The sequence below is a fragment of the Flavobacterium sp. ST-158 genome (genome assembly GCF_058309975.1).
This window is the reverse complement of record NZ_JBZEEN010000001.1, coordinates 692,059-807,401: the sequence shown is the minus strand read 5'-3', so window position 1 is coordinate 807,401 and position 115,343 is coordinate 692,059. Positions and strand designations below refer to the sequence as shown.

At 34.0% G+C, this 115,343-nt stretch carries 99 protein-coding genes and 3 tRNA genes (2 of these 102 only partly in view); 60 read left to right on the top strand and 42 right to left on the bottom strand.

The window, feature by feature from the left end; translation table 11 throughout:
* Nucleotides 1–470, top strand: the 3' end of a protein-coding gene (locus AC4FRF_RS03435; RefSeq protein WP_491158056.1) for an SPFH domain-containing protein. The gene continues 511 nt to the left of window position 1, outside the view; only the last 470 of its 981 coding nucleotides appear in the window; its start codon lies beyond the left edge, outside the window; its stop codon occupies nt 468–470.
* Nucleotides 471–490: 20 nt separating this feature from the next.
* On the opposite strand, the gene AC4FRF_RS03430 is transcribed toward AC4FRF_RS03435, so the two are convergent.
* From AC4FRF_RS03430 to AC4FRF_RS03415, 4 genes are all read right to left on the bottom strand, one after another.
* A complete protein-coding gene (locus AC4FRF_RS03430; RefSeq protein ID WP_491158055.1) occupies nt 491–745 on the bottom strand; it encodes a DUF6327 family protein in 255 nt (84 codons plus the stop codon).
* 2 nt (nt 746–747) lie between these two features.
* Nucleotides 748–1,098: a competence protein gene (locus AC4FRF_RS03425; protein ID WP_491158054.1), complete on the bottom strand. Its 351-nt coding sequence runs from the start codon at nt 1,096–1,098 to the stop codon at nt 748–750.
* A 29-nt stretch (nt 1,099–1,127) separates the two neighbouring features.
* Nucleotides 1,128–1,424, bottom strand: a complete 297-nt coding sequence (locus AC4FRF_RS03420; RefSeq protein ID WP_491158053.1) for a YtxH domain-containing protein — start codon at nt 1,422–1,424, stop codon at nt 1,128–1,130.
* Nucleotides 1,425–1,732: 308 nt separating this feature from the next.
* Nucleotides 1,733–3,856 (bottom strand): glutamine--tRNA ligase/YqeY domain fusion protein, encoded by a 2,124-nt coding sequence (locus AC4FRF_RS03415; protein ID WP_491158052.1) that lies wholly within the window; start codon nt 3,854–3,856, stop codon nt 1,733–1,735.
* 143 nt (nt 3,857–3,999) lie between these two features.
* Between AC4FRF_RS03415 and folB the strand changes: the two genes are divergently transcribed.
* Together folB and AC4FRF_RS03405 are read left to right on the top strand one after the other, a co-directional pair.
* Complete coding sequence (folB, locus tag AC4FRF_RS03410) at nt 4,000–4,359, top strand: dihydroneopterin aldolase (RefSeq protein ID WP_491158051.1); 360 nt, start codon at nt 4,000–4,002, stop codon at nt 4,357–4,359.
* 71 nt (nt 4,360–4,430) lie between these two features.
* Nucleotides 4,431–4,501 (top strand) — tRNA-Cys (locus AC4FRF_RS03405).
* A gap of 265 nt (nt 4,502–4,766) precedes the next feature.
* Here AC4FRF_RS03405 and AC4FRF_RS03400 read toward each other — a convergent pair.
* From AC4FRF_RS03400 to rnr, 3 genes are read right to left on the bottom strand one after another with little or no spacing between them, the layout of a single operon-like run.
* Complete coding sequence (locus AC4FRF_RS03400; RefSeq protein ID WP_491158050.1) at nt 4,767–5,450, bottom strand: LysE family translocator; 684 nt, start codon at nt 5,448–5,450, stop codon at nt 4,767–4,769.
* A gap of 39 nt (nt 5,451–5,489) precedes the next feature.
* Nucleotides 5,490–6,170: a head GIN domain-containing protein gene (locus tag AC4FRF_RS03395; protein WP_491158049.1), complete on the bottom strand. Its 681-nt coding sequence runs from the start codon at nt 6,168–6,170 to the stop codon at nt 5,490–5,492.
* A 5-nt stretch (nt 6,171–6,175) separates the two neighbouring features.
* On the bottom strand, nt 6,176–8,368 hold the full coding sequence (gene rnr, locus AC4FRF_RS03390; RefSeq protein WP_491158048.1) for a ribonuclease R: 2,193 nt from the start codon (nt 8,366–8,368) through the stop codon (nt 6,176–6,178).
* A 117-nt stretch (nt 8,369–8,485) separates the two neighbouring features.
* Here rnr and AC4FRF_RS03385 point away from each other — a divergent pair, with 117 nt between their 5' ends.
* From AC4FRF_RS03385 to AC4FRF_RS03375, 3 genes are all read left to right on the top strand, one after another.
* On the top strand, nt 8,486–8,725 hold the full coding sequence (locus tag AC4FRF_RS03385; protein WP_491158047.1) for a putative signal transducing protein: 240 nt from the start codon (nt 8,486–8,488) through the stop codon (nt 8,723–8,725).
* Nucleotides 8,726–9,390: 665 nt separating this feature from the next.
* Nucleotides 9,391–9,822: a ribose 5-phosphate isomerase B gene (rpiB, locus tag AC4FRF_RS03380; RefSeq protein ID WP_491158046.1), complete on the top strand. Its 432-nt coding sequence runs from the start codon at nt 9,391–9,393 to the stop codon at nt 9,820–9,822.
* Between the two features lie 194 nt (nt 9,823–10,016).
* Nucleotides 10,017–11,156, top strand: a complete 1,140-nt coding sequence (locus AC4FRF_RS03375; protein ID WP_491158045.1) for an ATP-binding protein — start codon at nt 10,017–10,019, stop codon at nt 11,154–11,156.
* Here the strand turns inward: AC4FRF_RS03375 and AC4FRF_RS03370 are convergent.
* A complete protein-coding gene (locus tag AC4FRF_RS03370; RefSeq protein ID WP_491158044.1) occupies nt 11,139–11,420 on the bottom strand; it encodes a DUF1294 domain-containing protein in 282 nt (93 codons plus the stop codon). The two genes, AC4FRF_RS03375 and AC4FRF_RS03370, sit on opposite strands and share 18 nt — an antisense overlap.
* 74 nt (nt 11,421–11,494) lie before the next feature.
* On the opposite strand from AC4FRF_RS03370, the gene AC4FRF_RS03365 reads away from it, so the two are divergent.
* From AC4FRF_RS03365 to AC4FRF_RS03355, 3 genes are read left to right on the top strand one after another with little or no spacing between them, the layout of a single operon-like run.
* On the top strand, nt 11,495–12,544 hold the full coding sequence (locus tag AC4FRF_RS03365) for a DNA-binding protein (protein ID WP_491158043.1): 1,050 nt from the start codon (nt 11,495–11,497) through the stop codon (nt 12,542–12,544).
* A 2-nt stretch (nt 12,545–12,546) separates the two neighbouring features.
* A complete protein-coding gene (locus AC4FRF_RS03360) occupies nt 12,547–13,011 on the top strand; it encodes a type II toxin-antitoxin system death-on-curing family toxin (protein ID WP_491158042.1) in 465 nt (154 codons plus the stop codon).
* A 24-nt stretch (nt 13,012–13,035) separates the two neighbouring features.
* Complete coding sequence (locus AC4FRF_RS03355; RefSeq protein ID WP_491158041.1) at nt 13,036–15,159, top strand: Tex family protein; 2,124 nt, start codon at nt 13,036–13,038, stop codon at nt 15,157–15,159.
* 70 nt (nt 15,160–15,229) lie between these two features.
* On the opposite strand, the gene AC4FRF_RS03350 is transcribed toward AC4FRF_RS03355, so the two are convergent.
* Entirely contained in the window at nt 15,230–15,403 is a 174-nt protein-coding gene (locus tag AC4FRF_RS03350) for a Sec-independent protein translocase subunit TatA/TatB (protein ID WP_491158040.1), read from the bottom strand.
* A 215-nt stretch (nt 15,404–15,618) separates the two neighbouring features.
* On the opposite strand from AC4FRF_RS03350, the gene AC4FRF_RS03345 reads away from it, so the two are divergent.
* Genes AC4FRF_RS03345 through AC4FRF_RS03325 form a run of 5 tightly spaced genes read left to right on the top strand, consistent with a single transcriptional unit; the run spans nt 15,619 to nt 21,133 of the window.
* Nucleotides 15,619–16,119: a peptidase gene (locus tag AC4FRF_RS03345; protein WP_491158039.1), complete on the top strand. Its 501-nt coding sequence runs from the start codon at nt 15,619–15,621 to the stop codon at nt 16,117–16,119.
* 41 nt (nt 16,120–16,160) lie between these two features.
* Nucleotides 16,161–17,663, top strand: coding sequence for a GH3 auxin-responsive promoter family protein (locus tag AC4FRF_RS03340; protein ID WP_491158037.1), 1,503 nt, complete (start codon nt 16,161–16,163; stop codon nt 17,661–17,663).
* Nucleotides 17,650–19,329 carry a DUF6909 family protein gene (locus AC4FRF_RS03335; RefSeq protein WP_491158036.1) on the top strand — a complete coding sequence of 560 codons (1,680 nt, stop codon included), beginning with the start codon at nt 17,650–17,652 and terminating at the stop codon, nt 19,327–19,329. Before AC4FRF_RS03340 ends, AC4FRF_RS03335 begins: the two co-directional genes overlap by 14 nt.
* Before the next feature lie 47 nt (nt 19,330–19,376).
* The gene (locus AC4FRF_RS03330; protein ID WP_491158035.1) at nt 19,377–20,360 is read left to right on the top strand and encodes a UDP-glucuronic acid decarboxylase family protein; all 984 of its coding nucleotides are present in this window, start codon (nt 19,377–19,379) and stop codon (nt 20,358–20,360) included.
* 5 nt (nt 20,361–20,365) lie between these two features.
* Nucleotides 20,366–21,133 (top strand): glycosyltransferase family 2 protein, encoded by a 768-nt coding sequence (locus AC4FRF_RS03325; protein ID WP_491158034.1) that lies wholly within the window; start codon nt 20,366–20,368, stop codon nt 21,131–21,133.
* Here AC4FRF_RS03325 and AC4FRF_RS03320 read toward each other — a convergent pair whose 3' ends face one another.
* Both AC4FRF_RS03320 and AC4FRF_RS03315 read right to left on the bottom strand, forming a co-directional pair.
* Nucleotides 21,134–21,661, bottom strand: coding sequence for an ORF6N domain-containing protein (locus AC4FRF_RS03320; protein WP_491158033.1), 528 nt, complete (start codon nt 21,659–21,661; stop codon nt 21,134–21,136).
* Between the two features lie 42 nt (nt 21,662–21,703).
* The gene (locus tag AC4FRF_RS03315; protein WP_491158032.1) at nt 21,704–23,014 is read right to left on the bottom strand and encodes a phenylacetate--CoA ligase family protein; all 1,311 of its coding nucleotides are present in this window, start codon (nt 23,012–23,014) and stop codon (nt 21,704–21,706) included.
* A gap of 155 nt (nt 23,015–23,169) precedes the next feature.
* Between AC4FRF_RS03315 and purD the strand changes: the two genes are divergently transcribed.
* Entirely contained in the window at nt 23,170–24,444 is a 1,275-nt protein-coding gene (gene purD, locus AC4FRF_RS03310) for a phosphoribosylamine--glycine ligase (RefSeq protein WP_491158031.1), read from the top strand.
* A gap of 71 nt (nt 24,445–24,515) precedes the next feature.
* Here purD and AC4FRF_RS03305 read toward each other — a convergent pair whose 3' ends face one another.
* Nucleotides 24,516–24,755, bottom strand: coding sequence for a DUF6341 family protein (locus AC4FRF_RS03305; RefSeq protein ID WP_491158030.1), 240 nt, complete (start codon nt 24,753–24,755; stop codon nt 24,516–24,518).
* Nucleotides 24,756–24,891: 136 nt separating this feature from the next.
* Here AC4FRF_RS03305 and AC4FRF_RS03300 point away from each other — a divergent pair, with 136 nt between their 5' ends.
* Nucleotides 24,892–25,821 (top strand): DUF6427 family protein, encoded by a 930-nt coding sequence (locus tag AC4FRF_RS03300; protein ID WP_491158029.1) that lies wholly within the window; start codon nt 24,892–24,894, stop codon nt 25,819–25,821.
* Here the strand turns inward: AC4FRF_RS03300 and upp are convergent.
* Entirely contained in the window at nt 25,816–26,469 is a 654-nt protein-coding gene (upp, locus tag AC4FRF_RS03295) for a uracil phosphoribosyltransferase (protein ID WP_491158028.1), read from the bottom strand. The two genes, AC4FRF_RS03300 and upp, sit on opposite strands and share 6 nt — an antisense overlap.
* 98 nt (nt 26,470–26,567) lie before the next feature.
* On the opposite strand from upp, the gene AC4FRF_RS03290 reads away from it, so the two are divergent.
* The 4 genes from AC4FRF_RS03290 to AC4FRF_RS03275 all read left to right on the top strand — a co-directional run bounded on the left by AC4FRF_RS03290 (nt 26,568) and on the right by AC4FRF_RS03275 (nt 32,075).
* Entirely contained in the window at nt 26,568–27,173 is a 606-nt protein-coding gene (locus AC4FRF_RS03290; protein WP_491158027.1) for a DUF4254 domain-containing protein, read from the top strand.
* A 42-nt stretch (nt 27,174–27,215) separates the two neighbouring features.
* Nucleotides 27,216–28,223, top strand: coding sequence for a glycosyltransferase family 9 protein (locus AC4FRF_RS03285; RefSeq protein WP_491158026.1), 1,008 nt, complete (start codon nt 27,216–27,218; stop codon nt 28,221–28,223).
* A gap of 233 nt (nt 28,224–28,456) precedes the next feature.
* Nucleotides 28,457–31,237: an outer membrane beta-barrel protein gene (locus tag AC4FRF_RS03280; protein WP_491158025.1), complete on the top strand. Its 2,781-nt coding sequence runs from the start codon at nt 28,457–28,459 to the stop codon at nt 31,235–31,237.
* A gap of 76 nt (nt 31,238–31,313) precedes the next feature.
* Entirely contained in the window at nt 31,314–32,075 is a 762-nt protein-coding gene (locus tag AC4FRF_RS03275; protein WP_491158024.1) for a GLPGLI family protein, read from the top strand.
* Between the two features lie 10 nt (nt 32,076–32,085).
* Here AC4FRF_RS03275 and AC4FRF_RS03270 read toward each other — a convergent pair whose 3' ends face one another.
* Entirely contained in the window at nt 32,086–32,829 is a 744-nt protein-coding gene (locus tag AC4FRF_RS03270) for a carboxypeptidase-like regulatory domain-containing protein (RefSeq protein WP_491158023.1), read from the bottom strand.
* Nucleotides 32,830–32,963: 134 nt separating this feature from the next.
* A complete protein-coding gene (locus AC4FRF_RS03265; protein ID WP_491158022.1) occupies nt 32,964–34,013 on the bottom strand; it encodes a 2Fe-2S iron-sulfur cluster-binding protein in 1,050 nt (349 codons plus the stop codon).
* A gap of 360 nt (nt 34,014–34,373) precedes the next feature.
* Between AC4FRF_RS03265 and porW the strand changes: the two genes are divergently transcribed.
* From porW to AC4FRF_RS03190, 15 genes are all read left to right on the top strand, one after another.
* Entirely contained in the window at nt 34,374–36,998 is a 2,625-nt protein-coding gene (gene porW, locus AC4FRF_RS03260) for a type IX secretion system periplasmic lipoprotein PorW/SprE (RefSeq protein WP_491158021.1), read from the top strand.
* A gap of 2 nt (nt 36,999–37,000) precedes the next feature.
* On the top strand, nt 37,001–37,405 hold the full coding sequence (locus tag AC4FRF_RS03255; protein WP_491158020.1) for a bactofilin family protein: 405 nt from the start codon (nt 37,001–37,003) through the stop codon (nt 37,403–37,405).
* Complete coding sequence (locus tag AC4FRF_RS03250; protein WP_491158019.1) at nt 37,371–37,601, top strand: AtpZ/AtpI family protein; 231 nt, start codon at nt 37,371–37,373, stop codon at nt 37,599–37,601. The genes AC4FRF_RS03255 and AC4FRF_RS03250 overlap by 35 nt, the downstream gene beginning before the upstream one ends.
* Nucleotides 37,602–38,147: 546 nt before the next feature.
* Nucleotides 38,148–39,308: a F0F1 ATP synthase subunit A gene (gene atpB, locus AC4FRF_RS03245; RefSeq protein ID WP_491158018.1), complete on the top strand. Its 1,161-nt coding sequence runs from the start codon at nt 38,148–38,150 to the stop codon at nt 39,306–39,308.
* Between the two features lie 110 nt (nt 39,309–39,418).
* The gene (atpE, locus tag AC4FRF_RS03240; RefSeq protein WP_486241319.1) at nt 39,419–39,610 is read left to right on the top strand and encodes an ATP synthase F0 subunit C; all 192 of its coding nucleotides are present in this window, start codon (nt 39,419–39,421) and stop codon (nt 39,608–39,610) included.
* 119 nt (nt 39,611–39,729) lie between these two features.
* The gene (locus AC4FRF_RS03235; protein WP_491158017.1) at nt 39,730–40,230 is read left to right on the top strand and encodes a F0F1 ATP synthase subunit B; all 501 of its coding nucleotides are present in this window, start codon (nt 39,730–39,732) and stop codon (nt 40,228–40,230) included.
* Between the two features lie 4 nt (nt 40,231–40,234).
* Nucleotides 40,235–40,768 carry an ATP synthase F1 subunit delta gene (atpH, locus tag AC4FRF_RS03230; protein ID WP_491158016.1) on the top strand — a complete coding sequence of 178 codons (534 nt, stop codon included), beginning with the start codon at nt 40,235–40,237 and terminating at the stop codon, nt 40,766–40,768.
* 37 nt (nt 40,769–40,805) lie between these two features.
* On the top strand, nt 40,806–42,383 hold the full coding sequence (gene atpA / locus AC4FRF_RS03225; RefSeq protein ID WP_491158015.1) for a F0F1 ATP synthase subunit alpha: 1,578 nt from the start codon (nt 40,806–40,808) through the stop codon (nt 42,381–42,383).
* Nucleotides 42,384–42,455: 72 nt separating this feature from the next.
* Nucleotides 42,456–43,316 (top strand): ATP synthase F1 subunit gamma, encoded by an 861-nt coding sequence (atpG, locus tag AC4FRF_RS03220; protein ID WP_491158014.1) that lies wholly within the window; start codon nt 42,456–42,458, stop codon nt 43,314–43,316.
* A 227-nt stretch (nt 43,317–43,543) separates the two neighbouring features.
* The gene (locus AC4FRF_RS03215) at nt 43,544–45,010 is read left to right on the top strand and encodes a lipopolysaccharide biosynthesis protein (protein WP_491158013.1); all 1,467 of its coding nucleotides are present in this window, start codon (nt 43,544–43,546) and stop codon (nt 45,008–45,010) included.
* 42 nt (nt 45,011–45,052) lie between these two features.
* The gene (gene dut, locus AC4FRF_RS03210) at nt 45,053–45,487 is read left to right on the top strand and encodes a dUTP diphosphatase (RefSeq protein ID WP_491158012.1); all 435 of its coding nucleotides are present in this window, start codon (nt 45,053–45,055) and stop codon (nt 45,485–45,487) included.
* A gap of 82 nt (nt 45,488–45,569) precedes the next feature.
* Nucleotides 45,570–46,580: a sugar phosphate nucleotidyltransferase gene (locus AC4FRF_RS03205; protein ID WP_491158011.1), complete on the top strand. Its 1,011-nt coding sequence runs from the start codon at nt 45,570–45,572 to the stop codon at nt 46,578–46,580.
* A 32-nt stretch (nt 46,581–46,612) separates the two neighbouring features.
* Nucleotides 46,613–47,962: a tetratricopeptide repeat protein gene (locus AC4FRF_RS03200; protein ID WP_491158010.1), complete on the top strand. Its 1,350-nt coding sequence runs from the start codon at nt 46,613–46,615 to the stop codon at nt 47,960–47,962.
* Nucleotide 47,963: 1 nt separating this feature from the next.
* A complete protein-coding gene (gene lolB1 / locus AC4FRF_RS03195; protein WP_491158008.1) occupies nt 47,964–48,740 on the top strand; it encodes a lipoprotein insertase outer membrane protein LolB1 in 777 nt (258 codons plus the stop codon).
* Between the two features lie 24 nt (nt 48,741–48,764).
* Nucleotides 48,765–50,042: a murein hydrolase activator EnvC family protein gene (locus AC4FRF_RS03190; RefSeq protein ID WP_491158007.1), complete on the top strand. Its 1,278-nt coding sequence runs from the start codon at nt 48,765–48,767 to the stop codon at nt 50,040–50,042.
* A gap of 92 nt (nt 50,043–50,134) precedes the next feature.
* On the opposite strand, the gene AC4FRF_RS03185 is transcribed toward AC4FRF_RS03190, so the two are convergent.
* The 5 genes from AC4FRF_RS03185 to AC4FRF_RS03165 form a co-directional block, all read right to left on the bottom strand.
* A complete protein-coding gene (locus AC4FRF_RS03185) occupies nt 50,135–51,109 on the bottom strand; it encodes a transglutaminase family protein (protein WP_491158006.1) in 975 nt (324 codons plus the stop codon).
* A 5-nt stretch (nt 51,110–51,114) separates the two neighbouring features.
* Nucleotides 51,115–52,068 (bottom strand): alpha-E domain-containing protein, encoded by a 954-nt coding sequence (locus tag AC4FRF_RS03180; protein WP_491158005.1) that lies wholly within the window; start codon nt 52,066–52,068, stop codon nt 51,115–51,117.
* A 35-nt stretch (nt 52,069–52,103) separates the two neighbouring features.
* A complete protein-coding gene (locus AC4FRF_RS03175; protein ID WP_491158004.1) occupies nt 52,104–53,540 on the bottom strand; it encodes a circularly permuted type 2 ATP-grasp protein in 1,437 nt (478 codons plus the stop codon).
* Between the two features lie 342 nt (nt 53,541–53,882).
* On the bottom strand, nt 53,883–54,737 hold the full coding sequence (locus tag AC4FRF_RS03170) for a polysaccharide deacetylase family protein (protein WP_491158002.1): 855 nt from the start codon (nt 54,735–54,737) through the stop codon (nt 53,883–53,885).
* 17 nt (nt 54,738–54,754) lie between these two features.
* Nucleotides 54,755–55,783 (bottom strand): hypothetical protein, encoded by a 1,029-nt coding sequence (locus AC4FRF_RS03165; protein ID WP_491158001.1) that lies wholly within the window; start codon nt 55,781–55,783, stop codon nt 54,755–54,757.
* 213 nt (nt 55,784–55,996) lie between these two features.
* Between AC4FRF_RS03165 and AC4FRF_RS03160 the strand changes: the two genes are divergently transcribed.
* Nucleotides 55,997–57,604, top strand: a complete 1,608-nt coding sequence (locus AC4FRF_RS03160; protein WP_491158000.1) for a L,D-transpeptidase family protein — start codon at nt 55,997–55,999, stop codon at nt 57,602–57,604.
* A gap of 12 nt (nt 57,605–57,616) precedes the next feature.
* Here AC4FRF_RS03160 and AC4FRF_RS03155 read toward each other — a convergent pair whose 3' ends face one another.
* From AC4FRF_RS03155 to AC4FRF_RS03130, 6 genes are all read right to left on the bottom strand, one after another.
* On the bottom strand, nt 57,617–58,072 hold the full coding sequence (locus AC4FRF_RS03155; protein WP_491157999.1) for a c-type cytochrome: 456 nt from the start codon (nt 58,070–58,072) through the stop codon (nt 57,617–57,619).
* 2 nt (nt 58,073–58,074) lie between these two features.
* The gene (locus AC4FRF_RS03150; protein WP_491157998.1) at nt 58,075–59,193 is read right to left on the bottom strand and encodes a PQQ-dependent sugar dehydrogenase; all 1,119 of its coding nucleotides are present in this window, start codon (nt 59,191–59,193) and stop codon (nt 58,075–58,077) included.
* Nucleotides 59,194–59,268: 75 nt separating this feature from the next.
* Nucleotides 59,269–59,514: a hypothetical protein gene (locus AC4FRF_RS03145; RefSeq protein WP_491157997.1), complete on the bottom strand. Its 246-nt coding sequence runs from the start codon at nt 59,512–59,514 to the stop codon at nt 59,269–59,271.
* Nucleotides 59,515–59,524: 10 nt separating this feature from the next.
* The gene (locus tag AC4FRF_RS03140) at nt 59,525–60,298 is read right to left on the bottom strand and encodes an HNH endonuclease (RefSeq protein ID WP_491157996.1); all 774 of its coding nucleotides are present in this window, start codon (nt 60,296–60,298) and stop codon (nt 59,525–59,527) included.
* Between the two features lie 278 nt (nt 60,299–60,576).
* Nucleotides 60,577–62,154, bottom strand: a complete 1,578-nt coding sequence (locus AC4FRF_RS03135; protein ID WP_491157995.1) for an ArnT family glycosyltransferase — start codon at nt 62,152–62,154, stop codon at nt 60,577–60,579.
* A gap of 4 nt (nt 62,155–62,158) precedes the next feature.
* Nucleotides 62,159–62,827 carry a phosphatase PAP2 family protein gene (locus AC4FRF_RS03130; RefSeq protein WP_491157994.1) on the bottom strand — a complete coding sequence of 223 codons (669 nt, stop codon included), beginning with the start codon at nt 62,825–62,827 and terminating at the stop codon, nt 62,159–62,161.
* A 278-nt stretch (nt 62,828–63,105) separates the two neighbouring features.
* Here AC4FRF_RS03130 and AC4FRF_RS03125 point away from each other — a divergent pair, with 278 nt between their 5' ends.
* Both AC4FRF_RS03125 and AC4FRF_RS03120 read left to right on the top strand, forming a co-directional pair.
* Nucleotides 63,106–64,674: a sodium:solute symporter family protein gene (locus tag AC4FRF_RS03125; RefSeq protein WP_491157992.1), complete on the top strand. Its 1,569-nt coding sequence runs from the start codon at nt 63,106–63,108 to the stop codon at nt 64,672–64,674.
* Nucleotides 64,675–64,843: 169 nt separating this feature from the next.
* A complete protein-coding gene (locus tag AC4FRF_RS03120; protein WP_491157991.1) occupies nt 64,844–65,764 on the top strand; it encodes a dihydrodipicolinate synthase family protein in 921 nt (306 codons plus the stop codon).
* Between the two features lie 741 nt (nt 65,765–66,505).
* On the opposite strand, the gene AC4FRF_RS03115 is transcribed toward AC4FRF_RS03120, so the two are convergent.
* A complete protein-coding gene (locus AC4FRF_RS03115) occupies nt 66,506–67,375 on the bottom strand; it encodes an AraC family transcriptional regulator (RefSeq protein WP_491157990.1) in 870 nt (289 codons plus the stop codon).
* 261 nt (nt 67,376–67,636) lie between these two features.
* On the opposite strand from AC4FRF_RS03115, the gene AC4FRF_RS03110 reads away from it, so the two are divergent.
* From AC4FRF_RS03110 to AC4FRF_RS03040, 15 genes are all read left to right on the top strand, one after another.
* Nucleotides 67,637–69,235 (top strand): hypothetical protein, encoded by a 1,599-nt coding sequence (locus tag AC4FRF_RS03110; protein ID WP_491157989.1) that lies wholly within the window; start codon nt 67,637–67,639, stop codon nt 69,233–69,235.
* 45 nt (nt 69,236–69,280) lie between these two features.
* Nucleotides 69,281–70,423: an ABC transporter substrate-binding protein gene (locus AC4FRF_RS03105; RefSeq protein WP_491157988.1), complete on the top strand. Its 1,143-nt coding sequence runs from the start codon at nt 69,281–69,283 to the stop codon at nt 70,421–70,423.
* Between the two features lie 2 nt (nt 70,424–70,425).
* Nucleotides 70,426–71,562, top strand: a complete 1,137-nt coding sequence (locus AC4FRF_RS03100) for a CaiB/BaiF CoA transferase family protein (RefSeq protein WP_491157987.1) — start codon at nt 70,426–70,428, stop codon at nt 71,560–71,562.
* 3 nt (nt 71,563–71,565) lie between these two features.
* The gene (locus AC4FRF_RS03095; RefSeq protein WP_491157986.1) at nt 71,566–72,702 is read left to right on the top strand and encodes a CaiB/BaiF CoA transferase family protein; all 1,137 of its coding nucleotides are present in this window, start codon (nt 71,566–71,568) and stop codon (nt 72,700–72,702) included.
* Nucleotides 72,703–72,708: 6 nt separating this feature from the next.
* Nucleotides 72,709–73,938, top strand: coding sequence for an extracellular solute-binding protein (locus AC4FRF_RS03090; protein WP_491157985.1), 1,230 nt, complete (start codon nt 72,709–72,711; stop codon nt 73,936–73,938).
* On the top strand, nt 73,938–75,008 hold the full coding sequence (locus AC4FRF_RS03085; RefSeq protein WP_491157984.1) for a Gfo/Idh/MocA family protein: 1,071 nt from the start codon (nt 73,938–73,940) through the stop codon (nt 75,006–75,008). Before AC4FRF_RS03090 ends, AC4FRF_RS03085 begins: the two co-directional genes overlap by 1 nt.
* 83 nt (nt 75,009–75,091) lie before the next feature.
* The gene (locus AC4FRF_RS03080; protein WP_055091646.1) at nt 75,092–75,535 is read left to right on the top strand and encodes a MaoC/PaaZ C-terminal domain-containing protein; all 444 of its coding nucleotides are present in this window, start codon (nt 75,092–75,094) and stop codon (nt 75,533–75,535) included.
* A 19-nt stretch (nt 75,536–75,554) separates the two neighbouring features.
* Nucleotides 75,555–76,856 carry an L-fucose:H+ symporter permease gene (gene fucP, locus AC4FRF_RS03075; protein ID WP_491157983.1) on the top strand — a complete coding sequence of 434 codons (1,302 nt, stop codon included), beginning with the start codon at nt 75,555–75,557 and terminating at the stop codon, nt 76,854–76,856.
* Nucleotides 76,857–77,026: 170 nt separating this feature from the next.
* A complete protein-coding gene (locus AC4FRF_RS03070; protein ID WP_491157982.1) occupies nt 77,027–78,715 on the top strand; it encodes a glycoside hydrolase family 28 protein in 1,689 nt (562 codons plus the stop codon).
* A 71-nt stretch (nt 78,716–78,786) separates the two neighbouring features.
* A complete protein-coding gene (locus tag AC4FRF_RS03065) occupies nt 78,787–79,458 on the top strand; it encodes a LamG-like jellyroll fold domain-containing protein (protein ID WP_491157981.1) in 672 nt (223 codons plus the stop codon).
* 29 nt (nt 79,459–79,487) lie between these two features.
* A complete protein-coding gene (pelA, locus tag AC4FRF_RS03060) occupies nt 79,488–80,678 on the top strand; it encodes a pectate lyase (RefSeq protein ID WP_491157980.1) in 1,191 nt (396 codons plus the stop codon).
* A gap of 191 nt (nt 80,679–80,869) precedes the next feature.
* A complete protein-coding gene (locus tag AC4FRF_RS03055) occupies nt 80,870–81,697 on the top strand; it encodes an SMP-30/gluconolactonase/LRE family protein (RefSeq protein WP_491157979.1) in 828 nt (275 codons plus the stop codon).
* 249 nt (nt 81,698–81,946) lie between these two features.
* On the top strand, nt 81,947–83,038 hold the full coding sequence (locus AC4FRF_RS03050) for an AraC family transcriptional regulator (protein ID WP_491157978.1): 1,092 nt from the start codon (nt 81,947–81,949) through the stop codon (nt 83,036–83,038).
* Between the two features lie 236 nt (nt 83,039–83,274).
* Entirely contained in the window at nt 83,275–86,133 is a 2,859-nt protein-coding gene (locus AC4FRF_RS03045) for a TonB-dependent receptor (RefSeq protein ID WP_491157977.1), read from the top strand.
* Nucleotides 86,134–86,220: 87 nt separating this feature from the next.
* A complete protein-coding gene (locus AC4FRF_RS03040) occupies nt 86,221–87,033 on the top strand; it encodes a tyrosine-protein phosphatase (RefSeq protein WP_491157976.1) in 813 nt (270 codons plus the stop codon).
* A gap of 258 nt (nt 87,034–87,291) precedes the next feature.
* Here the strand turns inward: AC4FRF_RS03040 and AC4FRF_RS03035 are convergent.
* The 3 genes from AC4FRF_RS03035 to rseP all read right to left on the bottom strand — a co-directional run bounded on the left by AC4FRF_RS03035 (nt 87,292) and on the right by rseP (nt 89,188).
* Nucleotides 87,292–87,365, bottom strand: a tRNA-Asn gene (locus AC4FRF_RS03035).
* Nucleotides 87,366–87,636: 271 nt separating this feature from the next.
* Nucleotides 87,637–87,710, bottom strand: a tRNA-Asn gene (locus AC4FRF_RS03030).
* A gap of 134 nt (nt 87,711–87,844) precedes the next feature.
* Entirely contained in the window at nt 87,845–89,188 is a 1,344-nt protein-coding gene (gene rseP / locus AC4FRF_RS03025) for an RIP metalloprotease RseP (RefSeq protein ID WP_491157975.1), read from the bottom strand.
* Between the two features lie 152 nt (nt 89,189–89,340).
* Between rseP and AC4FRF_RS03020 the strand changes: the two genes are divergently transcribed.
* From AC4FRF_RS03020 to AC4FRF_RS03000, 5 genes are all read left to right on the top strand, one after another.
* Entirely contained in the window at nt 89,341–90,420 is a 1,080-nt protein-coding gene (locus AC4FRF_RS03020) for an NADH:flavin oxidoreductase/NADH oxidase (RefSeq protein WP_491157974.1), read from the top strand.
* Nucleotides 90,421–90,524: 104 nt separating this feature from the next.
* Nucleotides 90,525–91,565 (top strand): Gfo/Idh/MocA family protein, encoded by a 1,041-nt coding sequence (locus AC4FRF_RS03015; RefSeq protein WP_491157973.1) that lies wholly within the window; start codon nt 90,525–90,527, stop codon nt 91,563–91,565.
* 194 nt (nt 91,566–91,759) lie between these two features.
* Nucleotides 91,760–92,974 (top strand): MFS transporter, encoded by a 1,215-nt coding sequence (locus tag AC4FRF_RS03010; RefSeq protein ID WP_491157972.1) that lies wholly within the window; start codon nt 91,760–91,762, stop codon nt 92,972–92,974.
* Between the two features lie 405 nt (nt 92,975–93,379).
* The gene (locus tag AC4FRF_RS03005; RefSeq protein ID WP_491157971.1) at nt 93,380–96,217 is read left to right on the top strand and encodes a TonB-dependent receptor; all 2,838 of its coding nucleotides are present in this window, start codon (nt 93,380–93,382) and stop codon (nt 96,215–96,217) included.
* Between the two features lie 18 nt (nt 96,218–96,235).
* On the top strand, nt 96,236–97,576 hold the full coding sequence (locus AC4FRF_RS03000) for a DUF5689 domain-containing protein (RefSeq protein WP_491157970.1): 1,341 nt from the start codon (nt 96,236–96,238) through the stop codon (nt 97,574–97,576).
* Here the strand turns inward: AC4FRF_RS03000 and AC4FRF_RS02995 are convergent.
* The 3 genes from AC4FRF_RS02995 to AC4FRF_RS02985 all read right to left on the bottom strand — a co-directional run bounded on the left by AC4FRF_RS02995 (nt 97,573) and on the right by AC4FRF_RS02985 (nt 105,466).
* Nucleotides 97,573–98,691, bottom strand: a complete 1,119-nt coding sequence (locus AC4FRF_RS02995) for a hypothetical protein (RefSeq protein WP_491157969.1) — start codon at nt 98,689–98,691, stop codon at nt 97,573–97,575. The genes AC4FRF_RS03000 and AC4FRF_RS02995 overlap by 4 nt on opposite strands.
* 143 nt (nt 98,692–98,834) lie before the next feature.
* A complete protein-coding gene (locus AC4FRF_RS02990) occupies nt 98,835–99,530 on the bottom strand; it encodes a hypothetical protein (RefSeq protein WP_491157968.1) in 696 nt (231 codons plus the stop codon).
* On the bottom strand, nt 99,527–105,466 hold the full coding sequence (locus AC4FRF_RS02985; protein ID WP_491157967.1) for a rhamnogalacturonan lyase family protein: 5,940 nt from the start codon (nt 105,464–105,466) through the stop codon (nt 99,527–99,529). The genes AC4FRF_RS02990 and AC4FRF_RS02985 overlap by 4 nt, the downstream gene beginning before the upstream one ends.
* A 207-nt stretch (nt 105,467–105,673) precedes the next feature.
* Between AC4FRF_RS02985 and AC4FRF_RS02980 the strand changes: the two genes are divergently transcribed.
* Nucleotides 105,674–106,150 carry an FKBP-type peptidyl-prolyl cis-trans isomerase gene (locus AC4FRF_RS02980; RefSeq protein ID WP_491157966.1) on the top strand — a complete coding sequence of 159 codons (477 nt, stop codon included), beginning with the start codon at nt 105,674–105,676 and terminating at the stop codon, nt 106,148–106,150.
* 105 nt (nt 106,151–106,255) lie between these two features.
* Complete coding sequence (hflX, locus tag AC4FRF_RS02975; RefSeq protein ID WP_491157965.1) at nt 106,256–107,488, top strand: GTPase HflX; 1,233 nt, start codon at nt 106,256–106,258, stop codon at nt 107,486–107,488.
* Between the two features lie 85 nt (nt 107,489–107,573).
* Here the strand turns inward: hflX and AC4FRF_RS02970 are convergent, their stop codons facing one another.
* From AC4FRF_RS02970 to sufB, 9 genes are all read right to left on the bottom strand, one after another.
* The gene (locus AC4FRF_RS02970; RefSeq protein ID WP_491157964.1) at nt 107,574–108,425 is read right to left on the bottom strand and encodes a DUF3078 domain-containing protein; all 852 of its coding nucleotides are present in this window, start codon (nt 108,423–108,425) and stop codon (nt 107,574–107,576) included.
* A gap of 18 nt (nt 108,426–108,443) precedes the next feature.
* A complete protein-coding gene (locus AC4FRF_RS02965) occupies nt 108,444–108,956 on the bottom strand; it encodes a DUF2480 family protein (RefSeq protein ID WP_491157963.1) in 513 nt (170 codons plus the stop codon).
* Between the two features lie 78 nt (nt 108,957–109,034).
* On the bottom strand, nt 109,035–109,358 hold the full coding sequence (locus tag AC4FRF_RS02960; RefSeq protein WP_491157962.1) for a DUF59 domain-containing protein: 324 nt from the start codon (nt 109,356–109,358) through the stop codon (nt 109,035–109,037).
* A gap of 83 nt (nt 109,359–109,441) precedes the next feature.
* A complete protein-coding gene (locus AC4FRF_RS02955; protein WP_491157961.1) occupies nt 109,442–109,861 on the bottom strand; it encodes a SufE family protein in 420 nt (139 codons plus the stop codon).
* On the bottom strand, nt 109,851–110,288 hold the full coding sequence (locus AC4FRF_RS02950; protein WP_491157960.1) for a hypothetical protein: 438 nt from the start codon (nt 110,286–110,288) through the stop codon (nt 109,851–109,853). The genes AC4FRF_RS02955 and AC4FRF_RS02950 overlap by 11 nt, the downstream gene beginning before the upstream one ends.
* A 9-nt stretch (nt 110,289–110,297) precedes the next feature.
* On the bottom strand, nt 110,298–111,512 hold the full coding sequence (locus AC4FRF_RS02945) for an aminotransferase class V-fold PLP-dependent enzyme (RefSeq protein WP_491157959.1): 1,215 nt from the start codon (nt 111,510–111,512) through the stop codon (nt 110,298–110,300).
* A gap of 244 nt (nt 111,513–111,756) precedes the next feature.
* On the bottom strand, nt 111,757–113,073 hold the full coding sequence (gene sufD / locus AC4FRF_RS02940; RefSeq protein ID WP_491157958.1) for a Fe-S cluster assembly protein SufD: 1,317 nt from the start codon (nt 113,071–113,073) through the stop codon (nt 111,757–111,759).
* 76 nt (nt 113,074–113,149) lie between these two features.
* Nucleotides 113,150–113,902: a Fe-S cluster assembly ATPase SufC gene (gene sufC / locus AC4FRF_RS02935; protein ID WP_491157957.1), complete on the bottom strand. Its 753-nt coding sequence runs from the start codon at nt 113,900–113,902 to the stop codon at nt 113,150–113,152.
* Nucleotides 113,903–113,936: 34 nt separating this feature from the next.
* A protein-coding gene (gene sufB / locus AC4FRF_RS02930; protein WP_491157956.1) for a Fe-S cluster assembly protein SufB crosses the window boundary here: on the bottom strand, nt 113,937–115,343 show its 3' portion. The gene runs 42 nt beyond the window's last position; the window shows 1,407 of its 1,449 coding nt (coding positions 43–1,449); the start codon falls outside the window, past its right edge; it ends in the stop codon at nt 113,937–113,939.

Below are 115,343 nucleotides of genomic sequence, written 5' to 3'. Positions count from 1 at the left end.
ATGCAATGAACAGAATTAATGCTGCCGATAGAGAAAAAACAGTAGCTGAATTTGAAGCAGAAGCATCCAGAATTAGAATTGTAGCTAAAGCAAAAGCTGAGGCAGAAAGCAAAAGATTACAAGGACAGGGTATTGCTGATCAAAGACGTGAAATTGCCCGTGGATTAGTAGAAAGTGTTGATGTATTGAATCGCGTGGGAATCAATTCGCAAGAAGCTTCAGCATTAATTGTTGTTACACAGCATTATGATACTTTACAAGCTATTGGAGCTGATACGAATTCTAATCTAATACTACTACCAAATTCTCCACATGCTGGAAGCGAAATGTTGAATAATATGGTAGCTTCTTTTTCAGCTTCTAATCAGGTAGGTGAAATGATGAAGAAAAACAGAAAAGTTTTGCCTAAAAAAGAAGAACCAAAATTAGAAGAACCTGAAAATCCATCAGATGAAACAGATGAAGTATAAATAACAAATAAAAAAGAGGCTTAATTGCCTCTTTTTTTATTCGTAAACCATTTTATAATAATTGGTATCAATAATCTAAAAATTGTCCCGTAGGAACTAAAAAAAGTGCTTTTTACAGTATCTGCTACATTTGATGCAACATTTAGAAAAGTAAAACTTTCTTTTGTTTTCTGAACACTTAAAACTAATTTTTGATAGCTAATTTCCTTTTCAACTTTCAGAATTTCTAATTCGCTATCAATTTGTGCATAAGAAGAATATTTTTTTGTTTGCATAATTAATCATTAAAAAAGATTTCTGAAAATTTCTCTAAAATAGGTCCTTCTACAATTTTATCTTTTACCAAAAATAATAACCCAGTACAAAGCAAATAAATTAAACCTACAGTTAAAAATCCTAAAGTATAACTTCCTAAATAACTCGAAATAGCAAAAGCTAATCCGATGGAACAAAACAATAAAACCATACAAAAACATAACAAAATCAAGGTGAACTTAAAAATCATTGTAGTGGATTTCATAGCCATCTTGAACGCTACCAATTTATAATAAGATAAATTCTTATCGATATAATCTTTAGCTTGTTCCTGAATATTTTCTGAATGCTCTTTTAAATCATCAAAAGCCATATTGTTTTATTTCAATTATTAAAAAAGAATTATTTTTGAAGTTTAGCATTTTGCTCTTTTAGTTCAGCCAATTTTATTTCTAAAAATGAAATAACATCTTCTGTTTTATAACTCATATTAGAAAGTAATTCTTCATAAGTTTCTTCTAAATCTACTTTAGCATTAGCTAATTTAGCTTTCATATCTTTCTCAAGATCTTTGTATCCGTCTTTGATTTTTTTTCTAGTTTTATCACCCTTATCTGGAGCAAATAAAATTCCAACTACTGCTCCTATTGCTGCTCCACTAATAAGAGCTATTAATGTATTTCCAGTACTACTTGACATAATTTGTTCTTTTTAAGTTTCTTATAAAGATACTAATAAATTTAGAGAATAGCTTCTTAAGGAATTGTTATAAATATTTTCTTTTAATAACTCTTAATTGTTAAATACACTTAAATTATTAAAAAAATAAAATAAAGCCTTATAATCAATAAAAAAACAAAAGACGATCTATGAGTCAAACATTTTAAAAAAAGGCTTTAAATTTAAAATATGAAAGCTGTTTTTAATCTATAAAAATTATAGTTTTAAAAAATTAAATAGAATTTTATAATAATAAAAAAAAGCGCTTAATTAGCGCTTTTCAATAGTTATAATTTATTTAAAAATTGTTCTATAAATTCTTTTTCTCTTTCGGAAGAATTTTTTGGAGGATTCGATTCTAACTTTAAAATTTCATCTCTGAAAGAATTTTTAAATTCTGAATCATATTCTAAATGATATAAATTTAAAATTGTTCTCGAACGAACAAAAGTCGATTCACTTCTAAGAGACATTGTAAATAATTTTTGCAAATCTTCTCTATCGTAATCAGATGCTTTTAAAGGAGCATATTTCAAAATCAAATTAGCAAACAACAACGAACTTTTATTATTGTTGATATTTTTCTTAAATGAATTTTGCAATAAACTATAATTGGAAATTCCGGCCAGGGTCTCTCCTATTGCATTTCGTATTGCATTACGCTCTTCTCTAGATCCAACTTTAAAATATTTGTTGATGTCTTTTAAAGCATTATTAATACTATTAGTTTCTTTTTTACCTTTTTCTTCCCAGGCATCTTTTAGTCCTACAGTCTTGTTAAACACTAATTTAGAAGCCGTTGAATCTTTATCCACATTGAAATAACCTAAACGTTGGAATTGGAATTTATCTCCTAAAACTGCTGTTTCTAAACTTGGTTCTACGAATCCTTTTACAATAGATAATGAATTTGGATTTATAAAATCCAGGAAACTTTTCTCTTTATGACTGTCTGGTGCTTCGTCAATAAACAATCTATCATACAAACGAACTTCGGCTTCAACGGCGTGTTGAATTGAAACCCAATGCAAGGTTCCAGCTACTTTACGTTTAGAAGCTTCACTTCCACTTCCACTTCTACTGTCTTCATCATACGTAACATGAATTTCAGTAATCCTTCCATCTGCATCTTTTACAACACTTTCTCCTTTAATGATATAAGCATTTTTAAGACGTACTTCATTACCAATACTTAAGCGGAAAAACTTAGCCGGAGCAACTTCTAAAAAGTCTTCTCTTTCTATATAAAATTCTTTAGAAAAAGGTACTTTTCTAAAACCGGCACTTTCATCTTCCTGATTATTTTCGGCATCCAACCACTCCTCTTTTCCATCAGGATAATTAGTAATCACCACTTTTACAGGGTCTAAAACAGCCATTACACGAGGCGCAGTTTTATTCAAATCATCACGCAAACAGAATTCTAATAAAGAATAATCAATAATATTCTCCCGTTTAGCAACACCAATAATATCACAAAATTTACGAATAGAAGCTGCTGTGTATCCTCTTCTTCTTAATCCGGAAATAGTGGGCATTCTAGGATCATCCCATCCAGAAACAAAGTTTTCCTGTACTAATTGTAACAACTTTCTTTTACTCATTACCGTATAATTCAGGTTCAAACGAGCAAATTCATATTGATGTGGTCTAACCTTAGATTCATCATAAATTTGATCTAAAAACCAATCGTATAATTCACGGTGCATTACAAATTCTAAAGTACAAATAGAGTGTGAAATTTGCTCTAAATAATCACTTTCTCCATGTGTATAATCATACATTGGATAAATGCACCAATCGTTTCCGGTTCTATGATGTTCTTTATGCAAAACACGATACATAATAGGATCACGCATTAACATATTAGAAGAAGCCATATCAATTTTAGCTCGCAAAACATGACTTCCTTCAGGAAAATCACCGTTTTTCATAGCTTCAAACAGCGCTAGATTTTCTTCTACTGAACGATTACGAAAAGGACTATCAACACCAGCTTGTGAAGGTGTTCCTTTTTGTTCTGCCATTGCTTCAGAAGATTGACTATCTACATAAGCTTTGCCTTTATTAATTAAAATAATAGCCCAATCATACAACTGTTGAAAATAATCAGAAGCATATAATTCCTTATCCCATTGAAATCCTAACCATTGCAAATCTTCTTTAATAGCATCTACATACTCCTGCTCTTCTTTAGCCGGATTGGTATCATCAAAACGTAAATTTACGGGAGCATTGTATTTTAATCCTAAACCAAAATTCAAACAAATGGATTTAGCATGACCAATATGTAAATAACCGTTAGGTTCAGGTGGAAAACGAAATCTTAAATTATTTTGAGGAAAACCATTAGTTAAATTTTCTTCGATAATTTGTTCTATAAAATGCAGTGATTTTTCTTCAGTTGACATGTCTAAGTTTTAAAAACACAAAGTTATCAAAATTGTTGATTAAATAAGGATTTGAAGAATTGCATATTTACATTAAAGTATAAAATTTCAAATATTTTGTACTTTTGCAGCCAATTCAAATAACTTATAAGAACAACAATAATATGGAAACTATAAAATTAAAAAATATCCGCACCTTCTCTTATCACGGATGTCTTGTTGAAGAAGGAAAAATAGGTTCTGATTATGCTGTTAACTTAGAAATTAAGGCCGATTTACAACAATCTACACAATCAGATGAATTAGTAGATACAGTAGATTACGTGCATTTAAATCGTATTGTTGTTGAAGAAATGGCTATTCGATCTAAATTATTAGAACATGTAGCTAAAAGAATTAATACAAGAGTATTGGCTGAAATTCCTATGGTAATGAAAACCATTGTTGAAGTCTCAAAAATCAATCCTCCTATTGGTGGTGATGTTGAATCAGTTACCATAATTTTAGAAGCATCCAGAAATTAAAAATTAAAAGTTTTGGAGTAAAAGTTTTAAACTTTAAAGTTTTTAATTACTTTTGCAGTCCATAAAACAATGGCGTCGTGGCCGAGCGGCTAGGCTGGGCTCTGCAAAAGCTCCTACTCCGGTTCGAATCCGGACGATGCCTCAAAAAGAGATACAGAAATGTGTCTCTTTTTTTTATGATTAATTTTTAGAAAAAATTAAATAAAGATAGATTCGAATCCGGACGATGCCTCAAAAACCTTCAAAGTAATTTGGAGTTTTTTTTATTCTAATTTTCCACAATCTTGTCATTGCGAGGAACGAAGCAATCCACTTAGTCACTCTCGTTATGTGATTGCTTCGTTCCTCGCAATGACACAACTGAACATAAAAAAAACCGCTCATTATAAGCGGTTTAATAATCCATTTTATTTTTGTTCTTCTATATGTTGAAAAGCTTTAGTTACCATTTCTTTTTCTTTAGGGAACCATCCTTGTGTTATTAACACAAATCCAAAAATCATCAAAACAATACTGATTCCTTTTTTTATTCTAAGAATATTTCCTGGAGTCATTTTAGATTGTAATTGTTTAGCTAACAGAATTTTAATACAATCTACTAACAAATAACTGATAATTACGGTACTGAAAAAAGTCATCATTCTGGAAGTTTGCATGTCTAATTTTGGACCAACAGAAATAATAACTGCCAACCAAAATCCTAAAACTCCAATATTGATAACATTTAAAAAAAGTCCTTTTAAAAACAAACCTAAATAGTCTTTTTTAATGATTTCGTTATCAATTTTTTTAGTATCAATTTTCTTTTCTTTATGCAAACCTACATACGAAATAACGCCATAAGCTAACATTACAATTCCGCCAAAAATAAAAAGTGCCGGTTTATCTTTTAAACTTTGAATCAACCTGAAGCTTCCCAAATAAGCAATGGCAATAAAAATAATATCGCCTGAAACTACACCTAAATCAAATACAAGAGCAGCTCTAAATCCTTTTATAATACTAGTTTCCAGCAAAATAAAAAAAACAGGACCAATCATAAAACTCAGGAAAATTCCCCATGGAATCCCTGATAAAATATCGTTAATCATCAATTTTAGAATTTTTTACCGAATAAAAATACATTTTTTTTATTCTTTTTCTTCTATTTTTCCTCCTAAAATTGTTTGTTGATTAATTTGTTTTGGTTTTCCGTAAATAGAAATTGTACCTCCGGCTTTCACTTTTGCATCTACTAAAGTACTAGCATTTACTTCGGCGTTTCCTCCTGCAGAGACAGTTACAGTAGTTTGAGAAGTATGTAAATTTTTAGATTTTAACACACCACCAGACATAATTACCACATCCTGATTAGCTGCTGCTCCACTTAATTCAATAATACCTCCAGTAACTGCTTTTACATTTACTTTTTGTGCATCAACTTTCAAATTAATAGAAGCCCCTTCTTTAGCATTCAAATTAAAAATAGTTTGCTTAAAAACAGCCTCACTGGATACCGAAGATCCTTCGCTTGCCATTACATCATCAACATTTTTAAAGTACAATTTGATAGAAATGTCATCTCCTGATAATAATTTAGGAAAAGGCATTCTTAATTTTAACTCTCCATTATTGTTAACAACCTCTACTTCTTTTTCTCTATTTCCAGTAATAACTACTTTATTTTCATTAGAATCTATCAGTTTTACACTTAGTTTATCATACACTTTTACACTGCTAAAATCACCTAAAACTTTGGTTACTTGTCCAAAAGTAGTTTGCGAAATAATTGCAATTACTACTAAAAATACATTTTTTATTTTCATATTCATTTTCATTAATTTTCTGTTTCTTCTGATCTTCTTAAATAATTAAAATCCAATTGTTTTTTGACTAAATCGGCATTTTTTACCTTAACGTAGATTTCATCTCCTAATTGTAGTAAACGGTTAGAAGTTGCACCCACTAAGGCATATTGTTTTTCATCAAAAGTATAATAATCTTCTTTGATATCTCTAATTCGAACCATTCCTTCGCATTTGTTAGCTACAATTTCTACATAAATTCCCCATTCTGTTACACCCGAAATAACTCCTAAAAATTCTTCGTCTTGATGATCTTGCATGTATTTTACCTGCATGTATTTGATAGAATCTCTTTCGGCATTAGTAGCTAAACCTTCCATAGTGGAACAATGCAAACATTTGGTTTCATACAATTCTTCGTCAACCGATTTTCCACCATCCAAATAATATTGTAACAAACGGTGTACCATAACATCTGGATAACGACGAATAGGCGAAGTAAAATGCGAATAATAATCAAAAGCTAATCCGTAATGACCAATGTTATCAGTAGAATACTTAGCTTTACTCATACTTCTGATAGCCAGTGTATCAATAAGATTTTGTTCTTTTTTTCCAGCTACATCTTCCATTAATTGATTCAAAGATTTGGAAATATCGCCAGGATTACGGAAATCAATTTTATAACCAAATTTTGCAATTACATTCTGCATCGCAATTAATTTATCTTCATTTGGTTCGTCGTGAATTCTATAAACAAAAGTTTTCTTTTGTTTTCCAATGTATTCCGCCACTTTTTTATTGGCTAAAAGCATGAATTCTTCAATCAGATGATTGGCATCTTTAGAAATTTTAAAATAAACACCTTCCGGTTCTCCATCAGCATCCAAATTAAATTTTACTTCTACTTTATCAAACGAAATCGCTCCATCATTCATTCTTTTTCTGCGGAAAATTTTAGCTAATTCATCTAATTTTAGCGTTGCTGAGACAATTTCTTCCGAAACTTGATACGAACTACCAGTAAGTGAAATTTCTTCTGGAATAGTATCGTCTTTGGTTTCTATGATGTATTGTGCTTCTTCGTAAGCAAATCGTTGGTCCGAATAAATTACGGTTCTACCAAACCATTGATTGACAACCTGACATTTTTCGGTAATTTCAAACACTGCTGAAAAAGTATATTTTTCTTCCTGCGGACGCAATGAACAAGCAAAATTAGACAACACTTCAGGTAACATAGGCACTACTCTATCTACCAAATAAACAGACGTTGCCCGTTGATAGGCTTCATCATCAAGTATGGTTCCTTCTTCTAAATAATGCGAAACATCTGCAATGTGAATTCCAATTTCGTAGTTTCCATTTTCAAGTTTTTTAAACGAAAGTGCATCATCAAAATCCTTGGCATCTTTTGGATCAATTGTAAAAGTTAACGTATCTCGCATATCACGACGCTTGGCTATTTCAGCTTCAGTTATAGAAGTATCAATCTTTTGAGCATAAGTTTCTACCTCAATAGGAAATTCAGAAGGCAAACCGTATTCCGCCAAAATAGCATGAATTTCGGTATCATGTTCTCCTGGTTTTCCTAAAACTTTAATCACTTTTCCAAAAGGACTATCGGCTCTTTTAGGCCAATCTTCGATGTGAACCAATACCACATCACCATTTTCAGCATCTCCTAAATTGTCTTTTGGTATAAAAATATCGGTGTACATTTTTGGATTTGCAGTCGATACAAAAGCAAAGTTTTTTTGAATATCAATTACTCCAACAAAGTCCGTTTTATGTCTTTCTAAAACTTTAATTACTTCTCCTTCAGCTCTTCTACCCTTTCTTCTGTTATACACATAAACGCTTACTTTATCTTTGTCTAAAGCACGATTTAAATTATTGGTTGGAATAAAAATATCCTCTTCAAATTCATCACAAATAAAATAAGCTGTTTTACGACTCGTCATATCAATTGTACCTTCATAATAATCCTGGCTTACTGCCTTGATTAAATATTTTCCAGGTTCGGATTCAATGATTTTCTTTTCGGCAGCAAGAATTTTTAAATCTTTTATAATTTGATTTCTACTTTGTGTATCATCAACATCTAATTTTGCTGCTATCTGCTTATAATTAAAGGCTTTATTAGCACTATTAGATAATATTTTTATAATTTTATCTGAGAAACTTTTCTCTTTTTTAGCAGGCTTTCTTAATCTTTTTCCCATACGTCTTTTCTTAAAAGTCGAAAATTACAAAATAGTTAGGCAGTTATGAAGAAAAGGAAACAGTTTTAAATAAAATATAACGTATTTCAGTATTTACCTTTTAACAATTTGATCGCTATGGAAGCATTTATTACCATTGCTACTTTTGATTACATTCACGAAATCGAAATTCTAAAACATCGATTGGATCAGGAAGGTTTGCAGTATTACTTTGAAAACGAAATCATGTCTTCCATTGTTCCTATGTCTTCCACAGCTTTAGGAGGAATCAAACTTAAAATTCATCCAAACGATTTAGAGACCGTAAAAACAATTCTTCAAGAAATGAAATACGATAACAATTTAAAAATTGTTTAATTTTTCAAAGTTGTCAACATATATTAATATAATAAAAAAGAAATTTTAAAATTTTAAAAAATATTTATTGTTATTATAGTGTGTTAATAATGGCAATAAATTATTTTAAAAATGCTTTTAAATGAAGTTTTACCATCTTTTCAAGAGTTATTAACATAGTTTTAGAAGGCTAAATATTTAATTTTAAAGTATTTTTGAATTTTAGTTAACAACCGTTGATAACCTGAAATCATTTTAAAATGTAAATAAGTATTTTTTGAAATTGTATTAATAAATCTTCTTTTTATGTTTATAACTTTTCTAAAAATCGCTCAAACTTTATTTGGTTTTTAAAACTCAATTTTTGATTAGATTTTTTTTTATTACCACCAAAAAAAACTTCTAATTTTCTATCTCAACTTATTAACAACTCATGTTAAATTAAAGTTAACTGAAAATCAACGAATTATAAATCACTATTAACAATGCAAAATTTTAACAAATTAATTATATTATAGTAATTGATTTCCAATGTTTTATGAATTATTAAAACTGTTAATAACCTCCTATCCTATTAATAATGTGATGATTATATAGTAATTAAAGCAGTGCTATTTTACTTTTTCAAAATTTAATAAAAAGACAAATAGTTTTGGTAAATTTGCAAAAAATTAAATACATACAAAATGAAAATTTCAATTGGAAACGATCACGCAGGTCCGGAATATAAAATAGCTATAGTGAAATGGTTAGAAGCTAAAGGATATGAAGTAACTAATTATGGTACGGATACAGATGCTTCTGTTGATTATCCTGATTTTGGTCATCCAGTAGCAACTGATGTTGAAAAAGGAAAAGCTGATTTTGGAATCGTAATTTGTGGAAGTGGTAACGGAATTGCTATGACTGTTAATAAACATGCTGGTGTAAGAGCTGGTTTGTGTTGGACTAAAGAAATTGCTTATTTAACCCGTTTGCATAACGATGCTAATATTGTAAGTATCCCAGCGCGTTATACTTCTATTCAACAAGCTATTGAAATTGTTGAAACATTTTTAAATACTGCTTTTGAAGGTGGAAGACACCAAAATAGAGTTGATAAAATTGCTTGTCAATAAAATTTTCGCGGTGCTTCGCACCAAAAATTAATAAAAGCCCGGTATTTTACCGGGCTTTTTATTGTTTTCTATCGACTAATTTAATGTGAATTCGGTCAATGTACTGACTGAATTAATGTTAATTCAGTCAACGTACTGACTGAATTAACGTTTTTTGATTATATTTGTATCTAAAATAATTAAAATTCAAAGTCATGAATTTTTTAGAAAGAGGAATAGATAGAGTATTTTCCAAAAAAGTTTTACCTAATAAAGTGTTGATTTTATTGGGAGCAAGACGTGTGGGTAAAACGGCTTTCATCAAAAATTATCTTTCTACGATTCCTAAAGAAGATTATTTACAATTAAATGGGGAAGATATTCAAGATGCCGATTTATTGAAAGAACGATCAGTTGTTAATTATAAACGTCTTTTAGCGAATGTAAAATTGTTAGTTATTGACGAAGCCCAAAATATTCCTGAAATTGGATTGATTTTAAAATTGATTGTAGATACTATTGAGGATATAAAAATCATTGCTACAGGATCTTCGGTTTTTGATTTATCGAATAAGTTGGGCGAACCTTTAGTAGGCAGAAAAAATACTATTTATTTATTTCCGTTGGCTCAGATGGAATTTGCGAAGTATGAAAATTTTAAAGAAACGACTCAAAAATTAGAAGAACGATTGCTTTTTGGATCGTATCCGGAATTGGAACAATACCTGGATTGGAATGATAAAATCAATTATTTAAAGGAGATAGTCAATTCGTATTTATTGAAGGATATTTTGGTTTATGAAGGCATTAAACAATCTAATAAAATTCTGGATTTGTTAAAATTAATAGCTTTTCAAGTTGGGCAAGAAGTGTCGCTACAAGAATTAGCCAGACAACTGGGTATTTCTAAAAACACGGTCGAAAGTTATTTGGATTTACTTTCCAAAGTTTTTGTTATTTATAAAGTACCAGGTTTCAGTAGAAATTTACGCAAAGAAATTACTAAATCGAACAGATGGTATTTTTATGATAACGGTATCCGTAATGCGATTATAGCCAACTTTAGTCGTTTGGATTCCAGAACAGATGTAGGTACATTATGGGAAAATTATCTCGCTTCGGAACGAATTAAATATCAAAATTATACTCAAAAAACGGTTACAAATTATTTTTGGCGCACCTACGACCAACAAGAATTAGACTGGTTAGAAGAAGAAAACGGTATTTTACACGGTTATGAATTCAAATGGAATGAAAACCGAAAAGCCAAGATTCCTACGGCTTTCGCCAAAGCTTATACTGACGCAAGTTTTGAGGTGATTAACAAGCAGAATTATTTAGATTTTATAGTTTAAAATTCCAAAATAATAATTCAGATAAATCAATGTAATTTGGATAAAAACAATACTCCAAAACTTCCATAAATAGCTTTTTTTAGCTGTTTTATGTCTAAAAATTAGCATTCCTAATCCAGAACCAATCGTTCCACCAACGAAAGCAAAAGTTAAAAGTGTTTTTTCTGGAATTCTTCTTTTATGTTTTTTAGCTAAATTTTTGTCATAGCCAATAATTAAAAAAGCAAATAAATTAAGTTCTAAAAAAACGTAGAATAAAATCATTATTGGTGATTAATTAAAAGTTAAAGATAGTATTTTAGCAATTATATTATAATTATCAATTTACTTAAATAATAATGAAAGATTTAACCAACTCTCAGATTGACAGGAATAATGTATTAAATAACAATATTGCCATCAAAGAAATGTATAACCAATTAGGTTTTATGGGAATATATTTTGAGAATAAATATAGGTTTACTCTTAATCAGGTTGCTAAATTTTATGATGTTGATACTAGAACAATTGAGCGTATTTTACAAGATAATAATCAAGAGTTAATAAATTCAGGTTATGAAATTTTTAGAGGTATAAAACTTAAAACCTTTAAAGAATTTATTAATCAACTGACCGACATCGATGTCGGTCAGTTGATGCAAGATAATGATAATGAATTGGTTGGTAAAAGAGCAACAAGTTTATCTGTATTTACTTTTAAAGCATTATTAAATATTGGAATGTTATTACAAACATCTGAAAAGGCAAAAGAAATAAGAAATTTTGTTTTAAATGTAGTGATTGATGTTTTGAATAAAAAATTAGGAGGTTCTACTAAATTTATTAATCAGAGGGAAGAGGAATTTGTTCCAGCAGCAATGAGAGAAATAAATTATAGAAAAGAATTTACAAATGCAATTGATTTTTATATAGTTCCAAATAAATTTAAATATGGACAGTTGACGGATAAAATATATAAAAGTATTTTCAAGGAGAATGCTAAAGAATATAGAAAAGTACTTGATTTAAAAAAGAAGGAAAGTGTGAGAGCCACAATGTATTCAGAAGTTTTAGATTTAATATCCAGTTATGAAAATGGTTTTGCAGAATTTTTAAAAGATCAATTTCAGATAAATAAAAATCAATTTACATTATCTGAAGCCCATGAAGTATATGCTAATTTTGAAAAATTAACTAATAAAATATATGAGCCTTTAAGAGAAAAAGCAAGAAGTTTAATGGCAAGTAGAGATATGGCTTTTAGAGACGCTTTACATGAAAAATTAAAAGATTATGTAAATACGGTAAGTACTGAGGATTTTGATAAATTTTTGGGAGAAAGAAGTCAAGCACTTGAAGATAGATTAAAAGAAAATATAGATGTGTTTAAACGTTTAAAAGATCGTTAATTATGAACTATTTATATTTTGATACAAATCACGCTATTAAAGAACAAGATTTTATAATTGAAAATAGTGGTGGAAAAAAAGGAATTATTAATATAGGTTTGGTTGATAGTGTTTTACAACATATACAAAATGATTTGTATTATCCAGAATTTGAAAATAAAGTATGTCATTTATTTTATTCAATAAATAAAAATCATGCTTTTGAAGATGGAAATAAACGAACTTCAATAGTATTATCTGCATATTTTCTAGAAGTTAATGGTTTTGATTTTAAGGTAAGTTATTTTATAAAAGAAATGGAAAATATTGCAGTTCATGTAGCGGATAATAAAATTGATAAAGATTTGTTACAGGAAATAGTTACATCTATTTTGTATGAGAATAGTTACGAAGAAGAACTTCAATTAAAAATTATTAATGCAATTTCTTGTATTGAAGAAAATAATAACGAAGAAACAGAATTTTAAACATTAAAATTGTTACAAATTATAATGACCAACATACAATTCATCGCCAAGTCTGTTAACACAGCAGCCATAAACATTCAAAATACGGTTCAATTATTGGAAGAAGATTGTACCATTCCGTTTATTTCCCGTTATCGAAAAGACAAAACCGGAAATCTGGACGAAACTGTAATTGAACAAATTGCTAAACTTCAAAAAGAGTATGAAGCTATTGTAAAACGCAAAGAAGCTATTTTAAAATCTATAGAAGAGCAAAAAGCTTTAACGCCGGAATTAGAGAAAAAAATCCAACAAAGTTTTGATACGCAAGAATTGGAGGATATTTATCTGCCATTCAAAAAGAAGAAAAAAACGAAGGCCGATGTAGCCCGCGAAAACGGATTAGAACCTTTGGCTAAAATTATCATGGCGCAAGGAAAAGATGATGTTGATTTCCTGGCTACAAAATATTTGAATGTAAATGTGGTAAACGAAGATGCCGCCCTGCAAGGAGCAAGAGATATCATTGCCGAATGGATTAATGAAAATATTTTTGTTCGTAAACAATTACGTCGTTTGTACCAACGAAAAGCGACCATTACAACCAAAGTGGTTAAAAGTAAAAAAGAAGAGGAGGGAGCCCAAAAATTCAGTCAGTATTTTGATTGGTCAGAACCGTTGACTAAAGCGCCTTCACACCGATTGTTGGCGATGTTGCGTGCCGAGAATGAAGGTTTTATCAAGTTTAAAGTCGAAACCGATTTGGACGAAGTTTATGATATTATTGACGAATTAGTTTTGAAAGGACAAAGTCCAGCCACGTCTCATGTGCAATTAGCCATTGAAGATAGTTACAAACGTTTGTTGCAACCCGCTATTGCAAATGAAACTTTGCAGGAGGCCAAAGCAAAGGCCGATGCCAATTCGATTCAGGTTTTTGCCAATAATCTAGGGCAGTTGTTATTGGCTCCGCCTTTAGGAGAAAAACGAATTTTAGCCATTGATCCCGGTTTTAGAAGTGGCTGTAAAGTAGTTTGCCTGGATGAAAAAGGCGATTTGTTATACAACGAAACCATTTATCCGCATGCTCCTCAAAATGAATCGGCAATGGCTATGAAAAAAATCCGTTCGATGGTTAATGCGTATAACATTGATGCTATTTCAATTGGTAACGGAACAGCTTCCCGTGAAACAGAATTCTTTATCAAAAAAATTGCTTTTGACCGAGAAGTACAGGTTTTTGTGGTTTCTGAGGCTGGAGCATCGGTCTATTCCGCATCTAAAATTGCCAGAGAAGAATTTCCTAATTATGATGTAACGGTTCGTGGTTCGGTTTCTATCGGTCGTAGGCTGAGTGATCCTTTGGCTGAATTGGTAAAAATTGACCCGAAAGCCATTGGCGTAGGCCAATACCAGCATGATGTGGATCAAAATAAGTTGAAAGAAGAACTGGATTCCACTGTAATTCGTTGTGTGAATTCGGTGGGTATTAATATCAACACGGCGAGCAAGCATTTGTTGAGTTATGTGAGTGGAATAGGAGAGAAGCTGGCCGAAAATATTGTGCAATACCGTTCTGAAAATGGTCCTTTTCAAGATAGAAAACAATTGAAAAAAGTGCCTCGATTAGGTGAAAAAGCCTATCAGCAAGGTGTAGCTTTTATTCGAATAAAAGAAGGTAAAAATCCATTGGATAATTCGGCCGTTCATCCAGAAGCTTATCCCATTGTGGAAAAAATGGCGAAAGATTTAAAACTTTCGGTAAACGATTTGATTGCCAACAAAGAAAAAACAGCTTTGATAAAAGCAGAAAATTATACCAATGAAACGATTGGGATTTTAGGGATTAAGGACATTATCAAAGAGTTGGAAAAACCAGGTTTAGATCCAAGAAAAGCGGCTAAAATATTTGAATTTGACCCAAATGTAAAAACCATAAAAGACTTGAAATCCGGAATGATTTTGCCGGGAATAGTGAATAATATTACTAATTTTGGTTGCTTTGTAGATTTAGGAATCAAAGAAAGCGGTTTGGTTCATATCTCTCAGCTCAAAGCAGGCTTTGTAAGTGATGTAAATGAAGTAGTGAAGCTACACCAACAAGTACAGGTAAAAGTAACCGAAGTTGATGAGGATAGAAAACGAATTCAGTTGACGATGGTGATTTAGAAAGCAAAAAAATCCAGATTCGGATGCAGTACATTTCGAATCTGGATTTTGAATAAAAAATCGCAATTTTTTATTTTGTTTCGTCTTCTTTTTTATCAGCTGGTTGATCTTCTTTTGCAGCGTTTTTGAATTCTTTAATTCCACTACCAAGACCTTTCATTAATTCTGGAATTTTTTTACCTCCAAAAAGTAATAAAACAACTGCTATTATAACAAGGATTTCTGGTAAACCTAATCTTCCCATGATTGAATAATTTATGCCGAAGCAAATTTGTATTAAAAACTGACTACAAAGGTAAATAGAATTAATTAATTATGAATTCAATTTCTCGCAATTATTTAATTTATATAACGTTAAAAATTATTTAATTTTTTTTCAATTATTTATAATGATAAGCTAATGCTGGCAAAGTTCATTGATTGACTTTAATTATTATATTTGTGAAATAAAGAAAAAGCATGTCAGGCAAAAGATTAAAAAGAAAGAAACTTCACAGTAAATTATTCACTAAAAACCGATTGGTTATATTGAATGAAGATACTTTTGAGGAAACTTTTTCTTTAAAACTAACTTTAATGAATGTTTTTGTGGTGGCTTCATTAGGCGCAATTTTCTTAATTGCAGTGACTACTTTCATCATTGCTTTTACGCCTTTGCGCGAATTTATTCCAGGATATTCTTCTACCAAATTAAAGAAAGACGCCACGGAGCTGGCCTTAAAATCGGATTCTTTGACTACTATTTTAAAGAAAAATCAAGCCTATATTTTATCCATTCAAAAAGTGTTGACGGGTAAACTAGATTATGCTAAATTTAATAAAGATTCCATCTTAGCAGTTGCAGTAGATTCGGTTTCAAAAGTAGATTTATCACCTTCCAAAGAAGAATTAGAGTTGAGAGCCGAGGTAGAGAAAGAAGATAAAAAAGCACAGCAAACAGCTGTAAAAAAGAAGAAATAGTTTCTGTATTTCTTTAAACAAATTATAATCAGCAAAACGAAATGTCAATAAAATCAATAGCGGCAAAATTATTTGCTAAACAAATACATAAAAAAACGCAGGCTTGGGCCACTAATCCTGTGGCAACACAACAAGCGGTTTTTGAAGATTTGATTGCAGCTGCAAAGTATACGCAATTTGGTAAAGACCATCATTTTGACCAAATAAAAAATACTGAAGATTTTGTCAAACAAGTTCCCATTCGCGATTATGAAGATTTGAAACCGTATGTGGAAAAAGTAGTAAAAGGCGAGGAGAATGTGTTGTGGAAAGGCAAACCCATGTATTTTGCTAAAACTTCGGGAACAACTTCGGGTGCTAAGTACATTCCGTTGACTAAGGAATCGATGCCGTATCATATTGAAGCGGCACGAAATGCCATCTTGAGTTATATTCATGAAACAGGCAAAGCCGATTTTGTAGATGGGAAAATGATTTTCCTGCAGGGAAGTCCCATTTTAGAAGAAAAATACGGAATTAAATTCGGCCGACTTTCCGGAATTGTAGCACATTTTGTGCCGAAATATTTGCAGAAAAACCGCATGCCTTCCTGGGAAACCAATTGTATCGAAGATTGGGAAGCTAAGATTGATGCGATTGTCGAAGAAACGTTTAACGAAAACATGAGCGTGATTTCGGGAATTCCATCCTGGGTGCAAATGTATTTTGAGCGTTTGCAACAAAAAGGGAATAAGCCTGTGGGGGATATTTTTAAGAATTTCAATTTGTTCATTTATGGCGGTGTGAATTATGAGCCATACAGAGCCAAGTTTGAAAATCTAATTGGGCGAAAAGTAGATAGTATCGAATTATTTCCGGCTTCTGAAGGATTTTTTGCCTATCAGGATTCGCAAAAAGAGAAAGGAATGTTGTTGCTGTTGAATTCCGGAATTTTCTATGAATTCATTAAATCAGAAGAATTTTATAATGAAAATCCTCGCAGCTACACTATTGGTGAAGTCGAATTGGGCGTGAATTATGTGATGATTATTTCTACCAATGCGGGACTTTGGAGGTATAATATTGGCGATACCGTTCAGTTTACTTCTTTAACACCTTATCGCGTGATTGTTTCAGGCAGGATTAAGCATTATATTTCGGCATTTGGGGAACATGTTATTGGCAAAGAAGTCGAAAGCGCTTTGCAGGAAGCCATGGAAGGAACTAGCATTCGAGTGAATGAATTTACTGTTGCACCACAAATTACGCCAGCTAGAGGTTTGCCGTATCACGAATGGTTTATTGAATTTGAACAAGAACCTGAGGACATGAACACTTTTGCGGAAGCAATAGACAACGCCATGCGCAAACAAAATATCTATTATGACGATTTAATTGTGGGGAACATTTTGCAAAAAGTGGTTATTACTAAAGTGCCTAAAAATGGTTTTCAGGAATACATGAAATCCATCGGAAAATTAGGCGGACAAAATAAAATCCCAAGACTTTCTAACGATAGAAAAATTGCTGATTTTTTAACTAAAAACAACAATGAAAGAAACTAAAAATATATCCAGAACCCGTGCTCAGGAATCCTCGGCGGCTATTGAAAAAATGTACATTACCATGCGTCATTTGTTCAATAGAGGTTTTTACAAACCAATGGGGGTTTCGGGTGATACTTTGCGTGAAGCTCTAATGACACTGCGTCCAGAAATTTATGGAAATATAGCCGATGAAAAAGTCGAACTCAACGGACTTTTATATGTCATTGAACGTTTACCTTTTGGTATAGAAGAATGTCGCTATATCAATTTAACTTCAGATGAAGGTTATTCCAAATCGCACTTTCAGGCAATAATTCCACCTAAAAGGAGACGCAATTGTTACCGCATTGATGCCGAACAAATGAATGTTGAAATTACTCGTGGGCGTTCGGATATTTATGATATTTTGACACATCTGACTTTTATTTTCATTGAATCACATAAAATAAAAAACAGAGTTTTAATAGACGATGCCGGCGAAGTATCTCGTGATTGGTTAAAACTGGAAGAAGCTGTTTTAAAAATAGAACCTTTAACTTTGGTCGAGAAAGAAATAGCTATTTCGCATGCGGCTAATATTTTGGGTCGCAGTTTTGAAGATGTATTGGAAATTTATGATGATTTTGGTTCAGAAGAAAATCCGGATCGTTTTTTAAGCATCATTTTTTGGTTAGGAAAATTAGCCATGGAAGAAGTGGTGACCAATAATAAAAGAACCATTACCTTTAGTCCTATTCTTAGAGAGCGTTTAGGACATCATATTCACGGCGAAATCTGGGCAACGCGTATCAAAGAGGTTTTGAAGACTAATCATCTTCTGGAACGCCCTATTCATATTATTAGTGCCAATATGCATTCGGTGATGAATTCTATTTTTGCTAAAAATGCTCTGAAATCGACTTTGAAAGGCAAATCGGAATTTGAGATTTTTGAAGAATTGAGTAAGCCAACAGCAAATGGAAATCGTACTTTGGTGGAAGAAGTGGCTATGAAACAAGGCATGGTTTTTTTGCCTGAAAATTCAGGAGCCAATATTGATGTGCAAATTTTTGATACGGCTAAAATTGATTGGGCAAGTACTTCTTTCCCGAACGCTAATTTTGGAGATGAAAAACCGGTTCTAATTGTGATGGACTATGCTTTTGGTGAACAGGCTTATGAAACGGTTGATGAGTTGTTAAAACCTTACAAAAAGAATACTTTTCTCAATGTACAGTCGGTTTCAATAATGGGAAAAGCCGGAATTCTCGAAGGAGGAAAAGGTGATATTATGATTCCAAATGCCCACATCAATGAGGGAACCGCCGATAATTATTTTTTCGAGAACGAATTAACTCCCGAGATGTTTCTAGGTAATAATATTGCTGTTTTTGGAGGATCTATGGTTACCGTTTTGGGAACTTCATTGCAAAATAAGGACTTACTAAAATTTTTCCATGAATCTACCTGGGGAGTTATTGGTTTAGAAATGGAAGGATCCCATTATCAAAAAGCCATTCAATCAGCTTCAAAAATTAGAAAAAGCATCCCTAAAGATGTCAAAGTGCGTTATGCGTATTATGCTTCGGATAATCCTTTGGAAACAGGAAGTACACTGGCTTCGGGAGGTTTAGGAACATCAGGCGTAAAACCGACCTACTTGATTACCATTAAAATATTAGAACAAATTTTTAATATCAGTTAAATTTAAAGAGAGGAATAGATTGCTTCGTTCCTCGCAATGACATATATATGAAAAGAATATTGATTACGGGTGCGGCAGGATTTTTAGGATCTCATTTGTGTGATCGTTTTATTAAAGAAGGTTATTTTGTTATTGGGATGGACAATCTCATTACGGGCGATTTAAAAAATATTGAGCATTTGTTCAAATTGGAAAATTTCGAATTTTATCATCATGATATTACCAAGTTTGTACATGTGCCTGGGCAATTGGATTATATTCTGCATTTTGCTTCACCAGCAAGTCCAATTGATTATTTGAAAATTCCAATTCAAACCTTAAAAGTAGGTTCACTTGGAACACACAATTTGTTAGGTTTGGCCAGAGTTAAAAAAGCCCGAATTTTGATTGCTTCTACCTCCGAAGTTTATGGTGATCCATTAGTACATCCGCAAACAGAGGAATACTATGGTAATGTAAACACCATTGGGCCAAGAGGAGTGTATGACGAAGCCAAACGTTTCCAAGAATCGATAACGATGGCTTATCATACTTTTCACGGGGTAGAAACCCGAATTGTGCGCATTTTTAATACTTACGGACCAAGAATGCGTCTCAATGATGGTCGCGTAATTCCAGCTTTTATAGGTCAAGCCATTCGTGGCGAAGATTTAACCATCTTTGGAGATGGTATGCAAACCCGTTCGTTTTGTTATGTAGACGATCAGGTAGAAGGGATTTTCCGTTTACTGCATTCAGATTATGTGTATCCGGTAAATATTGGAAATCCGGACGAAATTACGATTAAAGATTTTGCTGAAGAAATCATTAAATTAACTGGAACTAACCAAAAAGTGGTGTATCATCCGTTGCCGGTTAACGATCCATTGCAACGTCAACCCGATACTACCAAAGCTAAGGAAATTTTAGGTTGGGAAGCCAAAGTTGGTCGTGCCGAAGGAATGAAAATTACCTATGATTATTTCAAATCGTTATCTCCGGAAGAACTTTCTAAAGAAGAACACAAGGATTTTACCGATTATATTAAATAAGAAAGATGGAGAACTCTTTAGTATCTGTAATTATTCCAACATTCAATGCTGAGAAATACATTTCGGATACTATTCAATCTGTTCAAAATCAAAGCTATCAAAATTGGGAAATCATCTTAGTTGACGATGCTTCAACTGATGAAACTCAAACAATAATCAATCTTTTTTTAACGGATAAAAGAATTCAATTTTATCCGTTAGGAAAGAATTCAGGTACAGGAGTGGCTAGAAATACTGCTTTAGCAAAAGCCAAAGGAAAATACATTGCTTTTTTAGATGCGGATGATTTGTGGAAACCTCAGAAATTGGAAAAGCAGATTGATTTTATGCAAACGAATCATGTACCATTTACTTTTTCATTTTATGATTGCATCGATGAAGAAGGAAAATTATTAGGAAAAAGGGTAGAAGCACCTCGTAATTTATCTTATACACAGCTGTTTTTCTGCAATTATGTGGGGAATTTGACTGGGATTTATGATGTAGAATATTTTGGAAAAATCAGTATTTCCAGTATTCGAAAAAGACAGGATTGGATGCTTTGGCTCACTATTTTAAAGAAAATAAAAAAGGCTAAATCAGTTCCTGAAAGTCTGGCTTTTTATCGGGTGAGAGATAATTCACTTTCTACTTCAAAAACCGAATTAATCCAATATAATTTTGCGGTTTATCGACAGTTTCACGGCTTTAATTGGATAGTTTCCGTGTTTTGTATGATTGGATTCTTGTTTACCCAATTGCTTATAAAACCGCTTTATTCTAAGAAGATTTAATTATTTTTTGTAGCCAATTTTGGTTCTTGGTTTTTCGTATTCTTTTTTCTCTGTTAATTCATCTAAATAGGAGAAAACCAATTCAATATTTTTACCTTGATTTTCTAATTTTTTTTGAATTTGAACAATATCTAATTTCATTTCGGTAGTGTCCAGAAGCATTTGTCTCACTTTTGTAAAAATCCGCATAATTTGAATGTTGGTCTGAATGGCTTTTTCGCTATTCAAAACGCTTGAAAGCATTAGGATACCATGTTCTGTGAAGGCCATTGGAGCGTAACGCAAGCCCATTTTATCTGAATTGGAGGTCACAATTTGTGATCTCCAATTTTGAAACTCTTCTTTAGACAATTCAAACATAAAATCTTCAGGAAATCGGGATATATTTCGTCTTACGGCTTGTTTTAAAACTCTTGTTTCTATTCCGTAAAGTGTTGCTAAATCCCTATCCAGCATCACTTTTTGATTTCTAATGTAGTAAATAGTATTAGAAATTGTTTCTTCTGAAAGAATAAGTTTGGAATCCATCGCTTCCATATTTTAAAACACTAATATACGATTTTATTTACATCATAAGAAAGATGTAAACTGTTTCAATTTTCCTCTGGCGGTTCTTTCTAAAGTATTTTTTTTAATAAAAGAAAAGTGCAAATTGGGTTCTAAATACAAAGCAATAGCTTGTTCTATTTTTTGAATTTGTACCAAATCTAATTCGGTTTCGCTGACGTATTCGATTTCAAATTGATCTATTTCACGTTGTTTGATGACAAATTCTTTGACGTTTCCATCGTCTTCAATAATGGATTTGGTTACGTAATAAAAGGTCAATCCAGGCGATTTTTTGCCGCTTGGCAGCATAGCAACATCATTGGTTCTACCAATAAGTTGTCTTAAAATCGGTTTATCAAGAATACTATTTTCGTCCAAAATTCCAATATCACCAATGTCATATCTTATAAACGGATGTGCTTTGTTGAACAGCGAAGTAATCACAATTTTACCTTCAGTTCCATTTGGAACAGGATTATTATTTTCATCTAAAATTTCTACAAACAATGTTTCTGAATTGATTAGCCATTCTCCATTTGGATTTTGAAAAGCAATTAAATCCAGTTCCGAAGCGCCATATTCATTGATAATTGGAATTCCGAATTGTGTTTCTAAAAGGATTTTATCATCTTCAAAAAGCATTTCGGAAGTGACCATACACACTTTCAAAGTAGGACAGATATCTTTTAAGATGAGGTTTTGCTTTCGCAAAAATTTGGCAAACAAAACAATGGAACTCGTATAACCGTTGAGGTATTCGAATTTTGTTGTTTCGAATTTTTTCAGCATTTTTTCTAAAACGGCATCCGATAAATCAAAAATAGGAAAACGGAATCGGTGGGCCAGAAAATCCTTGATGCGTTCTTTTTTGTTACCTATAAAATCCAATGGAATTCCGTAAAATCGGGCTTGCAGTGAACGGTTAAAATCAATTCCATGTAAACCAAAACGATACATATTAGAAGCCCAAGTAAGTGCGTGAGTATATTTGTCTTTGGCAAAAACAAAAGGCTCACCACTGGAACCCGAAGTTTTGTTGGTATAACTATTTTTCGTTGTAAAACCTTTTGAAAGTCGGGATTCTAAAGGACTTTGTAGATTGCTTTTGTTTAAAACAGGTAGATTTTCCCATTTGATATTTTTTTTTGAACCCACTAACTTTTTATAAAAAGCATTGTTTTCTAAATGAAAGGCAACAATAACTTGTTTCTGATTTTCAATAAATTGCTTTTTTTCGGCTGGAGAAAGTGCGACTATTTTGTCCAAATCGGATTTTGCTTTCTGGATAGGGAAAGCATTTAATTGCAGCGAAAGGTCAAAAATAGAAAACATGGGAGTGTTTATTTCTTCAAAAATAATATTCTACTTAGAACTTCTGGCTTAGATTGCGTAAGTTTTTAAAAAATAATTATTTTTTACGTCCAAAAGCAATTATTTTTGCACCATTCTCCGAAAAGGAGGTTTTTGCAACTAAAAATTAAAAAGACATGAATATATTACTATTGGGTTCAGGAGGAAGAGAGCATGCATTTGCATGGAAAATGGTTCAAAGTCCACTTTGTGACACTCTTTTTATGGCACCTGGAAATGCTGGAACAGCCGAAATTGCTACCAATGTTGCGATTGCAGTAACCGATTTTGAAGCCATTAAAGCTTTGGTTATCAAAGAAAACATTGAAATGGTTGTGGTAGGTCCTGAAGATCCATTAGTGAAAGGTATTTATGATTTTTTCTTGAACGATGAAAGTTTGAAAAATATTCCTGTGATTGGGCCATCAAAAATTGGAGCAACCTTAGAAGGAAGTAAAGAGTTTGCTAAAGAATTTTTAGTAAAACACAATATTCCAACAGCAGCTTACGATAGTTTTACGGCTGAAACGGTAGAAAAAGGATGTGATTTTTTAGCAACCTTGGCACCACCTTACGTATTGAAAGCAGATGGTTTAGCAGCAGGAAAAGGAGTTTTGATTATTCAGGATTTAGCAGAAGCGCAATCTGAATTACGAAATATGTTGGTGGGACAAAAATTTGGTGCTGCTAGTTCAAAAGTGGTTATCGAAGAATTCTTGGACGGAATTGAATTAAGTTGCTTCGTTTTAACTGACGGGAAAAGCTATAAAATTTTGCCAACCGCTAAAGACTACAAACGTATTGGAGAAGGTGATACAGGATTAAATACAGGCGGAATGGGAGCGGTTTCTCCGGTTCCTTATGTGGATGCTGTTTTGATGGAAAAAATTGAAACTCGCATTGTAAAACCTACCATTGAAGGTTTCCAGAAAGACGGAATTCCATATAAAGGATTTGTTTTCATTGGACTAATCAATGTTAAAAACGAACCAATTGTTATTGAGTATAATGTGCGTATGGGTGACCCAGAAACAGAAGTTGTGGTTCCTAGATTACAATCGGATTTAGTAGAGTTGTTCTTGGCTGTGGCCAATGAAAAACTGGACGAATTTGAATTAAAAATTGATCCAAGAAGTGCTACTACAGTAATGTTAGTTTCTGGTGGATATCCTGAAGATTTTGAAAAAGGAAAAGTAATTTCAGGATTAGAAAATGTAGAAAACTCAATTGTTTTCCACGCTGGAACGAAGTTAGATAACGGAAATGTAGTAACTAACGGTGGACGTGTTATGGCAATTACTTCTTATGGTGATTCGTTCCAGGAAGCTTTAGCACAATCGTATCAAAATGTAGATAAAATTACATTTGATAAAATGAATTTCAGAAAAGATATTGGTTTCGATTTAGTCTAATCGAAGCCAGTTTTAAGCATAAAAAAACGTCTCGATATCGAGACGTTTTTTTATTTGAATCGTATAGAATACTATTTTTTATCTCCTAAGAAAGAATGTGCAGTAGTATCTTGATTTTCAGTTCCTGCATCGTCAAAAATACGTAATTGTTTAATCCAGTAAACAATTGCACAAGCACAAATAGCCATAAAAATCCAATTTAGAGTATTTGCTCCAAACCAAGTTTTTAATTCTAAAGCGCGCAACCAATCTAATGGTTTGAAAAGAAAATCAACAAAAAGTGATTGTATTCCTTCGAAAAATGCTTTCATGATATAGAATTTAAATTTTATTAATATTTGATATGTAAATATTTAAAAATAGTATCTGAATAATAATTTTGTCTTAACTCGTTTCCTTTTTTGAACAAGTAGTATATTTACAGTCACAAAAGTATAAAATATCCTTATGATAACAAGTGTTTTTAAAAAATCTACACCATTAAATTTTTCTTTAGTAGTATTTTTGATACTGTTTTTCGATTTTATTTATCAAATTCAAGATTTAGCTTGGTCTCATTCGGCAGTTTTAGTTTTTAAAAAAATAGGGATTGGCTTGGTAATTTTGGCTTCTGGATTGATTACCAATTTTATTTCCAGACGAAATGGTCTTAGTAAAGACAGTGCTTTTAGCATTTTATTCTTTCTAATCTTTCTACTTTTTTTTCCTTCCCTTTTTGACGATATTAATCTGGTATTTGCTAATTTTTTTCTGCTTTTGGCTTTTCGAAGATTAATTTCTTTACAATCTCAAAAAGCATCTAAAGAAAAAATATTTGATGCTTCAATCTGGATTTTTGTAGCATCCTTATTTCATTTTTGGTGTATTTTGTATTTGGTTTTGGTGTTTATTTCTATCATATCGCATGTTTCAGGGGATTATAGAAATTGGCTTTTACCATTTATAGCCTTCATTGCCATAGTCATTATCTTTTTGTTATATTCCTTATTGTTTAATGGAGATGCTATTAGTTATATTACTAAAGGAATTGAAACAAATTTTAGTATTGATTATTTTACTAATAATTATCAAAATGCAGCCTTGTCTATTTATGCCACAATTGCTTTATTTTTTGTTGGTTCTATGTTGATGACTTTATCATCTAGACCTTTGCAATTGCACGCTTCATTTAAGAAAATTGTATTTGCTTTTCTAATTGGGGTTGTAATCTATGTAATTTCGGCACATAAAAGCAATGATTTATTAGTGTTTACCATTGCTCCTTTGGCAATTATGACCACGGCACACATCGAAATGCCACAGTCTAAACTCAATCAGGAATTGGCATTAGGAGTTTTAATTTTATGTAGTTTGTTTGCTTTTTTCTCCCAACTATAATTTGATTCCAAAGGCTAAATCACCTGCATCTCCAAGACCCGGAACTATGTAGCTGTGTTGGTCTAGTTTTTCGTCTAAAGCGCCAATCCACAAATGACAGTTGTTAGGCAAATGTTCTTCTAGATAAGCAATACCTTCCGGAGCAGCTATGGTTACTGCAATATGAATGTTTTTGGGAGTTCCGCGTTCCATTAATCGCTGGTAAACTACCACAATAGATTGACCAGTAGCTAGCATAGGATCTATTAACAACAGCGTTTTGTTATTAATATCGGCAATGGCTTGGTACTCTACCTTTATTTCAAAATAATCGTCATTATTAGGATGATGTCTAAAGGCCGAAATGAATCCGTTTTCGGCTTGGTCAAAATAATTTAAAAACCCTAAATGCATGCTTAAACCTGCTCTTAAAATAGAACAGAGTACAATAGAATTGGCAATTTGAGTGGTTTTTTTAATACCAAGTGGCGTTTGAATTTCAATAGTTTTATATTCTAATTCTTTGCTCAATTCATACCCCATGATTTCGCCAATGCGTTCAATATTTCTTCTAAACCGCATCGAATCATGATGAACATTCACATCTCTTATTTCGCCTAAGAAATGGTTGAGAATGCTGTTTTTATCCGATAAATAATGAATTTGCATAGCCGTTGAATTTGGGTTAGAAATGAATCAGAGAAAGTTAGAATCTAATTTTTTTATAAAAGTATAAAAAGTATCTTTGTCTAAATAAAAAGATAAAGATGTTTTCAAAATTAGCTTATTCCGTTTTTGAGCAAAGTATAAAAGATTATCACCAATTTGATAATGTAGATCAACCTATAAACAATCCTTATCCAAAGGAGAAGTTTGAACATTTATTGTATTTAAAAAATTGGATTGATACCGTGCAATGGCATTTTGAAGATATTATTCGTGATCCACAAATTGATCCAGTAGCGGCTTTGACTTTGAAAAGAAGAATCGACGCTTCTAATCAAGAACGTACCGATATGGTAGAATATATTGACAGTTATTTTTTGCAAAAATACAGCAAAGTAGTTGTAAAAGAGAATGCAAAAATCAATTCAGAAAGTCCAGCTTGGGCTTTTGATAGGTTGTCTATTTTAGCTTTGAAAATTTATCACATGCAAGAAGAAGCTAATAGAGCAGAGGCTTCTCAAGAGCACAGAGATAAATGTCAGGAAAAATTGAACGTATTATTAGAACAAAGAACTGATTTGTCAACAGCAATTGATGATTTGTTGACTGATATTGAAAATGGAGATAAATTCATGAAAGTGTACAAGCAAATGAAAATGTACAACGATGATGAGTTGAATCCTGTTTTATACCAAGGAAAAAAATAATTGGCTGTACCCTTGTCTAATAAAATAAAGCATATCGCCGTCATGAGACTTTCCGCAATGGGAGATGTCGCCATGACGGTTCCTGTTTTACGTGCTTTTGTAGAACAGCATCCTAATATTCATATAACGGTGGTTTCGCGTCCGTTTTTCAAGCCTTTTTTTGATACGATACCCAATGTTGCTTTTTTTGCTTTTGACGAAAAGGAAAGGCATAAAGGCTTTCTTGGTCTGATTCGGTTGTTTAAGGATTTACGAAAGTTAAAAATTGATGCTTTTGCCGATTTGCACAATGTATTGCGTTCTAAGGTTGTGCGAACACTTTTTGCCCTGAGCGGAAAAAAAGTAGCTGCAGTTGACAAAGGACGTGAAGAGAAAAAAGCTTTAACAAGATCCGAAAATAAAGTTTTCAAACAATTACCTACCATGTTTGAAAGACACATAAAAGTCTTTGAACAATTGGGTTTTGCAATTGATTTATCTAATCCTAGTTTCCCCGAAAAAGCAGTTTTAAGTCCTGAAATTATTGCTATAATTGGTGAAAATCATCAAAAACTAATAGGAATTGCACCTTTTGCACAGTATGAATCTAAAGTGTATCCTTTGGATTTAATGCAGAAAGTTATTTCGCAATTAGCAGCAAATCCACAAAACAAAATATTACTTTTTGGTGGAGGAAAAAAAGAAATTGAAATTTTAGATTCTATTTCGTCCCAATACGAAAACGTCATTAATATGGCGGGGCAACTCAAATTTCAGCAAGAATTACGACTTATTAGTAATCTTGATGTGATGCTTTCTATGGATTCTGGAAATGCTCATATTGCCGCGATGTTAGGTGTAAAAGTCATTACACTTTGGGGTGCCACCCATCCTTTTGCGGGTTTCTCACCTTTCCATCAAGCTATCGAAAATGCCTTGGTTTCCGATAGAGAAAAGTTTCCATTATTACCTACTTCAGTTTATGGAAACAAAAAAGTAGCTGGTTACGAAGATGCCATGCGAACAATTACAACGGATTCTATTACCCAAACAATAAACAATTGTAAGTAAGTAAATTAAGTTTCATCCTTAGGAAAGTCCGATGTTTCCTGAGTTTTTTTATTGAAAGAATAATTTTACCAATTTTTTAACTAATACCTTTTAAATAATTAGTGTTAAAAATACTACTTTGGCTCGCTGTGAGTTAGCCCTTACAACTAGAAGTTAAACTAGGAAATGTAAAGTGTTTTTTAAAGTTGCTTTAGAAATCTTAGAATGTTCATACAATAAAACAGAAACTATTTATGCAAAGAATTACAGGATTAATTACAATTTTGTTCCTATTTTCATTTTCAGCTTTTTCTCAACAGGGACATCTTTCGGGTACAATAACCGATGGAAATGAAAAAACCGCGGTTTATAATTCGGTTGTTGCTTTATTGACTCCTGTAGATTCTATTTTATACAAGTTTACCCGATCGGATAAAAAGGGAAATTTTAACTTCAAAAATGTCAAAGCAGGAAATTATATCCTGATGACTTCACACTACCAATATGCCGATTATGTGGACGAAATAATAGTTAAGGAAAACGAAAATAAGCTAGGTGTTATTGCTTTGAAAAGCAAAATAGAATTGCTCAGAGAAGTAGTTATAAAAACGGGTTCCATCAGAATAAAAGGAGATACTACCAGTTATAGAGCAAGTGATTTTGTGGTTAGTGAAAATGCTAACGTAGAGGAGCTTTTAAAAAAACTTCCAGGAATACAAGTAGATAAAAATGGAACTATAAAAGCTATGGGCGAAACTGTTCAAAAGGTTTTGGTGGATGGCGAAGAATTTTTTGGTGATGATCCAGGAATGGCAGTCAAAAACTTAAGAGCCGATGCCGTAAAAGAAGTACAAGTGTTTGATAAAAAAAGTGAACTTGCAGAATTTACAGGTATAGACGATGGTAACACTAAAAAGACCATTAATTTAAAATTAAAAGAAGACAGGAAGAAGGGATATTTTGGTAAAATTGATGGTGCCAATCAACCCTTTACAGATGCCGATTCCAGATACAACACGAATCTTATGTTTAGTAGTTTTAAAGGGAAAAGAAAACTATCTGCTTTTTTATTAAATGGAAATACGGGTCAGGATGGATTAGGCTGGGAGGACAGCGAGAAATTTGGTGCTCGTGATAACAGCTTTAGTATGAACATGGATGATGATGGAAATGTAAGTTATGAATGGCTTGGGGACAATAATGACGGAGAACCACGTGTAAACACACAAAATGGATTTATCAAAAACACCAATGCGGGATTACAATACACCAACAAATGGAATGATAAACAAAACTTGAATCTCTCACCTAAATTCAATAAACAAATTTATACCAATAACAATAGTAGAATCTCTCAAACTCAAGTAGGAGATACCCAATTGAATGAAGATAAATCTACAGTAACTAACGTAAACAGGAGTAATTTTAAAATTAATGCTATTTATGATGTAAAATTAGACTCGGTCAATTCCTTAAGATTCTCTGCTAAAACTAATTTTTATAACACCGAAAGTGATGAATTTACCGATGGAACCACAACGGGGAATGAAGGAATATTAAAGAATAAACAACAGCGATTATTCACTACAAATTCAGATAAATCTGCTTTGTCTGCCAGTGTTTTATTCAAACATAAATTTGCTAAGCCACGTCGAACTTTTACGGTAAATAGTAGTTGGAGTTTGTTGAATACCAATTCAAATAATTTTTTAAAGTCTACTAACGAAAGTTATGTAGATGGAGTTTTGGCCACAAAAGACGATGTGAATCAAAATAAAATAGGTGATAGAACCAGTCAAAATTTTTCGGCTAGTTTTAGTTATTCTGAACCTATAGCTAAGCAATTATCACTTCAGTTTGCATACCAAATAGCTTATGATAAAGGGAAAAACAACTATTATACTTATGATTATTCAGAAAGTACAGGGCAATATGATCAATTGGTATCTTCATTGTCAAACGAGTTTGAGCAAACAATAACTACCCACAGACCTAATGTCAAATTGAGTTACAATGCTAAAAAAATCAATTACAGTATAGGAAGTGGTTTTGGCTTTACCTCTTTTGACTTGTTAGATAAAACAATGGATAAGGAATACAAACGAAGCTATACTAACTTTTTCCCTTCGGCAAGTTTAACCTATAAATATAAAAGCAATGGTAGCTTACGTTTTAATTATCAAGGATCTACCAGACAGCCAACACTTGACCAATTGCAACCACTGCGAAACAATCAGGACTTTTTTAATCAAACTTTAGGAAATCCTGATTTAAAACAATCTTTTACTAATAATTTCAACATCAACCAAGGGAGCTATGATATATTGACGGAAAGACAAATTTACCAAGGAGTGTATTTTAGTACCACAAGCAATGCTATTATTTACAGCAGAGTGATTGACCCCGAAACGGCTAAAACCATTTCTAAACCTATTAATACTAATGGTAATTTTTCAGGAAGTTTTTACTTTGGCTATGGATTAAAAATCAAGAAATTTGATGTTAGAGCTGATTTTAGACCTTCAGTAAGCTATAATAAATCAATACTTAGTATTAATGATAAATTGGGTAGTGCTAAGAATTTAAGCTCAGGACTTTCCGTTTATTTAAACAAGTCCAAACAAAAAGAATATGATATTACTTTAAGCAATCAGTTTTCGTTTAATAGAAGTAGTACCACTCAAAATAGCCAAATTAAATCGTTCAATACGAATAATTTGAATTTAGACGTAGGCGTTTATTTTGCTGAAAAATGGAAAGTTGCTACAGATTATAATTTAAATACCAGACAAAAAACAGCGGATTTTCAAGACAACTTGACCAATCAATTGTGGAACGCCAGATTGCAGCGTACTTTTAAAAACGATGAATTCACTGCTTATTTTATGGTACGCGATATATTGAATCAAAATATAGGCATACAAAGAAATGTGTATGAAAACACCATTAGTCAAGAACAAAATGATAGGTTAAAACGATATGTTATGATAGGTTTTACTTGGAATTTTAAAAACAAAGGGGAGACTAAAAAATAGATTTTTGTTCAAAGAGGTGTGCAGAATAATCATTTAATTCTTTCACTTATTGCCTAAAACTTATAATATACAAACGATGAAAACAATACTTTTTTTTATAACTGCAGTCTTTTTTTCAATGGCATCAAATGCGCAGCAATTTGTTGATAAAGCTGTAATTGAATACGAGGTAAATACCAATCTAAAAAAAACGATGAGTAATGATAGTTGGGATGAGAAGATGAAAGAGAATCTCTCTGACCTTAAAATTTCTTATTTCAACTATACTTTTGCGGATAATAAAAGCATATTTAAATTTGATAGATGGAGTCCAAAAACAAGGATTCCAAAATACCTAAAAGATACAGAGGAAGAGAACAGCTGGTATTTTGATTTTAATACAGGAGTGCTAAATATGCAAAAACAAATTGCAGGAACTCTTTTTGTTGTAGCCGATAGTATTCCAAAAATTGAATGGAAAATCACCAACGAAAACAGGAAAATTGCCGGTTATAATTGTCGCAAAGCCATTGGTAAAATTATGGGCGAAGTCTACATATTTGCTTTTTATACCGATGATATTACTATTTCTGGAGGTCCAGTTTCTATAAGTGGTTTGCCAGGAATGATCTTAGGGCTTACTATTCCACGTTTATATACCTCTTACGTTGCTACTAGAGTCGATGTGTCTGTTAGTGACACCTCAATTATTAAACCCATTACAGCCAAAAAAACCTATGACTTAAAGGAGTTAAAAAGCCTGTTTGAAGAGAAAACTAAAGATTGGTATAGCTATGGTGATGATAAGGAAGAAAATGAAAGACAGAAGAATATTTTCTTGTGGAATGCGTTTTTGTAAGCTTTATAAATTATTTACTTTTCCATAAATGCCACCATTTTTTCTTTTTAATTACTACGACCTCACCAAGTAAACTTTGCTGTGCTTGAATAATTAAAAAATCTTTAGTCACAGGTAAAGTTCTTTTGTCAATCGAAAATTCAGTGTTTTCGTAACCTAAATAATAGATTACAAGATGAATTTTGTCTGTTAATAAACGATTAGGAATTATTAGTTTAAACTTTCCATCCATATCTGTTGTAGTTACTGTGTTTGAGTTCTTAATTGAGACCGCTGCACCAAGTAATGGTTCTTTTGATTGTAGGTCAATTACTTTTCCTTGAATTATATTTTTTAAGCTATCTAAAATTGGTTCTTTTTTCTGCTTTTCTTGAGAAGTATTATTTGTTTTTTTATCAGCAATTGATACAATTTCCATTTGAGAAGATTGTTTTGATAAAAGATTGTTTTTTGCAAATGAATTTATTGCAGTTCCCAATAAAAAAAGTCCAGTTAATGTTTTATATAATGTTGAATGCTTAGACAGTTGCTTATTTTCTATAAGTCTGTTTATTTGTAGTTTATTCAAACGACCACAGAGCTTATCTGATTTTTTGTCAATGATTTGAATAATTTCATTATCTGTTAGTGAAGTAAAATCAATGACCTTTTTTGAACAGTTCGAGCAATATTTTCCAATATCAGTTTTTGTCATTGAATTCCAATCCTGATGACAAGGGGTATCAATTTTCAAAATATAGTTCTGTCTTTTCATATTCCTGTTTATACCGTATAAAATTATTTTATTCATTGCTAATATAAGAACTTTCTTAAAACAAAAAAACTTCCCTTTTCAGAGAAGCTTTCAGTTATTGGAATTTGGAAATTTTTTAATTGGAATTTTAAAGACTATACATCATCAAAATCCACATAAATAGTATCTGATGTTGGATGTGCCTGACAGCTCAGGATTAAGCCATCGGCAATTTCTTTATCAGTTAGGATAGAGTTTTTCTTCATTTCGGCGCTTCCTTCCGTTACGCGGCAAAGGCAGCTGCTGCAAATTCCGCCTTGGCAAGAATAAGGCGCATCGATTCCTTGTTTTAAGGCAGCTTCTAAAATGGTTTCTTTTTGAGACATTTCAAACGAAGTTTCTTCATCATCCACCATAATGGTAATTTTAGAATGTCCGCTTAAATCTTTGATTTCGTTTTCAAAAGCCGAAGCTGTAAAAAGTTCAAACTTAATAGCCGAATCTTTTACATTTTTTTCTTTCAAAATCCCAGAAACATTATCAATCATAGATTCTGGTCCGCATAAATAGAATTTTTCAAACTCTACGGCTGCGTGTTTGTTGTTCAAGACATAATTCACCACCGATTTGTCAATACGACCAAATAAAGCTTCATCAGCCTTAGCCTGACTGTAGACATAATGCACAAACAAACGGCTCACGTATTGCAAATGCAAATCATGTAATTCTTGGTGAAAAATGGTTTCTTCAGGTGATTTATTTCCGTAAACCAAAACAAATGAACTTTTTGGTTCGCTTTTTAAAACCGATTTGATAATCGATAGAACAGGAGTAATCCCGCTTCCAGAAACAAAGGCAACATAGTTTTTTTGTCTGCTTGCATCTGGTTCAAAGGTAAATTTTCCTTCTGGTTTTCCTACCTCCAGTACATCGCCTGCTTTTAATTGCTTATTTGCAAATTGAGAAAACAAACCATCTTTAACGGCTTTAACGGCAATGCGTAATTCGCCACTTTCAGGTGAGGAACAAATAGAATAAGCACGACGAATTTCTTTTCCGTCTAGTGTAAGTCTTAAGTTTACATATTGTCCTGCAATGAATTTATAATTGTCTTTTAATTCTTCAGGCACATTAAAAAGTATTGAAACGGCAGCGGCAGTTTCTCTTTTCACCTCTTTTATAAGGAGTTTAAGAAAATTTGGCATGTGATATAATTTTTTACAAAAATAGGAAACCCAATATAATTTAAGATATGTAATAACGGAATATTTTGAGGAATAATCAATTTTGGTTGATAAAAACTATTTATTAAAAATTATATTAAAAAAAGTAGCTGTTTTACTAATTCATGTTTTTAGGTTTTTTATTTAAACAATTGATTTTTAGTATTTCAGTGGGCTATAATTAGTTTGAGTCATCAATTTTTGAATTATTTTAAGATTGTTCTAATTGAAAGCCATGCATTTTAAGACTTTAAATTTCTATATTTCAAAAAGAAACGTATTTTTACCAGTCATTATACTAAAAAAACTTTTTAAAAGTTTAATGATAAAAACTGCGAACCATTGAAAACCAATAGAATTAAATATTCAATTCCCTTAGGCTGTTTGTGCATTTTAGTAGCCTGTTCTACTAAGAAGGATACTTTTTTGGCTCGAAATTCACATGCGTTAAGTACTAAGTATAATATTTTATACAACGGACAAATAGCATTGGATAAAGGAATTAAAGGAATTGAAGCCAGTAATCAAGATGATTTTTGGGATATTTTGCCTATCGAACCTTTGAATATTGACGAAGATTTAGTGGTTGCAGATACTACTAAAAATGCCGATTTTAAATTGGCGGAGACCAAAGCAACTAAGGCTATCCAAAAACATTCCATGAATATTCAGGGAAGAGAACGCAATACTCAAATAGACGAAGCCTATTTACTTTTAGGAAAATCCCGTTATTACGACAAACGATTTATTCCAGCCCTAGACGCTTTTAATTATATTCTATACAAATATCCTAACAGCAGCCGAATTGATGAAGCTAAAATTTGGCGTGAAAAAACCAATATGCGTTTAGGTAATGATGCTTTAGTCATTAAAAACATTACTAAAATGCTCAAAGAAACCAAAGCTAAAAAACAGGTTTTGGCTGATGCCAATGCGCTTCTTGCCGCTTCTTTTTTAAATTTGGAACAAAAAGACAGTGCTATTGTCAAATTAAAAAAAGCAGTAAATTTTAGTACACATAATAATGAAAAAGCCCGATACCGTTTTATTCTCGGACAATTGTATCAGGAAAAAGGAGAAAAGGATCAGGCGCGTGCTTATTATGAGGCAGTGATTAAAATGAATCGAAAATCGGATAGGAAATACATGATGCAATCTCAGGCGAGATTAGCGGAATTGTTTGATTATCAAAATGGAGATAAATTTGCCTTTGATGAAAAGTATCATAAACTATTAGCAAACCGAGAAAACCGACCGTTTTTAGACATATTAAACTATCAAATGGGGGTTTTTTATGATAAAATAGGAAAAGAAGACAAGGCATTAGAATACTACAATGCCTCTTTAGATAAAGCCCAAGCGGATAATTATTTAATTGCTTCTGATTATAGAAATATAGGAAACTTACATTTTAGAAATGCACGTTATCCACTTGCAGCTAAATATTACGATAGTACTTTAGTAAAACTCAACCCAAAAACCAGAGAGTTTATCCACATTGATAAAGTGCGAAAAAATTTAGATGAAGTTATTTTATACGAAGCCATAGCGGTTAGAAATGACAGTATTCTTCATGTAGTTGGATTGCCAGAATCCGAAAAAGTGGCTTATTTTAATGGCTATATCGAAAAATTAAAAAAAGAAGATGAGGCTAAACGAATTTTAGAAGAAAAAGAAGCCGAGAAACAAAAAAATATAGCAAGAAATAGTCAAGCTAATGTGGCCGATGTTGCAGTGGGTGCCAATGGAAAATCATTGCCTAGAACGCCATTTGCTCCACCATCAATGAATGGTCTTTCATCTGAAAATAACTTTTATTTTTACAACCCAACTACGGTTTCTTTTGGAAAAGTGGCCTTTAAGAAAAATTGGGGCAAACGTACTGCTACTGGTTATTGGAGGTTGTCTTCTTCGGCTAATGACATTGCTAATGATGCTTTTGCTAAAGATACTTTGGCGGTAGCTCAAAAAGATATTCTTAACGATTCTATTGCAAAAGAAGAAGGAAATCCTAAATACAATTCGGATTTTTATTTGAATCAATTGCCTACAACCACAGCTGCTATTGATAGCATTGCTAAAGAACGCAATGAAGCTTACTATCAATTGGGGATTATTTACAAGGAAAAATTCAAAGAAAATGAATTGGCTGCTAAAAAATTAGAAGAGTTATTAGCCAATAAACCAGAGGAAAAGTTAATCCTACCTAGTTTATACAATTTGTATAAAATTTATCAAGTTTCTGATGCTGACAAAGCCGAAAACATCAAGAACAAAATTATCTCTCAATACCCAGATTCGCGTTATGCACAAATTATCAATAACGGCAATGTAGTGGTAGAGGAGGGAAGTCCTGATGTGGTGTATAAAAAAATATACGAGCAATACCGTAACGAAGAATTTGATGCAGTATTAGGAAAGATAGATGGATTAATCAAGCAATTTTCGGGAGAAGAAGTGGTACCTAAATTTGAACTTTTAAAAGCCAATACCATTGCTAAAGTAAAAGGATTAGCAGCTTACAAAGAAGCTTTAGAAAACGTAGCAGATATGTATCCAAATACCGAAGAAGGAAAAAGTGCTCATAACATCTTGGCCGAACAAATTCCGTTATTAGAAAAAATGGATTTTGACTTCAAAGCATCTAATCATTGGAAAATATTGTATCCATTAGCTTTAGATGCGGAAAATGATAAAAAAGCCATTCAAGAAAAAATAACAAAGTTTATGAGTGCTGAGAATGCTCAAAGATTAAACTTGGCTTTTAATTCTTATGATGCAAATACAGGTTTTGTAATTATTCAAGGAATTACCAATCAGGAATATGCAGCGGGTGTGGCACAGTTATTAAAAGAAAATCCAAGTTATAAAATAGCAACGCCAGCTATTATTATTTCGAATGAAAATTATAAAATAATCCAAATCAAGAAAAATCTAAATTCCTATTTAGAAGCAAAAAAAGAATAACGATGTTTAATAAAAAAGAAAAACCCTATACTGACCTTTTAGGAAAAACCAATAGAATTGTTGAAGGAACTGTAATAAAAGGAGATATAATTTCGAAAGCTGATTTTAGATTAGACGGAGAATTAATTGGGAATTTTCAATCTACCGGAAAGCTGGTAATAGGGCCTACAGGAAGTGTTACAGGCGATATTAGTTGTAACAATGCCGATATTGAAGGAAAATTTAATGGCAACATTAAAGTAACTGAATTGTTAAATATAAAATCCAAAGCGAGTATCCAAGGCGATGTTATCGTGGGCAAATTATCAGTAGAACCTGGTGCCGATTTTAGTGCTTCCTGCTCTATGAAAGAAAATGTAAAACTAACAAGCGATGGAAAAGAAACCCAACAACAAAAAATCAAGTAAGTGGCTGGCTTTAATTAATATTCCCATTCAAATGGGGGTAATCATATTTTTGTTCTCTTATTTGGGTGATTGGCTTGATGAAAATCATCCCAGCCCTAAAATATATTACAATAAGGTTTTGGTGATGGTAGGGGTGTTCTTAGCATTGTATAATGTAATAAGGCAGGTAAACGAGATTAATAAGGAAAAAGAATAATTAAAATAAACGCGCTTTATAAGCAAAACAGCGATTATGTTTTTAAAAAATTACAGGTCATTTCTATTTTTACTAGTATCAGTAATTATAGCTTATGGAATACATAAATTGGTTTTTTATTTTTTTAAGATCAATCAAGATGCTTTTTATTATAGCTTAGAACAATTGTATGGCATCTTTTTTATTCTTTCAATAATTATAATTACTATTTTGCTAAAGATAAAAGAGCGCAATTTTGATCAGTTAGGAATGTCTTTCTTGTTATTAACCAGTGTCAAAATGCTGTTTTATTATTTGCTTTTGAGGCCAATTTTGAAGATTAAGCATTATGATATTGCCACGGAAAAAATGAATTTTTTTATTCTATTTGTCCTTTTTTTGACAATTGAAACAATTGTAACTATAAGAATATTAAGCGAGAAGCCTTAAAAAACGGCTTTTATAAAGGTATTAAAAAAAATATATTTTCATATCCTTTCGGATATTAATAAAAAATGTACCTTTGCGCCAAATTTTAGAAACGTAAATATAACATATTTTGTAATTATGGTGATTTTAAAGAGACCACTTAGATTGATTTTAGTAGCATTTTTAGCGTGTCTTCCAATGATTAGTTTTGCAAATCAAGAAGTTGATTCGACACAAGAACATGCAGAAGCAGCTCATGAAGTAGTAGCTGAAGGACACCATGAAGGAGGTCATGCTGAACCAACAGATTTGAAATCTAAAATTAAAGCTTTTATTGGTCACCACGTTTTAGATTCTCATGATTTTTCATTGACTCAAGATGATGAAACAGGAGAAAACTGGGGAATTTCTTTACCAGTTATTTTATGGGATAATGGATTACACGTTTTTTCTTCGGCTAAATTTAACCACGGACATGAGGTAGCAGAATCTAATGGTAACTATTACGCTATCAACCACCACGATGGTAAAATTTATAGAACAGATGCTTCAGGAACAATTACTGAGAATGAAGAAACAGGTTTCCCTACTAATGTTCGTCCTATTGACTTTTCAATTACTAAAACGGTAGTTTCAATTATTGCTGCTGCTATTTTAATGTTTTTTGTTTTCACCAGTTTAGCAAAATCGTATGCTAAAAATGGAGGAATCGCTTCTGGTGCAGGTCGTTTCTTTGAACCACTTGTAATTTATGTGCGTGACGAAATTGCTATCCCGAACATTGGAGAGAAACACTATAAAAGATACATGAGTTATTTATTGACAATCTTCTTCTTTATATTGTTCTTAAATATCTTCGGTTTAACACCACTAGGAATTAACGCTACAGGAAATTTAACAATTACTTTTTCTTTAGCAATTTTAACTTTTTTAATTACAAATCTTACTGCCAACAAAAATTATTGGGGACACATTTTTTGGATGCCGGGTGTGCCAAAACCAATGCGTATCATTTTAGCACCAATTGAGTTATTGGGTGTTATGATTAAACCTTTCTCATTAATGATTCGTTTGTACGCGAATATTTTTGCAGGACACATTGTATTGATGAGTATTATCGCTTTAATGTTTATCTTTAAAAGCTGGATTGGAAGTAGTTTATCATTTGGATTAGCATTTGTACTTTCAATAGTTGAAATTTTGGTAGCCTTCTTACAAGCGTATATTTTCACAATGTTATCAGCGCTTTATTTCGGTTCTGCGGTTGAAGAACACCACCACGAAGAAGGGCACCACTAAAAAGTTATAGGTTAAAAGTTAAGATTTATTCGGCAGTTTTTGAACGTATAACATTTAACTAATAACACATAACCATTAAATTGAATGTTTAATTTTTAATATATATAATTATGGAAATTCCAGAAATCGTAGGAGCAGGAATGATTGTTATCGGAGCAGCTTTAGGTATTGGTAAAATTGGTGGTTCAGCAATGGACGCTATTGCTCGTCAACCAGAAGCTTCAGGTAAAATCCAAACAGCTATGCTTATCGCTGCTGCACTTATTGAAGGTATTGGTTTCGCTGCTTTATTTGCGAAATAAGACTAAAAAAATCAATAGTTACAACGGTTGGTTGTAACTATTGATTTTAAAATTAAAACATTACATTGCAGGATTGCAATAAGATTAAATTTAGAATATAAAACTTAGAATTATATATAATGGAAAAGTTAATTAATCAGTTTGAGTTTGGTTTGTTTTTTTGGCAAGTATTAATATTTGTTGGATTAATATTTTTATTGAAAAAATTCGCTTGGAAACCTATTCTTGATGCCGTTAATGAAAGAGAAGAAGGAATTAAGAATGCATTAGAATCTGCTGAAAATGCTAGAAAAGAAATGCAAGAACTTCAGGCTGATAACCAAAGAATCTTAAATGAAGCGAGAGCGGAGCGTGATGCTATGTTGAAAGAAGCTCGTGAAATGAAAGAGAAAATGGTTGCTGATGCTAAAACAGAAGCTCAAGCGCAAGGAGCAAAAATGATCGAGCAAGCTAAAGCAGCAATTGAAAGTGAGAAAAACTCAGCAATGGCAGAATTGAAATTACAAGTTTCTTCATTGTCATTGAGTATTGCAGAGAAATTATTGAAAGACGAATTATCTAATACTGAAGCTCAAACTAAATTAGTTGAGAAAATGTTAGGTGACGTAAAGCTAAACTAATATTATGGCAGGTACAAGAGCAGCAATTCGTTATGCAAAAGCAATCCTTAGTATGGCCGACTCTATTGGAGTAGCCGCTGAGGTAAATAACGATATGATTTTAATTGCATCAACCATTAAAAGTAACTCTGAATTAAATACTTTTATCCAGAGTCCAACTGTAAGTGTTGAAGTAAAAGAGAAAGCATTGTTAGAAGTTTTTGCTACAATCAATGGTGTAACTAAAGGTTTCTTTCATTTATTATTCGAAAATAAAAGATTTGAAATTCTGGAAGCTATTGCAGTAGCATATTCTAATTTATTTGACATTGAAAATGGAGTTGAAGTTGCAAAGGTAACTACAGCTATCCCAATGGATGCAGCATTAGAAGCTAAAGTATTAGCTAAAATTGCATCTTTGTCAGATAAAAAAGTGACAATTAATAATATTGTAGATCCAGCCATTATTGGAGGATTTATTTTAACTATAGGTGATAAGCAGTACAATGCTTCTATTGCCAACCGATTACAAGTATTAAGAAAAGAATTAAGTAACTAGTTTTATTGCACATTAAGTGTCTAAATTATAAATTAAGATGGCGGAAATCAAACCTGCTGAAATTTCAGCAATATTAAGAAAGCAAGTAGAAGGTTTTGAATCTGGCGCTACGCTAGAGGAAGTAGGAACGGTACTTCAAGTTGGAGATGGTATTGCTCGTATTTACGGGCTTTCGAATGTACAATATGGAGAGTTAGTAGAATTTGAAAATGGTCTTGAGGCTATTGTATTGAACTTAGAAGAAGATAACGTAGGGGTGGTACTTTTAGGACCATCTACTGGAATCAAAGAAGGTTCTACTGCTAAAAGAACACAACGTATTGCTTCTCTTAAAGTAGGAGAACAAATGGTAGGACGTGTAGTAAACACTTTAGGTCAGCCAATTGATGGTAAAGGACCTATCGGTGGAGAATTATACGAAATGCCATTAGAAAGAAAAGCTCCTGGAGTAGTTTTCCGTCAACCAGTAACAGAACCATTACAAACAGGTGTTAAAGCGGTTGATGCTATGATCCCTGTTGGACGTGGACAACGTGAGTTGGTTATTGGTGACCGTCAAACAGGTAAATCAACTGTTTGTATCGATACTATCTTAAATCAAAAAGAATTTTATGATGCTGGTAAACCAGTATTTTGTATCTATGTTGCTATTGGACAAAAAGCTTCAACTGTAGCAGGAATTGCAAAAATGTTAGAAGAAAAAGGAGCAATGGCTTATACAGTTATCGTTGCTGCTAATGCTTCTGACCCTGCTCCAATGCAAGTTTATGCTCCTTTCGCAGGTGCTGCAATCGGAGAATATTTCAGAGATTCAGGTCGTCCGGCTTTAATTGTTTATGATGATTTATCTAAACAAGCTGTTGCTTACCGTGAGGTATCTCTTTTATTAAGAAGACCACCGGGACGTGAGGCTTATCCTGGAGACGTTTTCTACTTACACTCTCGTTTATTAGAGCGTGCTTGTAAAGTTATCGCTGATGACGGAATTGCTAAAAACATGAACGACTTACCAGATTCTATCAAAGGAATCGTAAAAGGTGGAGGTTCATTAACAGCTTTACCAATTATCGAAACTCAAGCTGGTGACGTTTCTGCATATATCCCAACAAACGTAATCTCTATTACTGATGGGCAAATTTTCTTGGATGGTGATTTGTTTAACTCAGGGGTTCGTCCTGCAATCAACGTAGGTATTTCTGTATCTCGTGTAGGAGGTAATGCTCAAATTAAATCAATGAAAAAAGTATCAGGTACATTAAAATTAGACCAAGCTCAATTCCGTGAATTGGAAGCGTTTGCTAAATTTGGTTCTGACCTTGATGCTGTTACTTTAAATGTAATTGAAAAAGGAAAAAGAAACGTTGAAATCTTGAAACAAGGTTTGAACGATCCTTATACTGTTGAAGACCAAGTAGCGATTATCTATGCTGGATCTAAAAACTTATTAAGAAATGTTCCTGTTGCTAAAGTAAAAGAATTCGAGAAAGATTTCTTAGAATTCATGAACGCTAAGCACAGACCAACTCTTGATGCTTTGAAAGCTGGAAAATTAACAGACGAAATTACCGACGTAATCGAATCTGTAGCAAAAGAAGTATCAGCAAAATATAACTAATCTAGTGAATAGTAATTAGTGATTAGTCAAAAGCTAGTCACTAATTACTTATTACTATTTACTTAATAAAAAATGGCAAACTTAAAGGAAATCCGTAATAGAATTACTTCCGTTTCATCTACGATGCAAATCACATCGGCGATGAAAATGGTATCTGCAGCCAAGCTTAAAAAAGCTCAGGATGCAATTACAGCCATGCGCCCTTATGCCGAAAAATTAACGGAATTATTACAAGGTCTTTCTGCTACTCTTGACGGAGGAATTGGGGAAGAATTTACTACACAACGTGAGGTAAAAAAAGTATTATTAGTTGCTATCACTTCTAACAGAGGTTTATGTGGTGCTTTTAATACCAATGTAATTAAAGAAGCTAAAAATCGTGCAGCTTATTTTGCAGGAAAGCAAGTTGATGTTTTTGCTATTGGTAAAAAAGGAAATGATATTTTATGCAAAACAAATACAGTTATTGACAATCAAAGTGCAATTTTTGATGATTTAACTTTTGATAATGTAGCGGCTATTGCTGAAACATTAACTCAAAAATTTGTTAGTGGTGAGTACGATAGAATTGAATTGATTTATAACCAATTTAAAAATGCGGCTACTCAAATTGTTCAAACAGAACAATTTTTACCATTAGCTCCAGTAAAATCAGATTTAAATGTTGCAGCTGGAGATTATATCTTCGAACCATCTAAAGAAGAGATTGTATTGACTTTGATTCCTAAATCATTGAAAACACAATTGTACAAAGGAATCCGTGATTCTTTTGCTTCTGAGCATGGTGCACGTATGACAGCAATGCACAAAGCAACCGATAATGCAACTGAATTGAGAAATCAATTAAAATTAACATACAACAAAGCACGTCAAGCTGCTATTACTAACGAAATCTTAGAGATTGTTGGTGGAGCAGAAGCTTTGAATGGATAATATTTTTATTCAATATAGATTTAAAAAGTCCCGCAATCGCGGGACTTTTTTATTTAACGTTATAAGTAAATTACAAAGTCGGGTACATTAAATTTGTTTTCATTGCAATTAAAATAGATTATCTTTTTATTCGTTATAAAAAAGATAATGAATCATTTCTCAGCTTGAACGATTAAATCAAAGATTTAGTTATTTTTGTTTCTTGAATATCTATAAGACATCACATTTTGGGTTTATATAAAAATCTTTTTAAACAAACAGCCATTTACGGACTCGCTACGGTGATACCTAGAATGTTCAGTTTTCTGTTAGTGCCGCTGTATACTGATTTACTTCCAAAAGACGAGTATGGAAAAGTAACCATCATATTTTCATGGATGATCTTTTTCAATGTAATCTTGGCTTATGGAATGGAAACTGCTTTTTTTAGATTTTATAATAAAGAAGACAATAAAAAAACAGTAGTAGAAACTTCGATGATTTCTATTTTCTGGACCACCATTGTTTTTTTAGTTCTAGCACTTTTATACCGTACAACCTTAGCGGATTGGTCTGGAATCGATTCCCAATACATCACCTATACCATTTGGATTTTGGCTTTGGATGCCTTGGTGATTATTCCTTTTTCCAAATTAAGAGCTATCCAAAGACCAATTATGTATGCTATAATTAAGATTGGAAATGTTTTAGTAAATCTTTTATTAAGTATCGTTTTCTTAATTTATTTACCCAAATTATCGGCTTCACATCCAACAGGAATTGTCAGTTCTTTTTATATCGAGAATTTCCAAGTAGGTTATATTTTCTTGGCTAATATTATTTCTAGTTTATTAACCTTTGTGGTTTTATCTCCAGATTATGTTTTTCTAAAATGGAAATTCGATTTTAGTTTGTGGAAGCGAATGATGGTGTATGGATTGCCTATTTTAGTAGCCGGAATTGCCTTTGCTATCAACGAGCAATTTGACAAAATTTTATTGTCTAAATTATTGCCTAAAAGCATTGCTGATTCTGAAGTAGGGGTATATTCGGCTTGTTATAAGTTGGGATTATTTATGGTTTTATACCGTACCGCTTATACGCTTGGAATTGAACCATTCTTTTTTAGTCATGCTAAGAATGAAAATGCGCCACAAACCTATGCTATGGTGACTAAATACTTTGTCATCTTTGGTTCGTTTATTATGCTTAGTGTAATTGTTTTTGCTGACCTTTTTAAAATTATTATGATTCGGGATGAATCCTATTGGGTAGCCATGAAAGTGGTGCCGTTGATTATTTTGGCCAATTTCTGTCTGGGAATTTATACGAACCTTTCTGTTTGGTACAAATTGATTGACAAAACCTATGTGGGGGCTTATATCTCAATAGTTGGTGCCATCATAACCTTAGTACTTAACTTTTTATTGATTCCTTCTCATAGTTATGTAGGTTCGGCCATTGCAACATTAGCTGCTTATGGAAGCATGATGTTAATTTCCTATTATCTGGGAAATAAATATTATCCTATTCCTTATGATTTCAAAAAAATAGGTGGTTATCTAGGATTGTCTATACTATTCTCGGTGGTTTCTTTTTACTATTTTAGAGAAAATTACTTTGTTGGAATCGGTTTGTTAGTTTTGTTTCTTTATTTCATTTACCATAATGAAAAAGCCACACTGATGAATATTATTAAACGCAAAAACAACTAGTAAGAATAAGCTTTGACCTGTTCCTACTTTAAAAATATAAATATGAAAATAAACATTATCAATAAATCACAACATGCCTTGCCTAACTATGAAACCATAGCTTCAGCAGGAATGGATTTAAGAGCAAATTTAACAGAATCGATAGTCTTACAACCTTTAGAAAGAACTATTGTTAAAACAGGTCTTTTTATCGAATTACCGATAGGTTACGAAGCACAAGTACGACCAAGAAGCGGACTCGCGTTTAAAAACGGAATTACAGTTTTGAATAGTCCTGGAACGGTTGATGCCGATTACCGTGGCGAAATAGGCGTGATTTTAGTGAATTTATCCAATCAAGCTTTTGAAATCCAAAACGGGGAACGCATTGCTCAATTAATCATTGCCAAACACGAACGCGCCGAATGGTTTGAAGTACAAGAATTATCAGAAACTTCAAGAGGTGCTGGTGGATTTGGAAGTACCGGAGTAAAATAAAATTTAATAATTTAAAGATTCAATGATTGAAAGATTTTTTAATCTTTCAATTTGATAATCTTTTAATCTTTCAATCAAAAACATGAAAATAATTGTTCCAATGGCTGGACGTGGTTCACGTTTACGCCCACATACACTAACCATACCTAAACCATTAATTCCAGTTGCTGGAAAACCAATTGTACATCGATTAGTAGAAGATATTGCTGGAGTATTAAATCAAGAAATCGATGAAGTTGCTTTTATCATTCACGAAAGTTTTGGCGAAAAAGTTGAGCAGGATTTAATTGCTATTGCCGAAAAATTAGGAGCTAAAGGAACTATTTATTACCAAAATGAAGCTTTAGGAACAGGTCATGCCATTATGTGTGCCAAAGATTCGCTTTCTGGACCAGCAGTAATTGCTTATGCTGATACATTGATTAGAGCTGATTTCGAATTGGATCCAACTGCTGATTCGGTAATTTGGGTAAAACAAATTGAAAATCCAGAAGCTTTTGGAGTAGTAAAATTAAACGCAAATAGCGAAATTATAGAATTGGTTGAAAAACCAAAGGAATTTGTGAGTGATTTGGCAGTTATTGGAATTTACTATTTCAAAGACATTGCTATTTTAAAACAAGAATTGCAAAATGTTCTAGACAACAACATCCAAAATGGTGGCGAATACCAAATTAACGATGGTATCAAAAACATGATGGCTAATGGAAAAGTGTTTAAAACTGGCGAAGTAAGTGCCTGGATGGATTGTGGCAACAAAAATGTTACAGTAGAAACTAATTCAAGGATGCTTGCTTTCCTTGCAGAAGACAAAGAAAGCTTGGTATCTAAAAATATAAAAACAGAAAATTCAACTATCATTGAACCTTGTTTTATTGGAGATGATGTGGTTTTAATCAATGCTACTGTAGGACCAAATGTCTCTTTAGGGAATGGTTGCCACGTAGTTAACAGCAGTATCAAAAACAGTTTGGTTCAAACACATGCTCATATTAAAAATGCTAATTTAGACAATGCTATGATTGGTAATCATGCTAGTTTTGATGGCAATTTTACAAGCATCAGTATTGGAGATTATTCGGTATTAGAATAATTTTGAGTTATAAAATCGTCTAATTTGTTACAATGAAAAAGGCCTTTTCTTTAATGATAATGTTGGTTTTGCTAAGCAATTCGGCTTTGTCTTGGGGACAAACGGAGCCTGAAGAAATTAAACTTGACGACAATAAGTTTAAGGATTATTTTTTTGAAGCTTTAAAACAAAAAGGTATCGAAAATTATGATAAAGCTATTGTTGCCTTAGAACGTTGTTTAAAAATTGACGCGAATAATGCCGCTATTTATAACGAACTAGGAAAGAATTATTTTGCTCAAAAAGACTATAAAAATGCCTATTCTTCTTTTGAAAAAGCCAGTACAATAGATCCAACTAATAAATGGTTTTTGATAGGAATGTATGATGTTGATTATGCCACGAAAGATTATGTTGATGGAGTTAAAGTAATCAATAAACTCATTCCATTTGATGCGAAGTTTAAAGAAGATTTGACATCACTTTATATGAATACAGGCGAATTTGAAAAAGCCTTGTTGCTCATTAATGAATTGAATGAAACCGTTGGAAAATCAGACAGAAGAGAGAATTATAAATTACAGATCTTATCGCAAGGAAAATACCAAGATGCCGAAATAAACAACTTAGAGGAGCAAATTAAAAAATATCCTAAGGTTGAGGAAAATTATATTTCACTGATTTACTATTATTCTAAGAAAGATGATTTAGAAAAAGTACTGGAAACAGCCCATCAATTAGAAAAAGAAATTCCGAATTCAGAATGGGCTCAAGTGAGTTTGTTTAAAAACTATTTAGAACTTGATGAAGCTGAAAAAGCCATAAAAGCTATGGATATAGTTTTGTCAAGTACTAAAATTGATAACAAGATCAAGCATCGCATTTTTAATGAGTTTTTAATTTATGTCAATGCGCATCCACAATATACAGCTGATTTAGATAAGGCAATTGGATATTTTGAAGAGGATAAAGATGTAAACGTTGCTAAGGAAATTGGTAAATATTACCATAACAAAAAGCAATGGGATAAGGCGGAAAAATATTATCAACTTTCGTTTAAAAACAGCAATCCAACGGATGTAGAAACTAATTTGCTGTTATTGGATGTCTACGTTCAATCGGATCAATTTGATAAAATGGCTACAACTGCGAGTGAAATGGTGGAATTGTATCCAGTACAACCACAGTTTTATTATTATGCCGGATTAGCCTACAATCAATTGCAACAATTTAAAAATGCAAAGGATATGCTTGAAATGGGCATGGATTATGTAGTAGACGATATTACATTAGAAATAAATTATAACATTCAGCTAGGAGAAGCCTATAATGGTTTAGGAGATACTAAAAAGAAAGTATTTTATTTTTCGAAAGCGGACGAATTATTAAAAAAACAAAAATAAAATGAATAAATTCTTAGCATTATTAGCTATCATTTTTATGGTTTCCTGTAAACCCAAAGCTATTGTTAGTTCGACTACGGTTACTGAACCAGTTGAAAACATGAAAGTTTCAAAAATAATAGACAGTCATTATAGCAATAAAAGCGATTTTTCTACATTATATATCAAAGCCAATGCGCGTTATGCTGATGATAAACAGTCCCAAAATGTAACTGCCGAAATTAGAATCAAGAAAGACCAAAAGATTTTAGTTAGCATTCGTTTTATAGGCATTACAATGGCAAAAGCATTAATTACACCAACATCGGTTAGTTATTACGAGAAAATAAAAGGCACTTATTTTGAAGGCGATTTCAGTGCGTTGAGCCAATGGTTAGGAACGGATTTGGATTACGATAAAATTCAAAATATGTTAGTAGGAGAAACTTTGGACGATATGTATCAAGGAAAATACACGCAGGTTTTGCTAGACAATTTGTATCGATTAGATGATGCTAATAATGGAAATACACAAAAAAGCTATTATTTTAATCCAAATGATTTTACTGTAAACAAACAAGAAGTTGCACAAAAGGCTGAAAACAGAACCATTCAAATTTCTTATCCGGAAAGAGTAGCTTATAAAGAAGCTAATTTGCCTGCAAGTGTGGAAATCAAAACAGAACAACCTAAAGGAAAATCGGAAATAAACTTGAATTACAACTCCGTTTCATTCAATGAAGAACTTTCTTTTCCATATAGTGTTCCAGATGGTTACAAAAGAATAATAATTAAGTAAATTTGCATAAATATATTTTTTAAGATGCCAAAATATTTCCTTAGCCTGCTATTTGTGTGCTTGACTTCTACAATTTGGAGTCAATCGCAGCAAGAAAAGTTAGAACAACGCAAAGCTCAAATTCAAAAAGAAATTAGAGACAATGAAAAGATGTTGCAAAACGTTAAGTCAAAGGAAAAATCAGCTATGAATGTTTTTTTGATTCAAAAAAACAAAATTAGACTGAAAGAAAATTTGATTAGTACTACTGAAAAACAAACCCGACTTTTAGCCGATGACATGTATCGCAATCAGCTTAAAATAAATAAATTGAATAGGGAGTTGAAAGTATTGAAAGAAGATTATGCTAAGAAAATTGTAAATTCTTATAAAAGCCGCTCCGAACAAAGTAGAGCGATGTTTATTCTTTCTTCCGAGAATTTTTTGCAAGCTTACAAAAGAGCTCAATATCTAAAACAATATACCAGTTTTAGAAAATCGCAAGGCGAGGAAATTAATGCAAAATCGAAAGAACTAATTAGTTATAACGAAAAATTAAAGATTCAAAAGATAGCCAAACAAAAATTATTGGCCGAAAATCAAAAGGAGCGATTGGAGCTTGTAAAAGAGAAACAAGAGCAAGAAAAATTGGTTAATTCGATAAAAAAAGACAAAAACAAAATTGTTTCTGACATTCGAAAAAAACAAAGAGAATTTAAAACGATTGATGCTCAAATTAATCGTTTGATTCGTGAAGCTATTGCCGAAGCCAATAGAAAAGCAGCGCTTGAAAGAGCTAAAGCTGCAGCTAGCGGAGATAAATCTAAAACAACCGAAGTAAAAAAATCAGTTTCTAAGGCATCGGTATCTTCTTCCAGAATTGAATTGACACCTGAGGATAAAATTATAGCCGATAATTTTAGAGCCAACCGCGGAAGCCTGCCATGGCCTGTAGAAAAAGGTTTTATATCCTTAGGTTATGGAGACCAGCCCCATCCTATTTATAATACATTAGTAGTACACAATAGTGGTTTGGAAATTACCACTAATGAAGGAGCCAATGCCAGAGCTGTTTTTGGTGGAGTGGTGTCTAGTGTACAGATTATATCACCAGTAAATAAAGCCGTTATTATTCAGCACGGAGATTATTTTACAGTGTATCAATATTTGAGTTCAGTTAATGTATCGCAAGGAGAAAAAGTAAGTATTAAACAAAATATTGGTCGAATCCGTACCAATGGCGATACCGGAAAAACTGTAATTAAGTTTTTATTATTACAAAATACTACTTATATGAATCCACAAGGTTGGTTAGCTAATTAACAAATACTTGATGAAAGCAAAAAAGCGAATCGGATTTTCTGATTCGCTTTTTTTATGTTTACTGTTGAAATTTGGGTTTTTTATAGAAAAAATTACTGTTGCTGTTGTTGTTGCTGTTGGTACTGTTGTTGTTGTTCGTGATGTTGCTGCTCGGCAAAATCCAATTGTACCAAATATTCGTCAGAGAGCTGTTGTAATTGCACATTGTTTACTTCTTCGTATTGTCTTCCGTCTTCATAGCCAATAGAAACCATTACAGAAAGTGACTGTTTAGAGATGCCTTTGAAAGTTCCTTTTAGAGGCGTGCATTCAGTGAAGTTTTTTCCAACCGAAAGTTTGATGTGGTTGTCCATAGTCCAAATGTTATTGGTAGGATCAATACCCAGCCAACCTTGTTTTGCTGTATATACTTCCACCCAGGCATGCGTGGCGCCTTCTCCGCGGAGATCAGTTTCATTAGAACAAACATAGCCACTTACATATCTGGAAGGAATACCTGCTGTTCTCAATAGTTGTAATAACAAATGGGAGAAATCCTGGCAAACGCCTTTTTTAAGTTCTAAGATTTCATCAATGGTAGTGTTGATAGTGGTAATTCCTTTTTTGTATTCAAAATTACTATAAACATATTCACTACATAGTTGAGTAATTTCTATTATGGATTTATTAGTAGCATCAATTTCTTTCAAAATGGCTTTAATTTCATTTTGCTTTTTGATGCTTTCCGGATAACAAAGTCGCAACAGGTAGATGTCATTTTCTAAGTCTAAATCGCTTGGTTTTGTTTCATCAATTTCAGGTATTTTAAGCGAATGATTGACACGAACTTTCATTCGGGTTTCAATAGTCATCTCGTTATGAGGATATAAGGTGTTAAAATTCCCCACACGGTTGCCATGATAATCATTAGAACTGGAAACGTCCGGATTTTGTGATATCAATAATTGGAACTGCAATACGTCTTGATTTAGGAAATTATGAGGAAACAAACGAATTTCATTGATACTTTCCTTAATCGGTAAGTTGTATTGGTATTTTGTGATGTGATTGATGTTGTAGACTGCCATAATTTTTAGGAATGAGAAAAGAATAATTTAGAAAAATCTATCGAAAATTGTATCAATTGTTCTTTGGTGTTATTAAGTACTTGTTCTAATTGTTGGCTTGTTAGATGATGGTAATCCGTGAATTCTAATGAGCTTTTGAGTCGTCCAAATTGATTGCGCATGGTGGTAGCTTCTACAAAACTATTGCTCTTGAGAATAAAATCTAAATAGGTTTCTATTAGCCCCAATGTAAAAATTACCGAATGTGCAAAATCAGGATTAAAAATCACATGCTGAATTACTTTGCGATTATGAGTGTTATTGCTATAACTTTTTAGATACAATTCGTAACCGGACAAGGACAGTAAAAGCTTTCTCCAATACAATAAATCTTCATTACTGTCTAGATTGTAACCAATAGGTTCGTAATACGACTGTGTCATCGAAATGGTTTGTAAACACCTTTCAATATGTTTTCCAACACTGGAAAAACTCCATCCCAATCCTCGAGGCATAGTAACATGAAAAATTCCATTATAGAGTAAGAAATCTTTATTGAGTTTAGCCAAAATAGTGATGGCTTCATGAGTTTCCAATCGTTGGGGCAAATCAGGCGCCTTGATATAATGGTACATTGAATTGATGTGCTCCCAAAGTTCCTTAGTAATTTTATCCTGCGAACCTCTTGCGTTTTCTCGGGCCTTAGTGATAAGGTTCTTGACCGAATTGTGGTTGTTGCTGTCGCAAATAATGTATTTCAACACAAAATTTGTATCAAATTGGTATTGGGTGATGTATTCAGGATAGAGATCCGTATAATATTTTAATAAGGGTTTGTATCCTTGATAATCATTTGTTTCTTTATCAAAAGACATGATGTATAGAATGTTAGTTGTTAGTAACATACCATCAGTCCTTTCCATATATCTATTGAGCCAAAACATTCCGTCTGCAACTCTACTAAGCATATTTACTCCCATAACTATTTCTTTAAAAGGTTAATAACCAATTCTTATTATTTCATTATCCAAGTATCTTTACTTCCACCACCTTGGGAGGAATTCACTACCAATGAACCTTCGGTTAAAGCTACTCTGGTTAAACCACCAGGTACAATTTGGACTCCATTAGGACCACACAAAGCATAAGGTCTTAAATCAACATGCCTTAGTTTTAGTTCGCCATCAATAAAACAAGGCACGGTACTCAATTGTATGATAGGTTGTGCAATAAAATTGCGAGGATTTTTGGCAATAGCTATTTTAGCTTCCTCTAATTCTTCTGCGGTAGCTTTGTTTCCCATAATCATTCCATACCCTCCACTTTGATTGGTTTCTTTGATAACCATGTTTTCCATATCGGCAAAAACTAATTCTCTTTCCTCAGGGTTTTCCATTTGATAGGTGGGCACATTTTTAAGAATAGGTTCTTCGTTCAGGTAATATTTAATCATGGCTGGAACATAAGCATAAACCGCTTTATCATCGGCAACACCATTTCCTACGGCGTTTACTAGGGCTACATTTCCCATTTTATAAGCGCTTATTAGTCCTGGAACTCCTAAGGCACTATCGGGTTTAAACACTAATGGATCTAAGTATTCGTCGTCTAAACGTCTATAGATGACGTCAACTTGTTGCAATCCCGAAGTGGTTTTCATATACACTTTGTGATTGTTTACCACAAGGTCACGACCTTCCACAAGTGGCACTCCCATTTGTCTAGCCAAAAAAGTATGTTCGTAATATGCCGAATTATACACTCCAGGAGTCAGTAAAACTACATTGGGTTTTGAGATATTTCTAGGAGATAAAGACACTAAGATGTTGTGAAAAATCATCGGATAATTGACCACCATACTTACATTGTTTTCACTAAACATCTCCGGAAAAATCCTCTTGGTGATTTCTCGGTTTTCAAGCATATAACTTACACCGCTTGGACATCTTAAATTATCTTCAAGAACATAGAATTCGCCCTTTTCTCCTCTAATTAAATCGATTCCTGCAATATGCACATGGATGTTATGAGGCACTTTAACACCTTGTATCTCTGGGAGATAATGAGGACAGGAGGCAATCAATGAAGCAGGCATAATGCCGTCTTTTATAATGTTTTGTTCATTATAAATATCTTCTAGGAATAAATTCAAGGCATTCAATCGTTGGGTGATTCCTGTTTCAATTTCAGCCCATTCGTTTTTGGTAATGATTCTGGGAATAATATCAAAAGGAAATATTCTTTCAATTCCTTGATTATCATCACTGTAAACAGTAAATGTAATCCCCTGGTTCATAAAAATATCCGAAGCCTGTTTCTGTTTTAAATCAAGTGTTTCAAGATCCAAACTTTCTAATGTTTGCAATACTTGTTTATAAGAGTCTCTTACTCCTTCCTTAGAAAACATTTCATCCCATCCTTTTGGGCCTAATTTCGGCGTTAAATTTACCATCCTCTAATTATTGAAAAATTAATAAAAACCAATTTTGGTTATAAAAACATCAGTATTTAGGCTAATTTAATAATTTTAAGGATATGTAAATTAAATAATGTTGAGAATAATATAATTAATATAGCATTCTTTTTTTGGGTATGCGTTTTTTGAGAATTAGTGTTTTAAACTTATTTTTTTTTAATATTTCTCAACTCTTAAAATAGAAAACAGCTTCTTTTGCGCCTAATAAGAACATTTAAAAAAAGAAAAATAATATTAAAAATGAGCTGTTTATAGCAAATATCAGAAGTAAAGTTAGGGCGTGCTAATTTTTGATATTAAATAAATAGTAATAAATTGTTATTTCGAGTTCGTAAAAGTAGATTCCATTGATTGCATCATGCGCTCAGTAGACCAAGTTCCTGATACAATCATGCGTCTTACGGTGTAAAGGGGATCAATAGAATCTCTTTTGGTAGAAAGGATATAAGCCATTTTATAGCCGCTTTTCTTAATTTCAGGAATGGCTTCCTTATTCCATAATCCAAAGGGATAAGCAAAATAGTTGATGGGTTTTTTAATGATTGCTTCTAGTTTGGCTTTTGGTTTAACCAATTGGGTATTCCAATCTTCGCCAGCGTATTTGGTTACCATGTGATGGTCCCAAGTATGTGCAGCAACGGTATTTCCTGCATCTGATAGTTCTTTAATTTCGGCAGAACTTAAATAATTAGGGCGATTGATAGAAACAGTCATGACAAAGAAAACGCCTTTGAAATTGTATTTTTTCATTTCGGCTGCGCCAATGCTGTATTGTTCGCCTCGCGTATCATCAAAAGTAATCATTACTGGTTTTTCGGGCAAAGCTTTGTTGTGTACCAAATAATCATACAATTGATCGGGCAAAATACTTTGGTAACCCGCATCGGCTAAGGCTTTCATTTGTTCGGCAAAAGCAGCTGGTTTTACAGTATAGGTTTTGGTCATTTCACCAGCGGAAGCCGAGAAATCTTTGATATTATGATAGCATAAAATAGGAACTTCTTTTTGAGCCAATATGGCTGCGGCATCGTTCGTAACTATTTTAGTTGCTTCTTTTGGAGGAGCAATAGTTTCTGGAGTTACAACTTCTTTTGCAGCAGGAGTAGCTTTTTTTTGTTGGCAACTCAGCATCAAAAAAACACCAACAATGGCTATCAATATCGATTTTTTCATTTTGAAATCCCCTTAAATTATTGAAACTGAATGTAACTTGGTTTTGGCGAAAATTGCAACAATTGCTCTGGTGTGTACATTTTCCAGTCGTTCCAGTTGTCGTTTTTATAAAATAATTTAAAGCCTGTAAACTGAACCGGTTCTCTGTAAATGTATCTTAAATAGGTAGAGCGTTTTAAAACTTGACTTCCAAAACCGTCCATATCCATCACAATTTGAACTTCGGGAACTCTTTTAATAGCTTTGTAATTAGTTACCATTCCTTGGGTAAAACGGTGTACTACTAAGATTTTAGGAGTTAATTTCTTTTCGCGTACAATTTGAGCCAGAATATCAATAGCGTCATTGATATCATCGGCGGACATGGTTCCGATTTTTTTGCCAGGAGTATGACCTTCTTTCATCGAAAATTCAGGATCAATTCCCAAGTGAATATTTGGTTTTGCCAGATATTCGACCAGTTGGCTTACTTCTTCTTTTACGGTACTGTGTCCCACTTGAATGTCTAAAAACACTAAAGCATTGATGGGTTTCGCCCAATTTAATAGTGTATCAATTTGCTTAAAAGGCATGCGCATATTGTAGCGATTGGCTGCTCCCGGAGCGCCTTGAGCAGAAACGGCTATATAATGCAAAGCCGGAATAGTAGTCACACTAGAATCGGCAGCTTGCCATTTGGCCACTTCGGCTTGTAGTTTTTCAATCATTTCAGCTCTAGGATATTCTCCTAAAACACCCATTCTTTTCGAATACAAATTACCGTAAAAAGCAATAATACGATGGTAAGGCAATAAGGCACCTGGTAAAGGATAAGGCGCTTTTACCGGCCATCTTCCCGTGGTATCTTTATTGGCTAATGCCTTCATTCTTCGGTTGTAATCAACAGTGTCAATGGTAGTGATGGCTTTCTTTTTAACGCTATCTTTTTTTACTACAATACTGTCTTGAATGCTAGTTTCTTTAGTACTTGATTTGCTTTGGTTGCAATTGGTAAAAAGTAAAAATAAGGAAGGACAAATAAGAATTGCTAAAGCATATTTTTTCATAAAGAAGTTCATTTGAATTTAGTACAAATGTAAACTTTTTAAGTAACGCGCTATCGATATAATTAGTATTCTAAGCGTAAAAAATTATGATTTTTCTACTGGGTAAAATTAGCAGAATTCAAAAGGGTTTCTCTATGAGTTTTCTGTTCTTAATGAGTCTTTTTGTTGTTAAAAAAACAATTCTTTTTTATCTTTATCTGAAATAAGTATACTATGAGGAAAATTTCTCTATTTGTGGTAGTTATTTTTGTTGGCATCTTCATCAACGCAATTTCTGTTTATTCGAAAGAAAAAGTAGAAAATTCTAGCTGTTATCTTGATTTGTTTTTTCAAAAAACACAAGAGTTTACTCCCTTGGATACTATCAACAAGCAGACCATTAATATTTTTTTTAAGAAATATTCAAATTTACAATCGTACCAATCTAAAGTTACTAGTTTATATGCAACTAGAAAATTCAATTCCATTTGGTTTGATTCAGATTGTAAGTTGATTCCTTTGGCTTCTTTATTGTATTCTAAAACCAATTCGTTGGAAGAGGAAGCAGTTGCATCCTGTTTTGATTATCAGGATTTAGTAGATGGAATTTTTGATACTAATTCTATTTTGCCACATCTTTCTGATACCGATACTGAAATGATGTTGTCCACTTTGTATGTGTATTATGTTGAAAAGGTATATGACGATTTTAAGAGCAATGATTTGCAAAAAATGGGCTGGTCTTTGCAAAAAAAGGAATTGGATTATAATGAATTTCTCGATTCGGTTCTAGAGCATCCAAAATTGTTGGATAAGGCAGAAAAATACCAGTTTAGTCAATATTACAAACTGCGTTCGGTTTTAAAAAAATACCGTGAAATTGAGAAAAAAGGAGAGTGGAATACTATTGCTTACGATTCTACAATCCAAAATTATAAACCCTACGATAGTTCCGCTACCATAAGTCAAATTAGACATCGACTTTATATTATGGGCGATTTGGAGCAGGATTCTAAAAGCGCCCTTTATGATAATGAATTAATGAAAGCCGTATTGCGTTTTAAGAAAAGAAATGGCTATCAGGCTAATTATTTTATCTCTCCTTGGCAGATTCAACAATTGAATTTACCAATTGAACATTACATTCAAAAAATAAAGATAAACATGGAGCGCTGCCGCTGGGTTGACCCCGAATTGACCAATACCGATGCGTACATTATGATTAATATTCCATCGTATAAATTAGTTTATGTGAAGGATGCCAAGAAATTATTGGAATCAAATGTTTTTGTGGGGCAGGACATGATGCAAACACCCATTTTTAGTGCCTGTGTAAGTTCTATTGTTTTTAGTCCGTATTGGTATGTGCCTCAAAGTATTATAAACAATGAAATCAAATCAAAAATGGCTCGGGATAAGAATTATTTAAATGACCATAATTTTGAATGGAACAATGGTAATGTTCGTCAAAAACCCGGCATTAAGAATGCCCTTGGATTGGTAAAGTTTGTTTTTCCCAATAAAGATGATATTTATTTGCATGACTCACCGGCTAAGATGCTTTTTAATTTAGAATATCGTGCTTATAGTCACGGTTGTATTAATTTACAAAAGGCTAAAGATTTGGCTTTGTTAATCTTGAAAGATGATCCAGATTGGCCAGAAGAATGTATCAATTGGGCCATGCAAGGCGAAAAAGAAAACAGATGCAAGTTGAAAAATGAAATTCCTATCCATTTAACCTATTTTACCGCTTGGGTCGACGATCAAGAAATACTCCATCTTAGTGATGATATTTATGGAAGAGATGCACAATTAGCGCAACTTATTTTTAAGGATTAAAGCAGAAATAGTTTAAGGTTTTAAAGACGCAACTTCTTTTAGGGTAACCATTTTTTTATTTTTGTTGCTCCAGGAATTCATTACATAATTCATCACATCAGCAACTTCTTGGTCACTTAATCCCAAAGGGGGCATGATGGTATTGTATTTTTTGGCATTGACGGTTATCTCTCCTTTTTGGCCATATTTTACACCATGAATGCTTGCCGTTCGGTTCTTTTTCAAATAATCAGAACCATCAAGAGGCGGAAAAGTACTGCCGTTTCCTTTTCCAGTAGCCAGATGGCATTGGATACAGAAATCAGTATAGATTTCTTTGCCTTGAGCAATGCTTTTTTGCAAAGGCGTTTGTTGCTGTTCCTTTACTGTTAAATACTCTTTTTGAGAATCCATGACAGTTGTTGGACTCCAAAAAGACAAAGCTGTTACAAACACGAAGCCCAATCCTATATTTATTTTAGTAATCATGATTAATTAGGTATAATTTTTAGAATTCCTTTTCCTTCTACGCCAAGGTAAATATAACCATCAGGACCTTGTGCTACATTTCGTAATCGACCGATGTTAGTTGCTATTTTTTGTCTGCCAATGATTGTATCGCCATCGAGTTTTACCAACTCTAAATATTGAAATTTTAGTGAACCTACTAAAAGATGTCCTTTCCAATCAGGGTATTTGTCACTAGTAACGAAAGCCATGCCGCAGGGTGCGATGGAAGGTGCCCAATAATAAATAGGATTTTCAATGCCTGCTTTTTGTTGTTCGTTGCTGATAATAGAATTGTCATAATCAATGCCATAAGTCACCACTGGCCAGCCGTAATTTGCGCCTTTTTTGATGATGTTGATTTCGTCACCGCCTTGTGGACCGTGTTCGTGTTCCCAGATAGCGCCTGTTTTAGGATTTATGGCTAATCCTTGCGGATTGCGGTGTCCATAAGAATAAATAGCTTCCTTGGCATTTTCTTTTCCCACAAACGGATTGTCTGTTGGGATGCTGCCATCATCATTCAGACGGTAGATTTTTCCGTTATCTCGAGTAATATCCTGCGGATTTACAAAATGATTGCCGCGTTCTCCGGCTGAGAAATACAAATAACCGGCATTGTCAAAAACAATTCGGGAACCAAAATGCTGTCCCTTGGTGGTATTAGGACCACATTTGTACAAGGATTCTATTTGAGTCAGACTTTCGTTTGCTAGTTTGGCTCGTATCAGTTTGGTGTTGCCGCCATCTCCTTCGCCTTCGGTGGAAGCATACGTAATGTAAATCCAGCCATTTTGCGCATATTTAGGGTGCAATACAATGTCCAGCAAACCGCCTTGACCGCGATTGTACACCGCAGGAAGATTTCTGACTTCGGTTTTCTTGCCGTTTGTAATATGGTACAAAATTCCTGATTTCTCAGTTACCAATAGAGAACCATCAGGTAAAAAAGCCATGCCCCACGGATTGTTAATACCATCCACTACCGTTTCCAGACTGTAGTTTTTCACTTCTTCCTGAAGCGGAATCGCATCGTTAGTTTTTAACTGTGCCTCACAGTTTACAATGAAAATAGAAAAGATTAGTATCGATAATGCCTTCATAATGTCCGAATTAAAACTTTTTAAAGGTATGGAAAAATTTCGAGTACAAGGTTTTGGGTTTTTAATAAGTAGGTTTTAGGGATAAGTAACGTTTAAATAATTTTCTAAAGCTTTAGAAAATATTTTTTGGTCAAGTTCTAAAAGTTCTAATTTAATATTCCAATCTTTAATCTTTTCTTCATCTTCTTTGGAAATAAATTCACCTTCCAGTTTCCTTGTTAAAATATCACTCAATAGAATATCATTGCATGAATGATAATTAGGATAATAGTTTTCTATAAATGACCAGTAAGTTTGATTTTGGTTTTCTAGAGTTTTCATATATAAAGCTTTATTTTTCGAAGATAGTGTCAAGATGATAGTCTAAAAATTCTTTTCGAGGTAAATATTTAACAGCTTCAGTTATTTTTAGATTTTCGATTGGTGCGAAATGATTTTTGTAGAAATCAGTATCTTTTTTCTTTTTTAAAGAACTTGCCAAAATAACGGTATGATTTTTATTAATCCCTATAATTCCTTTGTCAAAAGCTTTGTCGTATAATGCAGAAAGACAAATTCCATTTTCAGGATTTAAACGATGTTCTTCATTTTTTGACCAAGGCATAATGTGACTGGCTAACAAAAGATCAGGAATATCAATTCCTGTAATGGCACATTTACTCGTGTAATTTGCTAAAACCATTTTTCTGAAAACAGATTGATTTACTCTGGTTTTTATTTCTCTTATAACGGTTTCTCCCTTTAAATCTTTTAAATCAAAAAGTAATTCTTGGTATTTATTTTCTATGGTAGAATTTTCTTTTTCGGCTAATATTTGTTCACTTAAGAAAATTAATTCTTCCTGATTATTAAAAAATTCGTCCCAAATAGGCTGAACTTGATTTGTTCCGTTTTTTAAGCCATTAATTCCTCTTTTTTGATGAAAAGGATCAACACTTGCAAAGTTTCCTAATCTCATACCAATTGAACTTGGAGTTCTTCCTAATAAATTTGCTAGCTCAATAACTTGTGGGTTTCCTTTATGAGTTTTTCCAAATTCGATTTTTAAATAGAGATTGAAGGCAAGTATTAGTTCTTCTCGTGACCAAAGATTTTTTGCAGCCATTATTGTTTCTTTGTTTTAATTTCTTCAATACATTTAAATTCAAAATTACAATTAATTGATAAACATTTATGAAATTGAGAATTTTCAAAATCATTAATTAATTCTTTTAAAAAAGAAGTTCTATTTCCACATTTTGGACAAGTAACCGGTTGGTCATTTATAAAAAAAACTTCATTTAGATTCATCGTTTTCATTTTGTTGAATTGTATCGAAAGGAATTCTAAAGTAAGGATTATTTTTTGAATTTAGATTGAGTTAAAGAAATTTAGTTTCGCTAATTATTTCTCATCACTTTTTTTATACACCTTCGTAACATGGTATTCAAAAGGAGATTTTTTTTGTACCACCAGCTGTAAAGAAGTTAGGGCATCCAGTTCTTCGCTATGGCGAATATTGGACATAACATAGCTTTTAGGGTGTAGTTTCAGGTAGGCGTTTAACTCGGCAATGGTTTGAACTACTGGAAAAATGCGTTGGAAGTTAAAAGGAAAAGCCGAATCCATGCGTTGGTAAACCACAATTTCGGCATCTTTACCAATGCGATTGCTCACTACATTTACGGGATTGATCTGGTTGAGTGAAGGATAAATAACGGCAAATAAAACAACAGCCAGCAGCATAAAACTGGCTCCGGTAAAGTTAAACCAATAGACAAATTTCCCTTTGTAGAGAAAAACGACGCCAATTAAACTGCCAATGGCGGTTGGAATGAGCCACAAACCTAAGCTGTGTTTTTCGGCGAGATTTGGATCAAATGGCAATCCAAAATAAGCGCCAATAGGGAGTAGCACGGCAAGAAATACGATGATAAAAACACTGATTTTGTTCCAGCCTTTGGTTAGTGTAAACCAATTGTTTTCTAGGTAATAACCCAACAAAATGGCTAAAAAAGGATAACAAGGCATGGTGTAATTAGGCAATTTGGTCGCCGAGAGACTAAAAAACAACACGAATACCGTTCCTGTAATTAGAGCAAATAACAATACCGGCAATTCTTTTAGTCGTAACGCATTTTTAATGGCTTGTGGCAGGAATAATGAAAAAGGAAAAAGCCCTAAAAGAACGTATCCCCAAGTGATCAAAAATGGTCCTCCGTGTCCTTGCATGGCGCCTGAGAATCTTTCGAGATTGTTTACCACAAAAAAGCCTCTAGTCCAAGCACCTTGCGTTAATTCGTCCACGCAGTAATACCAAGGTGCAGCCACGACCAGAATGCCAAGTAATCCAAGTAGAGGATAATAAGAAAACACGGTTTTTATTTCTTTGTTAATCAGTAAAAACAGCGCAATGCTCAATCCGGGTAAGGCAATGGCAACGGGACCTTTGGTCAGCACACCTAATCCTAACAGCAAATAGCACAATAGCAGTTGTCTGGGATTTCTTTTGACATAAAAACGGTAGAAAGCAAATAAGGAAGCCGAACAAAAATAGATTAAATAAGGATCTGGAACGGCGAGTTGAAATTGTTGGACAAAGAAAAAAGAGCTCAATAAAATAAATAGGGTTTTTCTAGCAATGCGGCTGCCTAAAAATTCTTTGACAAACCAATAAGTCGTCATGACGGTTAGGACCCCAAAAATCCCGGAAAAAAAACGCGCACCCAATTCGTTGATACCAAAAAGAGCAAATCCTAAAATGCTAAAATAATTTTGTAAAGGCGGTTTGTCTACATACAATTGGCCATTGAAATGAGGTACCCAGAAATTGCCGGTTACAAACATCTCGCGGGAAGCTTCGGTAAATTGCGCTTCGTCTAAAATATAAATGGGTGAGGCGCTTAAAAAAGCGGTGAATAGAATTAAAAGGATAAGAGTCAGCCAAAGACTGCTGTATTTTTTTGTAAAAAAAAGATTCATGATTTTAATTGTTGAGTACTAGAAAAGTTCTTGCTGTTTTCTTTTTAGCAAATACAAAATAAGTAAGTTGGTTTGCGGTTACCACCGAGAACAGTCCGATATAAAAGCCAATAAAAACATCTAAAACAAAATGTTGAAACAAGAAAATCCTTGAAAATCCAACCAGAATGATGGCTGCAAAAAGCAATTTGATGTAAATGGTTTTTTTGATATAGCGCATCAGGAAAAAACCAATGGTTGCAAAAGTGGCGGTATGCCCCGAGGGAAAGGAATGGCGGGTATTGAAACGGATGTTAAATTGAGCAGGATTCCAGTTTGGGTTTTTAGATGTAAAATAAGAAAAAGGTCTTAAATCATCGGGAAACAAGTAATGTTTAAGGACGCAAACTACTAATGTCATCAGTAAGGCGGCAAAAATAAAAATATACAGCTCTTTGAGGTTTTTCTTTTTTTTGTAAAAATGCAAACGCACTAAGATAAATACCAAAACGCCAAGCAGCATCCAGCCATCTCCCAAAAAGGTGATGTATTTAAAAAGCAAAAAGAGTTTTGGGTATTCAAACAGATTGTATTTCATTTCGATGAATCCTTTTGGGAGTAGTAGTAAGGGAGCTAAAAAAAGGAGGACTAATCCAAAATGAGGATACAGTTTGTTTATTTTTTTGGAGTTCATGAACTAATGATTTAAAAAAAAATAAAAATAGCTTCGATTTTAATACGGCTTATTATTCCAGTCTTAAGTTATTGCTATCGAATCATTAAGGCTTTTTCTTAGTTAAAAAATCCAAATGTAATTTTGAATTCCCTTGATGTGATAATATCCTATAATATTTTGAGAAAATCTCATAGGAAAACGTTGTAGTTTTGGAATAATTTTGTAAAATCATCAATATGTTGTACGATATGCTTATGGCTGTTGAGAAATTAAATATAAAATCCCATCTTTAATAAATGAAAAATTTACCATTATTAGATATCGCTATTATTGTAATCTATTTGATTATCATGGTAGGCGTGGGGATTTATTTCTCAAGAAAAAATAAGAGTTCGGAACAATACACTAAAGCTTCGGGAGCTATTCCGGGTTGGGCAATTGGTTTGTCCTTGTATGCTACTTTTTTAAGTAGTAATACTTTTTTAGGTGTTCCTGGAAAATCCTTTGGAAGTAACTGGAGTGCATTTGTGTTTAGCTTGTCAATGCCATTTGCCGCCATTATTGCTTACAAATTATTCATTCCGTTTTATAGAAATGTACAAGAAGTTTCGGCTTATTCGCATTTAGAAAAGCGTTTTGGCTTATGGGCCAGAACCTATGCGGTGGTTTGTTTTATATTAACGCAGTTGGCTAGAATGGGTTCTATATTCTTCGGAATTGCCTTGAGTTTACAAGCACTTACGGGTTATGACATGCAATCGATTATGATTGTGGTAGGAGTTTGTATTGTGATTTATACCGTTTTGGGTGGAATCGAAGCGGTGATTTGGACCGAAGTGATTCAGGCTATTTTGCTGACTTTTGGAGCGTTATTGATTTTGTTTACCATTATTAATAAAATGCCCGGAGGTGTTAGCGAGATTATAGAAATTGGTCAAGCGAATAGTAAATTTAGTCTGGGGTCTTTTTCTTTAGATTTTACTTCGCCTACGTTTTGGGTAATTTTATTATACGGTTTTTTCATCAACTTAAACAATTTTGGTATCGACCAAAATTACGTGCAACGCTACCATGCTGCTAGCACTAAAAAGGAAGCGGCTAAGTCTTTATGGATTTGTGTATTGATGTACGTGCCTATTTCCCTGTTGTTTTTTGTGATTGGTTCTTGCCTTTTTGCCTACTATCATATCCATCCTGATTTGATTGAAGGAGTAAAGTTGAAAGCTGCTGCCGAAGGACTTCCGCTAGGCAGTACAGCGGAACAAATTAAAATGGCAGCACAAGGTTTAAAACCATCGGACTATGGCGATAAAGTAATGCCAATGTTCATGGTAAAAGAAATTCCATCCGGTTTAGTAGGATTGATTATCTCGGCTATTATGTCGGCGGCAATGAGTACTATTAGCTCCGGAATGAATGCTACGGCAACGGTATTTTGTATTGATATTTACAAAAGATATTTCAATCCTAATTTAGGCGAAACCCAATTTTTAAAACTGCTTTATATCGCTACTGCTGTATTTGGAATTGCAGGAATGGGAGTTGGAATTATGTTGATAGGAACTAAGAGTGTACTGGATATTTGGTGGGAATTAAGCGGCATATTTTCTGGTGGAATGTTGGGCTTGTTCTTACTCGGAATTTTGAGTAGACAATCTAAAAACCTAGAAGCCATGATTGCTACCGCTATTGGTTTAGTGGTTATTTTATGGATGTCTCTTTCTGATAAAATTGCGGTGAGTTATCCACAATTAAAAAGTCCGTTTGATAGCAATATGATTATTGTAATAGGAACGCTAAGTATCTTTTTGACAGGGGTTATTATTACTAGAATTAGAGGAAAAAAACTGGAAAGTAGTATTTAGGAAGCAAGAAGCAAGAGAAAAGAAGCAAGAGGAAAGAAAGCAGAGAGTGGCTTTGTGAGCTTTGTGTTTAAAAAAAGAGAATTGAAGTTAGAAAATAGAAATAAGATTACAGCGGTAATTCCTGACTAAATTACTAGTCACTAGTTACTCGATTACTAAAAATAGAACGATGAACAAGTCTAAAAAGGGATTTATTCCAGTAATGTTGACCCCATTTAATAATGATGGTAGCATTGATTATAAAACATTAACGACTTTAACAGAAATGTATTTAAAGTCGGGCGTTACAGGTTTGTTTGCCAATTGTTTGTCAAGCGAGATGTTCGAATTGTCAGATGCAGAGCGCCTTCAACTAACAAAACATGTGGTGGATGTAGTGGCAGGTCAAGTGCCTATTGTAGCTACAGGAACTTTTGAAGGAAGCATCCAGCAACAAGCTGATTTTACGAATAAAATTTACGGAACTGGCATTGATGCGGTGATTTTGATTTCGGGATTAATGGCTAAAGAAAATGATTCTGATGCTGTTTTTGTAGACAATGTGCATCAGTTGTTGAATTTAACACCGGGTGTTCCAACGGGTTTTTACGAATGTCCAGTGCCTTATAAAAGAGTGTTGTCGGCTTCGCAATTAGAGGATTTTGTGAATACAGGAAGAGTGGTGTACCACAAAGATACCTGTTTAGATATCAATCAAATTAAAGCCAAATTGAGCGTGATTAAAAATCCTGATTTTGGTTTGTATGATGCGTATATGGTACATGCTATCGAATCTTTAAAAGCAGGTTCGGCAGGATTGTCTTGTATTCAAGGGAATTTCTTTCCCGAATTGATTGTTTGGATTTGCGATAATTACAATGATGCTTCAAAAGCAGCAGAATTAGCAGCAGTACAACAATTTTTAGAGTCTAATATGGGGGTTATGCACGAGGTGTATCCTATTGTGGCTAAATATTCCTTACAAAAAAGAGGATTGCCTATTTCTAATTTTACCCGTAGAGCAGTAGGCGATTTTACTCCAATTGTAAAAAATGCAGTAGATCAACTGCAAAAAGAGTATGATATTCTCCAGAATGAATTGTCATTCTAGTTTATATGTTTTTGGTTAGTGTTAGTGATTATTAACTCGTCTGTTCAATTGTTTTTGTATAATGACCGCTCCTCCCTACTAAGGTCATCGTGTGAAAATTAAAAGAACCTTTTTTTGACCATAATTTTGGTTCTATATATGATTTCCAATGGAAGTTTTTTTTGGACAGACGGATTAATAATTGATTTAAATTGCTTGCCATGAATTCACAAATTATCACAGATTTTTTGGAACACAGATTTTAGAAAATAAAAAAAATGATGTGCTCTTAGTGTTTAAAAATTTAGCCACGAATTCACTAATTTTTTTTTTCTAATCATTGCGTTTAAAGATTACCGCAAATTCACAAATTATCAGAGATTTTCATTTTCATAAATGAAAATAACTTATCTGAACTTCTTTTTCTCATTTAGGAAATACAGAAACTTATATGACTTATATGTTTTAAAATTTTCAGCCACGAATTCACTAATTATTTTTAAAATCTTTGCGGATATTTATTGACCACAAATTCCCACAGATTTAATAGATTTTTATTTATGAAAATAAACTTATCTGAACTTCTTTATCGCTTTAGAAAGACAACAAAACTTATGTGACTTATGTGTTTGAAAAAAATAAACACAGATTTAAAAGATTAAAAGGGTTTTGTCTTTGCCTTCTTTGCGAAAGCCTTTTTTACTTTGCGGTTTAAAATTCACCGCAGATTAATCTATTCTCTTTCTTCTTTTCTCTTTCCTCTCAATTCGACAAATACCTTTTCTTGTATTCCATAGGAGTAATCCCAGCTACTTTTTTAAAATGGCGGTAAAAATTAGATACATTATTAAAACCACATTCAAAACAAATCATTTCGGTAGGGATTTTATTTTCAATCAATAACCTACAGGCATGACTGATGCGAATTTCTATTAAAAAATCATAATAGGTTTTTTTAGTCATCAGCTTAAAATAGCGACAAAAAGAGGTAACACTTAGGTTGCTAAAGGCTGCAATTTCTTTTAAAGTAATTTCCTTTTTATAGTTCGAAAGGGTGTAGCTGCATATTCTATTCAATCGAATCGAATCGGATTCATTGGATTGATAAAAAGCATGCGAAGAAGTAATTTCGGTATATTCCTCCGTTTCCGACAGTAATTTTAAGATGTTTAACAAGATGATTAGCTTGTCAATATGATTGGCATGCGGTGCTTTTTGCATTTGTTCCATCACTGCTTCACGAGTATTTCCTTGAATAATCATGCCTTTTTTAGCCTTTTCAAAGAGTTTCGGAATCAGGAAAGATTCTGGTAAATGTATAAAATCTTTGCCTAAACAGTCGGGTAAAAACTGAATCACGATGGCTTCTACATCTAAATCCTTATTATTTTGATAATATTCCTCATGACAACGCCAGGTGTGTGGTAAGTTTTCGCCCAGCAAAATGAGCTCTCCGGAGCTGAAATTACTGATGTTGTCGCCAATAAAGCGCACCCCTTCTCCTTTAATTACATAATGTAGCTCTAGTTCAGGATGATAATGCCAAATCTTCCCAAAATTAGGTTCACGGTTGTGTCTTATTTCAAAAGAGCTTTGAATACTCGTGGGAACTTTGTGGAATAAGGGCTTCATAAACAATGAGTTTGGAATTATTTTGCTAAATTAGTGTAATTTTTACAATTTTAAATGTTTTTATGATAACATCCTATAAATACATGCAAATAAACAACAAGAGCTGGAGCGTAATTTTTAGCATATTTGATAATAGACTGTGAACTCCAAATTGGGTTGGTCTAAGGGGAAAAAATAATTTAGTATTAGCGAAACACAAAACGGTTTGGATGGATTATTCAAACGGTCTTTGTGCGCTATTGCTTATAAATAATTTAAAAAATGAACATTTATTTAGTAGCAAGTGGCGATTTGCGTTTATCAGCAAATCAAGTATGTTGGGATGCACAGGCCCAAATGGAACAATTATTATCAGAAGCTGTTGCCGAAGCAGGTGGGAAAATCATTAGAGCACATGCTTATGATGAGCAAAAAAAACACGGTTTTATTGATAGTCAAAAAATGGGAATGCAGGTTTTTAAAAATATTGACCCAACAGCACCGCTTATTGTTGCCGAAAGTGTTTGGCAGTATTCGCACCACGTTTTAGCGGGATTGATAACGCACCAAGGGCCTATTTTAACAGTGGCGAACTGGAGCGGCGAATGGCCTGGACTAGTAGGAATGTTGAATTTGAATGGTTCTTTGACTAAAGCAGGAGTTGAATACAGCACGCTTTGGAGTGTGGATTTTAGTGATGATTTTTTCAAAACGAATTTGAAAAACTGGATGCAAACCGCTACGGTGCAACCGGATTTAAGTCACGTGAAAGCTTTTGATAAAGCACTAATTCCTGCGGATGAATTGGTAAAAGGAACAGCATTTGCGCAAGCTTTCCGAAAAGAAAAAGCGATTATGGGCGTTTTTGACGAAGGTTGTATGGGAATGTTCAACGCCATTGTTCCCGATCATTTGTTACATCCTACTGGAATTTACAAAGAAAGATTATCGCAATCGTCGCTTTACGCAAAAATGCTAACGGTGAAAGACGAAGAAGCAGAAGCTGTATTAGCATGGTTGCTGGATAAAGGAATGCAATTCGATTGGGGAACGGATGAAGCTACGCAATTAACCAGAAATCAAAGCTTGTTACAATGTAAAATGTACATTGCAGCGGTGCGTATTGCAGCTGAATTTGGTTGTGATACAATCGGGATTCAATACCAACAAGGCTTGAAGGATTTAGTTCCTGCCAGTGACTTGGTGGAAGGTTTGTTAAACAATCAAAATCGTCCTCCGGTTTATGATGAAGAAGGGAATGAATTATTTGCTGGGGAAGCCTTACCTCATTTTAATGAAGTAGATGAATGCGCTGGAATTGATGCCTTAGTGACTTACAATTTATGGCGTTCTATGGGATTAAAAGGCGAAAATACACTGCATGATTTGCGTTATGGAGAGCACTTTAAAAATGAAACTATCGACGGATTTGTTTGGGTATTCTTAATTAGTGGAGCGGCTCCACCAGAGCATTTTGTGGGAGGTTACGAAGGGACTTCCAGCGAAAGACAACCGGAAATGTATTTTAGATTAGGTGGAGGAAGTGTAAAAGGAGTGAGCAAACCGGGTTCTATTGTTTGGAGTCGAATTTATGTGATGGATGATGCTTTGCATTGTGATATGGGAATTGGGGAATCTGTCGATTTACCAAAAGAAGAATTAGACCGAAGATGGAACATGACTACACCGCAATGGCCCATTATGAATGCGGTTTTGAAAGGAGTGAATCGTGACCAAATGATGGGACGTCATAAAGCCAATCACATTCATGTAGTGTATGCCGAAAATGAAACTGAAGCTAACAAATTGTGCCGAATCAAAGCAGCTGCTTTACAGGAATTAGGTATTCAGGTGCATTTTTGTGGAGATGTAGCTATTTAAAAATAAATAGGTTTTATAATTAAAGCTTAAAATAAAAAGAATAGAATGAAGAAATTGAAAGGGATTACATGGAACCATACCAGAGGGCTATTGCCTATGGTTGCCACGGCTCAGCGTTTTACGGAGTTGTATCCAGATGTTGAAATTAGTTGGGAAAAAAGAAGTTTACAGGAATTTGCAGATGCTTCGATTGAAGATTTGGCTAAAAGATTTGATTTGTTGGTAATTGATCATCCCTGGACCGGTTTTGGTGCGGCGACGAATACCATTGTGCCGCTATCAGATCATTTTTCAAGTGAATATATTAAAGATCAGGAAGTAAATACGGTTGGGAAATCATACGAGAGTTATGTTTTTCACAATAAACTTTGGGCTTTGCCTATTGATGCGGCTACTCCGGTGGCAGCGGCTCGCTTGGATATTTTAGAAAAAAACGGATTGAAAGTGCCTGAAACCTATGAAGATTTATTGGCTTTGGCCAAAAAAGGTTTGGTGGCTTTTGCCGGAATTCCGGTAGATTCTTTGATGACTTTCTATTCGTATTGCTGTAGTTTGGGTGAAGCTCCTTTTCAGTCTCAGGAAAAAGTAATCTCTGACGAAATTGGAATTAAAGCTTTGCAAATGCACCGCGAACTGGCGCAATTGATGAATCCGGCTAATTTTAACCGAAATCCAATTCAGGTGTATGAAGCCATGGTCAATACAGATGAAATTGCTTATTGTCCTTTTGCATATGGTTATTCTAACTATTCCAGAATTGGTTACAGTAAGCATTTATTACATTTTTATGATTTAGTAAAGTTGAACGATCAGCCTATGATTAGTTCGCTTGGCGGAACAGGATTAGCTGTTTCTGCTTTTAGCGAAAACCTACCAGAGGCATTAAAATATGCTGAATTTACAGCTTCATCTCAGGTACAACAAAATATTTTTGCCGATAATGGCGGACAACCAGGACATTTACAAGCCTGGAAAAGTGATAGAATTAACGGAATCACTCACGATTATTTCAAAAATACTTTGCCTGCTTTAGAAAGAGCTTTCTTGCGTCCAAGATATGCCGGGCACATGTATTTTCAGGATCATGCCGGTGATGTAGTGCGTGATTATTTAATGAACGGTGGAGACGAAAAAGCTGTTTTGGCAGCGATGGACGCTTTGTATATCAAATCATTAAAAAACGAATAGCTATGAGACCTTTAGAAGGTATAGTGGTATTGGAGTTTTGCCAATTTTTGGCGGGACCTTCGGCAGGATTAAAATTAGCTGATTTAGGAGCCAGAGTTATTAAAATAGAAAGACCTGTGAAAGGAGAGGCTTGTCGTCAATTGAGTATTAAAGATTTATTTGTGGACGAAAGTAGTTTGTTGTTTCATACCATTAACAGAAACAAAGATTCATTTGCTGCCGATCTAAAAAATCCTGCCGATCTGGAATTGGTTAAAAAACTGATTGCCAAAGCCGATATCATGACCCATAATTTCAGACCAGGAGTTATGGATAAAATTGGTTTGGCTTTTGCCGATGCCATTGCGATTAATCCGAAGATCATCTACGGAGTCGTTTCGGGTTATGGCGATGAAGGGCCTTGGGCTAAAAAGCCCGGACAGGATTTATTAGTTCAATCTTTGTCAGGTTTAGCTTGGTTAAGCGGACGCAAAAGTCAGGGACCCGTTCCTTTCGGTTTGTCTACTGCCGATATCATGTGCGGAAATCATTTGACACAAGGAATTTTGGCCGCTTTACTAAAAAGAGCCAAGACCCAAAAAAGAGTTTTGGTTGAGGTTTCTTTGATGGAATCTATTTTAGATGTGCAGTTTGAGGCCATAACTTCTTACCTGAACGATGGTGGAAAATTGCAGGAAAGAGGAGATGTTGCTGGAAGTGCGCATGCATTTTTGAGTGCGCCTTATGGGGTTTATCAAACACAGGACGGCTACCTTTCTTTGGCTATGGGCGATTTGATGTACATTGGTGAATTGCTTGGTATCGATTTGAAAGTGTTTTCAGAAAAGCATTTATGGTTTGAAAAACGTGATGAAATCAGAACGATTTTAGCCGAAAGAATCGTTCAGGAAAATACTGATCACTGGTTGCAGTTATTACAGGAAAAAGGGATTTGGTGTGGAAAAGTTATGAATTATCAGGAGTTGGATGCCATCGATTTTGGAATGCCAATGAAGCAAATTATTGAAAACTCGGATAACAAAAAGATTATCACTACCCGAAGTCCTATTCAGTTGGATGGAGCCATTTTGATCAGCACAAAAGCAGCGCCTAAAGTAGGAGAACACAACGCAATTATTCAAGAAACAATTATTAATTAGACGATGAAACCTTTAGAAGATTATTTAATTATTGATTTCAGCCAATTTCTTTCGGGACCTTCGGCTAGTTTACGATTGGCTGATATGGGTGCTCGCGTCATTAAAATTGAGAAACCTGGAACGGGCGATATTTGCCGTACCTTATATACTTCGGATTTGATTATGAACGGAGAATCCTCTGTTTTTCATACGATTAACCGAAACAAAGAATCTTTTGCAATTGATTTTAAACAAGCGGAAGAATTAGCAAAATTGAAGAAATTATTGGCCAAAGCTGATGTAGTGATGCATAATTTCAGACCGGGTGTTATGGAACGCATTGGACTGAGTTATGAAGAGGTTCAAAAGATAAATCCTAATGTGGTGTATGCTTCGATAAGTGGTTACGGCTCAAAAGGTCCTTTTAAAGATTTACCTGGACAAGACTTGTTGTTGCAATCCTTAACAGCATTGACCTGGCTAACAGGAAATGAAGGCGATGGTCCGGTTCCTATGGGATTATCCATCGTGGATATGTTAGCCGGAGCACATTTGGCTCAGGGAATTTTGGCTGCACTGTATCGAAAAGTAACTCAAAATGTAGGGGCGCTGGTAGAAGTAAGTATGCTGGAATCGGCATTTGATTTTCAGTTTGAAACCATTACTACGTTTTTTAATGATGGTGGTGAATTACCAGTAAGAACCAAGACCAATAATGCGAATGCCTATTTAGGAGCTCCTTATGGGATTTACCAGACGAAGAATGGTTATATGAGTCTGGCGATGGGCTCGATTCCTGTTTTGGCTGAATTGTTATCCTGTGAAGCATTAAAACAATTTCCGGAAAATAAATTCATTTTAAGAGACGAAATCAAAGCGGTTCTGGCCGAACATTTACGTACTCAGGATTCTGAATATTGGTTAAATATTTTAGAACCTGCCGATATTTGGTGTGCTAATGTATTGAATTATGAGCAACTTTTTGCTCAGGAAGGTTTTCAGGTTTTGGATTTTGTGCAGGAAGTAGAAATGATTGATGGCTATCGATATAAAACAACCCGTTGTCCTATTCGAATTGACGGAGAATTATTTACATTTGGTAAAGCTTCGCCTAAATTAGGTCAGGATAACGAAAAAATAACTAAGGAATTTAATCTTTAATAGCGAATGGAAAACTCAGTCTTTAGAATTGCGGTTCGAAAATTTGGTCCTTTTGAAACGGCCATGCAACAACTTTGGGATGCTTTTTGTTTTAAAAATGATATTAGTATGTCGGTCGAAATGCTGCCTATGGAATTGCATGATTTGTATGAACAAACCATTAGTGAAGGAGGTTTGAGAAAAGGTGATTGGGATATTGCACATATCAATACCGATTGGATTTTTGATGCAGCCAAAGCCAATGCAGTTCAGGATTTGACTTCTTTTATTGCTCAAAAAGCACCGCAGGATTTTCCTGAAGGCTGGCACAATTCCTTGTTGCATTTGCAAGAAATTGAGGGCGGTATTTATGGATTACCATTCCATGATGGCCCAGAATGTTTGATTTACAGAAAAGATTTATTCGAAAATCCAATTGAAAAAGAAAATTTCAAAAAGCAATATGGATACGAATTGGCGCCACCAAAAACCTGGGCAGCATTCGAACAAATAGCTACTTTTTTTTATCGTCCAGCAGAAAATTTATACGGCTGCGTTTTTGCTAATTATCCTGACGGACACAATATGGTATTTGATTTTTGCCTGCATTTATGGACTCGTGGAGGTACTTTATTAAACAATGACAAAAATGTAAACGTTAACACTCAGGCAGCTATTGATACACTGGACTATTACCGTTACATTGTTAAGAAAACTGATGCGGTTCATCCAGGTTCTATTGATTTTGGATCGGTTGAAGCAGGAATGGCTTTCGCCAATGGTGAAGCGGCGATGACCATCAACTGGTTTGGATTTGCCTCGATGTCAGAGGTGATTGCCGAGTCAAAAGTGAAAGGAAAAGTAGATGTTACGACCTTACCATTTGCCGAAGGCGGAAAAACAGCTTCTTTGAATGTTTATTGGTTGTATACTATTGGAACCGGAAGTAAACACAAACAATTGGCTTATGATTTTTTACGCTTTGCCACCACTGCTGAAAGCGATAAATTATTAACGAATGAAGGCGGAATTGGTTGTAGAAAATCGACCTGGAAAGATCCGGAAATCAATGCGACCATTCCCTATTACCACAAGTTGGAAAGTTTGCATGAAAATGCACATACTTTGCCTCAAATCGCGGTTTGGCCCGACATTGCTATTTTGATTGATCAAATGGTACTGACCGCTTTAAAAACAGACATCCCATCAGCGGAGTTATTAAAAAACACACAAATTGAAATTGAAAAAATACTATAATGATGTACATTCCCTATAAACCCGAATTACCCAAAACCAAACAACCCATAGTAATTATTGGTGCCAGCGGAATTGTAAAAGATGCTCATTTACCAGCCTATAAAATGGCAGGATTTGAGGTTTTCGGAATTACAAACAGGACTTTTGCCAAAGCACAGGCTATGGCTGCCGAATTTGGGATTCCTCATGCTTTTGAAACTGTAGCAGATGCTGTTAAAAATGCTCCTGCCAATGCGGTGTATGACATTACTGTAATGCCGGAACAATACATTGAAATTCTAGAACAATTGCCTGATGGAGCTGCCGTTTTAATTCAAAAACCCATGGGAAATGATTTGGCCGAAGCCAAAGGAATTTTAGAAGTTTGCGAAAGAAAAAAACTGGTTGGAGCGATTAATTTTCAATTGCGTTTTGCTCCGTTTGTGGCTGCAGCGCGTCATTTGATTCAGGAAGGAGTTATAGGGGAACTCTATGATTTAGAATTCAAAGTTACCGTAAATACCCCTTGGGAAATGTTTCCAGTGGTGAAGGTGCATCCAAGATTAGAAATTTTATTCCATAGTGTGCATTATATTGATTGCATTCGCTCTTTTATTGGTGATCCAAAATCGGTTTTGGCAAAAACATGGAAACATCCGTTGAAGGATTTATCCTCTTCACGTTCCACGATAATTCTGGATTATGGCGATACGATGCGTGCGGTGATTAATACGAATCACGATCATCATTTTGGTCCGGAACACGAAGAGAGTTACATCAAATGGGAAGGTACAAAAGGAGCCATCAAAGCCAAAATGGGCTTGCTAATGAACTATCCAATAGGTTTAGAAGATGTTTTTGAGTATTCGGTGCAAAATGAATCTGGTCAATACGAATGGACCAAAGTGCAACTAGAAGGATCTTGGTTTCCGGAAGCTTTTGTGGGAACAATGGCCAACTTGATGCGCTATAAAGAAGGTTCAGATAAGGTATTGCATGCCAGTGTAGAAAATGTTTTAGGAACCATGAAAGTAGTGGAAGCCTGTTATATCAGTAATAAAAATGGTGGAATTCCACAAATGGAGTTATAAAAACGAAAAAGTCCTTAGTCCTTAGTTTTTAAGGATAGACTATTGCTAAGGACTAACAACTAAGGACTAAATAACTAAAAAATATGTATTTCAAATCAACTTTTTTCGAAGATTATCAATTAAATGAAAAGCGTGTGACGCTGGGAAGAACGATTACTGAAACCGATTTTGTGGTGCATGCCGGACATACAGGCGATTTTTTTCCACATCATATGGATGAAGAATGGTGTAAAACGCAGCCTTTTGGACAACGTATTGCTCATGGAACGATGGTTTTTGCCATTGGGATTGGACTTACGGCATCGGAGATTAATCCAGAAGCTTTTTCTAAAGGGTATGATCGCATGCGTTTTGTAAAACCAGTTCACATAGGAGATACCATCCATTCGGAAATTACGATTTCTGAGAAAGGAGAAGCCAAAAGACCAGAAATGGGTACGGTAACTGAACATGTGGAAATTATCAATCAAAGAGGGGAAGTGGTAATGGTATGTGATCATTTGCTACTGGTTAAAAAGAAAAATTAACAATCGATTATTATCAATTATGAAAATAACCAATCAGTTGGGTGACCAACATTCAGTGCCAACCGAAGGAGGTAAAGGTCCAAATTATGTATTGCCTTTTATCCTGATTACGAGTTTATTTTTCCTTTGGGGAATGGCGCACAATTTGGATTCTATATTAATTCCGCATCTCAAAAAAGCCTGTCAGTTGAATAACCGTCAGTCTACATTGATTGATACTTCGGTATTTTTGGCTTATTTTCTAATGGCTATTCCAGCGGGGATGATTATTAAAAAAGTGGGTTATAAAAACAGTATTATAATAGGTCTTTTGGTATTTGCATCAGGTGCCTTTTTATTTGTGCCTGCGGCCAATACAAGAGCTTATGAATTGTTTCTGTTAGCCTTATTTATTATTGGATGCGGACTGACTATTTTAGAAACCTCTGCCAATCCCTATGCTGCTATTTTAGGCCCTCCCGAATCTTCCTCTAAACGATTGAATCTGGCGGCTTCTTTCAATGGATTGGCTGCAATGGTGGCGCCAATTATTGGTTCCATGTTTATTTTATCTGGTAAAAGTTTTACTCCTGAACAATTGGCGGCGATGCCTGATGCTGAAAGAATGAGCTATTTGGCTGGTGAAGCAGCAGCGGTCAAAATGCCTTATATTGTTTTGGGAACGATTTTAGTTTTGGTGGCTGTATTATTCTATTTTATGCATTTGCCATCGATGAAACCAGATCATGCGGAGGTTGAGGTAAAACCTGGTTTTTTCTCTGTTTTAAAACACCGTCATCTGAGTTGGGCAGTTATTGCACAGTTTTTCTACGTAGGAGCACAGGTTTGTGTGACCAGTTTCTTTATCAGAATGGCGGAACAAGGTGCTAATATGGATGAAAAAACGGCGGCTTATTATTTAGGACTTTATGGAGTACTGTTTATGGGCGGTCGTTTTATTGGAACTTTCTTTTTAAGATATGTAAAAGATTATGTTTTGCTTTCAATTTATGCCATTTTGAGTGCAGTGCTTTGTGCTGTGGCTATTTATGGTAGTGGTATTGTAGTAATTTATGCCTTAGGTGGAATTGGTTTTTTCATGTCGATTATGTTTCCAACTATATTTTCTTTGGGTTTAGTTGGCTTAAAAAACAATACCGAAACTGGTTCGTCCTGGTTAGTAATGTCAATTGTGGGAGGTGCCATTTTACCTTATGGGATGGGAACGTTGATTGATATGAATCATGACGACATTCAGTCGGGTTATATCATTCCTCTAATTTGTTTTTTGGTGATTTTGTATTTTGGAGTTTTTGGGCACAAGGTGAAAAAAGTAGCTTAAATTCTTTTTTATAAAACAGTAAGCCCCTCTTTTCTGAAATGGAAAGAGGGGATTTTTTTTATAAAATGTTTTTTTTATAAGCCGAATTTGAGACTTTAATAAAATTTTAGATAAATTTACAGGACAATCGATTACATTTGTAAAGACCATCTAAAAACCAATTAAATACAATGAAAAAGAAACCATTCTATTCACTATGTCTTGCATTTACTTTTTTAATGACAAGCTATTCGACAACTATTGAAGCTCAGAGTACCACGGCTACAAACAATTATCCTGGTGTTGAATTTAAAATGAATAAAATTCAAGAGCCAGTTATTCCTAATAATTCTGTTAAAATTACCGATTTTGGTGCTGTAAGTGGTGGTGATGTTTTAAATACAGCAGCATTTGCTAAAGCGATTGAAGCCATTTCAAATAAAGGAGGAGGAAAAGTGATTATTCCTCCCGGAATTTGGCTTACTGGGCCGATTATTTTGAAAAGTAATCTAGAATTGCATGCTGAAAGCGGTGCTTTGATTAAATTTTCACCAGACAAAAGTTTGTATCCATTAATAGAAACTAGTTTTGAAGGATTAAATACTTGGCGTTGTATTTCGCCTATCTACGGAAAAAATCTAGAAAATGTTGCTTTCACTGGAAGCGGAGTTTGGGACGGTTCAGGTGAAGTTTGGAGACAGGTTAAAAAAAGCAAACTAACAGAAAGCCAGTGGAAAAAATTTGTGTCTTCTGGTGGAGTAGTTAATGCTTCTAAAACGAGTTGGTATCCATCGGAAGTTTTTATGAATGCATCTGAAGGTGCTGATCAAAATGTACGTTTAGATTTAAAAACGAAAGAGGATTTTGAAGCTATTCATGATTTTCTTCGTCCGGTTCTCGTAAGTATTCAAAACAGTAAAAATGTTCTTTTTGACGGACCAGTATTTCAAAATTCCCCAGCTTGGAACATTCACCCATTAATGATTGAAAACTTAATTGTTCGTAATGTATCGGTTCGTAACCCTTGGTTTTCTCAAAATGGAGATGGTCTTGATGTAGAATCCTGTAAAAATGTATTGGTAGAAAATTCCAGTTTTGATGTAGGTGATGATGCCATTTGTATCAAATCAGGAAAAGATCAAGACGGTCGTGATCGCGCAGTTCCTTGCGAAAATATCATTATTAGAAATAATATTGTGTATCATGGACATGGTGGTGTTACTGTAGGAAGCGAAATGTCTAGCGGTGTAAAAAACATGCACGTTTCTAATTGTACTTTTATGGGAACAGATGTAGGATTGCGTTTTAAAAGTAATCGCGGACGTGGCGGAGTGGTTGAGAATATTTTTATTTCGGATATTTTCATGACTGACATTCCTTCTCAGGCAATTTCGTTCAATTTGTATTATGGAGGGAAATCTATTGCCGAAACTTTGGAAGAAGGAGGAACTCCTGTTGAGAACAAAATGATTCCAGTTGATGAAAAAACGCCACAGTTTAAGAACATTTCGATGAAAAACATCACTATTGCAGGAGCCAATCAAGCAGTGTTTCTACAAGGTTTACCTGAAATGAATTTAGAAAACATCGAAATTTCTAATTTGAAGGTGAAAGCAGATAAAGGTTTTACCATTATTGATGCCAAAGGAATTAAAATTACAAACGCTAGTTTAGATATTAAAGACTCTGCGATTTTTGATGTTTATAACGTTAAAAATATGGCGATTAAAAATGTTGATTTTAATTCGGCTTCTCCAAAAGCAGTTAGTATCAATGGAGCTCTTTCTGATAAAATAGAATTGTCTTCTTCATCCAATACCGATTTGACTAAGAAAACATTCATTGGAAAATCAGTTCGCAAAGGCGCTGTAAAATTCTAAAATAAAATAAATTAAGATCTCCAGAGTTCATGAATTCTGGAGATTTTTTTTTCACGTTTAAATTTGATAAAATGAAAACAACTATCCGATATACATTTTTGCTTTTACTGGCTTTTTCGCTTGTTGCAAATGCGCAAAAATCGGATACCTTAGTAAGTTATAAAACGGAATGGCTGCTTGCTAATTTACGTTCTGAGTCATCCAATGCTATTGAAATTCTTGGAAATCCAACAATTGTTGCCTCGCCTTATGGTGATGCTGTTGCCTTCGATGGAATAGACGATGCTTTGTTCTTAAAAAAAATGCCTTTAAAGGGATTGGAATCTTTTACTGTTGAAATGATTTTTAAACCCGAAGTATCTGTTCCTTTTGAACAACGCATTTTACATATTGGCGGCATTACAACTGACAGAATGTTACTGGAAATTCGTGCTGTAGAAAATAATTGGTATTTTGATGGTTTTGTTGCCTCAAGAGGTGTAAAATTGGCTTTAGCTAAGGAAGAATTATTACATCCTTTAGGACAATGGTATCATGTGGCTTTTGTGGTTACACCCAATAGTTTGACTACTTATGTCAATGGAAAACAAGAATTAAAAGAAGATTATACATTTAATCCTATTGAAAAAGGTCAGACTTCTATAGGGGTGCGAATGAATAAAGTCTCTTGGTTTAAAGGAGTGATTTATAAAATACTTATTTCTCCTGATGCGCTTAAACCAAATCAATTTATAACTATCTAAACAAGTACCAACCCTAAAAATTATACTTTATGATTCTCAAAAACAAGAATTTATATGTTCTTATAATGGCACTTCTTTTTTCGAGTGCTTTTGTAAATGCCCAATCAGATAAGAATGATGCTGAAGTTATCAGTACGAAGCCTTTTGGCGATAGCGAAAGACATTGGTACGGCATAAAAGATAAACATAATTTGGTGGACCCAATTCCCAATCAACCGCGTTATGAAGAATCCGATTATACTAAAATAGCGGATAATATGATTCTTTTTCAACGAGCTAATGGCGGTTGGCCTAAGAATTATGATATGCGAGCCATTCTAACTCCGGAGCAACAGCAAAAAGTAGCTTCTACTAAGGCACTTTTGCATACTACTTTTGATAACGAAACTACTTATACGCATATTTATTATTTGGCTCAAGTTTACACAGCTACTAAAATTGATAAATACAAAGAAGCCTGTGAAAAAGGAATCCAGTTTATATTAGATGCGCAATTTGCTAATGGAGGTTGGCCGCAGTATTTTCCTTTAGAAAACAATTACAGCCGCCATATCACATTCAATGATGGTGCTTACATGGGAATCATGAATTTGTTAGATAAAATAATTAGTGCAAATCATAATTTTGCTTTTATCGATGAAGGCTTAAAGGCTAAAGTGACTACAGCGTATAACAAAGGATTGGATTGTATTTTAAACATGCAAATTAAAGATAAAGACCGATTGACCGCTTGGTGTCAACAACATGACGAAGTAACCTTAGCTCCTGCTTGGGCACGTAAATTTGAACCGCCAAGTATTTGCAACGGCGAAAGTGTGGATGTAGTTTTGTTTTTGATGAAGATTAAAAAACCAAATGAGCGTATCATTCAATCCATCCAAAGTGCGGTGAAATGGTTTGCTGATTCTAGAATTTACAATACTAGAGTGGAATCTTTTGAAATTAAAGCCTTCGACTCTGAATACAAAACAGTAAAACGTGATGTTCGCGTAGTAACCGATTCTACTGCTGCACCTATCTGGACGCGTTATTATGAACTAGGTACTGAAAGACCTTTGTTTTGCGATCGTAACAGTGAGTTTTTGTATTCGCTGGCTGAAGTTAGTGTTGAGCGTCGAAGTGGATATGCCTGGTACACCAATAGTCCTCAAAAAGTATTGAATAAATATCCGGAATGGCAAAAAAAGTATGCTCCAGATGATAATGTTTTAAAGGAATGATTTTTTAAAATAAAAAAACAATGATCTGTGATTTGGTGGTAGTTTTGAATTGAAATATTACAGCGATGATGTTCAATTGAACGAAAAATTAAGTTTAGTAAAATTATGTTTGTTTTAGTCATATTGCATTAGATAAACATAATGTCATGTTTTCTAATTTATTAATAAGTTTTAACGCAATATTTTAAAATATGAAATATAAAATAGTAATATTATCCATTGTAGGGCTGTTAAGTTTTACCTCAAAAGCTCAGGAACTCTCAAAAACCATCTGGGAGAGTGGCAATTTGGCTGTACCAGAATCTGTGTTATTTGGTGCTACAGATAAAAAGCTATATGTAAGTCTGATTGATGGTGCTGGGAATGTAAAAGATGGAAAGGGAGGAATAGCTATTCTTAATCCAGATGGTTCGATTAACAATGCAAACTGGGTTGTGGGTCTTAATGCCCCCAAAGGTTTGGCGCGTTTTAAAAATACTCTTTTTGTGGCTGATATTACGGCATTGGTGAGCATTGATATTACAACTGGAAAAATCATTAATAAATTGGAAATTGAAAATACAGTTTTCCTGAATGATGTTGCAGTAGACGATAAAGGGGTGGTATATGTATCTGATACCCGTACCAATAAAGTTCATCGCATAAAAAATGGTAAAAGTGAGGTGTATTTAGAAAATGTAAATGGTGCCAATGGTTTAAAATGGATCAATAAAAATCTCTATGTTTTAGCTAATAGCGAACTTTTAAAATTTGATAAAAACAAAAATAGAATGGTCATTGCCCAAGGTTTTGAAAAATCCGGTGATGGACTCGAACAGCTTAAAAACGGTGATTTTATAGTGAGCTGCTGGGCGGGTTTGGTTTATTATGTAAAAGCCAATGGCGAAATCAGGAAATTACAAGACGTACAGGGTCAAATGAACACCGCTGATTTGGGTTATAACCCTAAAGAAAATATATTGTATATTCCAACATTTAATCATAACAGTGTAATTGCTTATAAATTGCTGGCGGATTAAAATTTTTTAAAAAAATATAAAATAGAAAAAACCTTTGCAGTGATGTGAAGGTTTTTTTGATCTTAATGTTTTATAAAAATCCAATGTATATTCAATAAGTTTAGAAGTAATGAATATTTTTCCAGGTAAAGACTTTATTACCGTTTATAAACCTCCTCTTTTATTCACTATCATTTGTAAATTCAAGTTTAACGTTGAGTTAATAATTTAATAATCAACCAAGAGTATTTTTGTAAAAATCTTTTTTACATGCTTAATATTCTTTTTTTTGTTGCATTTCAGTCATTTGTATTAGTGTTTTTGCTGTTCCTGAATAAAAAGGACAAAAAAGAAGATTACTATTTAATGTCTTTTTTTGGAATAGTATTTCTGCATATCGTTTTTAAAATGGCTTTGTCTTATTTTTTTAATGATTTGGTATTCAATAAGGTTCATGCCAGTTTTTCATTATTGTACGGACCTGTGCTTTATTTTTTCTACGCTTCGGCTTACGGAATTGAGTTGACTAATAAAAAAGTATTTCTTCATACCCTTCCGTTTCTTTTTTCTTCGATGGTTAATATAAGAATGCTGATTCATTTGTTTTTCTTTGAAGAAAACGATCAATGGGTAGAAATTTACGATATATTCTCGATGATGCTTTTTGTTCCGTCTTTGCTTTTGTATTCTCTTTTTTGCTTAAAAAAAATAGCTTTTAGGTTCAATTTTAAAGATGAAACTATTATTGGCTTAAGAGATAAAATGATTCAGTTGTTGAGTTATATGCTTTTATTTTCTGGTTTTTTGGCGGTTTTGGGGTTGTTTTTTACTATCATTCATTTTGAAAGTATCCTCAATCTAAGGTATTTCTATTACGGTTTTTTGTTAGTTATAATGATTACTACTTTAAATTACAGAATAAAATTGACTCATAAATTTCAGCTTAGCAACGAAGAGGGTAATGTAATTGAAAAAGCAAAAGAAAAGTATAAAAATTATGATTTGAACGAGGATGAAATGGATGCCATCATCAATAAAATTAATCACTCTTTCGAATCTCAAAAAGTATATCTTAATCCTGACTTTAGTTTAGATTTACTGTCTCAAAATATCAATATTCCTAAAATAAAAATTACTCAGGCACTCAATATTAAATTGGACAGTAATTTTTACAATTATCTTAATTATTTCAGAATTGAAGAATCCAAACGATTAATTAAAAAATCTAAGAACTCAAGTTTAATAGATATTAGCATTGAAAGCGGATTTAAAAATAAATCGACCTTTTATAAAAACTTCAAACTCCTTAACGGAATTACTCCAAAAGAATATCAAAAAAATCTGCTTTTGAATTTCGTATAATATCCTACTAAATGAAGTATTCAATGGTTTTTAAATACATTTAATTTTTCATTAATTTCTTTTTTACAATTCGTTAATACAAAGTTAATGTTGTGTAATATATTCTTTTTCAGTGTTTTATAATTGTTTTTAATCAAAATTAATACAGTTAAATTTAAATCCTGTATGTCTAAATTTAAAAAGACTGCTTGCTTGAACTTCCCCGATACATTTGCCGAAAATTAAAATAATAGAAAATGAAAAAGCAATTATTGTTATTCGGGATGATTTTGTTCGGGCTTAATTTTTACGCTCAAAATCGTTCTTCAATTGTGGGTAAAATTTCAGATGGTAATGGATATTTGCCCGGTGTAAATGTTGTTGTACTTGAAGGAAAAAATGGAGTGACTACAGATTTAGACGGTTCTTTTCAACTGACAAATCTGGTTGGTGAAAAGATAAAAGTGGCTATTAGTTATTTAGGTTATAAAGAAATTACAAAAGAAGTAAACTTAGCTCCCGGAGTTAACAATTTGGGAACAATTACAATGGATGAGGAAGAAGGCGTGTTGAGCGAGGTTATAATTAAAGGCTTTACCGCTCCTTCACAAATTAAAGCTTTAAGTATTAAAAAGAAATCGTTTGCCATTATGGATGTTTTAGCTGCCGATGCGGTAGGGAAATTACCAGATCGTAATGCGGCTGAGGCTGTACAAAGAATGCCTGGCGTAAGTGTGAACAGATACCACGGCGAAGCCAATCAGGTGAGTGTTAGAGGGACTCCTTTTGGTTGGAATTCTACTTTGTACAATGGGAACAGATTGCCGAGTGCTTCCGTTTTTGGTTCGAGAAACACCTTGCTGGATGCAATTCCTACGGAGATGATTCAATATATTCAATTGTCAAAAGCCATCACTCCCGACATTGAAGGAGATGCTATTGGGGGGTCGGTTGATTTTATTTCCCGTATTGCTCAAAGTAAAGATATGCTGAATGTAAGTTTGGGCGGAGGTTACAATCAACGTGCAAATAAATCGACTTATAATGGTTCTGTTGTTTTTGGGAAAAGATTTTTTGATAAAAAATTAGGAGTGGTTTTAGCAGCTTCTATTTGGGACAGAAATTTTTCTACAGATGAAATGGTAGTTGATTATAACATCAATGCTGCCAAACAGGATCAACGCTATGCCATCAATAGTGTGAATGCAAAACGATATTTTGGATCCAGAAAAACAAAAGCCTTTAGTGGAACTATAGATTTTGAGTTGAACGAAAGTAACAAGTTTTTTGGCAAATTCCTGATTGATAAATTTGAAGATGTTCGTCCGGTTTATGAATCATTTTATGATTTTGCAAAGAAAAGATATGTTTATAGCTACCGTTATTCTTTTTATGAAACAGCTTTGAATGCATTTGAGGTAGGAGGAAATCATTTGATAGGTTCAAAGGTAAAAGTGGATTGGTCAGTATCTAGCAATGATATGGATTATATTTTGAATACACCGCCTAATATGCCTAAAAACCAAAGAGGTTTGCCTATTGCACAGTTTACTCAAAAATTATCAGGAGATTTTGGAAACCGTGCTACAGATGGATTGGTTTATAATTTATTTGATTCTCCGGATGCTAATGGAGTTGATTTATTCAATATTGATCCAAAATTGACTAATTCGAATGACTTTTTAGATCCAACACGTTTACAATTGACACAGTTGGTTATTTATCAAACCAATCAAAAAGATAAAGACAAAATCGCACAGTTTAATTTGACATACAATCCAACCGCTGCGCTGAGTTTGAAAATGGGTGCTAAGGGGAAGTTAAAAAAATACGAGGGTCAGTTGACTCCTTTAGTATTCTTGCCTGGTGCAGCTTTAGGGATTCCGGGTTCACCGGCATTACGGACTTTGAGCGAATTTGAAACAGAGGCTTATCCTAATCAGTCAACTTCGTTTAAAGAAATAGGAGGGACTTTTGCTCCTCTTATTGTTGACCCAATTACTAAAGGCGAATTGTTTCGAATATTTACACCAGGTTATTTAGCTGATAATGGTTTTGCAGACTATTCTTCAAAATCAAATCCTACTACAAAATATGTGGCTCATGAGAATGTGTTTAGTAATTATTTGATGGCTACTTATAAATTAACTGACAAAACAACACTTATAGGTGGTGTACGTAATGAATATACCATGATTAATATTAAGAGTGCTAAATATGATGTGGAAACTAAAACGGTTACTACTGTTGAAGAAAACAATTCGTATAATGCCTTTTTGCCTATGCTGCATATTAAATATGCTGCTAATGATAATATGAATATTAGGGTTGCTTATACCAGAACATTTTCCAGAGCTAATTTTGGAGATTTGAATCCTGGAGAAAATGTAGATACAACAAATCCGGGCTTGGTTAAAATTACGAAAGGAAATGCTGATTTGTTGCCAACATTTGCAAACAATTTTGATCTGATGGGCGAATATTTTCTGGACGATATTGGTTTGATTACAGCCGGTGTTTTCTACAAAGATTTGTCAAATTATATTTTCAAAGATTTATCAGTTCAAAAAATAGACAATGTCGATTACTTAATTACACAACCCAAAAACGTAGAAAATGCCAGTTTATATGGTTTTGAAATGGGAATTACCAAACGTTTTACCGAATGGGATAATTTCTTCGGCGGATTTGGTATCGATTTAAATGGAGCTTTCATTAAATCCAGCTTAAAAGTAAATCGATTTGATGCTGATGGAGGTTTAGTTGCAGTGGATAAAACAACTTTGCCTAATCAATCGAAGTTTTTGTTTAATTCATCTATTTTCTATGAAAAATATGGTTTTATGTTCAAAATTGCCGGAAACTATAGAGGAAAATCTGTAGAAACGATTAATCAAAATTTAGGTCCTGATTATTATATCTCGGCCAGAAGTAATTTCACCGTAGATTTTTCAGCAGATTATTCCATCAGTGATAAGCTGAAAGTTTTCATGGAAGTACGCAATTTAGCTAATACTCCTTTTCAACAGTATTTAGGAACTAACGAAAAAAGATTTACCAGCAGTGAATGGTCAGCTATTAACTGTCAGTTAGGGGTTAAATATCAAATTTTCTAATAATTACAAACAATAATTAAAGTGTCCTACAACGGCAAATCGATTTCGGTTTAGGGCGCTATTTCCAAATCTTAAAATTAAAAAAAAATGAAAAAGAATTTATTTTACGTACCGTTATTGGTAATGTTTTCCGGATTACAATTAAGTGCACAACAAAAAGTGTTTTTCCAGGACAGCCCTAATTTTAGAAACTTTTCAGAAATTGTAAATGCTGAAGGGAAAAAAATCAAAACGAATATTTATCGCTCAGGTAGTTTTTCTAATCTTAATGAAGATGAAAAAAAGCAATTCAAAAATTTACACATTACGACAATTGTGGATTTTAGAAATGATTTTGAAATAACAAGAGAACCTGATTATGTTCCTGCCGAAAGTCATATCGAAGTCAAAAATGCCCCTATTGGAGATATTGGGTCAAAATCAATGCAGGGTTTTATGAAAGCGTTGGCAAAACCCGATTTTGGAGCACAACAAGCCGATTCTTTAATGGTAGATGCTAATAAAAGTTTTGTTGCTAACATTGCCGATTTCAAGCCTTTTTTTGAAAGTTTAAAAGACGATAAATCGGTAGTTTTATTTCATTGTTCAGCCGGAAAAGACAGAACTGGTTTTGCGGCTTCCATGTTCTTGCATATTTTGGATGTTCCAAAGGATGAAATTATGAATGACTATTTAAAATCAAATCAAGTTGTTCAATATGTAGATGATAAAAAATTGGCAATGTACGGGATTCCGGCAGAAAAGATGAAATTACTAATGGGAGTAAAAGCTTCTTATTTAGAAGCCGCTTGGAATGAAGTTGCAGCTAAATACGGTTCGGTTGACAACATGCTGTTAAAAGAGTTTGGTATTGATGTTTCTACAAAACAATTAATCAAGAATAAATATTTGATTAATTAGTGTAGCGTTTTGTTTTTTGTTTTATTTTTTAGAAAAGGTTGTTTTTAGTAACTAAAAACAGCCTTTTTGCATAATACCTAACTTTTGCACCTGACCCTGCCTATCATTAGCCAATAAAGTTTTAAACAAAAAAAGCCTCTACATTGCTGTAAAGGCTTTCTAATAGCTCTTCCGCCGCGGCGGACTCGAACCAGGTTCGAAATATGTCTAAAACAAAAAATCCAGTTTAAATGAATAAACTGGATTTTTCTAAAAAAGCTCCCCCTCTTGGGCTCGAACCAAGGACCCTCTGATTAACAGTCAGATGCTCTAACCAACTGAGCTAAGGAGGAAACTGTATGTTTAAAATGCGTAAGGACGTTTTTGTTTGCTAGTGTAAAGTTGTATGACTTTCTCTTAGCGGTTGCAAATATAAGAGGTTTTTTGGATGTAGCAAACAAAAGAGTTGTTAATTCATTAATAGATTTAGAAAGTTTAGAACCAAAAAAGGCTGTCTTTGTTGATAATCTTTTCTAGAAAACTTCTCCGCAGCGGCGGACTCGAACTAAGTATAAAACAAAAAAAATCCAGTTTAAATGAATAAACTGGATTTCTTAAAAAAAGCTCCCCCTCTTGGGCTCGAACCAAGGACCCTCTGATTAACAGTCAGATGCTCTAACCAACTGAGCTAAGGAGGAAACTGTATATTTAATATGCGTAAGGAACGTTTTTGTTTGCTGTTTTTAAGCTGTGTTAGCTTGTTCTTAGCGGATGCAAATATAAGACGTTTTTTGAATGTAGCAAACAAAAAATCAAAAAAAATCGATTTTTTTTACCTGCCTACAATTGCTTTATAAATATCATTCCCATTGGCAAATAATAAGAGTGTGATAAGTAATACAAAACCAACTATTTGTGCGTTCTCTAGGAATTTATCACTCGGTTTTTTGCCCGAAACTATTTCGTATAATAAAAACATTACATGACCACCATCTAAGGCAGGAATAGGTAATAAGTTCATTACTCCAAGCATAATCGATAACAAAGCAGTAATGCCCCAGAACACTTCCCAGCTCCATGTGCTAGGGAAAATATTGTATATCGCTGCAAATCCACCTACACCTTTGTAAGCTCCGGTACTAGGATTAAAAATCATTTTCAATTGTTTTCCGTAACCAATTAATTGATCTTTTCCTTTTTGAATTCCAACAGGGATAGATTCTATGAAACCGTAATTTTGAGTACTTACTTTATAATACCCTAGTTTCTCTAACGAATCTATTCCTAAACCTCCTGTTTGAATACCTAGTTTACCTTCTTTATCAATAAGAACTTTAACAGTAGTTTCTTTTTGATCGCGCAAAATGACAGCAGGAATTGTTTTTCCTTTGTTGTTATCTAAGATTGTTTTGGCTTCGTCAAAGTATTTCGTTTTTTGACCGTTTAACGAAAGTACAACATCTTTAGCTTGCAAAGCAGTATTCTTAGAATCTTCGGAAACAGCACCAATTACAAATGGCATTCTAATAGAAACGATAGAACCTTTTTCATATTTAGATAGCTGATCGATAAAATCAGTTGGCATTTTGATGATTTGTTCGGCACCATTTCTTTCGATAAGTACTTCTTTAGCCATCACAATTTTTATGTTAAGATCATTGTCAAATTTGGCAATTTTATCTCCATCAATAGCCAGGATTTTATCTCCTGTTTTGTAACCGGCTTTAATCATGGCAGGGTTTTCTATTAAAAGACCATCTTTTAAATCGTTCATGGCAATATAGGTGTCGCCATAAGCAAATGCCATCCCAATGTAAATAATGAAAGCCAAAATAAAGTTGACCGTAACTCCGCCTAGCATGATAATCAAACGTTGCCAAGCTGGTTTAGAACGAAATTCCCAAGGTTGTTGTGGTTGTTCCATTTGTTCCTTGTCCATACTTTCGTCAATCATTCCCGAAATTTTTACGTAACCACCCAGTGGCAACCATCCAATTCCGTATTCGGTTTCTCCGATTTTCTTTTTTAGCAGCGAAAATTTAACATCAAAAAACAAATAGAATTTTTCAACTCTGGTTTTGAATAATTTGGCAGGAATAAAATGTCCTAATTCGTGTAATATAATTAGTAATGATAAACTCAATAAAAATTGAGAAAGCTTGATAATGATATCCATTTTTGATTTTCTGTTCTTTTATATTCGGCTAAAGTAACATTTTCTGTTTTAGTGGCAAACATTTACCATTAGCTTGGATAATAAATGTTTGTTAATAATTTTCATTTTGAGTTGTGAAGCGTAACTTTACGTTTCTCAAAAAAATAAATTATATGGCTAATTGTTTATTTTCTCCCATACAAATTAAATCAATCAGTTTTAAAAATCGAATAGTGATTTCACCCATGTGTCAATATTCATCCCAAGATGGTTTTGCTAATGACTGGCATTTGGTACATTTAGGCAGTCGTGCCAGTGGCGGTGCAGCATTGATTATTCAGGAAGCAACTGCGGTGGCTCCCGAAGGCCGAATTTCGCCCGAAGATTTAGGAATTTGGAAAGACGAGCATATTGAAAAAATGAAAGCCATTACCGCTTTTATCAAAAGTCAGAATGCTGTTCCAGGCATTCAATTGGCACATGCTGGTCGAAAAGCCAGTGTTTCATCGCCTTGGAAAGGAAACAAAAAACTTGAGCAATCGGAAGAGGGATGGCAAACGATAGCACCAAGTGCGATTCCTTATCATGATACGGAACCTTTTCTTCCGGAAGCTTTGGATAAAAACGGAATCCAAAAATTAATTGCAGATTTTAAATCCGCAACCAGAAGAGCTGTTCAAGCGGGTTATGAAGTGCTTGAAATTCATGCCGCTCATGGTTATTTGAATCATCAATTTTTATCACCATTATCGAATAGCAGAACAGATGAATATGGCGGAAGTTTTGAAAACCGAATTCGTTTTACGCTGGAAGTTCTCGAAGCTGTACAAACCGAATGGCCTGAAAATTTACCATTATTTGTTCGCATTTCGGCAACAGACTGGGCAGAAGGAGGATGGAATGCTGAAGAATCGGTACAATTCTCTAAAATTCTTAAAGAAAAAGGAGTCGATTTAATTGACGTTTCTTCGGGCGGATTGGTTTCGCACCAAAAAATTCCATTGGAACCAGGCTACCAAGTACCTTTTGCAGAAAAAATAAAAAAAGAAACAGGAATTTTAACGGGAGCTGTAGGTTTAATTACGGAGGCTCATCAGGCAGAAGAAATTATCGTTAGCGGAAAAGCCGATTTGGTTTTATTTGCCAGAGAATCGTTGCGTGATCCTAATTTGGCATTGCATTTTGCGAAAGCATTAGAAACAGATGTAGTCTGGCCAGTACAATACGAACGAGCAAAACCAAGAATAATTTAATAATTGAACCATTAAGGTATTAAGTTTCATTAAGAGTTAAGCTTAATTTTTCTTAATATCTTAATGATGGAAAATAATTTTTAATGTTTGACAAATAAGTAATTATGAAAAAAATAAAAGCAGCCTTACTTTCTTACGGAATGTCCGGCAAAGTATTTCAGGCACCCTTTTTAGAATTGCATCCGGGTTTTGAATTATTGGGTTCTTGGGAAAGAAGCAAGAAATTAATTCAGGAAGATTATCCGAAAGTGAAAAGCTATGCGTCTATTGACGAAATATTGGCTTCGGATGCAGATTTGGTAGTAGTAAACACACCCATTGACACTCATTTTGAATATGCCAAAAGAGTTTTGGAAGCAGGAAAACACGCCATTGTAGAAAAAGCTTTCACAGCTACTTTAGCGGAAGCAGAAGAATTAGCGGCTTTAGCCAAAGCAAAAGGATTAAAATTAGCCGTTTTCCAAAACAGAAGATGGGACAGCGATTTAAAAACGGTACGCCAAATTTTAACAGACGGTGCTTTGGGTGAAATTATAGAAGCCGAATTCCATTTTGACCGTTACAATCCGCTTTTAAGTCCTAAAGTTCATAAAGAAACCGTGAATTCGGGTTCGGGAATTTTGAAAGATTTAGGGCCACATTTAATTGATCAAGCTTTGTACTTATTTGGTTTTCCAACAGCTGTTTTTGCCGATATAAGAACGACAAGAGAAAATTCAGTTGTAGATGATTGGGTCGATATCATGTTGTATTATGCTGATTTCAGAGTACGATTGAAAGCAAGTTTCTTTGTACGCGAACCGAATCCGGCTTATGTAATTCATGGTAAAAAAGGTTCATTTTTAAAGCCGCGTGGCGATGTGCAGGAAGATGATTTGAAAGTAATGAAAAAACCAAATTTAGATACTTGGGGAACAGAACCTTTAGAAAAAGAAGGTTTTTTACATACTGAAATTGATGGTACAATCATGCACGGAAAAATCCCAACACTTCAAGGAAATTATTATGATTTTTTTGATGGAGTCTATAATTCTATTGTGAATGATACTCCAGAACCAGTTACCGCTCAGGACGGCGTTAATGTCATGCGTATTATTGATGCTGCTATTCAGAGTAATGCTGATAAGAGAGTAGTTGATTTGTAGTTTTTTTGCGTATAATATTAACCGCAGATGCGCAGATTTTAAATGAATCTGCTAAAATCCGTTTTATCTGCGTTCCATCTAAGCACAAACTTATAAACGATAACGATGTATTATGAGCTACTAAAAATCAAATCATTAAAACCCAAGATTCCTTTTTGTATTTTTGCAGCTGCAATCCCTAAAACACAAAGCCTTTGTTACGATTAAATTTTATAGGAAGCTTCAGAGCACAAGGAAAGATTAAGAAGAGTTTTAGAAACGCTAAACTGTCTTATTTGAACCGAGTGCGTATTGCTGTTTCATCCTTTTATTTCGGAATGGGATTGTGTTTTGCAACTTGGGCGAGTAGAATTCCAGACATCAGAGTCGCACTCCACCTTAGTGATGCCGATTTAGGTACTATTTTATTTGCTTTACCTGTTGGACAATTGACCATGATGGCATTTTCAGGAAAATTAGTCACACGTTATGGAAGCCATCGTTTGGTGGTGTTGTCACTAGCTATGTATGCTTTTTGTTTGACTAATTTAGGCCTGGCAACTAGTGCTTGGCAACTGGCTTTGGGATTGTATTTATTTGGAATCTTTGGAAATATGAACAATATTGCCGTAAACACCCAAGGCATTTATACTGAACAACTTTTTCAAAGAACCATTATGGCTTCTTTTCATGGAGTATGGAGTTTTGCCGGTTTTACAGGAGCATTAGTCGGATTAGGAATGCTAGCTTTAAAATTAACACCTTACCATCATTTTATTGTTGTTGGAATAATTACAATATTACTTATTGCTTTCAATTATAGGTATTTGGTTAAAGCCAAAGAAAAACGAAAAGCTGTCGAGAAGAAAAAACTGTTTTCAAAACCTGATATGACGTTAATTTGGTTAGGAATTATCGGTTTTGGCTCAATGGCTAGCGAAGGAATTATGTTCGATTGGAGCGGAATTTACTTTAAAGATATTGTTCAGGCGCCCGGACCATTAATCATTTTGGGCTACACTTCTTTTATGATTATGATGGCCACGGGACGTTTTTTAGGCGACGGAATGATTAATAAATTTGGAAGAAAACGAGTAATACAAACCGGAGGAGCATTAATCTCAACGGGACTTTTTACAGCCGTATTTTTGCCGTTTTTAATTCCTTCAACCATCGGTTTTATGTTAGTAGGATTAGGTGTTTCGACAATAGTACCTACATTGTATAGCATCGCAGGAAAGCATCCAACTATTCCTCCGGGCGAAGCATTAACTGCCGTTTCTAGTGTAAGTTTCCTAGGTTTTTTAATGGGGCCACCCGTAATTGGATACATTGCCGAGTTGTTTGGACTGCGATTTTCATTTGCCTTTATCGGTATCTTCGGAATTATTATTGCTTTTTTAGTACCAAGAATTAAAGCTGTTCAATAGTTTTTAAACTTTTTATTAGAAGCTATTTCCTGCTATACACTACAATCTTGTATGCCGAAACCCGGCAAACAAGGATTTTCGTTTCTATCAGGGCTAGAAAAGGTGGAATTTAAAAAAATAATGAAAAAAAAGATTCTAAAAACAATTTGTATAAATAATTTTTTTCTTACTTTTAATACTTCAAAAGTGCGATCCTGCTTTTTACAAGTTATTCAATACCACCCTTTTGTTATTTGTTAGACTCTTTTTAGAGTCAAGCCCAATTTCCAAAAATAGAAATCCATACTGTTGTTGAAATATTCCTTTTTGGGATATTTTTTTATGCTTAAAAGTTATCTTTTTTTCAATTAAATGATGCAATAATCTTTTCAACATAGGTTTTTGCGGTTAATTCTAATTGGGCTTATGAAATATTTTTTGGTTATATTTTTGGGAATTGGGTCAATTCATGGAATATTGGCGCAAAATGAAGTTCAAATTTCAGCTAAAGTTTTAGATGCGAAAACACTAAAACCAATAGTGGCTGTGGTAGTTTCCATTCAAAATACCAATTTTACGCAACTGACTAACTCAGAAGGAATAGTTGTTTTTGAATCGGTTCCGCCAGCCGATTATTTAGTGCTTTTTCATAGTCAAGGGTACAAAGATGCCTTGTTTCCAGTCACGGTTGAAAATACTTTAGCATTGGATTTGGGTACCATTTTGCTCGATTTAGACCAAGTTTCCGATCAGCAAGCCGCCGTAATTCAGCTTTTTGAAGACGATTTAACCGATGACAACAGCAGTTCCGAAAATACTTCTGGATTATTGCAATCTTCCAGAGATGCTTTCCAGCAAGCTGCCGCTTTCAATTGGGGACAAGCCCGTTTTAGAATTCGTGGTTTAGATAGTGAAAATGCTACTACCATGATTAACGGTGTACCAATGAATAAACTGTATGATGGCAGACCGCAATGGAATAACTGGGGCGGACTCAACGATGCCACACGAAATCAAGAATTCTCTATAGGAACTGCTCCTTCCGATTATACTTTTGGAGGAATTTTGGGTACGCAAGAAATCAATACTAGAGCTTCTATTTATAGAGCAGGAAGCCGAATCACTTTTTCGGGAACCAATACTAATTACAGTTGGCGCGCCATGGCAACCTATGCTTCGGGAATGAGTAATTCGGGTTGGGCTTATGTGGTTTCGGCAGGAAAACGCTATGCTCAAGAAGGCCATTTTGAAGGAACCACTTATGATGCGAATTCCTTATTTTTAAGTGTCGAAAAGAAATTAAACGACCAACATTCGCTCAATATTACCGGATTTTATACTCCAAACGAAAGAGGGAAAAATTCGCCCAATACTGCCGAAGTAACTAACTTAACCAGTGAAACTTATAATTCTTATTGGGGTTATCAAAACGGGAAAATAAGAAATTCCAGAGTAAAAACGGTTGAAGAACCTATCGTGATGCTGAATCATTATTTTAAAATCAATGATCATACTAATCTCAATTCGGCAGTGATGTATCAGTTTGGAAAAGTGGGCAACAGCAATATCGATTATCAAAATGCCAATAGTCTTGATCCAACATATTATCGCAAAATGCCGAGTTATTATTTGTCGATGTATGCTCCAGATCAAGGAGAATATTCAGGTGATTTTATTCCCGATGCTGATAATGCTGAGAAAAGCAGATTGGCATTTTTAGGGAATCGGCAAATGGATTGGGGAGCGATGTATCGGGCGAATCAGAATCCGATTGTAGATGCCAATTCAAGTATCATTGGCTACGAAGCTGCTCAAAGTCATTATGCGTTGTATGAAGATCGAAATGATGATAAAACGATTGCTGTAAATTCTAACTTTAATTCGCAGCTCAATGAAAACTTGATTCTCAACGCTGGAGTTTCTTTTCGAGATTTGGAATCGCACAATTATCAAAAACTAATAGATTTGCTAGGAGGTGCTTTTTTTGAAGATATTGATGGATTTTATAGCGGAACGCAAGCCCAATCGGATTTGAATAATCCGAATCGTCAAGTTCAAGTGGGCGATGCTTATGGCTATAATTATAAGCTTTCGGCAACTGAATTTCAGGCATTCACTCAGTTTAAATTTTCGTACAATAAAGTTGATTTTTATTTGGCGCAATCTTTTTCCATAACCAATTATCAGCGAAATGGCGTGTATAAAAATGGTATTTATCCAACAATTTCTTTTGGCGAAAGCCCAAAACTCAACTTTGAGAATTTTGGTTTCAAAGGCGGAATACTATTTAAAATATCTGGCAAGCAGTCTTTGAGTTTTAATGCGGCTCATTTGACCAAAGCACCGAATTTGAGAAATAGCTTTTCGAATGCTCGCTTGAATAATACTGTGGTTGATGGCTTGGAAAGTGAAACACTCAACAGTCTGGATGCGACTTATGTTTTTAGAACTCCAAAACTAAAATCGAGAGTAACAGCTTATTATTCGACCATTAAAGATGCAACTAAAATTAGCTTTTTTTATGCCGAAGGAATTTTTGATAAAGAAGGAGCTTATAGCAATACTAATGCTTTTGTGAGTCAGACGTTGACGCATCTAAACCGAAAAAATCTTGGAGCCGAATTGAGTTTTGAGTACCAAATTAATCCAACTTTAAAAACAAGTTTTTCGGCGGCTTATGGACAATTTACCTATGATAGCAATCCGAATGTGAGTATTAACAATGATGCGGTGGCTTCCGTTGAAAATACCAATTCTTCTTTTGATTTTGGTACAGCACTTTTAAAAAATTACAAACAGGCCGGAATGCCGCAGCAGGCATATAGCCTAGGTTTAGAATACCGAAACCCGAAATATTGGTGGATAGGAACAAATGTGAATTATTTGACAGATAATTATATTGATGTTTCACCAATTGCAAGAACCAATCGGTTTTATACCAATCCAGCCAATGGACTTCCTTTTCCTGAAGCCACCGAAGAAAGAGCTGCTGAATTATTAAAACAAGAAAAATTTGATCCAGTAGTTTTACTCAATGTTATAGGTGGAAAATCTTGGAGTATTAAAGGAAAATACCTCGGACTTTTTGCGAGCATTAATAATTTTCTAGATACGAAATACAAAACAGGTGGTTATGAACAAGCTCGAAATGCTAATTTCAGGCAACTCAATCAGGATGTTTCTAGTGACGCACCTTCTTTTGGGAACAAATATTTTTATGGTTATGGTAGGACTTATTTTGTGAATTTGAATTTCAGTTTTTAATTTAAAATGGTAGTTATTATGAAGAATTATACTTTTCGATTTTTATTAATGATGCTGGTTTTAGAATCTTGTGTCAATGATGCAACGGAGATTCCAAAGTTGAGTTGCAACCAACCTGATTTCGCAGTAAATAAAACTGTAGCGAATATCAAAGAAACTACTGCCGAAATTGTCGCCCAATATCTTTATGACGATGTGATAGAAGCCTATGTGGTTTCGAGCGATGAAAACGGAAATTTTTTTAAAACCATTTCGTTGCAAACTCTGGCGACAGCTACAACTCCTGCACAAGGTTTTTCTGTTCCTGTTGATGTGACTAATTTATATGTGGATTATCGAATAGGAAATAAGGTGTATGTGAAATTAAAAGATCAATACACCGATTTGTATTATGGCGGCTTGCGAATAGGCGGTTTATATGTGAGTCCATATAATCAGGGTGGAGTAGGTAGGCTTTCGCAAAATGATTATAAAAACGTGTTACATGCTTCCTGTACCAATGTAAAAGAAGAGCAATTGCTGCGTTCGATTGGTTTGGGGGATATTGATGATAGCTACTTGAATACGCTTATCGAATTGGATGAGGTACAATTTACTGAACCAGCCATTGGACGAAAATATTATGAAGAGGTCAATGATGTAGGCGGAGCGACCAATTGGAATTTGGTGGACAAAAATGGCAATCAATTGATTTTAAGAACCAGTTCTTATGCCGATTTTTCCAAAAGTATTGTTCCTGCAGGAAGTGGAAAAGTACGTGGAGTTTTGACTAAGTATGCTACCGATTATCAATTAATTGCCCGAAAAGAAGCTGATATTCAAATGTCAGGAACCAGAAATATTCCTTTTTTCGTGGAAGATTTCCAGACGGTTTCCGATGGTACTAATTTAAGTTTGCCAGGCTGGAGTAATATTATTGAAGCGGGTGCTATTGTTTGGAAAGGCGGAATCACTTCCACCAATGGGTATGCTGAATTTGCCATAACAGGAACAAAGGTAGTATCCAATATTGTTTGGTTGATTTCGCCAAAAATCGACATGGATGAGCATACCAATGAAACGCTTTCTTTCCGTTCGGCACAAAATCATTTGGATGTCGATTCTCCTTTAAATACCTTGGAAGTCTATGTTTCAACTAATTTTGATGGTGCTAATGTTAAAACAGCAACTTGGATTCCTCTTTCAGCCCGAGTACCAACGCAAGTTACACCCTGGAATGAATTTATGGGTTCGGGAGCGATTGATTTATCATCCTATATCGGAAAAATTAATATTGCTTTCAAGTACATTGGTTCTGGGAAAGATTTAGCATTAGATGGTACTTTTCAAGTAGATGACGTACAGATTTATGGGGATTAGTTTAAACGGTATTTTTTTTCCAGATATTGCGTTAATCTTTCATACGGAATAATTGCCCAATCCATTAGATTACAATCTTTAGAATAGGATAGACAAAACAAAATTCCTTTTTTAGTTAGGGCAAAATTAGGTATGGCCCAGCTGGTAACTTCGTTGAGTTTGCAATCAGTGTTTTGCATTTGTTGCGGATAAATTTTGCTTAAAATAGAGAATAATTTTGGAGCAAATATGGCTTTACGATATTCATAAGTTTGTGTAATTTCATGTGCAGCTGGTTTTGGATTTTGGGGATCTAACCAAATTAAACTTTCCAAATCTACAGATTGTCCTGTTTGCATATCTAAGGTAAAAAACTGTTGTGTTTTAACTTCTGGCTGGTTTTTAAAAGACATAGAAGTTATTATTTTGAAACTAATAATGCCTTCATTGAGATAAAGCAGTTCAGCCTGAATATTCAGATTGCTTCTGTTTGGGTTGAAACGAAAACAATCCTGAAGGATGGCCAACTGAATTTGTTCAAGGTTTTTGTTAATGGTATCACAGCTTACTTTTTTGTTTTCACTTTGTAATCTGAAAAAAGAGATTCCGGATTCCTTTTCGGTTAACCACTCTAATTGAAAATTTTTAGCTGCTTTTTCGGTTTCAATTTTATCCAGTTGAAAAATAGAAACTTTGTAGCTTTCATAAGGGTCTAATTCTTTGGTTTTTGAGTAATAAAAATAGTTAGCTTCGGGATTTATGTTTACGGGATAGAGTATTATATTTATTTTCTTATCAGAAGCTTCGCGCCAATAACCTTTCCAATTGCCATCTTTTTCCTCTCTGATAACCAGATTTTTTTCTTTTTTGTCTGTTTCCAATGAGATAAATTGCCAGGCATTACCAATGAGATTGCCTTCCATGTACTGATCTGTTTTTTTATCATTAAAAAAATAGTCCAAATAACGTACAGAAGATTCGTTATAGCATTTGATTTTTAAGGTTAAGGTTCTTTCTCCTACTTTTCCCTGAAGAAAAATCATTTTGTCAATATGTGCCAATAACTTCCCAGAATTTGAAATTGCGGGTAGGAAAAAGGAAAGTAGAAAAAATAAAATGGCTATGGTTTTTTTCATTGGTTTGAATTAAAAAAGCGGCTCGAAATTTAAATAACGAGCCGCCTGTTTTTAGGTTTATTAATAGAGCCCAAACAAAAATAAACTATTTTTTGAAATGCCTTTTCTGATTCTATTTTAATCTGAATTGGCTTTGCTGAGGCTTATTGGTAAGTATAGCTTAGAATCGATGTCGAATAAGACCCTTGCGCATCAATTGTGTTAATTTTTATTTGATAGTTTGAATTTAACACCGCTACAAAATCGGCAATTGAAGTAACCGTTTGATTCGTCAATGATTGAATAACCACATTGTCTTTTTTGATTTCGATATCATATTTCAAAGTGCTGGCATTCGAATCTTCGTCTTTACCTACCCATGATAAACTGGCCATGCTGGTTGTGCTGTTTACACTAAAATTGATTATTGCAGCATAAGGTACATAATTTCCGACTGGATTTCCGGGTGTGGTGAATGAATAAGTAGCACTGGTTTTTTCACCATCTTTATTTTTAGCAGTAATTGTCCAGGAATAGGTTTTCCCTTTGTCCAAAATTACTTTTAAAGAATTTGTCGAAACAGTTTGATTGGCAACTTCTACTCCGGCTTGCTTAATTACTAAAGTATAATATGTGGCATAGGCAGCCGAAGCCCAGCTAAAGCTTATTTCGGCCTTAGCTGAATTATTAGTTACGACTGTATAACTGCTGCAGCTTTCGCCGTTAACGGGTAAGGATAATGATGGTGTTTCGGGTAAATTTACTTCAGGTGTATCACTTCCGCCTCCTCCACCGCAGGATGTCATAAGTCCTAATCCGATTAACAGGAATATTGTTTTTATTTTTTCTATCGTTCTCATTTCAAAATAACTTTAAAAGTTTCTACTTCGCATCCCTGAGTAATTTTTATCAAATACATCCCAGTTGAATAACCACTTAAATTGATACTGTTAGTATTTTCGGCATTGGCCTCAAGCAATAAAGCACCATTGTTGGTATACAACTGAATCAATCCTTTATTAACACCTTGTATATAAACAACATCGGTCGTTGGATTAGGATGGATTGTTACTGACGGACTGAGATTGAAATTATCTTCTACCTTTTCCTGACAGTCACTGTTAGTTGCTATAGTCACAGTATTAGTTGTCTGAAGCAAGCCGGTATTAATTTCAATTTTAGACGTTTCCGTTGTTCCGGTAAGATAGGTTTGTACAATTCCGTTGACAGTGACAATGTATTCATTGCTTCCTGAAACAGTATAACTAATGGTTTTGTCTGTTTCTTCTCTTTTAGCAGTAATAGCCGAAATTTCTTTGACAATTACACCGTAACTTTCTTGGAAAGAAATGGATGGAATTGCAATAGTTATCACATAAGTCCCTGCGGCAAAATCTGATTTTTCCCAATTGGTAGTAGTGGTGATAGTTTGATTGGTTAAAGTTAGATTAACTCCATTTCCTGTAATGGTCAGATTGTAAGTATAACTGTTTAAATCAGTACCAATACTAATTTTACCATTCGATTTCCCTGGACAAGTAGGTGTTTCAACATATACTTTTAGTTTTGGAGTAGTATGTTTAAAAGTCACTGTACTCGAAGCTGTAGTTACCTGAACTCCTCCATTTCCTGCTAAATCAGTAAAATTTATTGTAAAAGGAATAATACCTTCCGTATCGGCTGTAACCATAGTATAAGAAGCACTATAGTTATTCCCCGAATTATTAGTTGCAGTAATGGTATGTCCTGCAATGGTAACTGTTGGGGTATTAATAGCTTCCGATGAAGTAAAGTTTAGAGTAACCACATTTCCTTCTTTTGCCATTTTGGTATTGGCATTACTGGAAGTGAAAGTTACCGTTGGTAATGTTGGAACAGTACGGTCAAATGTTATTGTTTTTGCATCTGTCGTTGAACTTACTGTGCTTCCTGTATTTCCGGCTAAATCTTTAAACTGAATTGAAAATGGTACTATTCCTTCCGTATCAGAAGAAGACATTGTATAAGTAGCCGTGTAATTATTTCCGCTTGTGTTAGTAGCCGTTACCGTATGACCTGCAATGTTTACATTAGTAACAGAAATACTTTCAGATGCAGTAAAGTTTAAGCTAACTGTATTTGCTGTTTTAGCCAAAGTAGTAGTTGCATTGTTGGATACTATTGTAACAGTTGAAAGTGTTGGATTTGTTTTGTCAAAAGTTACTGTTTTGTCATCTGTAGAAGCAGTAACAGTAGGCATAGCATTTCCGGCAGCATCTTTGAATGCAATTGAAAAAGGGATTACTCCCTCGTTATCGGTACTTGTCATCGTGAAAGTAGCACTATAGCTGTTACCACTCACATTTGTTGCAGTTACATTATGTCCGGCAATGGATACTGACAAGTTGTTTATTGTAGCTGAAGCGGTAAAATTCAAGCTAACGACATCCCCTGTTTTTGCCAAAGTAGTAGTTGCATTGTTTGAAGCTATTGTAACCGCACTTAAACTAGTAACATTTTTGGTAAAACTAATAGTAGAGGCTGCTGTAGTCACTTGAACTCCTGCATTTCCAGTTAGGTCGGCAACATTAATTGTGAAAGGAATTGTACCCTCTGTATCAGAAGTTGTCATCGTGTACGTTGCGCTATAATTATTACCGGAAGTATTAGAAGTTGTTACTGTATGTCCAGCGATAGTTACTGTTGGACTGCTAATAGCTTCTGAGGTTGTAAAATTAAGAGTAACAATACTTCCTAGTTTTGCAATGGCATTGTTAGCATTATTTGAGGTAAATGTAACAGCTGACACAATAGGAGCAGTTCTGTCGAAAGTTACAGTTTTCGCATCGGTAGTGGTGCTAACAGTAGTTCCTGAATTTCCGACAATATCTTTAAAATCGATAGAAAAAGGAATTATTCCTTCCATATCGGAAGAAGTCATTGTATACGTAACCGTGTAATTATTTCCGCTTGTGTTAGTAGCCGTTACAGAATTTCCCGCAATAGTTACTCCAATATTAGCAATACTTTCTGAAGCTGTAAAGTTTAGCGTTACAGTATTTGCTGTCTTAGCCAAAGTAGTAGTAGCATTATTTGAGGCAAAAGTTACCGTACTCAATGTAGGTAATGTGTTGTCTATGGTGTAAATTTCACCGGAAGTAAAACCACTAGTGATAGCATTACTCGAATCGTCAGTAATTCCGGTACCACTAGCTTTCAAATCTAAACGTAAAGTTCCATTTCCGCTTATAGTATTAACTGTGACATCATATGAAGAAGCTGAGACAGCGGTCACCGAAGCAACAGTTCCAACAGCATTACCTGTAGCTATTATACTAAAATCACTACTATCAACCCCGCTTACATTGGCTGAAAATAAAACATTGTAGGTAACAGATGAGGCATTAGTTGATGCCGCTGCAGGTGTTTTTCTTGAAATTGATGTTACTCCCGTAGTGGAATGACCTGCTATTGTAATTTTTGCTGTTGGAATATTATTTACGTCCATATCATAACCAATGTAATAGCTAGGATAAGGAGGTTGGTTGTATGCCGAATTTTGCCAGGCGATAGCAGTACGGTATTGCGGATCATGCATTAATGTTGGAATTCGGTAATCTGTTGGTGTATCTGTAGTGAAAATAACCAATTCAGTATTGTCTGATTTACGCATAATTAATTCCTCTCTCCAGTCTCCCAAAATGTCTGCTTGTAAGCAAGGGTTGGCCTTTGTACTATTGTTATAAGTTACAGGATAATCATTATAAATTGTATATAAACGTCCTGCACTTTTAGCAGTAGGGTTCCATTTATCGATATAATTTTTGTCAAATAATTCGCGACCTAAATCGCCGTCCCACCAAATACCAAAATTGTAAGAAGGTTTGTTAGAACTAATAGCGTTTCCTTTTACATCATATACACTGTCACCGGAAGACCCCCACATTTCATATCCTTTGAAGTAAGGATCTAAATCGGCAGCCATAGAACGACCTACATCTCCTGTAGTTCCAATACCCCAATTGGTCTGGCCTGTTTTAGCATCATATTGTCTTAATCCCAATCCATCATATGAACCTGGAGCTTCTAAGTTAATCCAAATTTCTTGTCCTGGTATATCTAAATCCATATCAGTCATGTGTAAGGCATCTCCATGTCCCAAAGCATATGTCCAAAGAGGTTTTCCATCATCATTAATAGCACTTGAACCATTGATAATTTCATCTTTTCCATCGCCGTCTACGTCTCCTACCGTCATTTGGTGATTTCCTTGACCAGAATAGGCATTGTATTCAGGGTGCAATGGGTCTTTACTGTCAAATTTCCATAACATCGTTAATTGTCCATTACGCCAGTTGTAGGCAGCACGTACTAATCGGTTGTAATAACCACGCCCCACAATTAAACTTGGTCTGGCACCATCCAAATAAGCAATCGCCGAAACAAAACGATCCTGTCGGTTTCCATAACTGTCACCCCAGTCAGATACATTGTCACGAGCTGGTTGGTAATCTATAGTAGCCATAGCGGCACCGGTTAAACCGTTAAATACGGTTAGGTATTCAGGTCCGTCCTGTACCCATCCTGAAGTATTACGATAATCTACCGATGCATTACCAATTACATTTCCTTGTCCATCAATGGTACCATCAGCTGTTTTTAAGATCATTTCTGCTTTACCGTCACCATCAAAATCATATACCATAAATTGATTGTAATGAGGTCCGGCATTAACATTGTATCCCAAGTCAATTCGCCAAAGTTTGGTACCATCAAGTTTATAACAATCAAAAATTTGTTTACCACTGTATCCTCCTGCATTGTCATTAACAATAGTTGGATCCCATTTTAAGATAATCTCATAAGTACCATCACCATCAACATCACCAACAGAAGCATCATTAGCGGTATAAGTATACGTGCGGCCATCGGGTAAAGTACCACCATCTGGAATTTGTAAGGGGATATATAATTTGTTATGATGACCACTGGAATTAAAAGTGTTCAAAGCCCATATATTTACCGGAGTCGTTTGTTCGCTCTCCACTCCATTTATAATAGTCGTAATACTGTAATTGTTATTAGAAGTAGTTGTTATATCTGTATAATTGGTTGAAGTTGTAATTGGTGAGCTATTTACTTTAACGCCATTACGATATATGTTAAAAGCAATACTTTTAGGGTCGTCGCCTAAGAATCTCCAACTTAAAAATACCGAATTTGAGGTTTTTTGGATAGCAACAAGCCCTCTGGTTAAGTATTCCATTTGTTTTGGGGTGCTAACAACTGCATCCGGAATTTGCAAGGTGTTTACTCTAACTGTATTTCCATAAGATGCAGCCCCGCCATTAATGGCATAAGCTCTTGTATAATAAAAAGTTCCCGGAATTAATCCTGATAGTGTCACTGAATATTCACCTAAACCTGCAGAAACATCAACTACTTTTCCATCATTGATAGTAGGGCTGGAATTGCTATTGCTATACACAACACCTCTTTCTGTTACTGCTACTCCACCATCAGAAGTAATGTTTCCACCGGAAGTAACAGTTGTTGTTGCTATGTCAGTTGGATTATTAGTTGTAAGAATAGCTGGAGGTGGTGGCGGAACATACAATCTGGCAATCGGTGTTGTAATGCTGTTAGAATTCGATTTTGTGTAAACTACATAAGGATAAGCTGAGCCGCTAATGGTAATAGCCAGGTTTCCTGTTGGTTCATCTATTCCACGACTGGCATTTTTGTCTGTTAATTCTGTCCATGATGTACCACCGGCTTCTAATTTGTGGACTCGGGCAACTTGTACATAGGAGGAGCCACTATATTTGTCAATATAAGAGCAATACACATTATTGTTTGGATCATTAATCAAACTAATATATTGACCATCTCTTGATGATAATGTTGTTTTACCGCTCCAGCTAGAAGTTGTTTTGTCAAATTGGATGACAGTTGTTCTGTTTGTGTTTGCTGTATCAAACATTGCCATACAAAGATTGTTGTTTCCGTTATTAGCTAAACATATTTGACGTAGTCCACCAATTGGGGTAGGGTTTATACTTTCTTCCCAAGTTGTACCATTAAAACTAAAAAGCGCTAAAGTTCCAGTAGTGTCTCCTGTTGTAGTTAAACTTGTGTATGCTAACCAAGGTTTGTCATTCGAATCAATAGTTAAACTTGGTAATGCTGCTATACCTGTAGTAGCAGGGCCGTTTCCAACTGTTTCCCAGCTAGTTGTGTCAGTATTGAATTTTTTGACATAAGGGATCAAACCTGCATCAGCAAAAGCAACATAAATTGTATTGAAAGAATCAAATGCGATAGAGAATCTTTGTCCTGAAAATTTAGTACTTGCTTGATTGATATTACCGGTTGAAACATAAAGCGAATTACTGTCGGAAGGATTCAAAGGATCCCAAGTGCCGGCTACATAATCATATTTTTTCACCGCTAATTTAGAACTTGTAGAGCCGTCAATGTAAGCAACATACAGGTTACCTACAAGATCTGCAAAAATTTGTGTGTAAGATGTGCTTGATCCTAAATCAGTGCCCACCTGCTCCCAAGTACCATCAGTCAAGCGTTTTTTTACTTTCGGTACTCCGCTTTCAGTAAATACAACATAAGGAATAAAATTGGCTCCATTTTTTACCACGGCAATGTTGGTATATGATGAAGCGACTGCGGAAATTTGTTCTTCATTCCCTAAAATATTCCATTGCTGAGCATTGGACGAAAAGCAACACAGAAAAAAATATATCGTCATACTGATTGTAAAGCGCAGTTGATGATAAGAAAAAGTAGTTTTTCTATTCATAAATTTTTTGGTTATTGGTTAATAGTTAGGAGGTAAATTTAAGTGGAAAGTTGATAATTAGCATCCTGTAGTGTCTTGTGCTGTCCTGAAATTCAAACAGGTAAGTTGGATTTGTTTATTGTAAAATAGGAATTAATTAAACTCTAAAATCAATTTAGAGAAGTCAGAGTTGATTTTACTATATTTGACCATTAAAAAAAAAATATTATGAAACAGCTATTAACAGCACTATTGGTTGTAACTCTTTTTATTTCTTGTAAAAAAGAAAGCAACAATTCTAGCGAAGCTCCAAGTGAAATTCCTTATATCGCTAAGAATGAAAAGCAAATTGAAAAATATGTTGCTGAAAAAGGATTAAAAGGAACTAAAAGCGAATCTGGATTGTACTATGTAATCAATGATCCTGGAACGGGTAAGCAAGCTACTCCGGCATCTAATGTAACCGTGGTATACAAAGGTTATTTTATGGATGGAAAAGTATTTGATCAAAGTGATGAAAAAGGAATCTCTTTTGGTTTGGGTCAAGTAGTAAAAGGATGGACTGAAGGTATTTCGTATTTAAAAGAAGGTGGAAGTGCTATCCTTGTTATTCCTGCAAAACTAGGTTATGGAGGTAATGATTATGCCAGTATTCCTGGAGGTTCGGTACTTATTTTTGAAGTGAAACTAATTTCAGTAAACTAAAAGCTTCTTTTCGGAAAATGTTAATGTTTTGTCGTGGTTTTTAAGTAATTATAAAATCAGGTTTCTACGTAACAAATCATTAAATTTGTAGCCTTATTTAAAAACATGTTAGAAAAAGAAGTAATAAATTTTGAAAAATCGGTCATTGTAGGTATTGTAACTCAAAATCAAAGTGAGGAGAAACTCAATGAGTATCTCGATGAGTTGGAGTTTTTGACTTACACTGCTGGTGGACAGGTGGTAAAGCGTTTTTCGCAAAAAATGGATAAACCGAATCCGAAGACTTTTTTGGGAACCGGTAAAATAGAAGAAATTCATTATTATGTTAAAGAAAACGGAATCTCGACTATTATTTTTGATGACGAGTTAACGCCTTCACAACAAAAAAATATCTCTAAAATTATCGATTGTAAAATTCTGGACAGAACCAATCTTATTCTGGATATTTTTGCACAACGAGCCGAAACTTCCTATGCTAGAACCCAAGTGGAGCTGGCACAATGTATCTATTTGTTGCCACGTCTTTCGGGATTGTGGACACACTTGGAGCGTCAAAAAGGGGGGATTGGGATGCGTGGTCCAGGAGAAACGGAGATTGAAACCGACCGTCGTATTGTCCGTGATCGAATTTCGTTATTGAAAGAAAAAATCAAAACCATTGATAAACAAATGGGAGTGCAACGCAGCAATCGCGGTGCTATGGTTCGTGTGGCTTTAGTAGGTTATACCAATGTGGGAAAATCAACTTTGATGAACGCCATTGGTAAAAGTGATGTTTTTGTAGAGAATAAATTGTTTGCTACACTAGACACAACGGTTCGAAAAGTGGTGATTAAAAACCTGCCTTTCTTGCTTTCGGATACTGTTGGATTTATTAGAAAGTTGCCAACTCAATTGGTGGATTCGTTCAAAAGTACGCTGGATGAGGTCCGCGAAGCCGATTTATTGTTGCATGTGGTGGATATTTCTCACCCTGATTTTGAAGATCATATTGCATCGGTAAACCAAATTTTACTAGATATCAAAGCGGCTGATAAACCTGTAATTATGGTTTTCAATAAAATTGATTCTTACCGACATTTGACCATTGATGAAGACGATTTGATGACTGAAAAAACGACCAAACATTATACGTTAGAAGAGTGGAAATCTACTTGGATGAGTCGTGTAGGAGAGGAAAAGGCATTGTTTATTTCGGCTACCAACAAAGAAAACTTCGAAGAATTCAGAGAAAGAGTTTACGAAGCCGTGCGCCAAATTCACATTACGCGTTTTCCGTACAATAAATTCCTGTATCCTGATTATAAGGATGCCATTGAAAAAGAGGAAAAAGAATAACTTCTCAAAAAAATTGTTAAGCAATAAAAAATCCCTTTTCAGAATCAATTCTAAAAAGGGATTTTTTTATGTATAGTTATGGAAATTAGAAACCGTAATTAATTCCTAATCCAAATATTTCTTTTACCTGAAAAGCTTTAATAGAGTTGTCATCGTATATGGTTTGCATATTGATATTTGCCGAAAGATATTTGTTTATTTTCATCACCACATTCATTTGGTAATTAATATCTACATTTTGAGGGTCTTCTAAATAGTTAGAATATAAATTTAGGATATTTTCAATAGACACATTAGTTATAGGGCTAAATTTATAATAAGCTGATACGCTTGCTCCTAATTCAAAACGGGAATTATCTCCTTGTAAAACGCCAAAAGATGGACCTAAATCAGTAAAATGTTGGTGTACCAAAATTAATTTTCCCGCTGCTGGTGCAAAGTTTACACTTAAATTGTTGTCTTTTTTCCATAAGAATCCAGGACCAAACTGGAAATATGCTGGAGAGAAAAAATGAGATATTTTCACGTCATTTTTGTCAACGCCTGTATCCATTTGCGATTTGAAATTAAAATACATGGAATAGTACCAGTTTTTAGCCGCCGATTTTTTACCCCAAAGTGAATTCAATTCAATGCGGTCATCAGTTTTTGCCATTCTCTCATTTCCTTTTATTTTACTTAGTCCATAAGCTAGAATAAATTTATTATCCCAAACTACATCACCTTTTTTATAATTGAAATCATAGTTTAAGCCAAAATTTCCAGCTACGTTAGTGGTTCCACCGCCTAACCACTGTTTGTTATAAGCAGATTGGCTTAGTAACAAGGACATATTGCCTTTAGTTGTCCATAATTTAGTTGTGTCTTTTACTGTTTCTTGCGCTTGAATTGTAAGTGTTGCTACAATTAAAACAAGGGAAAGCATTGTTTTTTTCATAGGTTGAGGTACATTTGGTTAAGATTGTTTTTTGGCTTTATATAAAGGAACTGCCGAACAGGCTTCTCCATACATAATACTTCTGGCAAAAGGCTGTAAATAATGCGCTGCCAAAACATAAGCACGCATAGGAACTGGTTTTTTAGAACAACCTTTTATAATTACAGCTTTGTTTTCATAAGCCGTATAATCTATTTTAGGTAACAATTCTTCGTATAGAGCAGCATCCATATCTTCGCGGTTTCCGTCAATGATTTTTTTAGCAAAAGGAGCTAATTGTACAGCAACTAAAATGGAAGCCCAAGCAGGAACAATAGCATCAGTACTGCAATTAATAGACACAAGATGGTCTTGGTATTGTGTCCAATCATGATTTTTTAGTTGTTCTCTAAAGTCTTTTTCTTTTAATAAAAATCCTTCTAACAACCATTGCGAAATATCAATTTGCGTACGAATGCCCTTTGGATAGTAATCTTCTAAGTCGAAAACTTCCAAGGCACTATTTGCCACTTTATTTACAATTTCTTCCATTTTTTAAGTTTGTAGTTTATGGTTTATGATTTGTAGCTCAGAAAACAACAAACCATAAACCACAAATAAATTAACGGATTAAAGCATTCCCAATTCTAATTTTGCCTCTTCACTCATTAAATCTTTGCTCCATGGAGGATCAAAAGTAATTTCTACTTCAGCACCTTTTACATCAGGAATTGATTTAATTTTTTCTTCTACTTCTCTTGGCAAACTCTCAGCTACTGGACAGTTTGGAGACGTTAATGTCATTAAGATTTTTACTTCATAATCAGTATTGATCATTACATCGTAAATCAAACCTAATTCGTAAATGTCTACGGGAATCTCCGGATCGTAGATGGTTTTCAATTTCATTACGATAGATTCTCCTAAGTCAGCAGTATTTATTTCTTGTTCCATTTTGTTATTTATTTTGAACCATATAAGACATATAAGTTCATTAAAGATTATTTTATTTAAATTATCAATAAGTCCAAAAAGACCTATTTTTTTGCGTCAAATGCCAACGCATACATTTTAATGTTCTTTATCATCGAAACCAAACCATTAGCTCTGGTAGGCGATAAATGCTCTTTCAAACCTATTTCGTCAATAAAATCCATTTCGGCATTAATGATGTCTTTAGGTGTTTGATTTGAAAAAACACGAATCAAGATTGCAATAATCCCTTTGGTTAATATGGCATCACTGTCGGCTGTAAAAACCACTTTATCATCATTTTTTTCTCCCTGTAACCATACTTTAGATTGACATCCTTTGATTAAATTTTCGTCAATTTTTGATTCTTCTTTAATAAGCGGAAGATTTTTTCCTAATTCGATGATGTATTCATAACGTTGCATCCAATCATCAAACATCGAGAATTCATCCACTATTTCTTCTTGTATATCTTTAATTGTCATTGTTTTGTTTTGCAAATGAATTTATTTTAGTCACTAATTTTTTTATTGCTTCAGGAGGAAAACCATGATCAAAACTTTGTGATTCATAGTTTCTTCCGTCGTATTTTATTTCTAAATGCGCTATGGCCGCACCATCATAAAAACGTTTTTCGGTAGGTGCTTTCCAATTATTTATTTTTTCTAAATCGACTTGCTGAAATAGCCCCACTAATTCATCCCAATCGGATTTTGAAATTTTGACCGTTTCAGCTTCGCCTTTTCTGTCTCTTTTTATTCTTGCAATATGATTCCCGATACTAATTTCCTGAAAAAAACCTCTAGAGTTTGCTGTGTAAATAAGTTGTGCCGCTTCCATTTTTTTTTGAGCGTCACCTTCACAGCCTTTTCCTAGAAAAATGGTCAATAGTAATAACGAGATAAATTTCATATTCGTGTTTTAGGATAGCATTAATTGTGCCTTTTTAACTGCTTCAACTAAGGCATCAATTTCTTCTTTTGTATTGTAAAAAGAGAATGAAGCTCTTATCGTTCCTGGAATTCCAAAGAAATTCATAATCGGTTGTGCGCAATGATGTCCTGTTCGAACAGCTATTCCTAATTTATCAATAATAGTACCAATATCATAAGGATGAATACCTTCAATATTAAAGGAAACTACCGAAGTTTTTGCTTTTGAATTTCCATAAATACGCAAACCTTCAATTTCGGATAAACGTTGGGTTGCATAAGCTAACAATTCCAGTTCTTGTTGTTGAATGTTTTCAAAACCAACTTCGTTCATGTAATCAATGGCAGTTCCCAGCACAATTCCACCAGCAATATTAGGCGTTCCTGCTTCAAATTTATGTGGCAATTCGGCATAAGTGGTTTTTTCAAAAGTCACTTCCTTAATCATTTCACCACCACCTTGATAAGGAGGCAATTTGTTTAACCAAGCTTCTTTACCGTACAAAACCCCGGTTCCTGTTGGTCCACACATTTTGTGTCCTGAAAAAGCATAAAAATCGCAATCTAAGGCTTGTACATCTGGTTTTAAATGCGGTACCGATTGTGCTCCGTCGATTAAAATTGCAGCGCCAACTTCATGTGCTTTATCAATCATGTATTTGATAGGATTGATAATTCCTAAAGCATTCGAAATGTGATTTACAGTTACAATTTTAGTTTTATCCGAAAGTAGTTTATCATATTCTGACATGATTAACTCTCCGTTTTCATCCATTGGAATCACTTTCAATACAGCGCCTGTTTTTTCGCAAAGCATTTGCCAAGGCACAATATTACTGTGGTGTTCTAAATGTGAAACAATCACTTCGTCGCCTGGTTTTAAGATAGAAGCAAATCCATTAGCCACCAAATTAATCCCAAAAGTAGTTCCTGAAGTAAATAGTACTTCGTGAGCATGTTTAGCATTAATGTGATTTTGAACTTTGCCACGGGCAATTTCGTAAGCATCAGTAGCCAATTGGCTTAAGGTATGTACGCCACGGTGAATGTTGGCATTAATTTCCTGATAATATTTTGAAATGGCATCGATAACCACTTGAGGTTTTTGCGAAGTTGCTCCGTTATCGAAATATACTAAAGGTTTTCCATTTACTTTTTCGTTCAGAATTGGAAAATCGGCTCTTATTTTTTGAATGTCTAACATAACTTATTTAGAAAAAATCTATTTTACAAAAGTACTAAAACTAAAATTGTTTTTTACCTCAATTATTTGTTTTGATTGATTGTAGTATCAGTTTAATTTATTGGAAAGATTTATAATGTAAAAGTTAGTCTTCTATTTGTGTTTTGTGGAAAGCGAAGCTTCAAGAAAACTGATAAAATTACAAAGGGCACAACGTTATCGAAATAAACTTTGTGCCCTTTGCTTAAACCTTTGCGGTAAAAAACTATAAATCGAAACCTAATTTCACGCCTAATTTCATAGCGATGATTTTAGTAATTCTTTGTTTTAGTTCCGGTATTTTGATGTTTTCGATTACTGCATTAGAGAAAGCGTACATCAATAAAGCTTTGGCTTCTTTTTTAGGGATTCCACGTTGTTGCATGTAGAATAAAGCAGTTTCATCCAATTGACCTACGGTGCATCCGTGCGAACATTTTACATCATCGGCAAAAATTTCTAATTGAGGTTTAGCGTTGATGCTTGCTTTGTCACTCAAAACAATGTTATTGCTTTGTTGGAAGGCATTTGTTTTTTGCGCTTCTTTCTCAACATATACTTTTCCGTTGAAAACTCCAGTTGAACGGTCATGGTAGATTCCTTTGTAATCCTGGAAACTTTCACAATTTGGCTGTGCGTGATTCACTAAGGTGTAATGATCCACGTGTTGTTTGTCTCCAATGATGGTAATTCCGTTAAGGGTACTTGTTAATCGCTCACCAAAATGGTAAAAGTTCAGGTTATTACGAGTTAAATTTCCACCAAAAGAAAAGGTATGTACAGAAGCATGACTTTCTTTTTGTTGCGAAACATAAGTGTTGTCAATTAAATTGGCTTCGTGATTGTCATTTTGGATTTTGTAATAATCCACAATAGCACGTTTTTGAGCAAAAATTTCTGTTACCGAGTTAGTCAGAACAGGATTATCACTTAAGCTTTGGTGACGCTCAATAATTTGTACATGAGAATTCTCACCCACAATTACTAAGTTTCTAGGCTGAACCATTAAAGCTGATTCGTTTCCTGTAGAGAAATACATGATTTCAATAGGTTTGTCAGCTACTTTGCTTTTTGGAATATTGATATAAGCTCCTTCATTGGCGAAAGCCGTATTTAATGAAGTAAGACTTTCATCTTTGCTGGCAATTTTGTTAAAATAGTTATCAATAACCATTTTGTATTTTGGCTTTGTCAATGCCGAAGACATCAAACAAACGTCAATTCCATCGTGAGTGGTTGAAGACAAATGAGAGCTAAAAATACCATCAATAAATACTACTTTATAAGTGTCTATTTCGTGAATAAAGTATTTTTTTACTTGATTAAATTCTATTGCACTGTCTTTTTTAGGAAAAACGGTAAAGTCATTTTTTAAGATGGCATTTAGCGAAGTATATTTCCAAGCCTCTTCTTTTTTAGTTGGGAAACCTTTTTCTTCAAAGTTCTTTAAAGCGGAAGTTCTCACATCATGAAGTTCGGATTGAACATCGATGCGCTCTTCAAAGGCCATGAACGATGATATTAATTTTTCTTTTAATTCCATTTTTATACTGTTTATGGTTTATGGTTTTTTGTTTATTGTTCAACTAGGAACAATAAACGATAAACTACAAACATTTTTACGCTTCTTGTTCTTGTTTAATCCAGTCGTATCCTTTTTCTTCTAATTCTAAGGCTAGGCTAGCGTCACCAGATTTTACAATTCTTCCATTGTATAATACGTGAACAAAATCAGGAACGATATATTCTAATAATCTTTGGTAGTGTGTAATTACGATAATGGCGTTTTTGTCGCTTTTTAATTTGTTTACCCCGTTAGCAACAATTCTTAAAGCATCGATATCTAATCCAGAATCAGTTTCGTCAAGAATAGCCAATTTAGGGTCTAACATTGCCATTTGGAAAATCTCATTACGTTTTTTCTCTCCACCAGAGAAACCTTCGTTAAGAGAACGCGATAAAAATTTACGGTCAATTTCTAATAATTCAGATTTTTCACGAATTACTTTCAACATTTCGTTAGCTGGCATTTCTTCCTGACCGTTAGCTTTACGAGTTTCGTTGATAGCTGTTTTCATGAAGTTTGTTACCGAAACTCCCGGGATTTCAACAGGATATTGGAACGAAAGGAATACTCCTTTGTGTGCTCTTTCTTCAGGAGCTAATTCAGAGATGTCTTCGTTTTCTAATAGGATTTCACCACCGGTTACTTCGTAGTTTTCATTTCCTGCAATAATTGCAGAAAGTGTACTTTTTCCAGCTCCGTTAGGTCCCATTATGGCGTGAATTTCTCCTGCTTTTATTTCAAGATTGATTCCTTTTAATATTTCTTTGTCCCCAATTGAGGCGTGTAAATTTTTTATTGATAACATTTTTCGAATGTGTTTTTTATACTTTAAACTAATTTTATCCTACAGAACCTTCAAGAGAAATTTCTAATAATTTTTGAGCTTCAACGGCAAACTCCATTGGCAACTTATTCAATACGTCTTTGCTGAAACCATTAACAATTAAGGCAATCGCTTTTTCAGTTGGTATACCACGTTGGTTGCAATAGAAAACTTGGTCTTCCCCAATTTTAGAAGTCGTTGCTTCGTGTTCTATTTTTGCTGATGGATTTTTACTTTCGATATAAGGGAAAGTATGTGCTCCACAATTGTTACCCATTAATAAAGAGTCACATTGTGAGAAGTTACGAGCATTTTCAGCTCTTGGGCTTATTTGCACTAATCCTCTATAACTATTTTGAGATTTCCCTGCCGAGATACCTTTGGAAATAATAGTAGATTTAGTGTTTTTACCTAAATGAATCATTTTTGTTCCAGTATCGGCTTGTTGGAAATTATTAGTAACAGCAATCGAATAAAATTCGCCTACAGAATTGTCTCCTTTTAATACACAAGAAGGGTATTTCCAGGTTACAGCTGAACCTGTTTCTACCTGAGTCCAGGATATTTTAGCATTGGTTTCACATAAACCTCTTTTGGTTACAAAGTTGTAAACCCCACCTTTTCCTTCTTTATTTCCAGGGAACCAGTTTTGAACTGTAGAATATTTAATTTCGGCGTCGTCAAGTGCAATTAATTCTACCACAGCAGCGTGTAATTGATTTTCGTCACGACTTGGAGCAGTACAACCCTCTAAGTAAGAAACATAACTTCCTTCATCAGCAATAACAAGAGTTCTTTCAAACTGACCTGTTCCCGCCTGATTGATACGGAAATAAGTAGAAAGTTCCATAGGACATTTTACTCCTTTTGGAATATAACAGAATGAGCCATCAGAGAAAACAGCCGAGTTTAAAGCGGCATAAAAGTTATCTCTTTGCGGTACTACTGTTCCTAAATATTTACGCACTAATTCCGGATGTTCTTTGATAGCTTCAGAGATACTCATAAAGATAATCCCTTTTTCGCCTAATGTTTTCTTAAATGTTGTAGCTACTGAAACCGAGTCAACTACAATATCCATAGCTACATTATTCATCATTTTTTGCTCATCGACAGAGATTCCTAACTTTTTGTACATTTCTAAAAGTTCAGGATCTACATCGTCAAGCGTTTTATTCGGGTCTACCGTTTTTGGAGCTGAATAATAAGAAATGGCTTGAAAATCAGGTTTGGCATAATGTACATTTGCCCATTCAGGTTCTGTCATTTGTTCCCAGGCTCTGAAGGCTTCAATACGCCAATCGGTCATCCATTGAGGTTCTCCTTTTTTTTGTGAAATGGCACGAACAATGTCTTCATTTAACCCAATAGGAAACGTCTCCGATTCTAATTCGGTGTAAAATCCGTACTCGTACTCTTTCGT

What these genes read in the sequence shown, in the direction of transcription:
- AC4FRF_RS03430 (WP_491158055.1), bottom strand. Translation starts at nt 745, where the DNA reads ATGCAAACAAAAAAATATTCTTCTTATGCACAAATTGATAGCGAATTA.
- AC4FRF_RS03290 (WP_491158027.1), top strand. Translation starts at nt 26,568, where the DNA reads ATGTTTTCAAAATTAGCTTATTCCGTTTTTGAGCAAAGTATAAAAGAT.
- AC4FRF_RS03180 (WP_491158005.1), bottom strand. Translation starts at nt 52,068, where the DNA reads ATGGGAGTAAATATGCTTAGTAGAGTTGCAGACGGAATGTTTTGGCTC.
- AC4FRF_RS02980 (WP_491157966.1), top strand. Translation starts at nt 105,674, where the DNA reads ATGAAACAGCTATTAACAGCACTATTGGTTGTAACTCTTTTTATTTCT.
- fucP (WP_491157983.1), top strand. Translation starts at nt 75,555, where the DNA reads ATGAAAATAACCAATCAGTTGGGTGACCAACATTCAGTGCCAACCGAA.
- AC4FRF_RS03200 (WP_491158010.1), top strand. Translation starts at nt 46,613, where the DNA reads ATGAAAAAGGCCTTTTCTTTAATGATAATGTTGGTTTTGCTAAGCAAT.
- AC4FRF_RS03350 (WP_491158040.1), bottom strand. Translation starts at nt 15,403, where the DNA reads ATGGGAAGATTAGGTTTACCAGAAATCCTTGTTATAATAGCAGTTGTT.
- AC4FRF_RS03110 (WP_491157989.1), top strand. Translation starts at nt 67,637, where the DNA reads ATGAACATTTATTTAGTAGCAAGTGGCGATTTGCGTTTATCAGCAAAT.
- AC4FRF_RS03360 (WP_491158042.1), top strand. Translation starts at nt 12,547, where the DNA reads ATGAACTATTTATATTTTGATACAAATCACGCTATTAAAGAACAAGAT.
- AC4FRF_RS03415 (WP_491158052.1), bottom strand. Translation starts at nt 3,856, where the DNA reads ATGTCAACTGAAGAAAAATCACTGCATTTTATAGAACAAATTATCGAA.
- rseP (WP_491157975.1), bottom strand. Translation starts at nt 89,188, where the DNA reads ATGGATATCATTATCAAGCTTTCTCAATTTTTATTGAGTTTATCATTA.
- AC4FRF_RS03185 (WP_491158006.1), bottom strand. Translation starts at nt 51,109, where the DNA reads ATGGCAGTCTACAACATCAATCACATCACAAAATACCAATACAACTTA.
- AC4FRF_RS03235 (WP_491158017.1), top strand. Translation starts at nt 39,730, where the DNA reads ATGGAAAAGTTAATTAATCAGTTTGAGTTTGGTTTGTTTTTTTGGCAA.
- AC4FRF_RS03275 (WP_491158024.1), top strand. Translation starts at nt 31,314, where the DNA reads ATGAAAACAATACTTTTTTTTATAACTGCAGTCTTTTTTTCAATGGCA.
- AC4FRF_RS03285 (WP_491158026.1), top strand. Translation starts at nt 27,216, where the DNA reads ATGAGACTTTCCGCAATGGGAGATGTCGCCATGACGGTTCCTGTTTTA.
- AC4FRF_RS03095 (WP_491157986.1), top strand. Translation starts at nt 71,566, where the DNA reads ATGAAACCTTTAGAAGATTATTTAATTATTGATTTCAGCCAATTTCTT.
- AC4FRF_RS02945 (WP_491157959.1), bottom strand. Translation starts at nt 111,512, where the DNA reads ATGTTAGACATTCAAAAAATAAGAGCCGATTTTCCAATTCTGAACGAA.
- pelA (WP_491157980.1), top strand. Translation starts at nt 79,488, where the DNA reads ATGATTCTCAAAAACAAGAATTTATATGTTCTTATAATGGCACTTCTT.
- AC4FRF_RS03355 (WP_491158041.1), top strand. Translation starts at nt 13,036, where the DNA reads ATGACCAACATACAATTCATCGCCAAGTCTGTTAACACAGCAGCCATA.
- AC4FRF_RS03345 (WP_491158039.1), top strand. Translation starts at nt 15,619, where the DNA reads ATGTCAGGCAAAAGATTAAAAAGAAAGAAACTTCACAGTAAATTATTC.
- AC4FRF_RS03370 (WP_491158044.1), bottom strand. Translation starts at nt 11,420, where the DNA reads ATGATTTTATTCTACGTTTTTTTAGAACTTAATTTATTTGCTTTTTTA.
- AC4FRF_RS03080 (WP_055091646.1), top strand. Translation starts at nt 75,092, where the DNA reads ATGTATTTCAAATCAACTTTTTTCGAAGATTATCAATTAAATGAAAAG.
- AC4FRF_RS03155 (WP_491157999.1), bottom strand. Translation starts at nt 58,072, where the DNA reads ATGATTACTAAAATAAATATAGGATTGGGCTTCGTGTTTGTAACAGCT.
- AC4FRF_RS03005 (WP_491157971.1), top strand. Translation starts at nt 93,380, where the DNA reads ATGAAATATTTTTTGGTTATATTTTTGGGAATTGGGTCAATTCATGGA.
- AC4FRF_RS03065 (WP_491157981.1), top strand. Translation starts at nt 78,787, where the DNA reads ATGAAAACAACTATCCGATATACATTTTTGCTTTTACTGGCTTTTTCG.
- AC4FRF_RS03320 (WP_491158033.1), bottom strand. Translation starts at nt 21,661, where the DNA reads ATGGATTCCAAACTTATTCTTTCAGAAGAAACAATTTCTAATACTATT.
- AC4FRF_RS03130 (WP_491157994.1), bottom strand. Translation starts at nt 62,827, where the DNA reads ATGAACTCCAAAAAAATAAACAAACTGTATCCTCATTTTGGATTAGTC.
- AC4FRF_RS03300 (WP_491158029.1), top strand. Translation starts at nt 24,892, where the DNA reads ATGATAACAAGTGTTTTTAAAAAATCTACACCATTAAATTTTTCTTTA.
- AC4FRF_RS03115 (WP_491157990.1), bottom strand. Translation starts at nt 67,375, where the DNA reads ATGAAGCCCTTATTCCACAAAGTTCCCACGAGTATTCAAAGCTCTTTT.
- AC4FRF_RS02950 (WP_491157960.1), bottom strand. Translation starts at nt 110,288, where the DNA reads ATGAAATTTATCTCGTTATTACTATTGACCATTTTTCTAGGAAAAGGC.
- AC4FRF_RS03170 (WP_491158002.1), bottom strand. Translation starts at nt 54,737, where the DNA reads ATGAAAAAATCGATATTGATAGCCATTGTTGGTGTTTTTTTGATGCTG.
- rpiB (WP_491158046.1), top strand. Translation starts at nt 9,391, where the DNA reads ATGAAAATTTCAATTGGAAACGATCACGCAGGTCCGGAATATAAAATA.
- AC4FRF_RS03420 (WP_491158053.1), bottom strand. Translation starts at nt 1,424, where the DNA reads ATGTCAAGTAGTACTGGAAATACATTAATAGCTCTTATTAGTGGAGCA.
- AC4FRF_RS03365 (WP_491158043.1), top strand. Translation starts at nt 11,495, where the DNA reads ATGAAAGATTTAACCAACTCTCAGATTGACAGGAATAATGTATTAAAT.
- AC4FRF_RS03205 (WP_491158011.1), top strand. Translation starts at nt 45,570, where the DNA reads ATGAAAATAATTGTTCCAATGGCTGGACGTGGTTCACGTTTACGCCCA.
- AC4FRF_RS02960 (WP_491157962.1), bottom strand. Translation starts at nt 109,358, where the DNA reads ATGGAACAAGAAATAAATACTGCTGACTTAGGAGAATCTATCGTAATG.
- AC4FRF_RS03175 (WP_491158004.1), bottom strand. Translation starts at nt 53,540, where the DNA reads ATGGTAAATTTAACGCCGAAATTAGGCCCAAAAGGATGGGATGAAATG.
- atpE (WP_486241319.1), top strand. Translation starts at nt 39,419, where the DNA reads ATGGAAATTCCAGAAATCGTAGGAGCAGGAATGATTGTTATCGGAGCA.
- AC4FRF_RS03100 (WP_491157987.1), top strand. Translation starts at nt 70,426, where the DNA reads ATGAGACCTTTAGAAGGTATAGTGGTATTGGAGTTTTGCCAATTTTTG.
- AC4FRF_RS03265 (WP_491158022.1), bottom strand. Translation starts at nt 34,013, where the DNA reads ATGCCAAATTTTCTTAAACTCCTTATAAAAGAGGTGAAAAGAGAAACT.
- AC4FRF_RS03325 (WP_491158034.1), top strand. Translation starts at nt 20,366, where the DNA reads ATGGAGAACTCTTTAGTATCTGTAATTATTCCAACATTCAATGCTGAG.
- AC4FRF_RS03090 (WP_491157985.1), top strand. Translation starts at nt 72,709, where the DNA reads ATGGAAAACTCAGTCTTTAGAATTGCGGTTCGAAAATTTGGTCCTTTT.
- upp (WP_491158028.1), bottom strand. Translation starts at nt 26,469, where the DNA reads ATGCAAATTCATTATTTATCGGATAAAAACAGCATTCTCAACCATTTC.
- AC4FRF_RS03055 (WP_491157979.1), top strand. Translation starts at nt 80,870, where the DNA reads ATGAAATATAAAATAGTAATATTATCCATTGTAGGGCTGTTAAGTTTT.
- atpA (WP_491158015.1), top strand. Translation starts at nt 40,806, where the DNA reads ATGGCGGAAATCAAACCTGCTGAAATTTCAGCAATATTAAGAAAGCAA.
- sufD (WP_491157958.1), bottom strand. Translation starts at nt 113,073, where the DNA reads ATGGAATTAAAAGAAAAATTAATATCATCGTTCATGGCCTTTGAAGAG.
- AC4FRF_RS03150 (WP_491157998.1), bottom strand. Translation starts at nt 59,193, where the DNA reads ATGAAGGCATTATCGATACTAATCTTTTCTATTTTCATTGTAAACTGT.
- AC4FRF_RS02965 (WP_491157963.1), bottom strand. Translation starts at nt 108,956, where the DNA reads ATGGAAGAAATTGTAAATAAAGTGGCAAATAGTGCCTTGGAAGTTTTC.
- AC4FRF_RS03020 (WP_491157974.1), top strand. Translation starts at nt 89,341, where the DNA reads ATGGCTAATTGTTTATTTTCTCCCATACAAATTAAATCAATCAGTTTT.
- AC4FRF_RS02955 (WP_491157961.1), bottom strand. Translation starts at nt 109,861, where the DNA reads ATGACAATTAAAGATATACAAGAAGAAATAGTGGATGAATTCTCGATG.
- dut (WP_491158012.1), top strand. Translation starts at nt 45,053, where the DNA reads ATGAAAATAAACATTATCAATAAATCACAACATGCCTTGCCTAACTAT.
- AC4FRF_RS03050 (WP_491157978.1), top strand. Translation starts at nt 81,947, where the DNA reads ATGCTTAATATTCTTTTTTTTGTTGCATTTCAGTCATTTGTATTAGTG.
- AC4FRF_RS03135 (WP_491157995.1), bottom strand. Translation starts at nt 62,154, where the DNA reads ATGAATCTTTTTTTTACAAAAAAATACAGCAGTCTTTGGCTGACTCTT.
- AC4FRF_RS03140 (WP_491157996.1), bottom strand. Translation starts at nt 60,298, where the DNA reads ATGGCTGCAAAAAATCTTTGGTCACGAGAAGAACTAATACTTGCCTTC.
- AC4FRF_RS03335 (WP_491158036.1), top strand. Translation starts at nt 17,650, where the DNA reads ATGAAAGAAACTAAAAATATATCCAGAACCCGTGCTCAGGAATCCTCG.
- AC4FRF_RS03085 (WP_491157984.1), top strand. Translation starts at nt 73,938, where the DNA reads ATGATGTACATTCCCTATAAACCCGAATTACCCAAAACCAAACAACCC.
- AC4FRF_RS02970 (WP_491157964.1), bottom strand. Translation starts at nt 108,425, where the DNA reads ATGAAAAAAACAATGCTTTCCCTTGTTTTAATTGTAGCAACACTTACA.
- AC4FRF_RS03165 (WP_491158001.1), bottom strand. Translation starts at nt 55,783, where the DNA reads ATGAAAAAATATGCTTTAGCAATTCTTATTTGTCCTTCCTTATTTTTA.
- AC4FRF_RS03400 (WP_491158050.1), bottom strand. Translation starts at nt 5,450, where the DNA reads ATGATTAACGATATTTTATCAGGGATTCCATGGGGAATTTTCCTGAGT.
- AC4FRF_RS03395 (WP_491158049.1), bottom strand. Translation starts at nt 6,170, where the DNA reads ATGAATATGAAAATAAAAAATGTATTTTTAGTAGTAATTGCAATTATT.
- AC4FRF_RS02990 (WP_491157968.1), bottom strand. Translation starts at nt 99,530, where the DNA reads ATGAGAACGATAGAAAAAATAAAAACAATATTCCTGTTAATCGGATTA.
- AC4FRF_RS03425 (WP_491158054.1), bottom strand. Translation starts at nt 1,098, where the DNA reads ATGGCTTTTGATGATTTAAAAGAGCATTCAGAAAATATTCAGGAACAA.
- AC4FRF_RS03070 (WP_491157982.1), top strand. Translation starts at nt 77,027, where the DNA reads ATGAAAAAGAAACCATTCTATTCACTATGTCTTGCATTTACTTTTTTA.
- rnr (WP_491158048.1), bottom strand. Translation starts at nt 8,368, where the DNA reads ATGGGAAAAAGATTAAGAAAGCCTGCTAAAAAAGAGAAAAGTTTCTCA.
- AC4FRF_RS03105 (WP_491157988.1), top strand. Translation starts at nt 69,281, where the DNA reads ATGAAGAAATTGAAAGGGATTACATGGAACCATACCAGAGGGCTATTG.
- AC4FRF_RS03120 (WP_491157991.1), top strand. Translation starts at nt 64,844, where the DNA reads ATGAACAAGTCTAAAAAGGGATTTATTCCAGTAATGTTGACCCCATTT.
- AC4FRF_RS03190 (WP_491158007.1), top strand. Translation starts at nt 48,765, where the DNA reads ATGCCAAAATATTTCCTTAGCCTGCTATTTGTGTGCTTGACTTCTACA.
- lolB1 (WP_491158008.1), top strand. Translation starts at nt 47,964, where the DNA reads ATGAATAAATTCTTAGCATTATTAGCTATCATTTTTATGGTTTCCTGT.
- folB (WP_491158051.1), top strand. Translation starts at nt 4,000, where the DNA reads ATGGAAACTATAAAATTAAAAAATATCCGCACCTTCTCTTATCACGGA.
- AC4FRF_RS03315 (WP_491158032.1), bottom strand. Translation starts at nt 23,014, where the DNA reads ATGTTTTCTATTTTTGACCTTTCGCTGCAATTAAATGCTTTCCCTATC.
- AC4FRF_RS03145 (WP_491157997.1), bottom strand. Translation starts at nt 59,514, where the DNA reads ATGAAAACTCTAGAAAACCAAAATCAAACTTACTGGTCATTTATAGAA.
- AC4FRF_RS03015 (WP_491157973.1), top strand. Translation starts at nt 90,525, where the DNA reads ATGAAAAAAATAAAAGCAGCCTTACTTTCTTACGGAATGTCCGGCAAA.
- AC4FRF_RS03330 (WP_491158035.1), top strand. Translation starts at nt 19,377, where the DNA reads ATGAAAAGAATATTGATTACGGGTGCGGCAGGATTTTTAGGATCTCAT.
- AC4FRF_RS03340 (WP_491158037.1), top strand. Translation starts at nt 16,161, where the DNA reads ATGTCAATAAAATCAATAGCGGCAAAATTATTTGCTAAACAAATACAT.
- AC4FRF_RS03305 (WP_491158030.1), bottom strand. Translation starts at nt 24,755, where the DNA reads ATGAAAGCATTTTTCGAAGGAATACAATCACTTTTTGTTGATTTTCTT.
- AC4FRF_RS03375 (WP_491158045.1), top strand. Translation starts at nt 10,017, where the DNA reads ATGAATTTTTTAGAAAGAGGAATAGATAGAGTATTTTCCAAAAAAGTT.
- AC4FRF_RS02995 (WP_491157969.1), bottom strand. Translation starts at nt 98,691, where the DNA reads ATGAAAAAAACCATAGCCATTTTATTTTTTCTACTTTCCTTTTTCCTA.
- AC4FRF_RS03040 (WP_491157976.1), top strand. Translation starts at nt 86,221, where the DNA reads ATGAAAAAGAATTTATTTTACGTACCGTTATTGGTAATGTTTTCCGGA.
- atpB (WP_491158018.1), top strand. Translation starts at nt 38,148, where the DNA reads ATGGTGATTTTAAAGAGACCACTTAGATTGATTTTAGTAGCATTTTTA.
- purD (WP_491158031.1), top strand. Translation starts at nt 23,170, where the DNA reads ATGAATATATTACTATTGGGTTCAGGAGGAAGAGAGCATGCATTTGCA.
- AC4FRF_RS03160 (WP_491158000.1), top strand. Translation starts at nt 55,997, where the DNA reads ATGAGGAAAATTTCTCTATTTGTGGTAGTTATTTTTGTTGGCATCTTC.
- AC4FRF_RS03125 (WP_491157992.1), top strand. Translation starts at nt 63,106, where the DNA reads ATGAAAAATTTACCATTATTAGATATCGCTATTATTGTAATCTATTTG.
- AC4FRF_RS03270 (WP_491158023.1), bottom strand. Translation starts at nt 32,829, where the DNA reads ATGAAAAGACAGAACTATATTTTGAAAATTGATACCCCTTGTCATCAG.
- hflX (WP_491157965.1), top strand. Translation starts at nt 106,256, where the DNA reads ATGTTAGAAAAAGAAGTAATAAATTTTGAAAAATCGGTCATTGTAGGT.
- AC4FRF_RS03280 (WP_491158025.1), top strand. Translation starts at nt 28,457, where the DNA reads ATGCAAAGAATTACAGGATTAATTACAATTTTGTTCCTATTTTCATTT.
- atpH (WP_491158016.1), top strand. Translation starts at nt 40,235, where the DNA reads ATGGCAGGTACAAGAGCAGCAATTCGTTATGCAAAAGCAATCCTTAGT.
- sufC (WP_491157957.1), bottom strand. Translation starts at nt 113,902, where the DNA reads ATGTTATCAATAAAAAATTTACACGCCTCAATTGGGGACAAAGAAATA.
- AC4FRF_RS03255 (WP_491158020.1), top strand. Translation starts at nt 37,001, where the DNA reads ATGTTTAATAAAAAAGAAAAACCCTATACTGACCTTTTAGGAAAAACC.
- AC4FRF_RS03045 (WP_491157977.1), top strand. Translation starts at nt 83,275, where the DNA reads ATGAAAAAGCAATTATTGTTATTCGGGATGATTTTGTTCGGGCTTAAT.
- AC4FRF_RS02985 (WP_491157967.1), bottom strand. Translation starts at nt 105,466, where the DNA reads ATGAATAGAAAAACTACTTTTTCTTATCATCAACTGCGCTTTACAATC.
- AC4FRF_RS03000 (WP_491157970.1), top strand. Translation starts at nt 96,236, where the DNA reads ATGAAGAATTATACTTTTCGATTTTTATTAATGATGCTGGTTTTAGAA.
- AC4FRF_RS03385 (WP_491158047.1), top strand. Translation starts at nt 8,486, where the DNA reads ATGGAAGCATTTATTACCATTGCTACTTTTGATTACATTCACGAAATC.
- AC4FRF_RS03250 (WP_491158019.1), top strand. Translation starts at nt 37,371, where the DNA reads ATGGAAAAGAAACCCAACAACAAAAAATCAAGTAAGTGGCTGGCTTTA.
- atpG (WP_491158014.1), top strand. Translation starts at nt 42,456, where the DNA reads ATGGCAAACTTAAAGGAAATCCGTAATAGAATTACTTCCGTTTCATCT.